This window comes from Rubrivivax gelatinosus IL144 (assembly GCF_000284255.1).
Taxonomy (GTDB): domain Bacteria; phylum Pseudomonadota; class Gammaproteobacteria; order Burkholderiales; family Burkholderiaceae_C; genus Rubrivivax; species Rubrivivax gelatinosus_A.
In genome coordinates, this window is the sequence record NC_017075.1 from 4,586,087 (window position 1) to 4,699,415 (window position 113,329).

101 protein-coding genes (2 of these 101 cut by a window edge) are annotated in these 113,329 nt (G+C 71.3%); 54 read left to right on the forward strand and 47 right to left on the reverse strand.

Going from position 1 to position 113,329, the window contains the following annotated elements; all coding sequences use genetic code 11:
* Both RGE_RS20890 and RGE_RS20895 read right to left on the reverse strand, forming a co-directional pair.
* Positions 1-711: the 5' portion of an NAD(+)--dinitrogen-reductase ADP-D-ribosyltransferase gene (locus RGE_RS20890; RefSeq protein ID WP_014430471.1), read on the reverse strand. 120 nt of this gene lie to the left of the window's left edge; 711 of the gene's 831 nt are visible here — the first part of the coding sequence; its start codon is at positions 709-711; its stop codon lies beyond the left edge, outside the window.
* 11 nt (positions 712-722) lie between these two features.
* A complete protein-coding gene (locus tag RGE_RS20895) occupies positions 723-1,316 on the reverse strand; it encodes a hypothetical protein (RefSeq protein WP_014430472.1) in 594 nt (197 codons plus the stop codon).
* Between the two features lie 445 nt (positions 1,317-1,761).
* On the opposite strand from RGE_RS20895, the gene nifH reads away from it, so the two are divergent.
* The 15 genes from nifH to RGE_RS20970 all read left to right on the forward strand — a co-directional run bounded on the left by nifH (position 1,762) and on the right by RGE_RS20970 (position 15,905).
* Positions 1,762-2,643 (forward strand): nitrogenase iron protein, encoded by an 882-nt coding sequence (gene nifH, locus RGE_RS20900; protein WP_014430473.1) that lies wholly within the window; start codon positions 1,762-1,764, stop codon positions 2,641-2,643.
* Positions 2,644-2,710: 67 nt separating this feature from the next.
* Positions 2,711-4,177, forward strand: coding sequence for a nitrogenase molybdenum-iron protein alpha chain (gene nifD, locus RGE_RS20905; protein ID WP_014430474.1), 1,467 nt, complete (start codon positions 2,711-2,713; stop codon positions 4,175-4,177).
* Positions 4,178-4,204: 27 nt separating this feature from the next.
* Positions 4,205-5,764 carry a nitrogenase molybdenum-iron protein subunit beta gene (gene nifK / locus RGE_RS20910; protein WP_014430475.1) on the forward strand — a complete coding sequence of 520 codons (1,560 nt, stop codon included), beginning with the start codon at positions 4,205-4,207 and terminating at the stop codon, positions 5,762-5,764.
* A gap of 49 nt (positions 5,765-5,813) precedes the next feature.
* Complete coding sequence (locus tag RGE_RS20915; RefSeq protein WP_014430476.1) at positions 5,814-6,155, forward strand: hypothetical protein; 342 nt, start codon at positions 5,814-5,816, stop codon at positions 6,153-6,155.
* Positions 6,152-6,634: a hypothetical protein gene (locus RGE_RS20920; RefSeq protein WP_014430477.1), complete on the forward strand. Its 483-nt coding sequence runs from the start codon at positions 6,152-6,154 to the stop codon at positions 6,632-6,634. The genes RGE_RS20915 and RGE_RS20920 overlap by 4 nt, the downstream gene beginning before the upstream one ends.
* A gap of 134 nt (positions 6,635-6,768) precedes the next feature.
* Positions 6,769-7,722, forward strand: coding sequence for a substrate-binding domain-containing protein (locus RGE_RS20925; protein ID WP_014430478.1), 954 nt, complete (start codon positions 6,769-6,771; stop codon positions 7,720-7,722).
* Positions 7,719-10,742, forward strand: a complete 3,024-nt coding sequence (locus tag RGE_RS20930; protein WP_148280253.1) for a hybrid sensor histidine kinase/response regulator — start codon at positions 7,719-7,721, stop codon at positions 10,740-10,742. Before RGE_RS20925 ends, RGE_RS20930 begins: the two co-directional genes overlap by 4 nt.
* A 124-nt stretch (positions 10,743-10,866) precedes the next feature.
* A complete protein-coding gene (gene nifE, locus RGE_RS20935; protein ID WP_014430480.1) occupies positions 10,867-12,273 on the forward strand; it encodes a nitrogenase iron-molybdenum cofactor biosynthesis protein NifE in 1,407 nt (468 codons plus the stop codon).
* Positions 12,274-12,286: 13 nt separating this feature from the next.
* Positions 12,287-13,729 carry a nitrogenase iron-molybdenum cofactor biosynthesis protein NifN gene (gene nifN, locus RGE_RS20940; protein WP_014430481.1) on the forward strand — a complete coding sequence of 481 codons (1,443 nt, stop codon included), beginning with the start codon at positions 12,287-12,289 and terminating at the stop codon, positions 13,727-13,729.
* Positions 13,726-14,139: a nitrogen fixation protein NifX gene (nifX, locus tag RGE_RS20945; RefSeq protein WP_014430482.1), complete on the forward strand. Its 414-nt coding sequence runs from the start codon at positions 13,726-13,728 to the stop codon at positions 14,137-14,139. Before nifN ends, nifX begins: the two co-directional genes overlap by 4 nt.
* Positions 14,136-14,615, forward strand: a complete 480-nt coding sequence (locus RGE_RS20950) for a NifX-associated nitrogen fixation protein (protein ID WP_014430483.1) — start codon at positions 14,136-14,138, stop codon at positions 14,613-14,615. Before nifX ends, RGE_RS20950 begins: the two co-directional genes overlap by 4 nt.
* Position 14,616: 1 nt before the next feature.
* Entirely contained in the window at positions 14,617-14,817 is a 201-nt protein-coding gene (locus RGE_RS20955; RefSeq protein WP_014430484.1) for a CCE_0567 family metalloprotein, read from the forward strand.
* Positions 14,818-14,828: 11 nt separating this feature from the next.
* On the forward strand, positions 14,829-15,134 hold the full coding sequence (gene fdxB / locus RGE_RS20960; RefSeq protein ID WP_014430485.1) for a ferredoxin III, nif-specific: 306 nt from the start codon (positions 14,829-14,831) through the stop codon (positions 15,132-15,134).
* Positions 15,134-15,538 carry a nitrogen fixation protein NifQ gene (locus RGE_RS20965; RefSeq protein WP_014430486.1) on the forward strand — a complete coding sequence of 135 codons (405 nt, stop codon included), beginning with the start codon at positions 15,134-15,136 and terminating at the stop codon, positions 15,536-15,538. Before fdxB ends, RGE_RS20965 begins: the two co-directional genes overlap by 1 nt.
* Before the next feature lie 13 nt (positions 15,539-15,551).
* Positions 15,552-15,905 (forward strand): hypothetical protein, encoded by a 354-nt coding sequence (locus RGE_RS20970; protein WP_014430487.1) that lies wholly within the window; start codon positions 15,552-15,554, stop codon positions 15,903-15,905.
* Position 15,906: 1 nt separating this feature from the next.
* Here the strand turns inward: RGE_RS20970 and RGE_RS20975 are convergent, their stop codons facing one another.
* Positions 15,907-16,392 (reverse strand): hypothetical protein, encoded by a 486-nt coding sequence (locus RGE_RS20975; RefSeq protein WP_014430488.1) that lies wholly within the window; start codon positions 16,390-16,392, stop codon positions 15,907-15,909.
* A gap of 237 nt (positions 16,393-16,629) precedes the next feature.
* Here RGE_RS20975 and RGE_RS20980 point away from each other — a divergent pair, with 237 nt between their 5' ends.
* The 17 genes from RGE_RS20980 (at position 16,630) to RGE_RS21060 (ending at position 33,342) form a co-directional block, all read left to right on the forward strand.
* Positions 16,630-17,847, forward strand: a complete 1,218-nt coding sequence (locus tag RGE_RS20980) for an IscS subfamily cysteine desulfurase (protein WP_014430489.1) — start codon at positions 16,630-16,632, stop codon at positions 17,845-17,847.
* A 25-nt stretch (positions 17,848-17,872) separates the two neighbouring features.
* Entirely contained in the window at positions 17,873-18,328 is a 456-nt protein-coding gene (iscU, locus tag RGE_RS20985; protein WP_009856108.1) for a Fe-S cluster assembly scaffold IscU, read from the forward strand.
* Positions 18,329-18,357: 29 nt separating this feature from the next.
* Positions 18,358-18,765, forward strand: a complete 408-nt coding sequence (gene erpA, locus RGE_RS20990) for an iron-sulfur cluster insertion protein ErpA (RefSeq protein ID WP_014430490.1) — start codon at positions 18,358-18,360, stop codon at positions 18,763-18,765.
* A 2-nt stretch (positions 18,766-18,767) separates the two neighbouring features.
* Positions 18,768-19,091, forward strand: coding sequence for a HesB/IscA family protein (locus RGE_RS20995; RefSeq protein ID WP_014430491.1), 324 nt, complete (start codon positions 18,768-18,770; stop codon positions 19,089-19,091).
* A gap of 7 nt (positions 19,092-19,098) precedes the next feature.
* Complete coding sequence (gene hscA, locus RGE_RS21000; RefSeq protein WP_014430492.1) at positions 19,099-21,000, forward strand: Fe-S protein assembly chaperone HscA; 1,902 nt, start codon at positions 19,099-19,101, stop codon at positions 20,998-21,000.
* A 67-nt stretch (positions 21,001-21,067) separates the two neighbouring features.
* Positions 21,068-21,418, forward strand: a complete 351-nt coding sequence (gene fdx / locus RGE_RS21005) for an ISC system 2Fe-2S type ferredoxin (RefSeq protein WP_014430493.1) — start codon at positions 21,068-21,070, stop codon at positions 21,416-21,418.
* Positions 21,419-21,624: 206 nt separating this feature from the next.
* The gene (gene nifV, locus RGE_RS21010; RefSeq protein ID WP_014430494.1) at positions 21,625-22,785 is read left to right on the forward strand and encodes a homocitrate synthase; all 1,161 of its coding nucleotides are present in this window, start codon (positions 21,625-21,627) and stop codon (positions 22,783-22,785) included.
* A gap of 19 nt (positions 22,786-22,804) precedes the next feature.
* Complete coding sequence (nifW, locus tag RGE_RS21015) at positions 22,805-23,149, forward strand: nitrogenase-stabilizing/protective protein NifW (RefSeq protein ID WP_014430495.1); 345 nt, start codon at positions 22,805-22,807, stop codon at positions 23,147-23,149.
* Between the two features lie 18 nt (positions 23,150-23,167).
* Positions 23,168-24,016: an electron transfer flavoprotein subunit beta/FixA family protein gene (locus tag RGE_RS21020; protein ID WP_014430496.1), complete on the forward strand. Its 849-nt coding sequence runs from the start codon at positions 23,168-23,170 to the stop codon at positions 24,014-24,016.
* 10 nt (positions 24,017-24,026) lie between these two features.
* Complete coding sequence (locus RGE_RS21025; protein ID WP_014430497.1) at positions 24,027-25,127, forward strand: electron transfer flavoprotein subunit alpha/FixB family protein; 1,101 nt, start codon at positions 24,027-24,029, stop codon at positions 25,125-25,127.
* 11 nt (positions 25,128-25,138) lie between these two features.
* A complete protein-coding gene (locus RGE_RS21030; protein WP_014430498.1) occupies positions 25,139-26,446 on the forward strand; it encodes an FAD-dependent monooxygenase in 1,308 nt (435 codons plus the stop codon).
* Positions 26,443-26,742 carry a ferredoxin family protein gene (locus tag RGE_RS21035; RefSeq protein WP_014430499.1) on the forward strand — a complete coding sequence of 100 codons (300 nt, stop codon included), beginning with the start codon at positions 26,443-26,445 and terminating at the stop codon, positions 26,740-26,742. The genes RGE_RS21030 and RGE_RS21035 overlap by 4 nt, the downstream gene beginning before the upstream one ends.
* A gap of 168 nt (positions 26,743-26,910) precedes the next feature.
* Positions 26,911-27,366, forward strand: a complete 456-nt coding sequence (locus tag RGE_RS21040) for a ferritin-like domain-containing protein (RefSeq protein ID WP_014430500.1) — start codon at positions 26,911-26,913, stop codon at positions 27,364-27,366.
* A gap of 210 nt (positions 27,367-27,576) precedes the next feature.
* Positions 27,577-29,361 (forward strand): nif-specific transcriptional activator NifA, encoded by a 1,785-nt coding sequence (nifA, locus tag RGE_RS21045; protein ID WP_014430501.1) that lies wholly within the window; start codon positions 27,577-27,579, stop codon positions 29,359-29,361.
* A 240-nt stretch (positions 29,362-29,601) separates the two neighbouring features.
* Positions 29,602-29,892: a co-chaperone GroES gene (gene groES / locus RGE_RS21050; protein ID WP_014430502.1), complete on the forward strand. Its 291-nt coding sequence runs from the start codon at positions 29,602-29,604 to the stop codon at positions 29,890-29,892.
* A gap of 33 nt (positions 29,893-29,925) precedes the next feature.
* On the forward strand, positions 29,926-31,572 hold the full coding sequence (gene groL, locus RGE_RS21055) for a chaperonin GroEL (protein ID WP_014430503.1): 1,647 nt from the start codon (positions 29,926-29,928) through the stop codon (positions 31,570-31,572).
* Between the two features lie 186 nt (positions 31,573-31,758).
* Positions 31,759-33,342, forward strand: a complete 1,584-nt coding sequence (locus RGE_RS21060) for a DUF1631 family protein (RefSeq protein ID WP_014430504.1) — start codon at positions 31,759-31,761, stop codon at positions 33,340-33,342.
* Here RGE_RS21060 and yihA read toward each other — a convergent pair.
* The gene (yihA, locus tag RGE_RS21065) at positions 33,339-34,022 is read right to left on the reverse strand and encodes a ribosome biogenesis GTP-binding protein YihA/YsxC (RefSeq protein ID WP_014430505.1); all 684 of its coding nucleotides are present in this window, start codon (positions 34,020-34,022) and stop codon (positions 33,339-33,341) included. The two genes, RGE_RS21060 and yihA, sit on opposite strands and share 4 nt — an antisense overlap.
* A 61-nt stretch (positions 34,023-34,083) precedes the next feature.
* Here yihA and RGE_RS21070 point away from each other — a divergent pair, with 61 nt between their 5' ends.
* The 3 genes from RGE_RS21070 to RGE_RS21080 all read left to right on the forward strand — a co-directional run bounded on the left by RGE_RS21070 (position 34,084) and on the right by RGE_RS21080 (position 36,452).
* Entirely contained in the window at positions 34,084-34,695 is a 612-nt protein-coding gene (locus RGE_RS21070; RefSeq protein WP_043784352.1) for a c-type cytochrome, read from the forward strand.
* A gap of 154 nt (positions 34,696-34,849) precedes the next feature.
* Complete coding sequence (gene msrP / locus RGE_RS21075) at positions 34,850-35,821, forward strand: protein-methionine-sulfoxide reductase catalytic subunit MsrP (RefSeq protein ID WP_014430507.1); 972 nt, start codon at positions 34,850-34,852, stop codon at positions 35,819-35,821.
* Between the two features lie 4 nt (positions 35,822-35,825).
* Positions 35,826-36,452 carry a protein-methionine-sulfoxide reductase heme-binding subunit MsrQ gene (locus RGE_RS21080; RefSeq protein ID WP_014430508.1) on the forward strand — a complete coding sequence of 209 codons (627 nt, stop codon included), beginning with the start codon at positions 35,826-35,828 and terminating at the stop codon, positions 36,450-36,452.
* Here the strand turns inward: RGE_RS21080 and uvrA are convergent.
* Positions 36,449-42,136, reverse strand: coding sequence for an excinuclease ABC subunit UvrA (uvrA, locus tag RGE_RS21085; protein WP_014430509.1), 5,688 nt, complete (start codon positions 42,134-42,136; stop codon positions 36,449-36,451). The genes RGE_RS21080 and uvrA overlap by 4 nt on opposite strands.
* Before the next feature lie 179 nt (positions 42,137-42,315).
* Here uvrA and RGE_RS21090 point away from each other — a divergent pair, with 179 nt between their 5' ends.
* Positions 42,316-43,428 (forward strand): ABC transporter substrate-binding protein, encoded by a 1,113-nt coding sequence (locus RGE_RS21090; protein WP_014430510.1) that lies wholly within the window; start codon positions 42,316-42,318, stop codon positions 43,426-43,428.
* Between the two features lie 6 nt (positions 43,429-43,434).
* Here RGE_RS21090 and RGE_RS21095 read toward each other — a convergent pair whose 3' ends face one another.
* Entirely contained in the window at positions 43,435-45,573 is a 2,139-nt protein-coding gene (locus tag RGE_RS21095) for a D-(-)-3-hydroxybutyrate oligomer hydrolase (protein ID WP_014430511.1), read from the reverse strand.
* Between the two features lie 228 nt (positions 45,574-45,801).
* On the opposite strand from RGE_RS21095, the gene RGE_RS21100 reads away from it, so the two are divergent.
* From RGE_RS21100 to RGE_RS21110, 3 genes are all read left to right on the forward strand, one after another.
* Complete coding sequence (locus tag RGE_RS21100; RefSeq protein WP_014430512.1) at positions 45,802-46,776, forward strand: Bug family tripartite tricarboxylate transporter substrate binding protein; 975 nt, start codon at positions 45,802-45,804, stop codon at positions 46,774-46,776.
* 67 nt (positions 46,777-46,843) lie between these two features.
* A complete protein-coding gene (locus tag RGE_RS21105) occupies positions 46,844-48,382 on the forward strand; it encodes a malonate--CoA ligase (protein WP_043785925.1) in 1,539 nt (512 codons plus the stop codon).
* Between the two features lie 144 nt (positions 48,383-48,526).
* Complete coding sequence (locus RGE_RS21110) at positions 48,527-48,883, forward strand: iron-sulfur cluster assembly protein (protein WP_043784353.1); 357 nt, start codon at positions 48,527-48,529, stop codon at positions 48,881-48,883.
* 87 nt (positions 48,884-48,970) lie between these two features.
* Here RGE_RS21110 and RGE_RS21115 read toward each other — a convergent pair whose 3' ends face one another.
* The 15 genes from RGE_RS21115 to RGE_RS21185 form a co-directional block, all read right to left on the reverse strand.
* The gene (locus RGE_RS21115) at positions 48,971-50,668 is read right to left on the reverse strand and encodes an MFS transporter (protein ID WP_014430515.1); all 1,698 of its coding nucleotides are present in this window, start codon (positions 50,666-50,668) and stop codon (positions 48,971-48,973) included.
* 267 nt (positions 50,669-50,935) lie between these two features.
* Positions 50,936-53,086, reverse strand: coding sequence for a 3'-5' exonuclease (locus tag RGE_RS21120; RefSeq protein WP_014430516.1), 2,151 nt, complete (start codon positions 53,084-53,086; stop codon positions 50,936-50,938).
* Positions 53,083-53,445 carry a response regulator gene (locus RGE_RS21125; RefSeq protein ID WP_014430517.1) on the reverse strand — a complete coding sequence of 121 codons (363 nt, stop codon included), beginning with the start codon at positions 53,443-53,445 and terminating at the stop codon, positions 53,083-53,085. Before RGE_RS21125 ends, RGE_RS21120 begins: the two co-directional genes overlap by 4 nt.
* A 143-nt stretch (positions 53,446-53,588) precedes the next feature.
* Complete coding sequence (locus RGE_RS21130) at positions 53,589-55,004, reverse strand: putative nucleotidyltransferase substrate binding domain-containing protein (protein WP_014430518.1); 1,416 nt, start codon at positions 55,002-55,004, stop codon at positions 53,589-53,591.
* A gap of 17 nt (positions 55,005-55,021) precedes the next feature.
* Positions 55,022-56,758 (reverse strand): cation acetate symporter, encoded by a 1,737-nt coding sequence (locus tag RGE_RS21135; protein WP_014430519.1) that lies wholly within the window; start codon positions 56,756-56,758, stop codon positions 55,022-55,024.
* A complete protein-coding gene (locus tag RGE_RS21140; RefSeq protein WP_014430520.1) occupies positions 56,758-57,066 on the reverse strand; it encodes a DUF485 domain-containing protein in 309 nt (102 codons plus the stop codon). The genes RGE_RS21135 and RGE_RS21140 overlap by 1 nt, the downstream gene beginning before the upstream one ends.
* 237 nt (positions 57,067-57,303) lie before the next feature.
* The gene (locus tag RGE_RS21145; RefSeq protein WP_014430521.1) at positions 57,304-57,873 is read right to left on the reverse strand and encodes a 2-hydroxychromene-2-carboxylate isomerase; all 570 of its coding nucleotides are present in this window, start codon (positions 57,871-57,873) and stop codon (positions 57,304-57,306) included.
* Entirely contained in the window at positions 57,870-58,025 is a 156-nt protein-coding gene (locus tag RGE_RS21150; protein WP_232505037.1) for a DUF1289 domain-containing protein, read from the reverse strand. The genes RGE_RS21145 and RGE_RS21150 overlap by 4 nt, the downstream gene beginning before the upstream one ends.
* A gap of 193 nt (positions 58,026-58,218) precedes the next feature.
* Positions 58,219-58,719: a YbaK/EbsC family protein gene (locus RGE_RS21155; RefSeq protein ID WP_014430523.1), complete on the reverse strand. Its 501-nt coding sequence runs from the start codon at positions 58,717-58,719 to the stop codon at positions 58,219-58,221.
* Positions 58,720-58,722: 3 nt separating this feature from the next.
* A complete protein-coding gene (locus RGE_RS21160) occupies positions 58,723-59,640 on the reverse strand; it encodes a hydroxymethylglutaryl-CoA lyase (protein WP_014430524.1) in 918 nt (305 codons plus the stop codon).
* Positions 59,641-59,698: 58 nt separating this feature from the next.
* Positions 59,699-61,705: an acetyl/propionyl/methylcrotonyl-CoA carboxylase subunit alpha gene (locus RGE_RS21165; protein WP_014430525.1), complete on the reverse strand. Its 2,007-nt coding sequence runs from the start codon at positions 61,703-61,705 to the stop codon at positions 59,699-59,701.
* Between the two features lie 26 nt (positions 61,706-61,731).
* Positions 61,732-62,328, reverse strand: coding sequence for a DUF4126 domain-containing protein (locus RGE_RS21170; protein ID WP_014430526.1), 597 nt, complete (start codon positions 62,326-62,328; stop codon positions 61,732-61,734).
* On the reverse strand, positions 62,325-63,107 hold the full coding sequence (locus RGE_RS21175) for an enoyl-CoA hydratase/isomerase family protein (RefSeq protein ID WP_014430527.1): 783 nt from the start codon (positions 63,105-63,107) through the stop codon (positions 62,325-62,327). The genes RGE_RS21170 and RGE_RS21175 overlap by 4 nt, the downstream gene beginning before the upstream one ends.
* Positions 63,104-63,640: a DinB family protein gene (locus RGE_RS21180; protein ID WP_014430528.1), complete on the reverse strand. Its 537-nt coding sequence runs from the start codon at positions 63,638-63,640 to the stop codon at positions 63,104-63,106. The genes RGE_RS21175 and RGE_RS21180 overlap by 4 nt, the downstream gene beginning before the upstream one ends.
* Positions 63,641-63,642: 2 nt before the next feature.
* The gene (locus RGE_RS21185; protein ID WP_014430529.1) at positions 63,643-65,253 is read right to left on the reverse strand and encodes a carboxyl transferase domain-containing protein; all 1,611 of its coding nucleotides are present in this window, start codon (positions 65,251-65,253) and stop codon (positions 63,643-63,645) included.
* Between the two features lie 163 nt (positions 65,254-65,416).
* On the opposite strand from RGE_RS21185, the gene RGE_RS21190 reads away from it, so the two are divergent.
* Positions 65,417-66,037 carry a membrane protein gene (locus RGE_RS21190; RefSeq protein ID WP_014430530.1) on the forward strand — a complete coding sequence of 207 codons (621 nt, stop codon included), beginning with the start codon at positions 65,417-65,419 and terminating at the stop codon, positions 66,035-66,037.
* On the opposite strand, the gene RGE_RS21195 is transcribed toward RGE_RS21190, so the two are convergent.
* The 16 genes from RGE_RS21195 to RGE_RS21270 form a co-directional block, all read right to left on the reverse strand.
* Positions 66,038-67,492, reverse strand: coding sequence for a TrkH family potassium uptake protein (locus RGE_RS21195; protein ID WP_014430531.1), 1,455 nt, complete (start codon positions 67,490-67,492; stop codon positions 66,038-66,040).
* Between the two features lie 8 nt (positions 67,493-67,500).
* Positions 67,501-68,922, reverse strand: coding sequence for a Trk system potassium transporter TrkA (gene trkA / locus RGE_RS21200; RefSeq protein WP_014430532.1), 1,422 nt, complete (start codon positions 68,920-68,922; stop codon positions 67,501-67,503).
* Positions 68,919-70,358 carry a GTPase domain-containing protein gene (locus RGE_RS21205; protein ID WP_014430533.1) on the reverse strand — a complete coding sequence of 480 codons (1,440 nt, stop codon included), beginning with the start codon at positions 70,356-70,358 and terminating at the stop codon, positions 68,919-68,921. The genes trkA and RGE_RS21205 overlap by 4 nt, the downstream gene beginning before the upstream one ends.
* On the reverse strand, positions 70,355-71,710 hold the full coding sequence (locus tag RGE_RS21210; RefSeq protein ID WP_014430534.1) for a DUF2868 domain-containing protein: 1,356 nt from the start codon (positions 71,708-71,710) through the stop codon (positions 70,355-70,357). The genes RGE_RS21205 and RGE_RS21210 overlap by 4 nt, the downstream gene beginning before the upstream one ends.
* A 37-nt stretch (positions 71,711-71,747) precedes the next feature.
* Positions 71,748-72,233, reverse strand: a complete 486-nt coding sequence (locus RGE_RS21215) for a MaoC family dehydratase (protein WP_014430535.1) — start codon at positions 72,231-72,233, stop codon at positions 71,748-71,750.
* 145 nt (positions 72,234-72,378) lie between these two features.
* Complete coding sequence (locus RGE_RS21220; protein ID WP_014430536.1) at positions 72,379-73,557, reverse strand: acetyl-CoA C-acyltransferase; 1,179 nt, start codon at positions 73,555-73,557, stop codon at positions 72,379-72,381.
* Complete coding sequence (gene aceK, locus RGE_RS21225; RefSeq protein ID WP_014430537.1) at positions 73,550-75,337, reverse strand: bifunctional isocitrate dehydrogenase kinase/phosphatase; 1,788 nt, start codon at positions 75,335-75,337, stop codon at positions 73,550-73,552. The genes RGE_RS21220 and aceK overlap by 8 nt, the downstream gene beginning before the upstream one ends.
* Entirely contained in the window at positions 75,337-75,999 is a 663-nt protein-coding gene (gene can / locus RGE_RS21230; RefSeq protein WP_014430538.1) for a carbonate dehydratase, read from the reverse strand. Before can ends, aceK begins: the two co-directional genes overlap by 1 nt.
* 57 nt (positions 76,000-76,056) lie before the next feature.
* Positions 76,057-77,235 (reverse strand): isovaleryl-CoA dehydrogenase, encoded by a 1,179-nt coding sequence (locus RGE_RS21235; protein WP_014430539.1) that lies wholly within the window; start codon positions 77,233-77,235, stop codon positions 76,057-76,059.
* Between the two features lie 87 nt (positions 77,236-77,322).
* The gene (locus RGE_RS21240) at positions 77,323-77,748 is read right to left on the reverse strand and encodes a MerR family transcriptional regulator (RefSeq protein ID WP_014430540.1); all 426 of its coding nucleotides are present in this window, start codon (positions 77,746-77,748) and stop codon (positions 77,323-77,325) included.
* Positions 77,749-78,092: 344 nt separating this feature from the next.
* The gene (locus RGE_RS21245) at positions 78,093-78,935 is read right to left on the reverse strand and encodes a M48 family metallopeptidase (RefSeq protein ID WP_014430541.1); all 843 of its coding nucleotides are present in this window, start codon (positions 78,933-78,935) and stop codon (positions 78,093-78,095) included.
* A 22-nt stretch (positions 78,936-78,957) separates the two neighbouring features.
* Entirely contained in the window at positions 78,958-79,650 is a 693-nt protein-coding gene (locus RGE_RS21250; RefSeq protein ID WP_014430542.1) for a GntR family transcriptional regulator, read from the reverse strand.
* Complete coding sequence (locus tag RGE_RS21255) at positions 79,647-80,528, reverse strand: ABC transporter permease (RefSeq protein WP_014430543.1); 882 nt, start codon at positions 80,526-80,528, stop codon at positions 79,647-79,649. Before RGE_RS21255 ends, RGE_RS21250 begins: the two co-directional genes overlap by 4 nt.
* Positions 80,529-81,404, reverse strand: a complete 876-nt coding sequence (locus RGE_RS21260; RefSeq protein WP_014430544.1) for an ABC transporter permease — start codon at positions 81,402-81,404, stop codon at positions 80,529-80,531. It abuts the gene before it with no gap.
* 28 nt (positions 81,405-81,432) lie between these two features.
* Complete coding sequence (locus RGE_RS21265) at positions 81,433-82,701, reverse strand: ABC transporter substrate-binding protein (protein ID WP_014430545.1); 1,269 nt, start codon at positions 82,699-82,701, stop codon at positions 81,433-81,435.
* Positions 82,702-82,729: 28 nt separating this feature from the next.
* Positions 82,730-83,752 carry an ABC transporter ATP-binding protein gene (locus RGE_RS21270; protein WP_014430546.1) on the reverse strand — a complete coding sequence of 341 codons (1,023 nt, stop codon included), beginning with the start codon at positions 83,750-83,752 and terminating at the stop codon, positions 82,730-82,732.
* Between the two features lie 171 nt (positions 83,753-83,923).
* Between RGE_RS21270 and RGE_RS21275 the strand changes: the two genes are divergently transcribed.
* The gene (locus RGE_RS21275) at positions 83,924-84,655 is read left to right on the forward strand and encodes an aspartate/glutamate racemase family protein (protein WP_014430547.1); all 732 of its coding nucleotides are present in this window, start codon (positions 83,924-83,926) and stop codon (positions 84,653-84,655) included.
* On the opposite strand, the gene RGE_RS21280 is transcribed toward RGE_RS21275, so the two are convergent.
* The 6 genes from RGE_RS21280 to RGE_RS21305 all read right to left on the reverse strand — a co-directional run bounded on the left by RGE_RS21280 (position 84,598) and on the right by RGE_RS21305 (position 91,670).
* Positions 84,598-85,395: a lysophospholipid acyltransferase family protein gene (locus RGE_RS21280; protein ID WP_014430548.1), complete on the reverse strand. Its 798-nt coding sequence runs from the start codon at positions 85,393-85,395 to the stop codon at positions 84,598-84,600. The two genes, RGE_RS21275 and RGE_RS21280, sit on opposite strands and share 58 nt — an antisense overlap.
* Positions 85,395-86,003 (reverse strand): D-glycero-beta-D-manno-heptose 1,7-bisphosphate 7-phosphatase, encoded by a 609-nt coding sequence (gene gmhB / locus RGE_RS21285; protein ID WP_014430549.1) that lies wholly within the window; start codon positions 86,001-86,003, stop codon positions 85,395-85,397. The genes RGE_RS21280 and gmhB overlap by 1 nt, the downstream gene beginning before the upstream one ends.
* Before the next feature lie 130 nt (positions 86,004-86,133).
* Positions 86,134-88,248, reverse strand: a complete 2,115-nt coding sequence (glyS, locus tag RGE_RS21290; RefSeq protein ID WP_014430550.1) for a glycine--tRNA ligase subunit beta — start codon at positions 88,246-88,248, stop codon at positions 86,134-86,136.
* A gap of 3 nt (positions 88,249-88,251) precedes the next feature.
* On the reverse strand, positions 88,252-89,169 hold the full coding sequence (glyQ, locus tag RGE_RS21295; protein ID WP_014430551.1) for a glycine--tRNA ligase subunit alpha: 918 nt from the start codon (positions 89,167-89,169) through the stop codon (positions 88,252-88,254).
* 31 nt (positions 89,170-89,200) lie between these two features.
* Positions 89,201-90,739: an apolipoprotein N-acyltransferase gene (gene lnt / locus RGE_RS21300; protein WP_014430552.1), complete on the reverse strand. Its 1,539-nt coding sequence runs from the start codon at positions 90,737-90,739 to the stop codon at positions 89,201-89,203.
* A 40-nt stretch (positions 90,740-90,779) separates the two neighbouring features.
* Positions 90,780-91,670 (reverse strand): HlyC/CorC family transporter, encoded by an 891-nt coding sequence (locus RGE_RS21305; protein WP_014430553.1) that lies wholly within the window; start codon positions 91,668-91,670, stop codon positions 90,780-90,782.
* A gap of 123 nt (positions 91,671-91,793) precedes the next feature.
* On the opposite strand from RGE_RS21305, the gene RGE_RS21310 reads away from it, so the two are divergent.
* The 5 genes from RGE_RS21310 (at position 91,794) to hslU (ending at position 97,402) form a co-directional block, all read left to right on the forward strand.
* Complete coding sequence (locus RGE_RS21310) at positions 91,794-92,831, forward strand: CobW family GTP-binding protein (protein ID WP_014430554.1); 1,038 nt, start codon at positions 91,794-91,796, stop codon at positions 92,829-92,831.
* 159 nt (positions 92,832-92,990) lie between these two features.
* A complete protein-coding gene (dksA, locus tag RGE_RS21315) occupies positions 92,991-93,638 on the forward strand; it encodes an RNA polymerase-binding protein DksA (RefSeq protein WP_100226728.1) in 648 nt (215 codons plus the stop codon).
* A 55-nt stretch (positions 93,639-93,693) separates the two neighbouring features.
* Positions 93,694-95,424, forward strand: coding sequence for an STAS domain-containing protein (locus RGE_RS21320; RefSeq protein ID WP_014430556.1), 1,731 nt, complete (start codon positions 93,694-93,696; stop codon positions 95,422-95,424).
* Between the two features lie 54 nt (positions 95,425-95,478).
* Positions 95,479-96,018 (forward strand): ATP-dependent protease subunit HslV, encoded by a 540-nt coding sequence (gene hslV / locus RGE_RS21325; protein WP_014430557.1) that lies wholly within the window; start codon positions 95,479-95,481, stop codon positions 96,016-96,018.
* A gap of 64 nt (positions 96,019-96,082) precedes the next feature.
* On the forward strand, positions 96,083-97,402 hold the full coding sequence (hslU, locus tag RGE_RS21330; RefSeq protein ID WP_014430558.1) for an ATP-dependent protease ATPase subunit HslU: 1,320 nt from the start codon (positions 96,083-96,085) through the stop codon (positions 97,400-97,402).
* A gap of 209 nt (positions 97,403-97,611) precedes the next feature.
* Here the strand turns inward: hslU and RGE_RS21335 are convergent, their stop codons facing one another.
* Positions 97,612-98,370 carry a type III pantothenate kinase gene (locus RGE_RS21335; RefSeq protein WP_014430559.1) on the reverse strand — a complete coding sequence of 253 codons (759 nt, stop codon included), beginning with the start codon at positions 98,368-98,370 and terminating at the stop codon, positions 97,612-97,614.
* A gap of 187 nt (positions 98,371-98,557) precedes the next feature.
* Between RGE_RS21335 and icmF the strand changes: the two genes are divergently transcribed.
* On the forward strand, positions 98,558-101,875 hold the full coding sequence (icmF, locus tag RGE_RS21340) for a fused isobutyryl-CoA mutase/GTPase IcmF (protein WP_014430560.1): 3,318 nt from the start codon (positions 98,558-98,560) through the stop codon (positions 101,873-101,875).
* Between the two features lie 49 nt (positions 101,876-101,924).
* On the opposite strand, the gene RGE_RS21345 is transcribed toward icmF, so the two are convergent.
* Both RGE_RS21345 and RGE_RS21350 read right to left on the reverse strand, forming a co-directional pair.
* A complete protein-coding gene (locus RGE_RS21345) occupies positions 101,925-102,239 on the reverse strand; it encodes a CcdB family protein (protein ID WP_014430561.1) in 315 nt (104 codons plus the stop codon).
* Between the two features lie 4 nt (positions 102,240-102,243).
* Positions 102,244-102,513, reverse strand: coding sequence for a type II toxin-antitoxin system prevent-host-death family antitoxin (locus RGE_RS21350; protein WP_014430562.1), 270 nt, complete (start codon positions 102,511-102,513; stop codon positions 102,244-102,246).
* Positions 102,514-102,642: 129 nt separating this feature from the next.
* Here RGE_RS21350 and RGE_RS21355 point away from each other — a divergent pair, with 129 nt between their 5' ends.
* The 6 genes from RGE_RS21355 (at position 102,643) to RGE_RS21380 (ending at position 110,666) form a co-directional block, all read left to right on the forward strand.
* Entirely contained in the window at positions 102,643-104,442 is a 1,800-nt protein-coding gene (locus RGE_RS21355; protein WP_014430563.1) for a GGDEF domain-containing protein, read from the forward strand.
* A 68-nt stretch (positions 104,443-104,510) separates the two neighbouring features.
* Entirely contained in the window at positions 104,511-106,001 is a 1,491-nt protein-coding gene (locus RGE_RS21360) for an AMP nucleosidase (protein ID WP_014430564.1), read from the forward strand.
* Positions 106,002-106,082: 81 nt separating this feature from the next.
* Positions 106,083-107,456, forward strand: a complete 1,374-nt coding sequence (locus RGE_RS21365; protein WP_232504962.1) for an efflux transporter outer membrane subunit — start codon at positions 106,083-106,085, stop codon at positions 107,454-107,456.
* Positions 107,453-108,763, forward strand: coding sequence for an efflux RND transporter periplasmic adaptor subunit (locus RGE_RS21370; RefSeq protein WP_014430566.1), 1,311 nt, complete (start codon positions 107,453-107,455; stop codon positions 108,761-108,763). Before RGE_RS21365 ends, RGE_RS21370 begins: the two co-directional genes overlap by 4 nt.
* Positions 108,760-109,467 (forward strand): ABC transporter ATP-binding protein, encoded by a 708-nt coding sequence (locus RGE_RS21375; RefSeq protein ID WP_014430567.1) that lies wholly within the window; start codon positions 108,760-108,762, stop codon positions 109,465-109,467. The genes RGE_RS21370 and RGE_RS21375 overlap by 4 nt, the downstream gene beginning before the upstream one ends.
* Complete coding sequence (locus RGE_RS21380) at positions 109,458-110,666, forward strand: ABC transporter permease (protein ID WP_014430568.1); 1,209 nt, start codon at positions 109,458-109,460, stop codon at positions 110,664-110,666. Before RGE_RS21375 ends, RGE_RS21380 begins: the two co-directional genes overlap by 10 nt.
* On the opposite strand, the gene RGE_RS21385 is transcribed toward RGE_RS21380, so the two are convergent.
* Complete coding sequence (locus tag RGE_RS21385) at positions 110,641-111,840, reverse strand: MFS transporter (protein ID WP_014430569.1); 1,200 nt, start codon at positions 111,838-111,840, stop codon at positions 110,641-110,643. The genes RGE_RS21380 and RGE_RS21385 overlap by 26 nt on opposite strands.
* Before the next feature lie 191 nt (positions 111,841-112,031).
* On the opposite strand from RGE_RS21385, the gene fusA reads away from it, so the two are divergent.
* Positions 112,032-113,329, forward strand: partial view of an elongation factor G gene (gene fusA, locus RGE_RS21390; RefSeq protein ID WP_014430570.1) — the 5' portion only. It continues 763 nt past the right edge of the window; the window shows 1,298 of its 2,061 coding nt (coding positions 1-1,298); it begins with the start codon at positions 112,032-112,034; the stop codon falls past the right edge of the window.

The window sequence follows — 113,329 nt, forward strand, 5'->3', positions numbered from 1 at the left end:
CGCCTCGAACACCCAGTCGCCGAAGCAGCCGGCCTGCTCGCGCGAACGCGTGAACGAGACGATATTGTTCAGCCGCACGGTGCAGCGGCGCTCGCGCAGCGAGCCGGCGACGATCTGCTCCTCGACGTTGGAGCTGCCACGCCACAGCGTGACGTGCGGGCCGGCGCCCATCAGCTCGAAGCGCGCCAGCATCCACTGGCAGTACTCGAACACCAGGTCCAGCTGCTGCCAGATGCAGTTGTTGTGGAAGCGGCTGCCGGCCTTCTCCTCGAGGTAGCGCATCCAGGCCGGCGAGGGGTAACGCGCCAGCGCCTCGCGGTGGTAGGTCGGCACCAGGCCGAAGCGGCTCTCGGCCCAGCCCTTCAACACCGCGCCGGCGGCGCTGTTGCTGTCCAGCACCCAGCCCTGCATCAGCTTCAGGTAGCTGGTGCGCCAGCGGTGGCGCTCGGCTTCGCCGGCGTCGGCTGCCGGCGCGCCGAGGCCGAAGCCGAGGCTCATGTAGTGCTGGAAGACCTCGCGCGCCTGCTCGGCGTCGGGGCAGCGGCCGAGCAGCGCGAACAGCCCCGGCTGCGTCTCGCGCGCCCCGGCGATGCGCAGCGGCTGCGGGTGCGCGTTGAAGGCGAGGCTGGCCAGCACCGGCGCCGGGATGCCGACCAGGTTGGTCGTGTACCAGCGCTCCGGATGCGGGTCGTGGGCGTCGGCGCAGGCCACCGAACGCGGGCTCAGACGGGGCGGTTCTCGTACGGGTTGCGCACCGGGCCCATCAGCGCCAGGCCTTCCTCGAAACTGATCTTCGGGAAGCTGTCCTTGAAGGCCAACGCGCGTTCGGTGACGGCGTCGGTCTTGCCGGCGGTGTCCAGGCGCTTGAGCTCGGTCTTCTCCAGGTACAGCAGCTCGAGCATCTCGTTGTAGACCGTGGCCTCGTCGATCGGCAGCACGTAGAACGTGGCGCCGCCGTACTCGACCTGGTAGCGCTTGGACAGGTCGATGTTGTCGCAGAACAGGAAGTACTTGCCCTGCGGCGACAGCGCCTCGCCCAGCACCTCGGCGACGAGCTTCAGCGACTCGAAGGACAGCAGGAAGCCGCAGAGGAAACCGATCTGCGGCTCGCCGGCGTTGGCCGCAGCGATGACCTGCTCGCAGGCGATCTCGGGCGGGCGCGCCTCGTCGGCCAGCTTGGCCTGGAACTTCAGCGCCAGGTCGCCGCGAAAGCCGAAACGGCCGGCCTTGTGCGTCGGCGCCTTCAGCACGCTGTTGAAGAGGCGGCCTTCGGCCTCGAGGCGGGCAAAAGCGGTGTCTTGGATCGAGAGGGTCATCGGGATCTCCGCAATGGAAGGTGGCGAACGGGAAGCACCGGCGGCGCCTTCGCCAGACACCGCATCACCCAACGGACAGCAACACCCGTACCACGCCGATTCGGGCCCGGTTTCGTCGTGAACCTCACGCACCGGGCCGTCATTGCGGCGTGCGCGATCGGCCCGGGCTTCCGGCTTTGTCGTGTTTCGGACATTCGACACCGGCCGCCCCGAGAGCCTGGCATTTGCCATTTTTCCTTTGCAAGACAGGCACTTAGCAAAAGAAACGCGGGTTGGCACGGCGGTTGCGACGCGCTGCTGGCGCTGAATGCCCGACCCGACCCGAAGGCACCTCCTAGAAGAAAACCCAGCAGTCGATGGCGGCAAGGAATTCGCGAACAGGCTTTCGTGGCCACTCGTTGATTCGTCTCGACCCCAAGCTCAACTACCTAACGGAGTTCAACCCATGAGCAAGCTTCGGCAGATCGCCTTCTACGGCAAGGGTGGCATCGGCAAGTCCACCACCTCGCAGAACACCCTCGCGGCCCTGGCCGAGATGGGCCAGAAGATCCTCATCGTCGGCTGCGACCCCAAGGCCGACTCGACCCGCCTGATCCTGCACGCGAAGGCGCAGGACACCGTGCTGTCGCTGGCCGCCGAGGCCGGCTCGGTGGAGGACCTCGAACTCGAGGACGTGCTGAAGATCGGCTTCCGCGGCATCAAGTGCGTGGAGTCCGGCGGCCCGGAACCGGGCGTCGGCTGCGCCGGCCGCGGCGTCATCACCTCGATCAACTTCCTCGAGGAGAACGGCGCCTATGACGACGTCGACTACGTCAGCTACGACGTGCTGGGCGACGTGGTCTGCGGCGGCTTCGCGATGCCGATCCGCGAGAACAAGGCGCAGGAGATCTACATCGTCATGTCCGGCGAGATGATGGCCATGTACGCGGCCAACAACATCTCCAAGGGCATCCTGAAGTACGCCAACTCGGGCGGCGTGCGCCTGGGCGGCCTGATCTGCAACGAGCGCAAGACCGACAAGGAATACGAGCTCGCCGAAGCGCTGGCCAAGCGCCTGGGCACCAAGCTCATCCACTTCGTGCCGCGCAACAACGTCGTGCAGCACGCCGAGCTGCGCCGCATGACCGTCGTCGAATACGACCCGAACAGCGCCCAGGCCCAGGAGTACCGCACCCTGGCCAACAAGGTGCACGCCAACGCCGGCAACGGCGTCATCCCGACCCCGATCACGATGGACGAACTCGAAGACCTGCTGATGGAGTTCGGGATCATGAGCAAGGAAGACGAGTCCATCGTCGGCAAGACCGCGGCCCAAGCAGCGGCCTGACACAGGCCCTGCGGCACCGGGCCCGCCCCGGTGCCGGGCCGCCCACCCTGCCCACGGAGAACGACCCATGTCCATGACCGTTGAAGAGCGCAAGGCCGCCAACAAGGCCTTGATCGACGAAGTGCTGAAGGCCTATCCGGACAAGATGGCCAAGAAGCGCGCCAAGCACCTGAACGCCTACGAAGAGGGCCGTCCCGATTGCGGGGTGAAGTCCAACATCAAGTCGCTTCCCGGCGTGATGACGATCCGCGGCTGCGCCTACGCCGGCTCCAAGGGCGTGGTGTGGGGCCCGATCAAGGACATGGTGCACATCAGCCACGGCCCGGTGGGCTGCGGCCAGTACTCCTGGGCCTCGCGCCGCAACTACTACATCGGCATCACCGGGGTCGACAGCTTCGGCACGATGCAGTTCACGTCCGACTTCCAGGAGAAGGACATCGTCTTCGGCGGCGACAAGAAGCTCGAGAAGATCATCGACGAGATCGAGCAGCTGTTCCCGCTGAACAAGGGCATCTCGATCCAGAGCGAGTGCCCGATCGGCCTGATCGGCGACGACATCGAGGCCGTCAGCAAGAAGAAGAGCAAGGAGATGGGCGGCAAGACCATCATCCCGGTGCGCTGCGAAGGCTTCCGCGGCGTCAGCCAGTCGCTGGGCCACCACATCGCCAACGACGCGATCCGCGACTGGGTCTTCGACAAGACCGACCCGGCCAAGTACCCCGAGTTCGTCTCCACGCCCTACGACGTGGCGATCATCGGCGACTACAACATCGGCGGCGACGCCTGGTCCAGCCGCATCCTGCTCGAGGAGATCGGCCTGCGCGTCATCGCCCAGTGGTCCGGCGACGGCACGATCGCCGAGCTGGAGAACACGCCCAAGGCCAAGCTCAACGTCCTGCACTGCTACCGGTCGATGAACTACATCAGCCGGCACATGGAGGAGAAGTACGGCATCCCCTGGGTCGAATACAACTTCTTCGGCCCGACGCAGATCGAGAAGAGCCTGCGCGAGATCGCCAGCCACTTCGACGACACGATCAAGGCCAACGCCGAGCGCGTGATCGCCAAGTACCGGCCGATGGTCGACGCCGTCATCGCCAAGTACAAGCCGCGCCTGGACGGCAAGAAGGTGATGCTCTACGTCGGCGGCCTGCGTCCGCGCCACGTCATCGGCGCCTACGAGGACCTGGGCATGGAGATCTGCGGCACCGGCTACGAGTTCGCCCACAACGACGACTACCAGCGCACCACCCACTACATCAAGGACGGCACGCTGATCTACGACGACGTGACGGGCTACGAGTTCGAGAAGTTCGTCGAGCGCGTGCAGCCGGACCTGATCGGCTCGGGCATCAAGGAAAAGTACGTCTTCCAGAAGATGGGCCTGCCGTTCCGGCAGATGCACAGCTGGGACTACTCCGGCCCCTACCACGGCTACGACGGCTTCGCCATCTTCGCCCGTGACATGGACATCGCGATCAGCTCGCCGGTCTGGGGTCTCGCCAAGGGCGCCCCCTGGAAGAAAGCGGCCTGAGCCCGCCACCGCACCTAGGAGCACACCATGCCGCAAAACGCCGACAAGATCATCGACCACGAGCTGCTGTTCCGCGAGCCGGAGTACCAGAAGCTCTTCGCCGACAAGAAGTCGAACTTCGAATACAAGCACGCCGACGTCAGGATCGAAGAGATCCGCAACTGGACCAAGACGCCGGAATACCGCGAGAAGAACTTCGCCCGCGAAGCGCTGACCGTCAACCCGGCCAAGGCCTGCCAACCGCTGGGCGCCGTCTTCGTCGCCAACGGCTTCGCCAAGACGCTGCCGTTCGTGCACGGCTCGCAGGGCTGCGTCGCCTACTACCGCAGCCACTTCAGCCGCCACTTCAAGGAGCCGACGTCCTGCGTCAGCTCGTCGATGACCGAGGACGCCGCGGTCTTCGGCGGCCTGACCAACATGGTCGACGGCCTGGCCAACAGCTTCAACCTCTACAAGCCCGACATGATCGCGGTGTCGACGACCTGCATGGCGGAAGTCATCGGCGACGACCTCAACGCGTTCATCAAGACGGCCAAGGAGAAGGGCAGCATCCCGGCCGACTTCGACGTGCCGTTCGCGCACACCCCGGCCTTCGTCGGCAGCCACGTCACCGGCTACGACAACGCGCTGCTGGGCGTGCTGCAGCACTTCTGGGAAGGCAAGGCCGGCGTCACGGCGCCGCTGGAGCGCGTGCCCGACGAGAGCATCAACTTCATCGGCGGCTTCGACGGCTTCGTCGTCGGCAACCTGAAGGAGATCAAGCGCATCTTCGCGCTGTTCGGCGTCGAGGCGACGATCCTCTGCGACCCGTCCGAGGTCTGGAACACCCCGACCGACGGCGAGTTCCGCATGTTCTCCGGCGGCACCACCAAGGCCGAGGTCGAACGTGCGCTGCACGCCAAGGCGACCATCGTCTTCCAGGAGTTCAGCAGCGAGAAGACTGCCAAGTACCTGCGCGAGAAGGGCCACGAGGTCGTCGTGCTGAACGCGCCGGTGGGCGTGGGCGGCACCGACGAGCTGCTGATGGCGATCAGCCGCCTGACCGGCAAGCCGGTGCCGGCCGAGCTGGAGCTCGAACGCGGCCAGCTCGTCGACGCCATCGCCGACAGCCAGGCCCATCTGCACGGCAAGAAGTACGCGCTCTACGGCGACCCCGACCAGCTGATCGGCTACACCAAGTTCCTGCTCGAACTGGGCGCCGAGCCGACCCACGTGCTGTCGACCAACGGCAACGAGGACTGGGCCGAGAAGGTGCGTGCGGTGCTCGCCGCCTCGCCCTACGGCCAGGACGGCAAGGTCTACCCGAAGCGCGACCTCTGGCACCTGCGCAGCCTGCTGTTCACCGAGCCGGTGGACTTCCTGATCGGCAACACCTACGGCAAGTACCTGGAGCGCGATGCCGGGACGCCGCTGGTGCGCCTGGTGTTCCCGATCTTCGACCGCCACCACTACCACCGTTACCCCACCTGGGGCTACGAGGGCGGGATGCGGCTGCTGACGATGCTGCTCGACGAGTACTTCGAGAAGCTCGACGCCAACACCAACATCCCCGGCAAGACCGACATCTCGTTCGACATCATCCGCTGACGGCCACGGCGGGCCGGCAGGCCCGCCGTCCTCACGAGGAGAACCCGCGATGAGCAACCCCGACCGCGACGCCCCCGTTCTCGTGCGCATCACGCGCGACGGCCGCCGCGTCGAGGTCATCGCCGGCGCCGTCTGCCTGGACGGCCGCCCCGAGGCGCACGAACTCGTGTCCCTCGATGAACACCCCAACCGCAGCGCGGTGCTCGCGCTGTGTCCCGACGCCAGCCACATGGCCGGCCGGCTGGCGCTGACGCTGGCCGAAGCCTCGGTCGCGCAGGCCGCGCTGCGCCGCGCGCAGGACGCTTTCGACGGCAGCGAGGCCGCAGTGCGCGAGCGCCTGCGCCAGGCCGTCTGGCAGCGCACCCTCGTCGGCCAGGGCCTGGACGAATGATCTACGTGCTTGAACGCCCGGCCACCGGCGCCCCGCGCGCCTGGTTCGCCTACGACGCCGAAGACCTGATCGAACGTGTCGCCGACCGCCGCGGCCTGACGCCGTGGGAGGTCTGGGACCGGCGCAGCGCGCGCGAGCTGCTCGCGATGTGCGGCGAACAGCCTGAGGCCGCAGGCGTCGCCGAGCGCCTGCCGGCGCTGTGCGCGCTGGGCGCCACGCACGGCTGGGACACGCCGCTGTACCGCGCCGACGCGCTGCTCGGTCGCGGCGTGCTGGCCGCCGGGGCGCTCGACCCGCTGGACGCCAGCGCCGCGGCGCTGGACCGCGGCGATCTGCAGGCCACGATCTGGCCCGACGAGACGAGCGCGATCCTGGCATTCGAAGACGACACGCTCGCGGCGTGGCAAGGCGCCGGCTGGCGCGCCCGCCACGCGCTGCGCGAACAGCTGGTCGCCACCGAGGCGCTGGCCGACGCGTGACAAAGCCCGAGTTCGGTAACTGCGCTTGACGCCGCCGGCCTGCGGCGCATCATCGTCCCGACGGGACGGCTGTCGGTCCGGAGCGCCCAGGAGGGCGCAGCCGGCGGCCCCCGAAGCGAAGGCGAAGAACACGCATGCGTTTGCCATGGCGGTTCCTGATCGGGCTGCTGTGGGCCGCGGGAGCCCAGGCCCAGGGACAGCTCTACGGACTGGCCGGAAAAAGTACCGACGACCCCAACTACGTCGCCGCCTGGCGCGGCTGCGCCGCCGAGGCCCAGCTCTGGGGTGACCGCTGCAACGCCGTCGGCGCGCCCGGCCCGGCCCGCGCACGCGCCCAGGACGCAGCCATCGTCGGCGCGCTGCAGCACGGGCTGGCGGGCCTGGCCGTCGCGGTGACCAACTCGCGCTACCTCGGCGAATCGGCGCTGGCGCTGGCCGCCCAGCGCGGCGTGCCGGTGGTCACGATCGACAGCGACGTCGAGCCGGCGCAGCGTGCGCTGCGCCGCGTCTACATCGGCGCCGACCACGAGGAGATCGGGCGCCAGCTCGCCACGCTGGTGGCGGCACGGCGCCCCGACGGCGGCCAGCTCTGCCTGCTGGCCGGCGACACGCACGACCCCGGCATCGCGACGCGCATCACCGCGCTGCGGCGCACGCTGGCGCAGGACCCGAAGCTGCCCGAAGGCGCGCGCCTGGGCGGCGAGCGCGGCTGGCGCGAGGTCGCGCGCTGCCCCTGGTTCAACGGCGACGACCCGCAGCGTGCGCTGCGCCAGCTCGAGTTCGCGTTCCGCGAGGAACAGGCCGACGTCGTCGTCTCGCTCGGCGCCTGGCCTTTCGCCGAACCGCAGCGCTACCGCGCCGCGCTGCCGCCGCCGGGGCGCCGCGGCAGCCGGGTCGTCGTCGCCGCCACCGGCGCGCTGTCCGCGCCGCAGAAGGCTTTGCTCGCCGACGGCCTGGTGCACGGTTTCGTCTCGGTCGACTACGAGCTGATGGGTCGCTACGCCTACCGGGCGATGAAGCGGCTGGCGACCGGCCATCCGGTCGAACCGACGATCCGCATCGGCGCCGTCGTGCGCCAAGGCCTGTGAACACGAGTTCCGCCCCGTTGCGCCGGCTCTCGCGCGAGCTGCTGGTGCGCGTGGCCGCGGCCAGCGTCGTGCTGGCGCTGCTGGCGACGCTGGCCAACGCCTGGATCAGCCACCGCGACGAACGTGCGCGCCAGCGCGAGCAGGTCGAGGCCGTGCTCGGCGCCTACGTGCCCTCGCTCGCCAAATCGGTCTGGGAGCTGGACGACGCGTCGGTGCAGCTGCAGCTCGACGGCCTGCGCAGCTTCCCGGCGCTGCTGTCGGCCGAGGTCATCGGCCGCGGCATCGACGAGCGCTACGACAAGACCGGCGTCGTCGCCGCGCACGGCGGCGAGATCATCCGCCACCCCTTGCCGGCGCCCGACGGCCTGGGCGTCGTCGCCGAGCTGGTGCTGCAGCTCGACGAAGACTGGCTGGCCGGCCAGGTCTGGCGTGCGTCGCGCCAGTTCGCCTTCGCCGCGCTGGTCGAGCTGCTGCTGCTGGCGGCGCTGGTCTACGCGCTGGTCGCACGCAGCGTCTCGCGGCCGCTGGAGCGGCTGCACGCGCACGTGCGGGCGCTCGACGCCGAGCGCCTGGCCGAGCCGGCGCCGCGGCCGCCGGGCCCGGCCAACGAGCTGCACGCGCTGGCCGACGGCATCACCGGGCTGCAGCACGCGCTGCAGGCACAGCTGCAGGCCCAGGCGCGCCAGTTCGACGAGGTGCTGCGGCAGATGGCCGACGGCGCCGGCGTCGTCGACGGCCACGGCCGCATCCAGGTCTGCAACCCGGCCTGGGCGGCGATGCTGGGCTCGGCGTTGCCCGACGAGGCGCTCGGCCGCGACGCCGCCGACTGGCTGGCCGAGCCGGCCTGGCCTGCGCTGGCCGCGCGCCTGGCCACGGCCGGCACGCTGCAGGCCGAGGCGCTGACGCTGCGCCGTCCCGACGGCCGGGCGCTGCCGGCCGAAGCCAGCTTCGCCGTCCTGGCACGGGGCAGCGACGGCCGCGCCGAGCGCGTTCAGCTCGTGCTGCGCGACGTCAGCGCGCGGCGCGAGACCGAACGCACGCTGGTCGCCGCCCGCGAGGCCGCCGAGGCCGCCACGCGCGCCAAGAGCGACTTCCTGGCCAACATGAGCCACGAGATCCGCACGCCGCTCAACGCCATCCTCGGCATGACGGCGCTGGCGCTGCGCACCGAGCTCGACACCCGCCAGCGCGACTACCTCGAGAAGACGCGTGCCGCGGCGCAGTCGCTGCTGGGCATCGTCAACGTGATCCTCGACTTCTCGAAGATCGAGGCCGGCCGGCTGGAGCTGGAGCACGACGCCTTCGACCTCGACGCGGTGCTCGACGGCGTCGCCGCGATCGTCGCGCTGCAGGCCCACGACCGCGGCCTGGGCTTCGTGCTCGACCTGCCGGCCAGCGTGCCGCGTGGCCTGGTCGGCGACGCGCTCAGGCTGTCGCAGGTGCTGGTCAACCTCTGCGGCAACGCGGTGAAGTTCAGCGAACGCGGCGAGGTCGTCGTCTCGGTCGCCGCCGAAGCCGGCCCGGCCGAGGGCAGGCTGCGGCTGCGTTTCGGCGTGCACGACAACGGCATCGGCCTGTCGCAGCAGGACCTGGAGCGGCTGTTCCGCCCCTTCAGTCAGGTCGACGCGTCGACGACACGGCGCTACGGCGGCACCGGGCTGGGCCTGGCGATCAGCCGTCAGCTGGTGCAGGCGATGGGCGGCGACATCACGGTGCGCAGCACGCCGGGCCACGGCAGCGACTTCCTGTTCGACGCCGTCTTCGGCCTCGCGCCGCAGGCCGCCGCGCCGGCACGCCGGGCGCCGCGCCCGGGCCTGCGCCTGCTGGTGGCCGACGCCAGCGCCCGCGCCCGCGAGGTGCTGCAGGCGCGGGCCGCCGAACTCGGCTGCCTGGTGCGCAGCGCCGGCGATGCCGACGAGGCCGCGACACACGCGGCCGAGGGCGCCGACCTGGTGCTGATGGCCGCGGCACTGGCCGCCGCCGACCCCGGCCTGCCGGCGCGGCTGCACATGCTGGCCGGGCCGGGGCTGCGCATCGCCGTGCTCGTGCCCTACGGCGCCGACGACGCCGAGCGCACGCTGCCGCCGGGCGTCGACACGCTGCTGGCGACGCCGGTCAGCGCCGCCTCGCTGCTGGCCCTGCTGGAGTCGCTGTTCGGCCGCGACGCGCCGGCCGCCGGCGCGCCGCTGCCGCCGCCGCCGTCGCGCCGTCTGGACGGCCTGCGCGTGCTGCTCGCCGAGGACAACCCGGTGAACCAGGAGCTGACGCTGGAGCTGCTGCGCCAGGCCGGCGCCAGCACCGCGCTGGCCGGCGACGGCCTGGAGGCCCTGGCCTGGCTGGCGCGCGAACCCTTCGACGCCGTGCTGATGGACGTGCAGATGCCCGGCCTGGACGGCCTGGAGACGACGCGCCGGCTGCGCCGCCTGCCCGGCCTGGACACGCTGCCGGTGATCGCGATGACCGCGCACGCGATGGCCAGCGACCGCGAGGCCTGCCTGGCCGCCGGCATGAACGACCACCTGGCCAAACCCTTCGAGCCCGACGCGCTGATCGAGCGGCTGCGGCACTGGACGCGGGCCGACGAGGCGCCGGCCGCCGCCCCGGCGCCACCGGCGCCACCGCCCCCGGCGGCCGTGCTGCCGCCGACGCTGCCGGGGCTGGACATGGCCACCGGCCTGCGTTTCGCCGCCGGCCAGCCGGCGCTGTACCGGCGCGTGCTGGAACTCTTCGCGCAGTCGCGCGCCGGCATGCCGGCGGCGATCGGCGAACAGTGTCGCGGCGGCGATCTGGCCGCCGCGGCTTCAGCGCTGCACATGCTGAAGTCGGAGTCGGGAACGATAGGCGCCACCGCGCTGCGCGAGGCCACGCGCACGCTCGAAGCCGCGGTGCGCTCGGGCGAACACGAGGCGATCGCTGCCGCGCTGCCGCTCTTCGAGACCGAGCTGCGGCAAGTGCTGGCCGGCCTGGCGGCGGCCTTCGGCACGCCGGCAGCCAGCGTCCAGGCGTCGCGTTTGTCGTGATCCCGCCAAGGACGGCGCACCGGACGGGCTGCGCCAAGCCCTTGTCAGCACAGGAGAAAGTGCACGCCGCGCGACTGGCATCGATCGTGCAACACGGCCAGGGCCGCCCACAGGAGCCCGCCGCATGTCCGCATCGCTCAACGCCAGGATCGCCCAGGTCTTCGACGAGCCCGGCTGCGACGTCAACCAGACCAAGGGCGAGAAGGCGCGCAAGAAAGGCTGCACCAAGCAGCTGACGCCCGGTGCCGCCGCCGGCGGCTGCGCCTTCGACGGCGCCAAGATCGCGCTGCAGCCGATCGCCGACGTCGCCCACCTCGTGCACGGCCCGATCGCCTGCGAAGGCAACAGCTGGGACAACCGGCACAGCGCGAGTTCCGGCCCGACGATCTACCGCACCGGCTTCACCACCGACATCGACGAGTTCGACGTCGTCTACGGCGGCGAGAAGCGGCTGTTCAAGGCCATACGCGAGATCGCCGAGACCGTGCGCCCGCCGGCGATCTTCGTCTACCAGACCTGCGTGCCGGCGATGATCGGCGACGACATCGAGGCCGTCTGCAAACGCGCCAGCGAACGTTTCGGCCTGCCGGTCGTGCCGGTCGACGTGCCGGGTTTCGCCGGGCCGAAGAACCTGGGCAACAAGCTCGGCGCCGAGGCGCTGCTGGACCACGTCATCGGCACCGTCGAGCCCGAGGTCAGCACGCCCTACGACATCAACGTCATCGGCGAATACAACCTCTCGGGCGAGCTCTGGCAGGTCAAGCCGCTGCTGGACGCGCTGGGCGTGCGCGTGCTGGCCTGCATCACCGGCGACGGCCGCTACCGCGAGATCGCGTCGGCGCACCGGGCGCGGGCGAACATGATGGTCTGCTCGAAGTCGATGATCAACGTCGCCACGCGCATGCAGCAGCGCTGGGGCATCCCGTACTTCGAAGGCTCGTTCTACGGCATCGCCGACATGAGCCGGACGCTGCGCGACATCGCCCGGCTGCTGGTGCAGACCGGCGCGCCGGCCGACATCGTCGACCGCGCCGAGGCGCTGATCGCCGCCGAGGAGCCGCGCGCCTACGAGCGCCTGCGCGCCTACCGCGAACGCCTGGCCGGCAAGCGTGTGCTGCTGATCACCGGCGGCGTCAAGAGCTGGTCGGTGGTCTCGGCGCTGCAGGAAGCCGGGCTGGAGATCGTCGGCACCAGCGTCAAGAAGAGCACCAAGGAAGACAAGCAGCGCATCCAGGAGATCATGGGCGACGACGCCCACATGATCGAGGACCTCGCGCCGCGCGAGATGTACCGCATGCTGCGCGAGGCGCGCGCCGACATCATGCTGTCCGGCGGCCGCAGCCAGTTCGTCGCGCTGAAGGCGCGCATGCCCTGGATGGACATCAACCAGGAGCGCCACCACGCCTTCGCCGGCTACGAGGGCATCGTGACCATGGTCGCCGAGATCGACAAGGCGATCTTCAACCCGGTCTGGCAGCAGGTGCGTGCGCCCGCGCCCTGGGAAGCCCCGGCCGTGGCGCTGGCGGCCTGAATGGGAGCGCACGATGGCCCTGGTCACCGAAAGCAAGAAGTCCTGCAGCGTCAACCCGCTGAAGATGAGCGCGCCGCTGGGCGCCAGCTTCGCCTTCATGGGGCTGGAGTTCTGCATGCCGCTGATGCACGGCTCGCAGGGCTGCACCTCCTTCGGCCTGGTGCTGCTGGTGCGCCACTTCAAGGAGGCGATCCCGCTGCAGACGACGGCGATGAACGAGGCGACGACCATCATGGGCGGCGACGACAACCTCGTGAAGGCGCTGCTCAACATCCGCCAGCGCGCCAAGCCCCAGGTCATCGGCATCTGCTCGACCGGGCTCACCGAGACCAAGGGCGACGACGTCGACGGCACGATCCGCCTCGCGCGCCAGCAGCACCCCGAGCTGGCCGACACGGCCGTCGTCTACGCCTCGACGCCCGACTACGTCGGCGCCTTCCAGGACGGCTGGGCCGCCGCCGTCACGGCGCTGGTGTCGACCCTGCCGCGCGTCGATGAACCGCGCCGCGACGGCGTCGTCGCGCTGCTGCCCGGCTGCCACCTGACGCCGGCCGACCTGGAGGAGCTGCGCGAGACGATCGAGGCCTTCGGCCTGCAGGCCGTCGTCGTGCCCGACATCTCGGGCTCGCTCGACGGCCACATCCCCGACACCTGGCAGGGCACGACGATCGGCGGCACGCCGCGCGCCGAGATCGAGGCCCTGGGCGGCGTGATGGAGGTGCTGGCCGTCGGCGAGCAGATGCGCCCGGCCGCCGAGGCGCTGCAGGCGCGCTGCGGCGTGCCGTTCACGCTGTTCGACCGCCTGACCGGGCTGGCCGCCAGCGACGCCTTCGTGCGCCGCCTGGCCGAGCTCTCCGGCCGCGAGGTGCCGGCGAAGCTGCGCCGCCAGCGCAGCCAGCTCGTCGACGCGATGCTCGACGCCCACTTCCACACCGGCAACGCGAAGATCGCGCTGGCCGCCGAGCCCGACCTGCTCTGGGCCGCCGGCAGCTTTCTCGCCGAGATGGGCGCCGAACTCGCGACCTGCGTGACGACGACCCGTTCGCCGCTGCTCGAACGCCTGCCGACCAGCGAGGTGCTGATCGGCGACCTCGAGGACTTCGAACGTTCGGCCGAAGCCACCGGCGCCGAGCTGCTGATGACGCATTCGCACGGCCGCCAGGCCGCCGAACGCCTGGGGCGGCCGCTGTTCCGCCTGGGCATCCCGATGTTCGACCGCATCGGCAACGCCCATGTGCGCATGGTCGGCTACCGCGGCACACGCGACTTCGTCAACGCCGTCGGCAACGCGCTGATCGACTGCATCGGTCACCACGGCCCCGACGACTGGCCGCTGCCGGCCGCCAGCCTGGCCGCCGCCCAAGCCGTGCCGCCGGCCGTCGCCCACGTCAGCGCCGTCATCCCGCGCCGCCGCCCGGCGGCCACCGATCCCGTCACTTCCCGGAGCGAACCATGAAAGTCGCCTTCGCCACACAGGACCAGCAGCGCGTCGACGCGCACTTCGGCTGGGCCCCGCACCTGGCGGTCTACGACGTCACCCCCGAGGGCTACGCCTTCGTGCAGGACTTCGCCTTCGGCGACGGCCTGGACGAAGACGGCGACGAGGACAAGCTCAGCCCCAAGCTCGCCGCGATCGCCGACTGCGCCATCGTCTACGTCGCCGCGATCGGCGGCTCGGCGGCGGCGCGTGTCGTCGCCAGCCGCATCCACCCGGTCAAGGTGACGCAGCCCGAGCCCATCCTGGACATCCTCGACAAGCTGCAGAACGTGCTGCGCGGCACGCCGCCGCCGTGGCTGCGCAAGGCGCTGATGAAGGGCCAGGAACGGTCCTTCGACTTCGAGAACGACGCCGAGGTGAAGCGATGAGCGCCGCCGTCGAGAGCCCGGCGGCCGACGAGGCCGCGCTGCAGGACGGCTTCGTGCGCGAGCTGATCAAGCAGATCCGCGCCCAGGACACGCACGGCACCTGGGACGGCAAGAGCGACGCGACGCTGCTCGAGCCCTTCATCCTGACCGCCGAGCAGCGCCGCGCGCTGCCGATCATGGGCGACCCCGACCCCGACACGCTGTGGCGGCTGGACCTGTTCCACAACGCCGTCGGCCTGGCGATCGAACGCGCCACCGGGATCATGGTCAGCCCGATGACCAAGATGAGCCACGAAGGTTTCGGCCGCACGGTGCTGACCGCCGGCCGGCTGGTCGTCGTCAACCGCCATCTGCGCGACGTGCACCGCTTCGGCTACCCGAGCCTGGCCAAGCTGGCCGAGGCCGGCAGCAAGCTGGTCGCCGAAGGCGTGTCGATGATCAACGCCCACCGCGACGTCGCGACCTGGGGAGCATGAGATGGCCGACCTGGAAGCCTTGAAGGCCGAGATCAAGAAGCTCAACGCCCGCGCGACGCAGGCCAAGATGGACCTGCACGACCTGTCGGAGGAACTTCCGACGAACTGGGAGCGCATCCCCGAGGTCGCCCGGGTCGCCCACGAGGCGCATGCGGCGCTGGTCGCCGCACGCGCGCAGCTCGCCGCGGCCCAGGCCGCCTGACGGAGAACACCGTGTCCGACTTCAGCATCACCCTGCCCTCGGGCGCCACCTGGACGCCCTCCTTCGTGCAGAAGATCGACGAAGGCAAGTGCATCGGCTGCGGCCGCTGCTTCCGTGTCTGCCCGCGCGGCGTGCTCGAGCTGATCGGCCTCGACGAGGACGGCGAGCGTGTCTCGCTGGACCCGGACGGCGACGAGGACGAGGAGTACGAGAAGAAGGTCATGACGATCGCGCGCGGCGAGCTGTGCATCGGCTGCACCGCCTGCTCGAAGATCTGCCCGAAGAAGTGCTACACGCACGCCCCGGTGGCCGCCTGATGGAGCCGCGGCCGGTGCCCGAGGCGCTGGCGCGACGCGCGGCGCGTGCCGACGAGGTCGAGGACCTGGTCGCGCTGCTGCTCGACCACGCCGAAGGCCCGCGCGAGGCCGCGGCCGCCGTCGCCGAGACGCTGGCCGTCGCCTGCCTGGGCGACAACCACCTCTGGCAGGACCTGCAGCTGGGTTCGCGTGCCGAGCTGTCGGCGCTGATGACCTGGTGGTTCCCGGCGCTGGTGCGCAAGAACAGCGCCGACATGAAGTGGAAGAAGTTCCTCTACAAGCAGCTGTGCGAACGCGAGCAGCTCTTCGTCTGCAAGGCGCCGAGCTGCGCCGTCTGCTGCGACCACGCGCTGTGTTTCGGCCCCGAGGACGGCGCGCGCCGCGCCGTGGCCGCCGTCGCCTGAACCGAGCCCGGCCATGCTGACCGCCGCGATGCTGCAGCTGGTGCAGGAATGCGGCGAAGGCGTGCTGATCCTCACCGACGGTGTCGTCGAGCCCGAGTTCCGCCATTCGCAGCTGACCCGCGCCGAAGTGCGCCGGCTGCTGCTGGTCGTCGCGCGCACGCTGGACGCGCTGCCGCCCGAGGCGCGCGAGGCCATGCCCGAGATCGACCTCGACGGCTGGCGTGTCGTCGGCAGCGCCCTGCTCGACGACGGCCCCGGCGCCGACGACGCCGCCTGGTTCGCCGCCAGCTCGCTGCTGCCGGCGACGCTGGGCTGGCTGAAGCTGTACCGGCGCGAGGCGCCGCAGCTCTTCGACTACCGGCCCTGAGTCATTCGTCGGGCGTCGCGCGCAGCAGCGCGCTGACGACCTCGTCGCCCAGCCGCGCGTGCGGGGCGATGCGCTCGATCAGCTCCAGCCGCTCGCGTGCCGTGTCCAGGTCGCCGGCACGCAGGGCGATGAAGGCCAGCGCCTTCTGCATGAAGAGCCAGAAACGCGCGGGGCCGTCGGCGTTGAAGTCGGGCGCCGGCCCGCCGATCACGCGGCCTTCGCCGTCCAGCCCGGCGGCGCGGCCGGCTTCGAGCAAACCGCGCGCGGCGGCCCGTTCGGCGAGCTCGAACTCGCGCCGCTGCGCGTGGTGCTTGGCGAGCGCGAAGTACAGCACCAGAGCCTGCGGCGCGATGGCCTGCGCCGTCCACAGCAAGGCTCCACGCTGCGCCGGCCCGGCCACCGCGGCCTGGCGCAGCAGGCCGTGGACCGACGCCGGCACGGGGCCGCCGAAGAAGGCGTCGGACGCAACACCGGTGAACAGGTTCATGGGCGCTCCCTTGTCTGCCCGCTGGCGGGCCTGCGTCTGGGCAAGCACGGCAGGTGCCAGGCCGCCGTCGTCGCAATGGCGACAAAAGCGACAGGTCCCGCCGCGCCCACGGCAGTTCCGACGATCGGGCCGATGCGACGCAAGTGTCTGATCCAGATCATCTTTTTGCCGGGCATCGGGTTGGCACGGTCCCTGCGATATGGGGGATGCCTCGCCCACTTCCGTCGGAGCCTCGTGATGGATCCCAGCGCCAAGCCGATCTACCTGGACTACGCGGCCACGACGCCGGTCGACCCGCGTGTCGTGCAGGCGATGCTGCCCTATCTGTATGAACAGTTCGGGAACCCCGCCTCACGCAGCCACGCTTTCGGCTGGGCCGCGGAAGAGGCGGTGGAGATCGCCCGCGAACACGTCGCCGCGCTCGTCGGCGCCGACCCGCGCGAGATCGTCTGGACCTCCGGCGCCACCGAGAGCAACAACCTCGCGATCAAGGGCGCGGCGCAGTTCAACCGCTCGCGCGGCCGCCACCTCATCACCGTGAAGACCGAGCACAAGGCGGTGCTGGACACGATGCGCGAACTCGAACGCGCCGGCTGGGAGGTGAGCTACCTCGACGTCGGCGCCGACGGCCTCGTCGACCCGGCGGCCTTCGAGGCCGCGCTGCGGCCCGACACCGTGCTCGCCTCGGTGATGCTGGTCAACAACGAGATCGGCGTCGTTCAGGACGTCGTCGCGCTGGGCCGCATCTGCCGCGCCTGCGGCGTGCTGCTGCACGTCGACGCCGCCCAGGCCACCGGCAAGGTGGCGATCGACTTCGCCTCCTGGCCGGTGGACCTGATGAGCCTGTCGGCGCACAAGACCTACGGCCCCAAGGGCATCGGCGCGCTGGTCGTGCGGCGCAAGCCGCGTGTGCGCATCGAGGCCCAGACCCACGGCGGCGGCCACGAGCGCGGCATGCGCTCGGGCACGCTGCCCACGCACCAGATCGTCGGCATGGGCGAGGCCTACCGCCTGGCGCGCGTGTCGATGGCCGTCGAGAACGAACGCATCCGCGTGCTGCGCGACCGGCTGCTGGCCGGGCTGTCGGACATCCCCGAGATCCGCGTCAACGGCTCGCTCGAATCGCGCGTGCCGCACAACCTCAACGTCAGCTTCCAGTTCGTCGAAGGCGAGTCGCTGCTGATGGGCCTGAAGGGCATCGCCGTCTCGTCGGGCTCGGCCTGCACCTCGGCCAGCCTGGAGCCGAGCTACGTGCTGCGTGCGCTGGGCCTGTCGGACGAGATCGCGCACAGCTCGATCCGCTTCTCGGTCGGCCGCTTCACGACCGAGGCCGAGATCGACGCCGCCGTCGCGCAGACGCGCCGCACCGTCGAGCGCCTGCGCGAGCTGAGCCCGCTGTGGGACCTGCATTGCGCCGGCGTCGACCTCGCCGCGGTGCAGTGGGCGGCGCACTGAATCCTTTGCACACCCGGAGGCCGACATGGCGTACAGCGAGAAGGTCATCGACCACTACGAGAACCCGCGCAACGTGGGCGGCTTCGCGGCCGGCGACGACACGGTGGCCACCGGCATGGTCGGCGCGCCGGCCTGCGGCGACGTGATGAAGCTGCAGATCAAGGTCGACCCGAGCACCGGCGTCATCGAGGACGCGCGCTTCAAGACCTACGGCTGCGGTTCGGCGATCGCGTCGAGCTCGCTGGTCACCGAGTGGGTCAAGGGCAAGACGCTGGAGCAGGCGCTGGCGATCAAGAACACCGCGATCGCCGAGGAACTGGCGCTGCCGCCGGTGAAGATCCACTGCTCCATCCTCGCCGAGGACGCGATCAAGGCCGCGGTGGCCGACTACCGCCAGCGCCACGCCGGCCCGGGCGGGCTGATCGAGGAGCGCGCCTGCTCGCCCTCGTCGCCCGATCAACAGCACAGCGAAGCGGCCTGAAGCGCCGCGCCGACCAACAGGAGTCCACGATGGCCTGCCAATCCCAAGGGAACGTCGCCCCGTCCGAACTCGTGCCGCGCGCCGACCCGCCGCTGCTGCCCGAAGGCGAGCAGCCGATCCGCATCAGCGACGCCGTCGTCGCCAAGGTCAGCGAACTGCTGGCCGAAGAAGGCGACCCCAGCCTGCAGCTGCGCATCTACGTCACCGGCGGCGGCTGCTCGGGCTTCCAGTACGGCTTCGCTTTCGACGACGAGGTCAAGGAAGACGACGTGCGCGTCGCGCGCGAGCCGATCACCGTCGTCGTCGACGCGATGAGCCTGCAGTACCTCGTCGGCGCCGAGATCGACTACGAGGACCGCCTGGACGGCGCGCGCTTCGTCATCCGCAACCCGAACGCGACCAGCACCTGCGGTTGCGGTTCGTCCTTCACGGTCTGACCATGGCCATCAGCGTCACCCCCAAGGCCGCGGCCCAAATCCGCAAGGCGCTGGCCAAACGCGGCAGCGGCGTCGGCCTGCGGCTGGACGTCAAGACCAGCGGCTGCTCGGGCTATGCCTACGCGCTGGAGTTCGCCGACGCCGCCGCGCCCGAGGACCTGGCTTTCGAGTGCGAAGGCGTGCAGCTCTTCGTCGCCGCCAACAGCCTGCCGCTGCTCGACGGCACGCGGCTGGACTGGGTGCGCGAAGGCCTGAACGAAGGCTTCAAGTTCGACAACCCGAACGCCGCCGCCACCTGCGGCTGCGGCGAGTCCTTCGCGGTCTGAGGTCACGATGGCGCTGCTGCAGATCGCCGAACCGGGCCGCGCCGCCGCGCCGCACCAGCACCGGCTGGCCGTCGGCATCGACCTGGGCACGACGAACTCGCTGGTCGCCACGGTGCGCAGCGGCCAGGCCGTCGTGCTGCCCGACGGCGAAGGCCGGCGCCTCGTGCCTTCTGTCGTGCACTACGGCGAGGATGGCGTGCTGACCGTCGGCGCCGCCGCCACCGCCTTCGCCGCCACCGACCCGCAGAACACCATCGCCTCGGCCAAACGCCTGATCGGCCGCGCGCTGGAAGACATCGCCGCCGGCACCCTGCCTTATGCGCTGGAGCGCCTGAGCGACAGCGCCGTCGGCGTACGCACCCGCGCCGGCATCAAGAGCCCGGTCGACGTCGGCGGCGAAGTGCTGCAGGTGCTGAAGGAACGCGCCGAGGCCTCGCTGGGCGGCGAGCTCGTCGGCGCGGTGATCACCGTGCCGGCCTACTTCGACGACGCCCAGCGCCAGGCGACCAAGGACGCCGCGGCGCTGGCCGGGATCAACGTGCTGCGCCTGCTGAACGAACCGACCGCCGCGGCCATCGCCTACGGCCTGGAGTCGGCCAGCGAAGGCGTCTACGTCGTCTACGACCTGGGCGGCGGCACCTTCGACGTCAGCATCCTGCGGCTGTCGCGCGGCGTCTTCGAGGTCGTCGCGACCGCCGGCGACGCGGTGCTCGGCGGCGACGACTTCGACCACGCGCTGGCGCAGTGGTTCGCCGGCGAGACCGGCGGCTGGCACCCGGCCTACCTGGCGCGGCTGCACGCCGCCGCACGCCACGCCAAGGAGACGCTGAGCGAGCTGGACCGCGTGGTGATGCACTGCCTGCGCGCCGACGGCACGCCGGCGACGGCGACGATCACGCGCACCCAGTTCGAGACGCTGACGCGGCCGCTGGTCGAGCGCACGCTGGGCCCGGTCAAACGCGCCCTGCGCGACGCGAAGCTCAAGCCGGCCGAGGTCGACGGCGTCGTGCTGGTCGGCGGCGCGACGCGCATGCCGGCGGTGCGTGCCGCCGTGGGCGCGCTGTTCGGCCGCGAGCCCTACACCGGCATCGACCCCGACGAGGCGGTGGCGCTGGGCGCGGCGATCCAGGCCGACCAGCTGGCCGGCAACCGCGGCGCCGACGGCCTGCTGCTGCTGGACGTGAACCCGCTGTCGCTGGGCCTGGAGACCATGGGCGGGCTGGTCGAGAAGATCATCCCGCGCAACAGCACCGTGCCGACGGCGCGCGCCCAGGACTTCACGACCTTCAAGGACGGCCAGACGGCGATGGTGCTGCACGTCGTGCAGGGCGAACGCGAGCTGGTGTCGGAGTGCCGCTCTCTGGCGCGCTTCACGCTGCGCGGCATCCCGCCGATGGTCGCCGGCGCGGCGCGCATCCGCGTCACCTTCCAGATCGACGCCGACGGGCTGCTGTCGGTCAGCGCCGTCGAGCAGACCTCGGGCGCACGCGCCCAGGTCGAGGTCAAGCCGAGCTACGGCCTGGGCACCGAGCAGGTGGCCGGCATGCTGCAGCACGCGCTGGGCCACGCCGCCGAGGACGCCGCGGCACGCGCGCTGCGCGAAGCCGAGATCGACGCCCGCCGCCTGCTAGACGCCACCGAGGCCGCGCTGCACGAAGACGGCGAGCGCCTGCTGTCCAGCCCCGAGCTGTTCCAGATCCTGCGTGCGATGCAGGACGTCATCGACGCGCTGGCAGAATGCGCCGAGGGTGAAGGCACGACGCCGGAGGCCCACCGGGCGCTGCGAGAGCGCCTGCGTCGTGCGGGCGACGAGCTCAACCGGATCACGACGCCGTTCGCGGCGCGCCGAATGGACGAGCGCGTGCGCAGTGCGCTGTCCGGTCGCACGCTTGAACAGATGGCCGCATGAGCGCTCAGGACTTGTCCGGGGCTCATTCCCGCCTGGCGGGACCGGCCGCAGGCCGAAGGGCGCCCCAATGAGCGACGACAACACCACCCGCATCACCGTCCTGCCGCACGCCCAGCTCTGCCCCGACGGCCTCGTCTTCGAGGCCGAGGCCGGCAACTCGCTGGTCGACGAGTTGCTGATGAACGGCATCGCGGTCGAACACGCCTGCGACAAGGTCGGCGCCTGCGCCACCTGCCACGTCTACCTGCGCCAGGGCGCCGAACACGTGAACCCGGTCGACGACGACGAGGACGAGCAGCTCTCCGACGCCTGGGGGCTGGAAGCCGACTCGCGGCTGTCGTGCTGCGTGAAGGTCGGCGGGCCGGAGCTGGTGATCGAGTTGCCGCGCTACTCCAAGAACCACGCAAGAGAGCGCTGAGCTTTCGCGCTCCACACGAGGCGCCCCCGGCCCCCAAGCCGCGGGCGCCTCGTCGTTTTGGGCGCGGCCGTGGCCGGGCTGTCACCAATCGGACAAAACGCACAGCCCCGCGAAAAGATGAAAAGTCGTTGCACGACAGTCACTTGCGAAGAACGTGGCGGTGGCACGGGGCTTGCGGAATGGGCAGGGCAAGCAGGAGCCCACCCATGTCCGGCCGCCCTCTTCCCCTCCGACTGACGATCAACGACACGACGCTGCGCGACGGCGAACAGACCGCCGGCGTCGCGTTCACCGACGACGAGAAGCTCGCCATCGCCGGCGCGCTCGACGCCGCCGGCGTGCCGGAGATGGAGATCGGCATCCCGGCGATGGGCGCGCACGAGGTCGAGCTGATCCAGGCGATCACCGGCCGCGTGCGCCAGGCGCGCACGATGGTCTGGGCGCGCATGGCCGACAGCGACATCGCCGCCGCGCTGCGCTGCGGCGCCGACATCGTGCACGTCTCGGTGCCGGTGTCCGACATCCAGATCGCGCGCAAGCTCGGCCGCGACCGCGGCTGGGTGCTGCAGACCATCCGCCACCACGTCGCGCGCCTGGCCGACGGCGGCGTCTCGGTCAGCGTCGGCTTCGAGGACGCCTCGCGCGCCGATGGCGACTTCCTCGCCGCCGCCGCCGCCGCGGCCCAGGCCGCGGGCGCGCGCCGCGTGCGCTACGCCGACACGCTGGGCCTGCTCGACCCCTTCCAGACGCATCTGCGCATCGCCGCGCTGCGCGCCGAGGTCGACGTCGAGATCGAGATCCACGCCCACGACGACCTGGGCCTGGCGACGGCCAACACGCTGGCCGCGGCGATGGCCGGCGCCACGCACGCCAGCACCACCGTCAACGGCCTCGGCGAACGCGCCGGCAACGCGGCGATGGAAGAGGTGGTGATGGCGCTGCGCCACGTGCACGGCATCGAGTGCGGCATCCGCACCGAGGCGTTGCCGGCGATCAGCGCGCTGGTCGCGCACGCCTCCGGGCGGCCGGTGGCGCCGGGCAAGTCCATCGTCGGCGAGGCGGTGTTCAGCCACGAGAGCGGCATCCACGTCGACGGCCTGCTGAAGGACCGACGCAACTACGAGGCCTTCGCGCCCGAGGAGCTGGGCCGCACGCACCGCCTGGTGCTGGGCAAGCACTCCGGCAGCGCGGCGGTCATCGAGCGTTACGCGCGCCTGGGCCTGCCGGTGGCGCCGCGCCAGGTGCCGGGGCTGCTGGCGCGCATCCGCGCCCACGTCGCCGACACCAAGGGCGAGCCCAGCGCCGACGACCTGGCGCGCTTCTACCTCGACCTGTGCGAGGACACGCCCGCGTTCGCCCATGCCTGAGAGATCCCAGGAGACGCCGATGATCAGCCTCACCCAACGCCTGCAGAGCCTGTCCAGCGCCGAGGACTTTCTGCGCTTCTTCGGCATCGCCTACGAGGAGCGCGTCGTGCAGGTGAACCGGCTGCATATCCTCAAGCGCTTCCACCAGTACCTGAACGCCACGCCCGGGCTGGCGGGGCTCGACGAGCTCGAGACCTTCCGCCGCTACCGCGAGCTGCTGACGCAGGCCTATGCCGACTTCGTCGCCTCCAGCGCCCAGCGCGAGAAGGTGTTCAAGGTCTTCCAGGACGCCGAAGGCGTGCGTGCGGTGCCGCTGGCCTCGCTGCGCCAGAGCCTGGCCGAGCGCCGCCGCGCCGGCGTCTGAACGTTCACGAGGAATCCCATGCACATCGTCGTCTGCATCAAGCAGGTGCCGGACTCGGCGCAGATCCGCGTCCATCCGGTGACCAACACCATCATGCGCCAGGGCGTGCCGGCGATCGTCAACCCGTACGACCTGTTCGCGCTGGAAGAGGCGCTGCGCCTGAAGGACCAGTTCGGCGGCCGCGTCACCGTGCTCTGCATGGGCCCGCCGCAGGCCGAGGACGCGCTGCGCAAGTGCATCAGCTTCGGTGCCACCGACGCGATCCTGGTCACCGACCGCTCCTTCGCCGGCGCCGACACGCTGGCCACCAGCTACGCGCTGGCCGCGGCGATCCGCAAGATCGGCCAGGAGCAGGCCGTCGACCTGATCTTCACCGGCAAGCAGACGATCGACGGCGACACCGCCCAGGTCGGTCCCGGCATCGCCAAGCGCCTGGGCGTGAACCTGCTGACCTACGTCAGCCGCATCGTCGAGGTCGACCTGGACGGCCGCCGCATCCGCGTCGAGCGCCGCGCCGAAGGCGGCGTGCAGCTGCTGCAGACGACGCTGCCCTCGCTGATCACGATGCTCGAAGGCACCAACGAGATGCGCTTCGCGACGATGGCCGACATGCTGCGCGCCGGCCGCTGCCCGGTGCGGCGCTGGAACAAGGACGACGCCGGCATCGAGGACGTCTCCAAGATCGGCCTGAAGGGCTCGCCGACCGTCGTCAGCAAGGTCTTCGGCCCGACGCCGCGCGCGACCAAGGCCGAGATGCAGGTCGTCGCCGACTCCAGCGTCAACGACGTCTGCCTGAACCTGCTGCAGAAGATCTTCACCACCCACCCGACTCTGGAAGAAGAGACGGTGGAGCGCCTGAGCGCCTGAAGGAGTCGAGATGAGCGAAGCCGCCAAGCCCGCGCCCGCCAAACCGGCCGGTCGCGCCGGGCGCAACACCGAACTGCCCGAACACCTGAAGGCCTACAAGGGCGTCTGGGTCTTCATCGAACACGACCGCGGCCACGTGCACAGCGTCAGCTGGGAGCTGATGGGCGAGGCGCGAAAACTCGCCGACACGCTGGGCGTCACCGTCAGCGGCGTGCTGATGGGCGGCCCGGGCGACGACCTGGAACGCTACGCCAAGGAGGCCTACGCCTACGGCGCCGACCGCTGCTACCTGGTGCGCGACCCGGTGCTGCAGGGCTACCGCAACGAGCCCTTCACCAAGGGCCTGACCGACCTCGTCAACACCTACCAGCCCGAGATCCTGCTGCTGGGCGCGACGACGATGGGCCGCGACCTCGCCGGCAGCGTCGCGACGACGCTGGGCACCGGCCTCACCGCCGACTGCACCGAGCTGCGCATCGACGGCCGCGCGCTGGCCGCCACGCGGCCGACCTTCGGCGGCTCGCTGCTGTGCACGATCATGACCCTGGCCTACCGCCCGCAGATGGCCACCGTGCGCCCGCGCGTGATGGCCATGCCGCGCCGCGACGACACGCGCAGCGGCGACATCGTCGAGATGGCGCTGGGCATGGTCGAGACCGACATCGTCACCAAGCTGCTCGACTTCATCCCCGACGCCACCCGCAACACCGTCAACCTGGCCTACGCCGACATCATCGTCACCGGCGGCAAGGGGCTGAAGACGGCGGAGAACTTCAAGCTCGTCTGGGACCTGGCGCGCGTGCTCGGCGCCGAGGTCGGCGCCACGCGCGCCGTCACCCAGGCCGGCTGGACCGAGACCGAGCGCCAGGTCGGCCAGACCGGCAAGACGGTGCGGCCCAAGCTCTACATCGCCGCCGGCGTCTCGGGCGCGATCCAGCACCGCGTCGGCATGGAGAGTTCGGACTGCATCGTCGCGATCAACACCGACCCGAACGCGCCGATCTTCGACTTCGCCCACCACGGCATCGTCGGCAACGCGATGCAGGTGCTGCCGGTGCTGACGCAAGCCTTCCGCAACCACCTGGCCAAGCGCGTGCGTATCGCCGCCTGAAGGAGCCCACGATGTCCCACGAGAAGTTCGATGCCATCGTCGTCGGCGCCGGCCCGTCCGGCAACGCGGCCGCGCTGACGATGGCCAAGGCCGGGCTGAAGGTGCTGCAGATCGAGCGCGGCGAGTACCCCGGCAGCAAGAACGTGCAGGGCGCGATCCTCTACGCCGACGCGCTGGAGAAGCTGATCCCCGACTTCCGCGACGACGCGCCGCTGGAGCGCCACATCATCGAGCAGCGCATGTGGGTGCTCGACGACAACAGCTTCGTCGGCAGCCACTACCGCAGCGACGACTACAACAAGCCGCCGTACAACCGCTACACGATCATCCGCGCCCAGTTCGACAAGTGGTTCAGCTCCAAGGTGCGCGAAGCCGGCGCGCTGGTGATCTGCGAGACCACCGTCGAGGAACTGCTGATGGACGGCGACCGCTGCGTCGGCGTGCGCTGCGACCGCATCGGCGGCGAGGTGCATGCCGACGTCGTCGTGCTCGCCGACGGCGTCAACTCGCTGCTGGCGCGCAAGGCCGGATTCCACGGCGAGATCCAGGCCAGGAACGTCGCGCTGGCGGTCAAGGAGATCCTCTTCATGCCCGAGGAGGTGATCCAGCAGCGCTTCAACGTCAAGGAGGAGGAAGGCGTCGTCATCGAGATGGTCGGCACCGTCACCGAAGGCATGGTCGGCACCGGCTTCCTCTACACGAACAAGGACTCGCTGACGATCGGCGTCGGCTGCCTGCTGTCGGACTTCAAGGGCAACGAGAAGCGCACCACGCCCTACGCGCTGCTGGACAAGCTGAAGAAGCACCCGAGCATCGCGCCGATGCTCGAAGGCGGCGAGATGAAGGAATACGCCGCGCACCTCATCCCTGAAGGCGGGCTGCGCGCCGTGCCGCAGCTCTACGGCAACGGCTGGCTCATCGTCGGCGACTCGGCCGGCTTCGTGAACGCCGTGCACCGCGAAGGCTCCAACCTGGCGATGACCAGCGGCCGCCTGGCCGGCGAGACGGTCGCCGCGGCCAAGGCCGCCGGCAAGGCGATGAACGCGGCCACGCTCGCGGCCTACAAGGCGGCGCTGGACGCCAGCTTCGTCATGAAGGACCTGAAGAAGTACAAGCACCTGCCCGAGGTGCTGGAGCGCAGCCCGCACTTCTTCGACACCTACCCCGCGCTGGTCAACCGCGCCGCCAAGACCTATTTCACGGTCGACGGCGTCGACAAGTCGACCAAGCAGCGCGAGATCCTGGGCAGCTTCAAGGCCGCCCGCCGCGTCACCGGGCTGTTCGGCGACGCGTTCAAGCTGTGGAGGGCGATGCGATGAGCGCGACGGTCGTCAACGTCGAGGAGAAGCTGTTCCAGAACCGGTACAAGGTCGACCACGGCCGGCCGCACATCCGGATCAAGAAGCCCGAGGTCTGCGCCAACACCTGCCAGTCGCAGGCCTGCACCTACGTCTGCCCGGCCAGCTGCTACAAGGCCGAAGGCAACGGCACGGTGACGCTGATCACCGACGGCTGCCTGGAATGTGGCAGCTGCCGCGTGATCTGCACCGAGCACGCCAACGTCGAGTGGGACTGGCCGCGTGGCGGCTACGGCATCCTCTTCAAATTTGGATGATTTCGCCCCCGGCCGCCTGGCGGCCGCCCCCCGAGGGGGCACCGGCCCCGACCGGGGGACCCGGATCGGGCCCGGCCCGCGCCGGCGACGCCGCTCCCCTGGTCGCCTGCGGCGACCTGTCCCCGAAGGGGTGGGTGCGCCGACGGTGACAGCAGAAAGACCCATGGCATGAACGACGTCGAGAAATTCCTCGCCCACGCCGTCGCGCTGGAGCGCGACGCGGCCCGGCGCTACGAAGACCTGGCGGCTTCGATGGGCACCGACGGCAACGCCGAGTTGCGTGCCTTCTTCGCCCGCATGGCGCACTTCTCGCGCCTGCACCTGGCCGAGGCGCAGGCGCGCGCGGGCTGGCGCACGCTGCCCGAGCTGGCCGCCGACGAGTTCGAGTGGCCCGACGGCATCCCGCCGGAAACCGCCGACTGGGCCGGCGTCGACCCGATGATGGCCCCCGCCGACGCGCTGGCCCTGGCGCTGGACAGCGAGCGCCGCGGCCACGCCTTCTACGCGGCGATCGCGGCGATCAGCCCCGACCCCGAGGTGCGCGCACTGGCCGGCGAGTTCGCCGCCGAAGAAGCGCAGCACGTCGCCGAACTCGAGAAGCTCGCCGCTGCCGCCGCGCGCTGAGCCCCGCCCGCGCACGAGCCGCGGGCCATTTGCGTTGCATCAAGCGGCCGACGGCATCCCTCGCCTGTCGGCGCGATTCGGCGTGCTTCTTGCACTGGCATGCTCGACCGGCGGCGGCATGGCGGGCAATGCCCGACAACGATGCGCCGGGCGCCCCGAGGTGGCCCGCCGCACCGCCTCGCCCCGCCCGTCAGACGCAGGAGGTGCGTGATGTCGAGTCGCACGGCGCTGAGCGAGCGCTATCAGGTTCAGCTCAGCACGGTTTACGAGGTGTGCCGCGTGCTGGGCGCGTCGCTGGATATCGCGCGCACCTTCCGCGTGGCGCTGAACACGCTGGCCTCGCAGCTGGGCCTGCAGCGGGCGATGGTCGTGATGCCGGCCGAAGACGGCGGCAACCTGCTGCGCATCCACAGCTGGGTGGGCCTGGACCGCGAGCAGGCCGCGCGCGGCCACTGGCGCAGCGGCGAAGGCGTCATCGGCCGCGTCTACGCCAGCGGCATGGCCGCCGTCGTGCCCGACGTGCAGGAGTCGCCCGAGTTCCTGGACCGCACCGGCGCCTTCGGCGCGCGCGGCGACCGGCCGCTGGCCTTCGTCGTCGTGCCGATGAAGACCGAACGCGCCACCGTCGGCGTGCTCGCCGCGCAGCGTGTGATGGACGACGGCGCCCGGCTCACCGACGACCAGCGCCTGCTGACGATGGTCGCGACCCTGCTGGCGCAGTCGGCGGCGCTGCATGTCGCCGTCGCCGAAGAACATTCGCGCCTGCTGCAGGAGACGACGCGGCTGCAGAAGGCGCTGGCACGCGAGCCTCGCGGCCGGCTGGCGATCGACAACGTGATCGGCGAGTCGCGCGCGATGCAGCAGGTGTTCACCGAGGTGCACCAGGCCGCGCCCTCGCGCGCCACGGTGCTGCTGCGCGGCGAGAGCGGCACCGGCAAGGAGGCGATCGCACGCGCGATCCACTTCCTGTCGCCGCGCAAGGACGCGCCCTTCATCAAGGTCAACTGCGCGGCGCTGACCGAGTCGCTGCTGGAAAGCGAGCTCTTCGGCCACGAACGCGGCGCCTTCACCGGCGCCGTCGGCGAACGCAAGGGCCGCTTCGAGCTGGCCCACGGCGGCACGCTGTTCCTCGACGAGATCGGCGACATCTCGCCGGGCTTCCAGGCCAAGCTGCTGCGCGTGCTGCAGGAGCGCGAGTTCGAGCGTGTCGGCGGCAGCAAGGCGGTGAAGGTCGACGTGCGCCTGATCTGCGCCACCAACCGCGACCTCGAGAAGATGGTCCAGCGCGGCGAGTACCGCGCCGACCTGTACTACCGCATCAACGTCGTCTCGATCTTCCTGCCGCCGCTGCGCGAACGCCGCAGCGACATCCCGCCGCTGGTCAACCACTTCATCGAGCGCTTCAACCAGGAGAACCGGCGCCAGCTGAAGGTCACGCCCGAGGCGATGAAGGTGCTGACGAGCTGCTACTGGCCGGGCAACGTGCGCGAGCTGGAGAACTGCATCGAGCGCACCGCGACCATGGTCCAGGGCGACCTGATCCGCGACCTGGCCTTCCCCTGCCGCAACAACCGCTGCCTGACGCAGACGCTGCACTTCCTGGACAAGGCCGACGCGGTGGCCGCCGCGGCCGCCGGCAACGGTTTCAACGGCCACGTGCTGGCGCCGACCAACGGCCATGCCGCGCCGCCGGCCGCCGCCGACGGCGGCTGGTCGGTGCCCGCGCCGGCGCCGGCACCGCCGCTGGGCGATCTGGACGCCGGCGCGCCGGCGCCGGCCGCCGACGGCGTCACGCGCATCGGCCCGACGCAGCAGCTGCCGCCGCCGGTCTCGCGTCTGGCCGGCACCGCGCCCGACGGCGAACGCGAACGCCTGATCTGGGCGATGGAGCAGTGCGGCTGGGTCCAGGCCAAGGCCGCACGGCTGCTGCGCATCACGCCGCGCCAGCTCGGCTACGCGCTGCAGAAGCACCGCATCGAGGTGCGCAAGCTCTGACCCCGCCGCCGCGCCCGCGCGGCGCGGCGACATCCGCAGCCCGCCCGCCACGGCCTGTGGGGGAATGGATTTCCCGCCTCTTGAAGCGCCGGAACCGGCCCCTATAATCAGTCTGCTAGCACTCGCCACGGGTGAGTGCTAACGACCGAGGCAGATTCGCTGCCCCCCGGTTGCCGCATGTCAGCGAGCGCTGCCTGCGCGGCGCTCCAGTGCCATAACGTGACTCCCAAGGAGATGTGAATGAAGCTTCGTCCGCTGCACGATCGCGTGATCGTCAAGCGTCTCGAAAACGAGACCAAGACCGCCTCCGGCATCGTCATCCCCGACAACGCCGCCGAAAAGCCCGATCAGGGTGAAGTCCTGGCGGTCGGCCCGGGCAAGCGCAACGACAAGGGCGACTTCGTCGTGCTGAACGTCAAGGTCGGCGACCGCGTTCTGTTCGGCAAGTACAGCGGCCAGACCGTCAAGGTCGACGGCGACGAGCTGCTGGTGATGCGCGAAGAAGACCTCTTCGCCGTCGTCGAGAAGTAATCCCCCTCCCCCCAGAATTCGAAGAGGTAGCACATGGCTGCTAAAGACGTGGTTTTCGGCGCCGACGCGCGCCACCGCATGGTCGAAGGCGTGAACGTTCTCGCCAACGCCGTCAAGGTCACCCTGGGCCCCAAGGGCCGCAACGTGGTGCTCGAGCGCTCGTTCGGCGCCCCCACCGTCACCAAGGACGGTGTCTCGGTCGCCAAGGAGATCGAGCTCAAGGACAAGCTCCAGAACATGGGCGCGCAGATGGTCAAGGAAGTCGCTTCCAAGACCAGCGACAACGCCGGTGACGGCACCACGACCGCGACCGTGCTGGCGCAGTCGATCGTGCGCGAAGGCATGAAGTTCGTCGCCGCGGGCATGAACCCGATGGACCTCAAGCGCGGCATCGACAAGGCCGTCGCCGCCCTGACGGAAGAGCTGAAGAAGGCCAGCAAGCCGACGACGACCAGCAAGGAAATCGGCCAGGTCGGCGCGATCTCCGCCAACAGCGACGAGTCGATCGGCAAGATCATCGCCGACGCGATGGACAAGGTCGGCAAGGAAGGCGTCATCACCGTCGAAGACGGCAAGAGCCTGAACAACGAACTCGACGTCGTCGAGGGCATGCAGTTCGACCGCGGCTACCTGTCGCCGTACTTCATCAACAACCCGGAAAAGCAGGTCGCGGTGCTCGAGAGCCCGTTCGTCCTGCTGTTCGACAAGAAGATCAGCAACATCCGTGACCTGCTCCCGATCCTCGAGCAAGTCGCCAAGGCGGGCCGCCCGCTGCTGATCATCGCCGAGGAAGTCGAAGGCGAAGCGCTGGCCACCCTGGTGGTCAACACCATCCGCGGCATCCTGAAGGTCGTCGCCGTGAAGGCCCCGGGCTTCGGTGACCGCCGCAAGGCCATGCTCGAAGACATCGCCATCCTGACGGGCGGCAAGGTCATCGCCGAGGAAGTCGGCCTGACGCTCGAGAAGGCCACGCTGGCCGACCTGGGCCAAGCCAAGCGCGTCGAAGTCGCCAAGGAAAACACCACGATCATCGACGGCGCCGGCAAGGCCGCCGACATCGAGGCGCGCGTCAAGCAGATCCGCGTCCAGATCGAGGAAGCGACCTCCGACTACGACCGCGAGAAGCTGCAAGAGCGCGTGGCCAAGCTGGCCGGCGGCGTGGCCGTCATCAAGGTCGGTGCCGCCACCGAAGTCGAGATGAAGGAAAAGAAGGCCCGTGTCGAAGACGCGCTGCACGCCACCCGTGCCGCCGTCGAAGAAGGCATCGTGGCCGGTGGCGGTGTCGCGCTGCTGCGCGCCCGCGCCGCCGTGGCCGGTGGCCTGAAGGGCGACAACCACGACCAGGACGCCGGCATCAAGATCGTGCTGCGCGCCGTCGAACAGCCGCTGCGCGAGATCGTCGCCAACGCCGGTGGCGAGCCCAGCGTCGTGATCAACAAGGTCCTCGAAGGCGCCGGCAACTTCGGCTACAACGCCGCCAACGACACCTACGGCGACATGATCGAGATGGGCATCCTGGATCCGACCAAGGTGACCCGTACCGCGCTGCAGAACGCCGCCTCCGTCGCCAGCCTGATGCTGACGACCGAGTGCATGGTCGCCGAGGCGCCGAAGGAAGAAGCCCCGATGCCCGCCGGCGGCGGCATGGGCGGCATGGGCGGCATGGGCATGGACATGTAATTCGGCGGCGCGGCGCCTCAGGGCGCCGCCTGCCGGACGGCTGCGCACGGGCTTCGGCCCGTGTGCACCTGCCCGCCAAACCCCAGCCCGTCTCCGCAAGGAGACGGGTTTTTTTCATTTCTGACCGGAATCCGGCCGCTTACCGGGCTTATTGCACACCCGACGCCGGCCGATAATCGCGAAGCGATGTCGTTTCTCAAACCGCCAGCCGAGCTCCAGCAGTTCATCGACGATGAACTGCTGCGCATGCCGCTGGTCGTCGACCAGACGCTGGACGGCGCGATCGACCGCATGCGCCAGAGCCTGCCGACGCTGGCGCCGCAGCCGCGCGCGTCGACGGCCGACGTGCTGCAGGCGCTGGGCAACAACCGCGAGCACCTGACCGACTACTACCTGCGCTCGCTGAAGCGCCAGCTCGCCGATCGCGCGCAGGCCAACACCGGCGCGCCGGCCCTGCCGTCGACGCTGTCGCTGGTCGACGAGGACTCGGTGGCGATCGACGTCGAGCTGTCGCACGTCATCGAGCTGATCCGCAGCACCGCCGAGTACGAGCTGCGCGAGCTGCAGACCTTCACCGCGGCGCTGGTCGGCGATATGGATCTCGCGCACGACCACAACCCTTTCGGGCCGGCGCAGCACGCGCGGGCGCTGTGGGCGGCGGCGCAGGCGCTGCCGCTGTCGCGCGGCCATCAGCTGCTGTTCATGCGCAATGCCGCGCCGGCGCTGGCGGCCGCGCTGCGCCGCGCCTATGCCGCCTCGTCGTCGCGGCTGGAGAGCCTGGGCGTCACGCCGGCGGCCTACCGCACGATGATCCTGCCCTCGGGCGCGCGGCGCTCGCGCCGGCCCGAGATCAGCCTGGGCGCCGGCCTGGACCTGGTGCGCTCGGCGGTCGCGCCGGGCAACGAACTCGGTTTCGACGGCCCGGCGCTGGAACTCGAACCGGCCCTCGCCGCCCCGCCGGGCAGCCAGGACACGCCGGCGGGCGAACGCCGCGCCGTCGAGCTGCTGACCGGCCTCTTCGACGCGATGCTCGCCGACCGGCGGCTGGCGCAGGACATCGCGCTGATGCTGTCGCGCCTGCAGTCGGTCGCCACGCGGCTGGTGCTGCGCGAGCCGCGGGCGCTGGAGGACGAGACCCACGCGATGTGGCGCTTCGTCGACGCGCTGGCCCATCTGGGCGACGTGCTGCCGCCTCAGGGCAACCCGGAACGCACGCAGACGCTGCGCTTCGCGCAAGGCCTGGTCGAGCACCTGGCGGCCGAGCCGGCGCCGGCCGCACCGCTGTTCGACTGGGCGGCCGAGCGCCTGCAGCACCAGGCCCAGCACCGCTTCGCGCGCCGCTGCACCGACGCGGCGGCACAGATCGCCGAGCTGCAGCGCCTGGAGGAGCGGCTGTGCTCCTCGGCAGCGCCGCCGTCGACGATGGGCGGCGCGCTCGACATCGCGCAGCTCGACACCGTGCCGGCCGACCTGATGCCGGCCGACGGGCCCGGCGAACCGCGCGACGCCCTGGCCTGGCTGCAGGCGCGGCGCCCCGCCGACTGGGTGCACGTCTTCCTGCAGGGCCGCTGGGTCAAGGCGCAGGTGCTGTGGCCGGGCGAACTCGGCGAGCTGTGGCTGCTCGGCGACGCCGAGAGCCCCGAGACCTGGGCCGTGCGCCGGCGCGCGCTGCTGACGCTGCGCACCGAAGGCCTGCTCGCGACGCTGAAGCCGCGTTCGCTGGTGCGCTCCGCCGCCAAGCGCGTGATGCGGCGGTCCTTCCAGCTTTAAGCGGCCGCCGGCGCGATCCAGCCGCGCAGCGTCGCGGCCACGTCTTCCAGCCCGCGGCGCGACAGCGCCGAGAACAGCGCGACGCCGATCTCGGCGTTCTCCGTGGCGACCTCGCCCAGCACCTGCTGGGCGCCGGCCAGCGCCGCGTCGGCCTCGCGGCGGTTGAGCTTGTCGCACTTGGTCAGCACGGCCAGCAGCCGCACCTCGCCGGTGGCCACACGCGGCGCGATCAGCGCGAGCAGGCGACGGTCCAGGTCGGTGAAGCCCAGGCGCGAGTCGATCATCAGCACCACGCCGTGCAGCGCGCGCCGCAGTTCGAGGTACTGCGCCATCACCTCCTGCCAGCGCAGCTTGGCGCGGCGGTCCACGGCGGCGTAGCCGTAGCCCGGCAGGTCGGCGAACAGCGCGTCGGGCGCGTCCTTCGGGCCGACCTCGAAGAGGTTGATGTGCTGCGTGCGGCCCGGCGTGCGCGACGCGAACGCCAGGCGCCGCTGCTGCGCCAGCGTGTTGATCGCGGTGGACTTGCCGGCGTTGCTGCGGCCGACGAAGGCGATTTCCGGCAATTCGCTCTGCGGGAGCTGGTCCATCCGGCTCGCCGTCGTGAGGAATCGCGCGGTGTGCGCCCAGGCCAGAGCACTCTTTTCAGCGTCGCTTGGCACATCTCGAAAGGTAGACGTCATGGGCCATTGTAAAATCCTGCGGTTTGACACCCGAACACCTGCCGACCGAGGCCCCCGCCGCATGAAGTTCGCCGTCGCCCTGACCCTCGCCGCGCTCGCCGCCGGCCCCGCCTTCGCCCAGGAAGCGAAGCCCGCCAAGCCGGACCTGGCCAAGGGCCAGATCACGGCCGCCACCTGCCAGGCCTGCCACACGGCCGACGGGTCGCGTGGTGTGCCGACCTACCCGATCCTGCAAGGCCAGCACGCGGCCTACATCGTCAAGCAGCTCACCGAGTTCAAGGCCGGCAAGCGCATGAACCCCATCATGATGGGCATGGCCGCGCCGCTGAGCCCGGAAGACATGGTCAACGTCGCCGCGTTCTTCGCGTCGAAGGCGCCGGTCAAGGGCGAGTCGACCTCCAAGGAGACGCTGGCCCTGGGCCAATCGATCTTCCGCGGCGGCATCGCCTCGAAGAAGGTCCCGGCCTGCGCCGGCTGCCACAGCCCGAACGGCGCCGGCATCCCCGCGCAGTACCCGCGCCTGGGTGGCCAGCACGTCGAATACACGACGACGCAGCTGAACACCTTCCGCTCGGGCGAACGCGCCAACAGCATCCAGATGACGGCCATCGCCGCCAAGCTGAGCGACGCCGAGATCAAGGCCGTGGCCGACTACATCGCCGGCCTGCACTGATCGCACACAGCGCATGCTCGACGGGCCGGCTCATGCCGGCCCGTTTTGTTTGGGGCGCCGCCATGCCCCACGGCGCACCTGTGATCTGCGCGCCCGGCCGACGCGCGGCGGCGCTTTGCGCTACCTTGCGCTGTCGTCTTCCACCGAGCCCTCAATGCTGTACCTGAAGGACCGCGGCCACGTTCACCCGCTGGCCAGCGAGATCACCCCGCGCGAAGTCTGGCGCCAGCGCCGAACGCTGATCCAGGGCCTGGCCGCGGGCGCGGCGACAGCAGCGATGCCGGCGCTGGCCGCCACCACGCGACCCGGCAAACGCGACGCGCTGCCCGGCGCGCGCAGCGCGGTGCCGGGCGCGGCGACGATGGAAGCGCCGACGGCCTACGCCGACGTCACCAGCTACAACAACTTCTACGAGTTCGGCACCGACAAGGCCGACCCCGCGCAGCGCGCGCAGGGGCTGCAGACCCGGCCCTGGACCGTCGTCGTCGACGGCCTGGTGAAGAAACCCGGCCGCTGGGACCTGGACGCGCTGCTGAAGCTCGCGCCGATGGAAGAACGCGTCTACCGCCTGCGCTGCGTCGAAGGCTGGTCGATGGTCATCCCCTGGGTCGGCTACTCGCTGTCCGAGCTGATCCGCCGCGTCGAGCCGCTGGGCAGCGCGCGCTACGTGCAGTTCGAGACTCTGGGCGACGCCAAGCAGATGCCCGGGCTGCGCTCGAACATCATCCCCTGGCCTTACGTCGAAGGGCTGCGGATGGACGAGGCGATGCACCCGCTCGCGCTGCTTGCCTTCGGCCTCTACGGCGAGGTTCTGCCGCCGCAGAACGGCGCGCCGCTGCGCCTGGTGGTGCCCTGGAAGTACGGCTTCAAGTCGGCCAAGAGCCTGGTCGCGATCCGCTTCGTCGAGCAGCAGCCGCGCAGCGCCTGGCAGCGCACCGCGCCTCAGGAGTACGGCTTCTACGCCAACGTCAACCCGACGGTCGACCACCCGCGCTGGAGCCAGGCCACCGAGCGCCGCATCGGCGACGGCCTGTTCGCCAAGCGCCGGCCGACGCAGATGTTCAACGGCTACGAGCCGCAGGTCGGCCAGCTCTACGCCGGGCTGGACCTGAAAACGAACTACTGAGCCCGTGGCCTCGGTCAACAAGCTGCTGGCCACGCCGGCGGCCAAGCCGATCGTCTTCGTGCTCGCGCTGCTGCCGGCGGCTTGGCTGGTCTGGGGCGCCGTCGCCAACACGCTGGGCGCCAACCCGGCCGAGGCGCTGATCCGCGCCACCGGCGACTGGACGCTGCGTTTCCTGTGCCTGACGCTGGCCGTGACGCCGCTGCGCCAGATGACCGGCTGGCACGCGCTGGCGCGGCTGCGGCGCATGCTGGGCCTGTTCACCTTCTTCTACGGCGTCGTGCACTTCCTGTGCTTCGCCTGGCTGGACATGGGCTTCGACGTCGACGCCATCGTGCACGACATCGCCAAGCGCCCGTTCATCCTCGTCGGCACCGCAGCGCTGCTGACGATGCTGCCGCTGGCCGCGACCTCGTTCAACGCGGCGATCAAGGCCCTGGGCGCGCGGCGCTGGCAGGCGTTGCACCGCGCCGTCTACGCGACGGCCGGCCTCGCGCTGCTGCACTTCTTCTGGATGCGCTCGGGCAAACACGATTACGCCGAGGTCGCGGTCTATGCCGCGATCCTCGGCGTCCTGCTCGGCTGGCGCCTCTGGCGCCGGCTGCGGCCGGCGCCGCGCCCGGCGCTGCCCTAGCGCGCCAGCACCGGCGCCAGCGCGCGCCCGGTGTGCGTGCCGGCGGCCACCACCTGCTCCGGCGTGCCGGCGGCCACCACGCGGCCGCCTTCGCCGCCGCCCTCGGGGCCCAGGTCGAGGATCCAGTCGGCCTCGGCGATGACGTCCAGGTCGTGTTCGATGACGACGACGCTGTGGCCGGCGTCGACCAGCCGGTGCAGCACGCGCGCCAGGCGTTCGACGTCGGCCATGTGCAGGCCGACCGTCGGTTCGTCGAGCACGTACAGCGTGTGCGGCAATCGGTTGCCGCGCCGCGTGACGTCGTCGCGCACCTTGGACAGCTCGGTGACGAGCTTGATGCGCTGCGCCTCGCCGCCCGACAGCGTCGGGCTCGGCTGGCCCAGCGTCAGATAGCCCAGGCCGACGTCCTTCAGCAACTGCAGCGGGTGGGCGATCGCCGGCATGCTGGCGAAGAAGCCGACGGCCTCGTCGACCTCCATGCGCAGCACGTCGCCGATGCTCTTGCCGCGCCAGGTGACGGCCAGCGTCTCCGGGTTGAAGCGGGCACCGTGGCAGGTGTCGCAGGGCACCTTCACGTCGGGCAGGAAGCTCATCTCGATCGTGCGCATGCCCTGGCCTTCGCAGGCCGGGCAGCGGCCGTCGCCGGTGTTGAAGCTGAAGCGGTTGGCGGCGTAGCCGCGCGCCTTGGCTTCCAGCGTCTCGGCGAAGAGCTTGCGGATCGCGTCCCAGAAGCCGATGTAGGTCGCCGGGCAGGAGCGCGGCGTCTTGCCGATCGGCGTCTGGTCGACCTCGAGCACGCGGTCGATGGGCTCGAAGCCCGTCAGCCCGCTGCAGCCGACGAGGCCGTGGAAGCCGTTGGCGACGATCGCGTCGCGCCCGGCCCGGGTCGACTTCTGCGTCACCGCGGCCTGCACGCTGGCCAGCAGCACGTCGCGCGCCAGCGTGCTCTTGCCCGAGCCGCTGACGCCGGTGACGGCGACCAGGCGCTTCAGCGGCACCGTGACGTCGACCGACTTCAGGTTGTGCAGCGACGCGCCGGTGAGGCGCAGCGCCGGTGCGTCGGCCTCGACCGGGCGGCGCGCCTGCAGCGGGTGCTTCGGCGGCGCGGCGAGGAAACGCCCGGTCAGCGACTCGGGCGCCGCCGACAGGTCGGCCACCGAACCCTGGGCGACGAGGCGGCCGCCGCGCACGCCGGCGCTCGGGCCGATGTCGATGATGTGCTCGGCGCGCCGGATCGTGTCCTCGTCGTGCTCGACGACGACCAGCGTGTTGCCCTGGTCGCCGAGCTTGTGCAGCGCGTCGAGCAGGATGCGGTTGTCGCGCGGGTGCAGGCCGATCGTCGGCTCGTCGAGCACGTAGCAGACGCCCTGCAGGTTGCTGCCCAGCTGCGCCGCCAGGCGGATGCGCTGCGCCTCGCCGCCCGACAGCGTCGGCGCGGCACGGTCCAGCGTCAGATAGCCCAGGCCGACGTCCTCGAGGAACTGCAGCCGGCTGCGGATCTCGGCGACGATGTCGCGCGCGATCTCGGCGTCGCGGCCGGTCAGTTCCAGCTGCTCGACCCAGGCGCGCGTCTCGCGCACCGACAGCCGGGCGATGGCGCCGATCGACTCGTCGTCGAAAGTCACCGCCAGCGCCGCCGGGTTCAGGCGTGCGCCGTGGCATTCCGGACACGGCTGGTCGGCCAGGCCCTCGAGCTCGGGCTCCTCGGACGGGAAGCTCTGTTCGCGGCCCTTGTTGTCCTCGTCGCGCACCGAGTCGTCGAAGGCCTTGCGCTGCTCGCGCGTCAGCGCCAGGCCGGTGCCGACGCAGTGCGTGCACCAGCCGTGTTTGCTGTTGTAGCTGAACATGCGCGGGTCCAGCTCGGGGTAGCTGGTGCCGCAGACCGGGCAGGCGCGTTTGGTCGAGAAGACCTTCAGTTCGCCGAGGCCGCGGCCGTTGCCGCCGCCGTCCATCGCCTCGGCCAGGCCGTCCAGCGGATGCAGCAGGTGCAGCACGCCCTTGCCCAGCTCCAGCGCCTTGGACAGCAACGAGCGCAGCTCGGCTTCGCCGGCCGGGTCGACGACCAGGGAGCCGACCGGCAGCTCGATGGTGTGCTCCTTGAAGCGGTCCAGCCGCGGGAACGGCGACACCGGCACGAACTCGCCGTCGACACGCAGATGCGTGTGGCCGCGCGCCGAGGCCCACTTGGCGAGGTCGGTGTAGACGCCCTTGCGGTTGACGACCAGCGGCGCCAGCAGGCCGACGTGCTGGCCGCGGTGGTCGCGCAGCAGCTGCGCGGCGATGCTCTCGGTGCTCTGCGCGCGCACCGGCGCGCCGTCCTTGACGCAGTGCTGCAGCCCGAGCTTCACCCACAGCAGGCGCAGGAAGTGCCACAGCTCGGTGGTCGTCGCGACCGTGCTCTTGCGGCCGCCGCGCGACAGGCGCTGCTCGATGGCCACCGTCGGCGGGATGCCCCAGACGGCGTCGACCTCGGGACGGCCGGCCGGCTGCACGATGCTGCGCGCGTAGGCGTTCAGGCTCTCCAGGTAGCGCCGCTGGCCTTCGTTGAACAGGATGTCGAAGGCCAGCGTGCTCTTGCCCGAGCCGCTGACCCCGGTGACGACGTTGAACTTGCCGCGCGGGATCTGCACCGACAGGTTCTTGAGGTTGTGTTCCTTGGCGTTGACGATGCGGATCGTGTCGTCCTCGGCCTGGCGCTCGCGCCGGCGGGCGCGCACCAGCGTCTGCAGCGGCAGGCCGTCGGCGCCTTCGGCCGAGCGCTCGGCGGCGCGCGCCACGCCCAGGCCCAGCGCCGCCTCGTACTCGCGCAGCGCGACGCCGGTGTGCGAGGCCAGATGCGCCTTCAGGTCCTCGGGCGTGCCGGCGCAGACGAGTTCGCCGCCAGCCTCGCCGCCTTCGGGGCCGAGGTCGACGATCCAGTCGGCGGCGCGGATGACGTCGAGGTTGTGCTCGATGACCAGCAGCGAATGCCCCGCCTCCAGCAGCTTGCGCAAGGCGCGCATCAGCTTGGCGATGTCGTCGAAGTGCAGGCCGGTGGTCGGCTCGTCGAACAGGAACAGCGTGCCGCGCCGTGCCGCGGGCTGGCGCGGCCCGGCGGCGGCCTCTGCCAGGAAGCCGGCGAGCTTGAGCCGCTGCGCCTCGCCGCCCGACAGCGTCGGCACCGGCTGGCCCAGGCGCACGTAGTCCAGGCCGACGTCGACGATGGGCTGCAGGCGCTGCACGACCTCGCGGTCCTGCTGGAACCAGTGCGCGGCCTCGGCGACGGTGAGGTCCAGCACGTCGGCGATCGACAGCTGCATGGGCCCGCGCACCAGCTTCACGTCGAGGATCTCGGCGCGGTAGCGGCGGCCGTCGCAGTCGGGGCAGCGCAGGTAGACGTCGGACAGGAACTGCATCTCGACGTGCTCGAAGCCCGAGCCGCCGCAGGTCGGGCAGCGGCCGTCGCCGGCGTTGAAGCTGAAGGTGCCGGCGGTGTAGCCGCGCTCGCGCGCCAGCGGCGCGTCGGCGAACAGCTTGCGCAGCTCGTCGAAGGCGCCGACGTAGCTCGCCGGGTTGCTGCGTGCGGTCTTGCCGATCGGGCTCTGGTCGACGAAGACGGCGTCGGCCAGCCAGTCGGTGCCGAGCAGGCGATCGTGCGCGCCCGGGGTCTCGGTCGGCTTGCCGAAGTGGCGCGCCAGCGCCGGGTACAGCACGTCCTGGATCAGGGTGCTCTTGCCCGAGCCGCTGACGCCGGTGACGACGACCAGGCGCTGCAGCGGCAGCTCGACGCTGACGTTCTTCAGGTTGTGCTCGCGCGCGCCTTCCAGCAGCAGCCGCGGCGTCGAGGCCGCGACCGCGCGCCGGATGCCCATGCCGACCTGGCGCCGGCCGCCGAGGTAGGCGCCGGTCAGCGTGTCGGCCTCGCGCGCGGTGTCGGGCGTGCCGTCGAAGACGATGCGGCCGCCGCGTTCACCGGGGCCGGGGCCCATGTCGATCAGGCGGTCGGCGGCCAGCATCACCGCCGGGTCGTGCTCGACGACGACCAGCGTGTTGCCGGCGTCGCGCAGCCGGTGCATCGCGGTGACGATGCGCCCCATGTCGCGCGGGTGCAGGCCGATCGAGGGCTCGTCGAGCACGAACATCGTGTTGACCAGCGAGGTGCCGAGCGCGGTCGTCAGGTTGATGCGCTGGACCTCGCCGCCGGACAGCGTGCGGCTCTGGCGGTCCAGCGTCAGGTAGCCCAGGCCGACGTCGTTGAGGTACTTGAGCCGCGTGCGCACCTCGTCGAGCAGCAGCTTCAGCGCCTCGTCGAGCATCGTGCCGGGCAGCGTCAGGCCGTCGAAGAAACGCCGCAGGCGCTCGATCGACAGCTGCATCAGGTCGTGCAGGCCGAGACCGGGCAGCGCTTGGAGCTGCTCGCGCGTCCAGGCGACACCGACCGGCAGGTAGCGCTGCGACGGCGGCAGCACCGCGTCGGCGTCGGCCTTCGTGCCCAGGCGCCAGAGCAGCGGTTCGAGCTTGAGCCGCGCGCCGCCGCAGGCCGTGCAGGGCGTGTAGCTGCGGTACTTGGACAAGAGCACGCGGATGTGCATCTTGTAGGCCTTGCTCTCCAGGTAACCGAAGAAGCGGCGGATGCCGTACCACTGCTTGTTCCAGTTGCCGGTCCAGTTCGGCGAGCCTTCGATGACCCAGTCGCGCTGCGCCTTGGTCAGCTGGTTCCAGGCGGTGTCGCGCGGGATGCCGGCCTCGCCGGCGTACTTGATCAGGTCGTCCTGGCACTCGGCCCAGGCCGGCGTCTGCAGCGGCTTGATGGCGCCGTTGCGCAGCGTCTTGCGCTCGTCGGGGATGACGAGGCCGAAGTCGACGCCGATGACACGCCCGAAGCCGCGGCAGGTGTCGCAGGCGCCGTAGGCCGAGTTGAAGCTGAACATCGCCGGCTGCGGCTCGGCGTAGCGGATGTCGCTCTCGGGGCAGTGCAGCCCGGTGCTGTATTTCCAGGTCGTGCCGTCGTCGCCGACGTGCACCGTGAGCCGGCCGCCGCCGCGCTTGAGCGCGAGCTCGATCGCTTCCATCACGCGCGCGCGCTCGGCGCCCGCGAAGCGCAGGCGGTCGGCGACGACGTCGAGGATCTTGCGGCCCTCGACGACACGCTCGCTTTGCACGCGCGTGAAGCCGGCAGCCGACAGCCACTGCTCCTGCTGCTCGGGCGTGGTGTCCGCCGGCAGCTCGACCGGGAAGCTGAACACGAGCCGCGGGTCGCCGGCCGCGGCGGCGCGCGCGGCGAGGTCGTCGTGGATGGTCTCCGGCGTGTCGTGGCGCACCGGCAGCGCGGTCTGGCGGTCGAAGAGCTGGGCCGCGCGGGCGTACAGCAGCTTCAGGTGGTCGTTCAGCTCGGTCATCGTGCCGACCGTGCTGCGGCTGGTGCGCACCGGGTTGGTCTGGTCGATGGCGATCGCCGGCGGCACACCGTCGACCCGGTCGACCGCCGGGCGGTCCATGCGGTCCAGGAACTGGCGCGCGTAGGCGCTGAAGGTCTCGACGTAGCGCCGCTGGCCTTCGGCATACAGCGTGTCGAAGACCAGGCTGGACTTGCCCGAGCCGCTGGGGCCGGTCACCACCGTCAACTCGCCGGTGTGGATGTCCAGGTCGAGGTTCTTGAGGTTGTGCTGGCGGGCGCCGCGGATGCGGATGGAGCCGGACGACATCTTGGAGGGGCTCGGCGAATGGGCGAACCGGTCATTCTAGGAGCCGGCCGCGACGCCTGCCGGCGGTGGGGCAGGCGTCGCGAGTCCTCTCGCAGCGTGAACTCCTGGGCTGCCGCCGCCCCCCTAGAACGCAGGGTTCTGGCTATGCTCCCCGACTTCGCAGCCCCTGCCGCCCCGCCATGCGTGACCTCCGGCGTATCGCCGCCGTCTTCTGCCTCGGCGTCCTGACGAGCCTCGCCGCCACGGCCCAGATCGTGATCGGCCAGACCACCGGGCTCAGCGGCCCGGCCGCGGCGGGCGCGGGCGAAAACGTCGCCGGCGCCAAGCTCTGGTTCGACTACGTCAACGCCACCGGCGGCATCGGCGGCAAGCGCCTCGAACTGGTGACGCTGGACGACCGCTTCGAGCCGGCGCGCGCCGCCGAGAACGCGCTGCGGCTGATCATGGTGCGCCAGGTGACGGCGCTGTTCATGAGCCGCGGCACGCCGCACACCGAGGCCTTCCGCCACATGCTGGCGCAGTACCAGGTGCCGCTGGTCGCGCCGGCGACCGGCGCGATGGTGCTGCATAAGCCGGTCGACCCCTGGGTCTTCAACCTGCGTGCGCCCTACCAGCGCGAAGCCGAGAAGCTGGTGCGCCACCTGGTGACGATCGGCATGTCGCGCATCGGCGTCGTGCACGTCGACGACGCCTTCGGCAGCGACGCGATGGCCGGCGCGATGCGCGGCTTCGAACACGCCAAGCTGAAGCCGGTCTTCGTCGAGGCCTACCCGCGCGCCAAGCCGGCGTTCGGCGCCGCGGTGCAGAAGGCCAAGGCCGAGGACGCGCAGGCCGTCGTGATCATCGGCTCGGCCGACGCGGTGGCCGACGCCGCGCACGCGCTGCGCGCCGCCGGCTCGCGCGCCCAGATCGGCACGCTGTCGAACAACGCCTCGGCCGGATTCATCAAGGAGATGGGCGAGGCCGCCGCGGGCACGATCGTCATGCAGACCTTCCCCAGCGAGCGGGCGCTGTCCACGCCGCTGGTGCGCGAAGCCAGCGAGCTCGCACGCGCCGCCGGCATCGCCGAGCTGACGCCGGCGATGATCGAAGGCTTCGCCGGCGCCAAGGTGCTGGTCGAAGGCCTGCGCCGCGCCGGCGCCAACCCGACGCGCCAGTCGCTGCGCCAGGCGCTCGAAGGCCTGCAGCGTGTCGACCTCGGCGGGCTGGAGATCGGCTACGGCCCGAACGACCACTCGGGGCTGGACTACACCGAGCTGTCGATCATCAGCGACGGGCGTTTCCGCCGCTGAGCGGCCTCACTTCGGCACGACCAGCGTGCCGTCGCCGAAGACGATGCGCGCGCCCTCGGCCGGCGCAGCCTGGATCGCCGGCACGTTGGCCGAGGTCAGCGCCGGCGCCGCGCCCGGGCTGCCGCCGCGCGGCACGGTGTGCACCACCTGGCTGGGCGGCAGCGCCGCGCCCTGCGTCAGGTGGGCCCACATCGCATCCATCGCGCGGTTGAAGTAGACGTGCAGCGGGATGAAACGGGCGTCGTAGCCGAGGAAGGCGCCCAGCGAGATGAAGCTGTCGAAGTGCTGCGCGTTCGTCACCTCGACGTAGCGCACGTTGTCGGCCGCGCCCTGGGCCTGGACGCGTGCGTAGTAGGCGCGGGCCGTGTGGTTGACGGGCAGCAGCGCGTCGCTGCGGCCGGCGACGATCAGCACCGGCTTGCCGCGCAGGCGGCCGTCCAGCCGCACCTCGGTGACGCCGCGGCGCACGCGCTGCGCGGCTTCGCGCTGGGCGCCGGTCAGCAGACGGTCGGCGGCATCGCGGCCGGTGACCAGCGAGCGCTGGCACAGCGCGCCGTCGAGGGCGAAGTCGGCCAGGCCGGTGCCCGGCGAGACGGCGAGGAAGTCCAGCTTCGCGCCGCCCGAGGATGCGTCGTAGACGATGTTGACGCCGGTCGTCGGCGGCACGCCGTTGCCGGTCGAGAAGATCGACGCGACGGCGCTCGCCGACGGCGCGATCGGCGTGCCGGCCGCGTCGGTGTTGGCGAAGCTGAAGCCGCAGAGCCGGTCCTCGACGCCGAAGCGGCCGTAGGCGTTGGTGTAGGTCGTGGCGATCGAGTTGGTCGCGAAGCGGTAGTGCGACTGGTGCAGGAAGTCGGCGTCGGTGGTCCAGCCGTAGGCGTGCAGCCGGGCAAGCGCGTCGTCGGCCTGTTCGGCCAGCGTCGCGCCGGCGACCAGGCCCTTGGCCGCCAGCGCCGTGCAGCGGTTCTGCGCCGACGCGGTGAAGGCCGCCGGCCAGAAGGCCGAGGCCACCGCCGTGCCGCCGCCGGCCGCCGGCGCCAGCAGCGCGCAGGGCTGGTAGAGGTTGGCGAACGTGAAGTAGTCGGCCAGCGGCCGGCCGATCGTCGCCACCGGCGTGTCGCCCTCGCGGATCGCCAGGCCGTGCATCCAGCGCGGCTGGGCGTTCGGTTCGCTGACCGCGACGCCGTCGATCAGGCCTTCGCGGTCCTGCTCGGCCGCGGCCAGCGCGGCGCCGCCGCCGTTGGAGACGCTGCTGGCGATGACGATCGTGTTGCGCGGCTGCAGCGTCGCTTCGCGGCGGCCGTCGCGGCCGACCTTGCCGTAACGTTCGTTGAGCACCCAGAACGCGAAACGCACCGCTTCCAGCGTGTGGCGGCCCCAGTCGGCCTCGGGGTTCTGCTTCGAGTGCGCGTGCTTGTAGGCGACGCGGTACGGCGCCTGGGCGAGCAAGGCCTCGCGCTCGGCGTCGGACAGCGGCGCGCGGAACAGCGCCTCGGTGCCGGCGCTGGCGGCGTCGACGACGCGGCCGTCGCGCAGCGTCACCAGGTTGGCGCCCAGCTCGTGCTGGCCGTTGCCGCTGCCCTTGTCGGTGTAGGCGACGGCGCAGCCGTGTTTCAGCCCCCATTCGCCGGCGGTGCCGATGGCGCCGTAGATGCCGCGCGAGCCCGAGGACGTCGCGGTGACGATGCACGGCCGCGCCGGGTCGAAGCGGTCGGGCACCTGGACCATCAGCGTGACGTTCTGGAGGCCGCTGCCGTCGTCGTACCAGGCCAGCGTCTCGCGCCCGGGCACCTTGCCCTCGCCCAGCGTGTCGCGGCCCTCGGCGTCGATGTTCGGGCCGTAGAACACGCCCATGCCGCCGGCGGCGGTGTAGTCGACGAGCGCGCGGTAGTTCACGTAGATCGCGTTGCGCCGCAGCTCGGCCGGCGTCGGGTGCAGCGGGTCGGCGAAGGCCGGTGCCGCGCCCATCAGCCCGGTCTTGCCGAGGCCGGCGGTCAGCAGGTCGTCGGCGACGCCGTCGTAGACGGTCTCGGTGACCGGCCCGCGCACGCCGGCGGGCAGGGTGTTGGCCGGTGCGGCCGAGGCGGCGCCGGCGCAGAGCAGGCAGGCGGCCGCGATGGCCGTCCAGGTCGGGGTGTGCTTCACGGTCGGTTCTCCTGACGGGGGAGCGGGCCGTTGCCTCGCCCGGCGCTGCGGGCGCCGGCGCGCAGGATGCACTGCGGCCGGCGCGCCGCGGCAGCGGAAAAACCCACCGCCCGGATCGCGGGGGGCCGGACCTGCGGGTCAGCCCCCGGGCTTCACCCGGGCGTCATCGCGGCGCCGCGATGGCAGCATCGTTCGGCCCGCCCTCCGCGGGCGACAAGAGGAGGAGCCATGCCGACCTGGTCCCGCCGCCGGCTGATCGCCGCGGGTTCCACCCTGCTCGCCCCGGCCTGGGCGCGTGCCCAGTCGACGGGCTCGCGCCCGGTGACGATCGTCGTGCCCTTCCCGCCCGGCGGCGGCACCGACGCCTTCGCGCGCCCGCTGTTCGGCGCGATGACGCGCGCCGCCGGCCGCCAGTACCTGATCGACAACCGCGGCGGCGCCGGCGGCAACCTCGGCGCCGGCATCGCCGCCAAGGCCGCGCCCGACGGCACGAACTTCTTCATGGGCGCGGTGCACCATGCGATCGCGCCGGCGATGTACCCGAAGCTGGACTACAGCCTGGAGCACGACTTCGTCCCGGTGACGATGGTCGCCAGCGTGCCGCAGGTCATCGTCGTCAACCCGCAGCGTGTCGCGGCGCGCACGCTGCCGCAGCTGCTGGAGCTGCTGCGCGCCAAGCCGGGCGGTCTGAACTACGGCTCGGCCGGCAACGGCACCTCGCACCACCTGGCCGGCGAGCTGTTCAAGCAGCAGTCCAGGACCTTCATCACCCACATCCCCTACCGCGGCGCCGGGCCGGCGCTGCAGGACCTGATCGCCGGCCAGGTGGACCTGATGTTCGACGGCCTGGCCTCGTCGGCGGCGCACATCCGGTCGGGCAAGCTGCACGCGATCGCCGTCGCCGGCACGCGCCGCGCGCCGGGCTTCCCCGACATCGCGACGGCACGCGAGCAGGGCCTGCCCGACTACGTCGTCTCGACCTGGTACGCGCTGTTCGCGCCGAAGGCGACACCGCGCGACGCGGTCGAGCGTTTCGGCGCCGAGGTGCGGCGTGCGATCGCCAGCGACGAGCTGCGCGCCACCTGGACCGGTCTGGGCGCCGAGCCGCCGGACCTGCAGGGCGAGGCGCTGGGGAAGTTCGTCGCCGCTGAAACGCGGCGCTGGGCCGAGGTCGTCAAACGTTCCGGAGCCAAGCTCGACTGAACACGGTGGGAAGCTCGGCCCGGAAGGCCTAGGATCGGACCCGCTTTCCGCTCCCGACAGGATGACGATGTCCGACCAGAACCTGTTCAGCGCGCTGCGCGCTGCGTTCCCCGAAGACCTGGACTCGATCGCGATCGATTGCGGCGACAGCCCCCACCCCCTGGCCTACACCTGGCGCGACCTGGACCGCGGCACCGCGATGCTGGCCAACCTGCTGGCCTCGCTGGAGCTGCCGCCGGCCTCGCGCGTGCTGATGCACGTCGACAAGAGCGTCGAGGCGCTGATGCTGCACCTGGCGGTGCTGCGCGCCGGCCACGTCGTCGTGCCGCTGAACATCGCCTACCAGGCCGCCGAGATCGAGTACTTCATCGGCGACGCCGAGCCGGCGGTCGTCGTCTGCACGCCGCGCCATTTCGGCTGGACCAGCCGCCTCGCCTTCCAGGCCGGCACGCAACACGTCTACACGCTGGGCGACGACCGCAGCGGCACGCTGCTCGACCGGGCCGCGTTCCAGCCCGACACGCAGCACCCGGTGAGGCGTGACGCCGGCGACCTGGCGGCCATCGTCTACACCAGCGGCACCACCGGCCGCAGCAAGGGCGCGATGCTCTCGCACGGCAACCTGCTGAGCAACGCGCGCGTGCTGCACGAGGCCTGGGCCTGGCAGCGCGACGACGTGCTGATCCATGCGCTGCCGATCTTCCACGTGCACGGGCTGTTCGTCGCCTCGCACGGCGCGCTGCTGGCCGGCGCGCGCATGATCTGGTTCTCGCGTTTCGACGCCGCCGCGGTCGTCGAGCGCCTGCCCGAGGCCACCGTCTTCATGGGCGTGCCGACGCTGTACGTGCGCATGCTGCACGAGCCGGCGCTGGACCGCGAACGCTGCGCGAACATGCGGCTCTTCGTCAGCGGCTCGGCGCCGCTGCTGGTGGACACCTTCCGCGCCTGGCGCAACCGCACCGGCCACGTGATCCTCGAGCGCTACGGCATGAGCGAGACCGTCATGCTGACCTCCAACCCCTACCGCCCCGAAGACGAGCGCCGCGCCGGCACCGTCGGCCCGGCGCTGCCCGGCGTCGAGCTGCGGGCACGAGGCGAAGACGGCGAGCCGGCCCCGGCCGGCGAGATCGGCGGCATCGAGGTGCGCGGGCCCAACGTCTTCTCGGGCTACTGGCGCATGCCGGAGAAGACCGCCGAGGAGTTCACCGCCGACGGCTGGTTCAAGACCGGCGACGTCGGCCGCATCGACGCCGACGGCTGGGTGACGATCGTCGGCCGCAGCAAGGACCTGGTGATCACCGGCGGCTTCAACGTCTACCCGGCCGAGGTCGAGGCGCTGATCGACGACCTGCCGGGCGTCGTCGAGTCGGCGGTGGTCGGCGTGCCGCACCCGGACTTCGGCGAAGCCGTCGTCGCCGTCGTCGTGCCGCAGCCGGGCGCGACGCTGGACGGCGAGGCGCTGGTCGCGACACTGAAGGACCGCATCGCGCACTTCAAGGTGCCGAAGAAGGTCTTCATCGAACACGAACTGCCGCGCAACACGATGGGCAAGGTGCAGAAGAACCTGTTGCGCGATCGCTACCGCACGAGCTTCATTGCCGATTGAAATGTCGCCAGACGGAATTGATTACCGTCAAGCGGCATTTTGTTTGCGGATCCTGTGAATTCGGCGTTTGTCCAAGACAGACAAACGCACAAAATTCCGAGTGTCCTGGTGGACTGGCTTTTTGACCGGCCCATAATTACGGATATGAACAAGACACAGCCGATCCGTCTGTTGCCCGAACCGGGCTGTGGCGGCTGCATGCCCAGCCATGCCGGCTGCGGCGGCGGCTTCGGTCGCCCCTGCCCTGCGCCTGAACTGCGCGGCAATCCGGCGCTGGTGCATGGCGTTCTGCAGTCGCTGCGCGGCGTCGTCGATGCCGACGGCGGCAACATCGTCGACCGCCAGCTCGTCAAGGCGCTGCACATCGGCGAAGACGAAGCCGAACTGACGCTCGCCTTCCCGCCGAGCTGCGGCGCCGGCCGCGACCTCGCCGAAGGCGCGTTCCACGCCCTGCGCCGCGCGCTGCCCGACACCGACGTCTACGTCCGCCACGCGGTCTGAGGCTTCTCATCCCAAGGCAAAAGGCCGGGCAATCGCCCGGCCTTTTGCCTTGCGCGACCGCGCCTAAGCGCGGTCGCAGCGCGGAACTCAGTCCGCGGCGTAGATGTCGCGGTCCTTGGTTTCGCGGATGAACAGCAGGCCGATGACGAAACACACCGAGGCGATGACGATCGGGTACCACAGGCCGTGGTACATGTTGCCGTTGGCCGCGACCATCGCGAAGGTGATCGACGGCAGCAGGCCGCCGAACCAGCCGTTGCCGATGTGGTACGGCAGGCTCATCGAGGTGTAGCGGATGCGGGTCGGGAACAGCTCGACGAGCATCGCCGCGATCGGGCCGTAGACCATGGTCACGTAGATCACGAGGATGGTCAGGATGCCGACGATGGACCACCACTGCCCGCTCAGGAACTCGATCGGCTTGGCCTTGGCCGGGTAGCCCGCGCCCTTCAGCGTCTCGCTCAGCTCCTTCTTGAAGCCGGCGATGGCCTTGGTCGAATCTTCCGAGAACTTGTGGCCGCCGGCGATCGTCGTCGCCGTCGGCGGCGTGATCTGCTTGTCGCCGATCATCACGATGGTCGGCGAGCCGGCCGGCAGCGCCTCGTTGTCGTAGCTGGCCGAGTTCTGCGTCAGCGCACGCTTGGCGATGTCGCAGCCGGAGGTGAAGTCGACCTCGCGTGCGATCGGGCTGCCCTGGAACGAGCAGGTGGCCGGGTCGGCGCGCACGACGATCTGCGAGGCGGCCTGGGCGGCGGCCAGTTCCGGGTTCGCGGCGTTGGTCAGCGCCTTGAACAGCGGGAAGTAGGTCAGCACCGCCAGCAGCATGCCGGCCAGGATGATGGGCTTGCGGCCGATCTTGTCCGACAGCGTGCCGAAGACGACGAAGAACGGCGTGCCGATCAGCAGCGAGGCGGCGATCATGATGTTCGCCGTCGCCGGGTCGACCTTGAGCGAGCTGGTCAGGAAGAACAGCGCGTAGAACTGGCCCGAGTACCAGACCACGCCCTGGCCCATCACCAGGCCGAACAGCGCCAGCAGCACGATCCTCAGGTTCTTCCACTGGCCGAAGCTCTCGGTCAGCGGCGCCTTGGAGGTCTTGCCCTCCTCCTTCATCTTGCGGAACGCGGGCGACTCGTTCATCGACAGCCGGATCCAGACGCTGATGGCCAGCAGCAGGATCGAGACGATGAACGGGATGCGCCAGCCCCAGGCGGCGAAGGTCTCTTCACCCAGCGCGGTGCGGGTGCCGAGGATAACCGCCAGGCTCAGGAACAGGCCCAGCGTCGCGGTGGTCTGGATCCACGAGGTGTAGGCGCCACGCTTGCCGTGCGGCGCGTGTTCGGCGACGTAGGTCGCGGCACCGCCGTACTCGCCGCCCAGGGCCAGGCCCTGCAGGATGCGCAGGCCGATCAGGATGATCGGCGCGGCGATGCCGATCGAGGCGTAGCTGGGCAGCACGCCGACGATGAAGGTCGACAGGCCCATGATCAGGATCGTCACCAGGAAGGTGTACTTGCGGCCGATCATGTCGCCCAGGCGGCCGAAGACCAGGGCGCCGAAGGGCCGCACGATGAAGCCGGCGGCAAAGGCCAGCAGCGAGGCGATGAACTGCGCCGTCGGATCGAGCGCGGCGAAGAACTGCTTGCCGATGATCACGGCGAGCGAGCCGTAGAGGTAGAAGTCGTACCACTCGAACACCGTGCCCAGCGAGGAGGCGAAGATGACCTTCTTCTCCTCGCGGGTCATGGGGGCGTTCGAGGGCACCGCAGCGGTCGTGGATGCCATGGGGGATGTCTCCTGATTTGAAGTGCCGCACGCCCACGGCGGCACGTGCGGCGCAATGTCGAATCGAGCTCTGACCGCTTTCTGACGTCAAACTGAACGGTTGCTTACGTTTTCCGGTCGAACCCGCAAGCCGCATTCCGCATCGCAGGAGTCGCTAGGGGGTGTGAGGGAAATTCCCGACTGCTTCACCCGGGTTCGCGGGTGCGGGGTTTTCCAGGAGAAAACGGCCCGCGCCGGGCCTTGCGACGGCGGCCGACGCGCGGGCGCTCAGTAGTTCAGCTTGGCCAGCGCACTGCGCCGCGAGGCTTCCAGCGCCTGCTCCAGCGTGCGGATGCCCGCGGCCTGCAGCAGCGGCAGCATCTTCAGGAAGACCTCGGCGGTGACGATCGCGTCGCCCAGCGCCGTGTGGCGCCCCAGCACCGGCACGCCCAGGCGTTCGGCGATGGCCTCCAGCGAGTGGCGCTCCTGGTTCGGGTGCAGCACCTGCGACAGCAGCAGCGTGTCGAGCACCGGCATGTCGAAGCTGACGCCGGTGGCGCGTTCCTTCAGCTCCAGGAAACGCAGGTCGAAGGCCGCGTTGTGGGCGACCAGCACGGTCTCCTGCGCGAAGGCGTGGAAGGCCGGCAGCACCTCGCGGATCGTCGGCTGGCCGGCGACCATCGCCGGCGTGATGCCGTGGATGGCGATCGTGCGCTCGGGGATCGAGCGCTGCGGGTCGACGATCTGCTCGAAGCTCTCGTGGCGGCGCAGCTTGCCGGCGACGATGCGCGTCGCGCCGATCTGCAGGATCTCGTCGCCGGCCGAAGGCTCCAGCCCGGTGGTCTCGGTGTCGAACACCGTGTAGGCCAGCTCGGCCAGCGAGCGTTCGGCCAGCTCGACGGCCATCTCGCGGGTCTGGAACAGGTCGAAGTCGTAGAACTCGGGCCGGCTCTCGCGCCGCGCCAGCAGCTCGCCGGCCAGCGGCTCGGCGGCGTCGGCCAGCGGCAGCAGGAAGCGGAAGAAGGCCTCGGCGCGCACACGCTCGCGCTCGAACCAGAACGCGCCTCCGTGGCGCTGCACGACGTCGCGCACGGTCAGCGCGCTGGCTTCGCCGCCGACACGCATCGCCTCGGTCTCCCAGGCCACCGCGGTCTCGGTGCTGACGCCGGGGCCGATCCAGGCCAGGTCGAGCTGGGCACGCGTGCCGGCGCGCTGCAGCCGGATCTGCACCACCTTGACGCCGTACTCGTCGACGACACGCCCGGCGAGGAAGACCAGGGCCTGGATCAGCGAGAAGCTGTCGAGCTTGAGCCACAGCGCCGGGTCGACCTCGGTGCCGGCGGTGCGGCAGCGGTGCTCGGCCTCGATGCGGCGCAGCGCCGCGGTGACGAAGTCGGCGCCCTGCATGTCCTCCAGCGGCCAGCGCGTGCGCATCGTCTCGGTCGTGTAGTGCGCCAACTCGCCGATGCGGTGGCCCAGCGCACGCACCTCGTCGCGGATCACGCCCTGCAGCCGCGCGGCCGTGGCGGCGTCGAGCGCCGGGTCCTCGATCAGCTCGACGGCGGCCTGCAGGTTGGCCAGCGAGGCGCGCCCGGCTTCGGTGTGCTCGTGCAGCCGGCGGTCGCGTTCGGACTCCTCGGCGAAGTCGCGCGTGATGTTGTCGAGCATCAGCACGAAGCCGGCGAGCGGGCCGCCGTCGTGCTCGCGCACCGGCGCCAGCTGCACGCGCAGCAGCTGGCCGCTGCGCGTGGCGGTGACGAACTGCGCCGACGGATGCGCGACGCCGCGCTGCAGGCGCTGCTGCACCATCTCCAGCGCATGGGCGACGAGCGCGCGGTCGAAGACGGCGTAGATCGAGCGCCCGATGCCCAGGTACTCGACGCCGCCGATCGCCGGCGCCGGCGACAGCGCGCGGAACTGCAGCCGCGCGCGGCCGTTGTAGAGCAGGATGCGGCCGTCGAGGTTGCAGACGACGACGCTCTGCGCCAGCTCGGCCATCAGCGCCGCCAGCCGGCTCTTCTCCTGCTCGGCCTGGCGGCTGGCCTCGCGCACCTTGGTGTCAAGCTCGGCGCGCCAGACGGCGCGCTCGCGCAGCAGCCGGTTGACGGTCTCGACCAGCGCCCTGCTGCCGGCGCTGCCGCGCGGCTCCAGCTCGCGCCCCGGCGCGCCGGCCAGCAGCACCTGCAGCAGCTCGGCGACGCGCCCCGGCGCCGCGCCCCAGCGGTGCCAGGCCCAGCGCAGCCAGACGCCGGCGGCCAGCGCCACCACGACGAGCGCCAGCAGCAGCAGCGCCGCACGCGGCGCGAGCAGCGCCGAGAGCGCGGAGCGTTCGGCCGGCTCCAGCGTCGCCGCCAGCAGCAGGGCGACCAGCGCCGCGGCCAGCGCCAGCAGCGCCGCCGGCGCCAGCGCGGCCAGCCACTCGTGGCGGTCGGGTTTCATGACAGCAGTCGGCGCACCCGTTCGGCGAGGTCGCGGGTCGAAAACGGCTTGGCGACGTAGGCGTCGGCGCCCAGCCCCAGACCGTGGGCGACGTCGGTGTCGCGGCAGCGTGCGCTGAGCAGCACGCACTTGGTGGCGGCCAGGGCCTCGTCGGCACGCAGCGCCTGCAGCACCTCGAAGCCGCTGCGCCCGGGCATCACGACGTCCATCAGCAGCAGGTCGGGATGCTCGCGGCGCGCGGTGTCCAGCGCCTCGTCGCCGTCGCGCGCGACGAGCACGCGCCAGCCTTCGCGCTTCATCAGGCACTCGAGCGGGATGACGCTGTTGGGCTCGGCGTCGGCCAGGAGCACGGTCTTCATCGCAGTCTCCTCTCGTCGTCGCGGCCACGAAGGCCGGCGGGCGCGTCGTCGCGGCGCCCGGCGCGATGCTGCGCGATCCGCGCGCGCCGCGCCAGTGGCGGCGAACCCGCGTCGGCCGGGACGAGACGGGGCCGCGCCATCGTTCAGAGCTTGTCGAAGCGGAAGTGCTGGCGCAGGTAGGCGCGCAGGCGTTTGACGACGGCCAGCGAGTCGCGCAGCGGCTCGCGCTCCAGCAGGCCCAGCGCCGAAGGCAGGACCTCGTTGTCGGCTTCGCGGCCGGCGGCACGTGCCTGCAGCTGGTGCTGCAGGCGCAGCGTCATCAGCAGGTGCAGCGCGTCCTCCAGGTCGCGCGCCAGCGTGGTGTCCAGCGCGCCGGCGGCGACCAGCGCATGCAGCCGCGCGACGGTGCCGGTCTCGCGCAGATGGCGCTGCAGCGCGAGCGCACGCACGCCCTGCACGATGGGGAACAGGCCCAGCTTCTTCAGGTCCAGCGCCGCTTCCTCGCGCCGGCCGGGCAGCCAGCCCAGCCAGTGGTGCGGCTCCTGGAACTGGTCGGCCGCGGCGGCGAAACGTGCGAGGTAGGCGTCGTGGTCGCCGAACAGGCGGTGCAGGTGCTCGCGCAGGCCGTCGAGCAGCGTGGCGTCGCCGGCCACCGCGACGGCGTCGCAGAAGATCGCCAGACGCATCGGGCCGTCGGCGTCGCGGCCCATCACCCACTCGCGCAGCTGCTCGCGCCACGCGGCGACCGGGCGCCGCCACAGCGGGTTGGTGACCATGATGCCGCCGGGGCACGGCGGGTAGCCGAAGTCGGCCAGCGCGGCGCTGAAGCGCTGCACCGCGGCCTCGGTGTCGGGGTGCTCGAAACCGTCGCGCAGGATCAGCGCGTTGTCCTGGTCGGTCTTCAGCACCTGCTCGCCGCGGCCTTCGCTGCCCATCACCAGCAGGCAGCTGTGGGCGACGAGCTCGGCCGGCGCGACCAGCGACCACAGCCGCTGGAACAGCCGCGCGTGCAGCTCGCCGACGAGGTGCGCGATGCGCTCGACGTGCACGCCGCTGGTGGCGAACAGGCCCACCATGCGGTCGATCTGCAGCGCCGCGGCCTTCAGCTCGTCGACCGAGCCGGCCTCGTCGATCTGCAGCGCCGCCAGGTGCGAGTGGTTGGCGACGAAGCTCACCAGATCGAGCTGGCCGAGCAGGCCGACGATGCGCTCGCCGTCGCGCACCAGCACGCGGTGCACGCGGTGGCGCACCATCAGCCACAGCGCCTCGAAGACCTCGGCGTCGGCCTGCACGGCGATGACCGGGAACCGCGCGACCTCGCGCACCGCCAGCGCCGCCGGCGGCTCGGGCCGCAGCAGCGCGTCGCGCAGGTCGGTGGTCGTGAAGATGCCCAGGCGTTCGCCGTCCTGCACCAGTGCGTGGGTCAGCCCGCGCTCGGAGAGCTGGCGGCACAGCGACACCAGGTCGGTGCCGCCGTCGACGACGAAGGCCTTGCGGACGTAGGCGTCGCGCACCCGCGCCGTGACCAGCGACAGCACTTCCTGCCGGGGGTCGGACACGGGTGCGCGCCCTGCGTTCAGTGGCCGCTGGCGGCGGAGGCGCCGATGCCGGTCTCCGACCGCACCTGCTGGGCCAGGAAGCCGGCGCGGTCGACCTTGGCGCGCGCGCTCTTGTCGAGCACCGAGAACAGCCAGATGCCGACGAAGCCGATGGTCATCGAGAACAGCGCCGGGCTGGTGTACGGGAACAGCGCCGAGCCCTTGGGGTTGCCCAGCGTCGCTTCCCACACCGACGGCGAGACGATGGTCAGGCCGACCGAGGAGATCAGGCCGAGGAAACCGCCGATCACCGCGCCCTTGGTCGTGCAGTCCTTCCACAGCACGCTCATGAAGAGCACCGGGAAGTTGGCCGACGCGGCGATCGCGAAGGCCAGCGAGACCATGAAGGCGATGTTCTGCTTCTCGAAGGCGATGCCCAGCACGACGGCGACGATGCCCAGGCAGATCGTCGTGATCTTCGAGACCTTCAGCTCGGCGGCGCTGTCGGCCTTGCCCTTCTTGATGACGGTGGCGTAGAGGTCGTGCGAGACCGCCGAGGCGCCCGACAGCGTCAGCCCGGCGACCACCGCGAGGATGGTCGCGAAGGCCACCGCCGAGATGAAGCCGAGGAAGACGTTGCCGCCGACCGCGTTGGCCAGGTGCACCGCGGCCATGTTGTTGCCGCCCAGCAGCCCGCCCTTGGCGTCGAGGAAGCCGGGGTTGGTCAGCACGAAGGTGATGGCGCCGAAGCCGATGATGAAGGTCAGCAGGTAGAAGTAGCCGATCCAGCCGGTGGCCCACATCACCGACTTGCGCGCTTCCTTGGCGTTGGGCACGGTGAAGAAGCGCATCAGGATGTGCGGCAGGCCGGCGGTGCCGAACATCAGCGCCATGCCGAAGCTGATCGCCGAGATCGGGTCCTTCACGAAGGTGCCCGGGCCCATGATCGCCTGGCCCAGCGTCGCCGCCTCCTCCGGCGTCTTGCCGCCCTTGGTCGCGATGTCGGCCTTGATGCGCACCGCCTCGGCGAACATCGCCTCGGGCGAGAAGCCGAAGTGCAGCATCACCATGAAGGCCATGAACGAGGCGCCGCCCAGCAGCAGGCAGGCCTTGATGATCTGCACCCAGGTGGTGGCGGTCATGCCGCCGAAGAGCACGTAGACCATCATCAGCGCGCCGACGATGACCACCGCGATCCAGTACTCCAGGCCGAACAGCAGCTTGATCAGCTGGCCGGCGCCGACCATCTGCGCGATCAGGTAGAACGCGACGACGACCAGCGTGCCCGAGGCCGCGAACACGCGCACCGGCGTCTGCTCGAAGCGGAACGCGGCGACGTCGGCGAAGGTGAACTTGCCCAGGTTGCGCAGGCGTTCGGCCATCAGGAAGGTGATGACCGGCCAGCCGACGAGAAAGCCGATCGAGTAGATCAGGCCGTCGAAGCCCGAGGCCATCACCGCGGCCGAGATGCCCAGGAACGACGCCGCCGACATGTAGTCGCCGGCGATCGCCAGGCCGTTCTGGAAGCCGGTGATGCCGCCGCCGGCGGTGTAGAAGTCGGACGCGCTGCGCGTGCGCGCCGCGGCCCACTTGGTGATGAACAGCGTGCCGACGACGAACAGGCCGAACATGCCGATCGCCGTCCAGTTGGTCGCCTGCTTCTCGGCCTGGCCGAGGTCGGCACCGGCGGACCAGGCCGCGAACGAGACGCCGCCCAGCGCGGCCAGCGTCAGCAGGCGGCGCAGCGTGGTGGAGGTGGTGGTGGAGAGTTGCATCACTTCAGGACCGCCTTCGCGACCTCTTCGGCCAAGTCGTCGTAGGAGCTGTTCGCGCGGCGCACGTAGATCGCCGTGATGACGATCGTGAAGACGATGACGCCGAAGCCGATCGGGATGCCGATCGTCATGACGCCGTCGCCGATGCGCTGGGCCAGGAACTGCTTGTCGAAGGCGACGAGCGTGATGAAGCCGTAGTAGACGACCATCATCGCCGCCGTCAGCCACCAGCCGAAGCTCGAGCGCTTGGACTTCAGTTCCTGGTACTTCGGGTGGCTCGCGATACGCCGTGCGAGTTCTGCGTCCATGGTGTTGTCTCCGGAATATGAGGACTTGGCACCCATGGTTCGGGCACGGACTGACCGAGTTCTGACGGTTTCCCAACAGCGCCTGACGGCGAACTGAACGCCGGCTTACACGCGGGGCGTTTCTCCTGGGAGCGCGGGCCCGGGCGGGCCACGCTCCCGATTTGCCCTATCAGGGATAGTCCCGACGGTCGTTCGGACGACGGTCAACCGCCGGCTTCGGGATGCCCCGGAGTGCGTTCAGCGCGTGGGGGCGCGCAGTCGGTCGGCGAGCATCGGCAGCCCGTCCAGGCCCCAGAACTGCTCGCCGGCGAACTCGATCGTCGGCACGCCGAAGACGCCGCGTGCGGCGGCCTCCTCGGTGTTGGCGCGCAGCGCGGCCTTCACCGCGTCGCTGGCCGGGTCGGCGGCCGGCGCCAGCGTCGTGCTCAGCGCCGCCAGGCGCGCCGGGTCGTGCGGGTCGCCGCCCGCGGCCCAGACGTGGCGCAGCACGGCCTCGACGACACGCCGGTTGGGGCCGCAGGCGATGATCAGCCGCAGCAGCGCCAGCGAGCTGAACGGGTGCGGCTGCGGCAGCTCGAAGGGCAGCCCGTGCTGCGCCGCCAGCCAGCGGGTCTGGCGGTAGATCCAGTCGCGTTTGGGCGCCGCCTCGACCGGCGCCTTCTGGCCCCAGTGCTGCAGCAGCGCGCCCAGCAGCACCGGGCGGTACTCGATCTCGACGTCCAGGCCTTCCAGCGCGTCGGGCAGGCGCTCGAACGCCAGGTAGGCGTAGGGCGAGACGACGTCGAAGCGGAAGACCAGGTGCTTCATCGCGGCGCTCCGGGGCGCTGCTGCCAGACGACGCGGCGTTCGGCCAGACGGTCGAGCACCGCGCGGCGCTCGTCGTCGGGCATCGTCGACCAGGCGGCGATCTCGTCGAGCGTGCGCAGACAGCCTTCGCACCAGCCGCTGGCCGCGTCCATGCGGCAGACGTCGATGCAGGGCGAGGGCACGCCCGAGCCGAAACGCGTGCTCACTGGGGCACCCTACGGCCTGCGGCCGGTCCCGCCACGCGGGAATGAGTCCCGGACAAGTCCTGAGGGCTCACTGGGGCACCCTTCGGCCTGGCGGCCGGTCCCGCCACGCGGGAATGAGCCCCGGACAAGTCCTGAGCGCTCATGGCTGCTGCACCACGTCGGCGACCGGCGCGCCGGTCAGCTGCTCCAGCTCGGCCGGCGACAGCCTGAAGACGCCGTGCGGATGCCCGGCGGCGGCCCAGATGACGTCGAAGCGGAACAGGTCGCGGTCGATCAGCGTGAAGGCCGGCGTCGTGTGCGCCAGCGGCGAGACGCCGCCGATCGAGAAGCCGGTGCGCGCCTTGACGAAGTCGGCGTCGGCGCGGCCCAGCGCGCCGGCGATGGCCGCGACGCGCTTCTCGCAGACGCGGCGGTCGCCCGAGGTGACGACCAGCACCGCGCTGTCGTCGGCCTTGCGGCGGAAGATGACGCTCTTGGCGATCTGGCCGACCTCGACGCCCAGCGCCGCGGCGGCTTCGGCCGAGGTGCGAGCCGGCGTGACCAGCCACAGCGGCGCATGCGGGTGGCCACGTTCGGCCAGGGCGCGCGTGACGCGCTGGAAACCTTCGGGACGGTCGAGCAGGGGATCGATGGCGTTCATGGTTCAGGAGGAAGCGGCGGCGGCACGGCGCGCCAGCAGCGCGCGCGCAGCGCGCGAGGCCGTGGGCCGGCCGACGACGCCCGAGATGTAGGCGCCGGCGTCGACCAGTCGGTCCAGGTCCAGCCCGGTGGCGATGCCCAGGCCGTGCAGCAGGTAGACCACGTCCTCGGTGGCGACGTTGCCGGTCGCGCCCTTGGCGTAGGGGCAGCCGCCGAGGCCGGCGATGCTGGTGTCGAAGACGTGCACGCCCAGATCCAGGCAGGCCAGGATGTTGGCCAGCGCCTGGCCGTAGGTGTCGTGGAAGTGGCCGCTGACCTCGGCCAGCGGGTAGTGCTTCAGCGCGCGCTCCAGCGCCCGCTGCGCCGCCAGCGGCGTGCCGACGCCGATCGTGTCGGCGATGCCGACGTGGTCGACGCCGATCGCCTTCATGCCGACGACGACGCGTTCGACCTCGTCGGGCCTGACCTCGCCCTGGTAGGGGCAGCCGAGCGCGCAGGACACCGCGCCGCGCACCTTGAGGCCGGCGGCGTGCGCGGCCTCGACGACCGGCGCGAAACGCTCCAGGCTCTCGGCGATCGAGCAGTTGATGTTGCGCCGGCTGAAGGCCTCGCTGGCGGCGCCGAAGACGACGACCTCGTCGGGGCGCGTGGCCAGCGCCGCTTCCAGGCCCTTGAGGTTGGGCGTCAGCACCGAGTAGCGCACGCCGGCGCGGCGTTCGATGCCGGCCATGACCTGCGCCGCGTCGGCCATCTGCGGCACCCATTTCGGGCTGACGAAGCTGGTGACCTCGATCTCGCGGCAGCCGGCGTCCTGCAGCCGGCGCACGAGCTCGATCTTCTCGGCGGCGCCGACCGGCGCGGCCTCGTTCTGCAGGCCGTCGCGCGGGCCGACCTCGACCAGGGTGACACGGTCCGGTTTCATCGCCGGGCACTATAGCGAGCGAGGCATCACCTGGCCGGCCGCCGGGTCCGGACGGCGCTCATTCGTCCCCCGACAGACGCAGCAGCTCGCTGCCTTCGGCGACGGTGTCGCCGGCGCGCACCAGCAGCGCCTCGACGACGCCGTCGCGCGGCGCGGTGATCGTGTGCTCCATCTTCATCGCCTCCAGCACCGCCAGCGCCTGGCCGCGGCGCACCGCCTGGCCGGCCTCGACGGCGATCGCGACGATCTTGCCGGGCATCGGCGCGCTCAGCCGGCCGGTTTCGCCGGCGTGGTCGCCGGCATGCGCGATGGGGTCGTGCAGCGTGACGAGCAGCTGGCCGTCCGGTGCGAAGACCGCGCGCCGCTCGCCGTCGCGGTGCACGGCCAGCAGCCGGCGTTGGTCGCCCAGGCGCACTTCGTGGCGGCCGTCGCCCAGCGCCCGCGCCAGCAATGGCCAGCGCTGCTCGCCCAGCTCCAGCACCGCTTCGCCGTCATGGCGGCGCTGTACCGTCGCGACGACACGTTCACCGCCGATCTCGAGCTCGAAGCGCCGGCGCGCGCCGCCGCGCAACCGCCAGCCGTCGCGCCGCGACCAGGGGTCGGCGTCGACCGTCGTGGCCTCGGCGGCACAGGCATCGGCGACGACGGCGGCGGCGGCCCACTCGGGCGCCAGGCCCGGCGCGTCGAACAGCGCCGCGTGCTCGCGTTCGATCAGCGCGGTGTCCAGGTCGGCCTGGACGAAGGAGCGGCTGGCGACGACGCGGCGCAGGAAGGCGACGTTGTTCGCCGGGCCGACGAGGCGCGTCGCGGCCAGCGCCGCGTCCAGCCGGGCCAGCGCCTGGGCGCGGTCTTCGCCCCAGACGATCAGCTTGGCGATCATCGAGTCGTACCAGGGCGTGATCTCGTCGCCTTCGCCGAAACCGCCGTCCAGGCGCGGCAGGTGTTCGTCGCGGCGGAACTCGACGTGTTCGGGCCAGCGTGCGACCACCAGCCGCCCGGTCGCCGGCAGGAAGCCGGCCTCGGGGTTCTCGGCGCAGATGCGGGCCTCGATCGCGTGGCCGCGCTGCACGATGTCGGCCTGGCGCGCCGGCAGCGGCTCGCCGGCGGCCACACGCAGCTGCCACTCGACGAGGTCCAGCCCGGTCACGGCCTCGGTCACCGGGTGCTCGACCTGCAGCCGGGTGTTCATCTCCATGAAATAGAAACGCAGGTCGCCGTCGTCCAGCTCCTCGGCGATGAACTCGACGGTGCCGGCGCCGACGTAGCCGACGGCCTGCGCCGCGGCCACCGCGGCGGCGCCCATCTCGGCGCGGCGTGCGGCCGTCAGCCCGGGCGCCGGCGACTCCTCCAGCACCTTCTGGTGGCGGCGCTGCACCGAGCAGTCGCGTTCGCCGAGGTGGATGCAGTGCCCCTGCGTGTCGGCGAAGACCTGGATCTCGATGTGGCGGGGTTTGAGCACGTAGCGCTCGACGAGCACGTGGGCGTCGCCGAAGCTGGCCTGGGCCTCGCGCTGGCAGGACGCCAGCGCGGCGGCGAAGTCCTCGGCGCGGTCGACACGGCGCATGCCCTTGCCGCCGCCGCCGGCGCTGGCCTTGATCAGCACCGGGTAGCCGATGCGCCCGGCTTCGTCGGCCAGGCGCGCCGGGTCGTTGTCCTCGCCGTGGTAGCCCGGCACCAGCGGCACGCCGGCCTGGGCCATCAGCGCCTTGGCCGCGGCCTTGCTGCCCATCGCGCGGATCGCCGCCGGCGGCGGGCCGATGAAGACCAGCCCGGCGTCGGCGCAGGCCTGGGCGAAGTCCTCGTTCTCGCTCAGGAAACCGTAGCCCGGGTGCACGGCCTCGGCGCCGGTGGCGCGCGCGGCGTCGAGCATGCGCTGCCAGCGCAGATAGCTGTCGCGCGGCGCGGCGCCGCCCAGCGCCACGGCCTCGTCGCAGGCCATCACGTGGCGCGCGCCGGCGTCGGCGTCCGAGTAGACGGCGACGGTGCGCACGCCCAGGCGGCGCGCGGTGGCGGCGACGCGGCAGGCGATCTCGCCGCGGTTGGCGATCAGGATCTTGCGGAACATCGGCTCTCTCTCGGCTGCGAGCGGGTTCAGGACGGGCGCGGCCGCCAGCGCGCCAGCAGCCCCTTGAGGAAGCGCCAGAGCACGACGACGACGACGATGCACACGACGGTGGCCAGCGCGACGGCGACGATCGCCGCCACCGGGTGCTCCCATGCCAGCCACAGCAGCGCCGGCACCATCGCGTCGCCGGCCAGCGACAGCGCGACGTTGCTGAAGGGCTCGGGCGAGGTGTTGGCCGCGGCGCGCAGGCTGGCCTTGGCGGCGTGCGCGCTGGCCGCCAGCCCGCCGCCCAGCAGCGCCGCGAGCAGCGTCCAGGTCGCCGAGTCGGCGCCGAGCGCGGCGGCGGCCAGCGCCGCGCCGGCGGGGATGCGCAGCAGCGTCTGCACGCCGTCCCAGACGGTGTCGACGGCGGGGATCTTGTCGGCCAGGAACTCGACCGCGCTCATCAGGCCGCTGGCGCCCAGCACCAGCGGCTGCTGCAGGATCTGCAGGCCCGACGGCAGTTCGACCCAGCCGAGGAAACCGACGGCGCCGGTGATGAACAGCACCGCGTACAGGCGCAGCCCGCTGGCCCAGCCGAGTGCGGCGGCCAGCGCGACGAGCTGCGTCGTGTCCAGGTTCATCGCCAGGCCGGATCGCGTTTGCCGAGGAAGGCCGAGACGCCTTCGCGGCCTTCCGAGCCGGCACGCGCGTCGGCGATGCGGCGTGCGGTGTCGGCGCGCAGCGCGGCGTCGATCTCGCGGCCGGCGAGGTCCTGCACCAGGCGTTTGCAGGCGCGCACCGCCTGCGGGCCGTTGGCGGTGATCGCCGCGACGAGTTCGGCGACCTTGGCGTCCAGCGCCTCGGGCGCGACGCATTCGTGCACGAAGCCCAGCCCCTTCGCTTCTGCGGCGCTGAAACGCTCCGCGGTGACGAAAAAGCGGCGCGAGGCCTGCTCGCCGAGCGCACGCACGACGTAGGGGCCGATCGTCGCCGGCAGCAGCCCGAGCCGGGCTTCGCTGAGGCAGAACTGCATGCCGTCGGCGGCGACGAGGATGTCGCAGACCGCCGCCAGCCCGACGCCGCCGGCGTAGCAGTCGCCGTGCAGCCGGCCGACCACCGGCACCGGGCAGCGCCAGACGGTCCACAGCATCTCGGCCAGGCGCGCGGCGTCGGCCTGGTTCTCGTCCCAGGAGTAGCCGGCCATCGCGCGCATCCAGCCCAGGTCGGCACCGGCGCAGAAGGCCTTGCCGCGGCCGCCGAGCACGACGACACGCAGCGCCTCGTCGGCGGCGAAAGCGGCGAAGGCCGCCGTCAGCTCGGCGACGACGCCGTCGTTGAAGGCGTTGCGCACCTCCGGCCGGTTCAGCCAGACCTCGGCGACCTGCGGCGAGGGACGGCGGATCTCCAGCGTCGGGTTCATCGCACAGCCTCGGCCTGCAGCAGGTAGACCAGATCCAGCTCGGGCGCCGGGCGGCCGAGAGTGGTCAGCGCGGCGCTGATCTGGCCGCGGTGGTGCGTGGCGTGGTTGAAGACGTGGGCCAGCGTCGCGGCGAACGGCAGCGACACCGTGCCACCGGCCAGGCGCAGGTAGTCCAGCCGGCCGCCGAAGCGCGCCGCCGGCCAGCCGGCGATCAGCGGCAGCCAGGCTTCGGCGCCGTCGAGCAGGCGCTGGCGCAGCCGGGCGCGGTCGCTCTCCAGCTCTTCGTCCAGGCGCATCGGCGGCGTCGTGCCGTCGTTGAAGCGCGCCGACCACAGACGGTGCTCGGCGACCAGCAGGTGGTTCAGCGTGCCGTGAATGCTGCGGAAATAGAGACCGAGGTCGCGGCGGTAGTCGGCCTCGGGCACGGCGTCGACGGCGTCGAGCAGGCGGCGCGTCGCCCAGAGGTTGTAGCGCGCCAGCATGGCGAGGTGCTCGCGCAGCGCCTCGGCGCCGGAGTCGGAGGTCGTGGTCATGCTCACATGCGGAAGACGCCGAAACGTGGCGTCTCGGGAATCGGTGCGTTGAGACTGGCCGACAGCGCCAGCGCGAGCACACGCCGCGTGTCGGCCGGGTCGATGACGCCGTCGTCCCAGAGTCGGGCGCTGGCGTAGTACGGGTGCGCCTGGCGCGCGAACTGGTCGAGGATCGGCTGCTTGAACGCGGCTTCCTCTTCGGCCGACCAGGCGCCGCCCTTGGCTTCGATGGCATCGCGGCGCACGGTGGCCAGCACGCTGGCGGCCTGCTCGCCGCCCATCACGCCGATGCGTGCGTTCGGCCACATCCACAGCAGGCGCGGGCCGTAGGCGCGGCCGCACATGCCGTAGTTGCCGGCGCCGAAGCTGCCGCCGATGATCACCGTGAACTTGGGCACCGTCGCCGTCGCCACCGCGGTGACCATCTTCGCGCCGTGTTTGGCGATGCCCTCGGCCTCGGCCTTGCGGCCGACCATGAAGCCGGTGATGTTCTGCAGGAAGACGAGCGGCACGCGGCGCTGGCAGCACAGCTCGATGAAGTGCGCGCCCTTCATCGCGCTCTCGGAGAACAGCACGCCGTTGTTGGCGACGATGCCCACCGGCAGGCCCTCGATGTGCGCGAAGCCAGTGACCAGCGTCGTGCCGTAGCGCGCCTTGAACTCGTCGAACTCCGAACCGTCGACCAGGCGCGCGATGACCTCGTGCACGTCGAAGGGCTTGCGAGCGTCGGTCGGGATGACGCCGTGAAGTTCGGCCGGGTCGAACAGCGGCGGCCGCGGCGGCACGAGGCGCAGCGGCTCGGGCTTCTTCCAGTTGAGGTTGGCGACCACCGCGCGCGCGATCGCCAGCGCGTGCAGGTCGTTCTCGGCCAGATGGTCGGCCACGCCCGACAGCCGGGTGTGCACGTCGCCGCCGCCCAGGTCCTCGGCGCTGACGAGCTCGCCGGTGGCGGCCTTCACCAGCGGCGGGCCGCCGAGGAAGATCGTGCCCTGGTGGCGCACGATGATCGTCTCGTCGCTCATCGCCGGCACGTAGGCGCCGCCGGCGGTGCACGAGCCCATGACGACGGCGATCTGCGGGATGCCCAGCGCCGACATCTGCGCCTGGTTGTAGAAGATGCGGCCGAAGTGGTCGCGGTCGGGGAAGACCTCGTCCTGGTTCGGCAGGTTGGCGCCGCCCGAGTCGACGAGGTAGACGCAGGGCAGGCGGTTCTCCTGCGCGATCTCCTGAGCGCGCAGGTGTTTCTTCACCGTGACGGGATAGTAGGTGCCGCCCTTCACGGTGGCGTCGTTGCAGACCACCATGCACTCGACGCCGCTGACACGGCCGATACCGGCGATCAGCCCGCCGCCGGGCGCGGCGCCGTCGTACATCCCGAGGCCGGCGAGCGCGCCGATCTCCAGGAACGGCGTGTCGGGGTCGAGCAGCATCTCGACGCGCTCGCGCGGCAGCAGCTTGCCGCGCGCCGCGTGTTTTGCGCGCGCGGCCTCGCCGCCGCCTTCGGCGATGCGCGCAAGCTGGGCGTTCAGGTCGCCGACGAGCTGGCGCATGGCCAGCGCGCTGGCCTGGAACTCCTCCGAGCGCGGGTTGAGCTGCGAGGTCAGGACCGGCACGGTGTCTCCTGCGGCCGTCTGCGCGGCCAATTGACGTTTACGTTAACGTCAATTCTGGCAGCGCGCCCGCGCCGCCGCCTCAGGGACGGCCCGGGGGAAACCGTCCCCCCACGCCGATCGTCGGATACACGCGCCGCACCGATCCCGGGCTTAGCATGGCGGCATGTTGTGGTTGGAAGCGCTGCTCGCCGCCGTGGCGATCGCCGCGGCGCTAGCGATGCGGCCCTGGCGTGGCGTCGGGCCGGAGGGCCCGCCCTGGCCCTGGCTGGCCTGGGCCGCAGCGCTGCCGGTGATGTGGGGCGCCGACCGTTTTGCAGACAGCGCCGTCGCGCAGCCGCTGTCGGGCGCCTGCCTGCTGATGCTGATGATGGGCTGGCCGCTGGCGGTGCTGGCGATGGTCCCGGTCGCGCTGGTGACCATGGTCGCCGGAGGGTTGACGCCTGGCGCCGGCCTCGAACGTTTCGTCTGGCTGGGCCTGATGCCGGCGACGATGGCCGTCGTCTTCGGCGCCGCGGTGCGGCGCTGGCTGCCCAAGCATCTGTTCGTCTACATCCTCGGCCGCGGCTTCTTCGTCACCGCGGTCGCCGGCGCGCTGGCCGGCGGCCTGGCCGCGGTGCTGCACCCGCCGCCCGGCGGCCTGGGCGACGACGACCTCGCGCTCGCGCGCTGGCTCGCCGCCTGGGGCGACGCCTGGCTGGCCGGCATCCTGGTCGCGATCTTCGTCGCCTTCCGCCCGCACTGGCTGGCGACCTACACCGACCGGCTGTATCTACCCCGGACCTGATCAGTCGCGCCAGAAGGCGGGCATGAAGAGGACGAGGACGGTGAGCAGCTCCAGCCGCCCGACCAGCATCGCGAACGCGCAGATCCAGGTCTGCACGTCGCTCAGGCTGCCGTAGTTGACCGCCGGGCCGACCTCGCCGAGGCCGGGGCCGATGTTGTTGACGCAGGCGATGACGGCGGTGAAGGCCGTCACCGGCTCCAGCCCGGTGGCCAGCAGCGCCATCGTCAGGCCGACCAGCACCGCGCCGTAGGTCATCATGTAGCCGATCACGTTCTGCATCGTGCGGTCGCCGATGGCGCGGCCGTTGAGCACCACCGGGTTGACGACGTTCGGGTGCACGATGCGCACGAACTCGTGGCGCGCCTGCTTGAGCAGCAGGATCAGCCGGACCATCTTGATGCCGCCACCGGTCGAGCCGGCGCAGGTGGCGAAACAGCCCAGCAGGATCATCCACAGCGACGCGAACAGCGGCCACTGCGCGTAGTCGTAGGTCGCGTAGCCGGCGGTCGTGGCCACCGAGACGACGTGGAACAGCGAGTGGCGCAGCGCCAGCGTCAGGCTGGCATAGGCGCCGCTGGCCCACAGGTACAGCGCGATCAGCAACGCGCTGCCGAGCACCACGAGGTAGAAGGCGCGTGCCTCGGCGTTGCGCCACAGCGGCGCCGGCGAGCGCTCGCGCCAGACGACGTAGTACATCGTCAGGTTGACGCCCGACAGCATCATGAAGACGACGGACACCGCCTCGATGGCCGGCGAGTTCCAGTGGCCGAAGCTGGCGTCGTAGGACGAGAAGCCGCCCAGGCTGACCGTCGAGCCCATGTGCACGAAGGCGTCGAACCAGCTCATGCCGGCGGCGCGGTAGGCCAGCGCGCAGGCCAGCGACAGCAGCACGTAGACGCCCCAGATCGCGCGCGCCGTGTCGGCGATGCGCGGCGTCAGTTTGCTGTCCTTCATCGGCCCGGTGACCTCGGCGCGGAACAGCTGCGAGCCGCCGATGCCCAGCATCGGCAGGATGGCCACCGCCAGCACGATGATGCCCAGGCCGCCGACCCAGGTCATCAGGCAGCGCCAGACGTGCACCGCGCCGGGCATCGTGTCCAGGCCCGAGAACACCGTCGCGCCGGAGGCGGTGAGCGCCGACACGGCTTCGAAGTAGGCGTCGGTGACCGAGCTGCCGGGCAGCATCAGCAGCAGCGGCAAGGCGCCGAAAGCCGGCAGCACGGTCCAGGTCAGGCCGACGAGCAGGAAGCCGTCTCGCGGCTGCAGCTCGCGGCGGAAGCGCCGCGTCAGCAGGCTGGCCGCGACGCCGATCGCGAAGCTGGTGGCCGCGGCCTTGACCAGCGCGTCGACCACCGGCTCGGCGGCGTAGACGGCCCAGGCCAGCGGCACCAGCATCAGCAGCGAGAACATCGCCACCATGCGGCCGATCATCGCGACGACGGCGAGAGCGTCCATCGTCGAGTTCAGAAGAAGAAGGTGGCCGAGACCTGGAACAGGCGTTCGACCTCGCGCAGCAGGCGCTTGGTCGGCACGAAGACGATGACGTGGTCGCCGGTCTGCACGACGGTGTCGTGGTGCGCGATCAGCACCTCGGCACGCGCGGGCTGGCGCCGGCCCTCGGCGTCCTGCAGGCCGCGCACGATGGCGCCGACCTGGGCGCCGGCCGGCAGCGCGATCTCGTCGATGCGCCGGCCGGCCATGCGGCAGGTCTTGCGGTCGCCGCGCACCACGCCTTCCAGCGCCTCGGCGGCGCCGTGGCGCAGGCTGTGCACGGCCTCGACGTCGCCGCGGCGCACGTAGGCCAGCAGCTCGCCGATGACGGTCTGCGCCGGCGAGATCGCGATGTCGATCTGCCCGCCCTGCACCAGGTCGGCATAGGCCTGGCGGTTGATCAGCGAGAACACGCGCCGCGCGCCCAGCCGCTTGGCCAGCAGGCAGGCCATGATGTTGTCCTCGTCGTCGTCGGTGAGCGCCAGGAACAGGTCCATGTCGCGCACGCCCTCGCCTTCGAGCAGCTCCTCGTCGGTGATGTCGCCGTTGAGCACCAGCACCGGTGCCGGCAGCTCGGTGGCCAGGTACTCGCAGCGCTGGCGGTCGCGTTCGACGAGCTTGATGCGCTGGCGATCGCGCAGCTCGCGCGCCAGCCGCAGGCCGACCTTGCCGCCGCCGCCGATCATCAGCCGCCGCACCGGCTCGATGCGCGGCGCCAGCGCATGCAGCACCTGGCGGATGTCGACGGTGGCGGCGAGCACGAAGACCTCGTCGCCGGGTTCGATGCACGTGTCGCCGTCCAGCGCCTCGACGACCTTGTCGCCGCGGTAGATGGCGACGACGCGCATCGCCGCGGCCGGCGCCACCGCCGGGATCTCGGCCAGGCGGCGGCCGACCAGCGGCGCGACGGCGCCGGCACGCACCGCGATCAGGCTCACCAGCCCGTCGGCGAACTCCAGCACCTGCAGCGCCTCGGGGTACTCGATCAGCTTGCGGATGTAGGCGGTGACGCTCTGCTCGGGGCAGATCACCTGGTTGACGGCGAAACCGCCTTCGGTGGCCAGCAGCGGGCTGCCGTCGACGAACTCGGGGCTGCGCAGCCGGGCGATCGTCGTCGGCACGCGAAAGGCGTCGTGCGCGACCTTGCAGGCGACGAGGTTGGTCTCGTCCAGCGGCGCGCAGGAGATCAGCATGTCGGCGTCCTCGATGCCGGCTTCGCGCAGCACGCTGGGCTGGATGCCGTTGCCGACGACGCCGCGCAGGTCCATGCGGTCCTGCAGCTCGCGCAGGCGCACCGGGTCGGTGTCGATGATCGTGATGTCGTTGCGCTCCGAAAGCAGGCTCGCCGCGACGCTCTGCCCGACGCGCCCGGCGCCGAGGACGAGGATCTTCATGGCGCGGGATTATCGACAGCCGCCCAGGCGCCGGGATAGAGGCGTTCCAGCACCGCACGCAGCGCCGCCGCCAGCGGCGCACGCAGGCCGGCGGCCAGCGCCTCGGCCTCGCCGGCGTTGTCGTGGCGCGTGCTGCGCGCGGCCCACAGCGCGTCGAGCGCCGGCGCCTGCGCGGCCAGCGCCTCGGCGACGACGGCGCGCCAGTGCGGCGGCGCCTCGCCCTGGGCCCATTCGCCGCGGCCACGGCCGAAGTGGGCGACGGCCAGGTAGCGCAGCAGAGCCGCCTCGGCCAGCGGCGCCATCGCCTCGGCGCTCCAGCCGGCGAAACCGCGGTCGGTGCCGCGCACGACGTTGAGCCCGCGTGCGATGCCGGCGGCGCCCAGCGCGCCGAGCAGCCCGCCGGCGAGCATGCCGCCGCCCATCGTCAGGCCGCCGGTGGCGAGGTCGGCCTTGAGCCCGGCCAGCGCGCCGCTCAGCACGCCGCCGACCAGCGCCGCGCGGCCTTCGCCGACCCGCGCGTGCAGTTCCACCTGGGCGGCGACACGGTCGAGGATCTCGCGTTCGGCACGCCCGTCCAGCCCGTGCAACGCCAGCAGCCGGCCGGTGCTGGCGCGCACCTCGGTGTCCAGCATGTCGGCCAGCGCCCGGCGCGCGGCGTCGGCATCCTGGCGGCGCGACAGCCAGCCGCCATCGGCCAGCGGCGCGCGTGCGCTGGCGATGCGCGCCAGGCTGGCGGCGAGCTCGCCGACCGCGGCGTCGAAGCTCGCACGCCGCGTCGCCGCCCAGGCCGCGGCCAGGCGCGAGGCCGCAGCGCGCGCCTCGCCGTCGAGCGCCGCGGCGATGGCGCCCAGCAGCACGCCCTCCTGCACCCAGCAGCGCGCGAAAGCGTCCATCGGCAGCACCGCATGCACCGGCGCCTGCCCGGCCAGGCGGCTGCGCCAGCGCTCGACCTCGGCGGCTTCCAGCTCGGGCGCACGCGGCGCGCCGAGCTGGTTGAGCAGCACGACCACCGGCTTGCCGATCCAGGCCAGCAACGCCATCTCCGGGCCGACGTAACCGGCGGCCTCGGGCGACTCGGCGGCGTTGACGAGGTAGAGCACGACGTCGCTGGTCTCGCGCACATGACGCAGCGCCTGCTGCGTGGCCCAGAACGGGCGGTCGCGCCAGCGGTCCCAGACCTCGCTGAGGAACCAGCCGATCGCGCTGCCGTCCTGCTGCAGCCGGCGCACCAGGCGCACGGTGTCGCCGAAACCGGGCGTGTCCCAGAGTTCGAGCACGTCGCCTGCGGGGCTCTGCAGCAGCGGGTGCATCTCGGCGAACTCGGTGACGTGCGGCGCGTCGCGCACCTCGCCGATGTCGCGGCCGAGCAGCGTGCGCGCCAGCGTCGTCTTGCCGACGTTGGTGTGCGAGACCAGCGACAGGCGCAGGCTCGTCATCGCCCCAGCGCGCGTTTGAACGCCGCCTCGGCGGCCGCGGGCTCGGCGGCCTCGAGCTCGGCGCAGACCAGCGCCAGCCCCTGGGCATCGGCCAGCGCCTGCCAGGCGGCGCGGCGCTGGGCCAGGCGCTCCGGGTAGGCGCCGAAGCGGCGCCGGAAGGCCGACTCGTCGGCCAGCAGCACCAGCGGCAGATCGCGCCCCAGCGCGGCGGCGAAACGCCCCTGGGCCTCGGCCTCGGGCGTCGCGCCGAGGTCGAAGACGGCGATGCGCAGCGTGTCGCCGGGCTCGGGGCGCAGCGCCCGCGCCGCGTCCTCGTCGCCGAAGGCGGTCAGCGGGCCAATGCGCAGCCGCACCTCGTCGCCGAACACCGAGGCCAGCAGCGCGCGCAGGCCCAGCGCCGCCTGGGCGCTGAGACCGGCCGCGTAGGGCAGCACCTGGGCCTGGGCGCGCGTGCCGAGCTGCTGCAGCCGCAGGCGCTCGAAGTAGGGCTCGGCCAGGGGCAGCGGGAAGCGCCGCGCCAGCGAGGCGGAGCGCGCCGCGGCGACGGCGGCGAGCAGCAGCCGCGGCACGACGACGGCCAGCGCCAGCGTCGCGGCGTAGAGGTGGATCCAGGCCGCCGCCGGTGCACTGGCCGCGGCGCCGGCCTGCAGCCGCAGCGGCGCGGCGTCGGGCACGGCGATGCCGGTGAGCCAGGAGGCCGGCGCCAGCAGCGCCTGCAGCAGCGGCTGCACCGCACCGGGTTCGAGGAAGGTGCTCTGCCAGCCGGCGCGGTAGTCCAGCACCAGGCCGCGCAGGTACAGGCCGGCGACCAGGCCCAGCGCCAGCATCGCGGCCGCGGCGTGCAGCAGCGTGGTCGCACGCGCCAGCGACAGCGGCATCGCGCGCCGCGTCCACAGCGCGCCGACGCCGGCGCCGTCACCCGCCCAGCGCCGCGCCAGCAGCGCGCGCAGCCCGGCCAGCGGGCGCGGCACCAGCAGGCCGACGTAGACCACGAGATTCCAGGCGACGACCGCCCAGACCGGCGGCGCCAGCAGGTCGATGCGCTGCATCGAGCCGACGTGGTCGACCGCGGCGCCGAACACGAACGCGGCGAGCAGCAGACCGAAGGCGAAGAGGCCGCGGCGCGGGCCGCCTTCCAGCCAGCGGCGCGACGCGGCGTCGCGCGGCAGCAGGCGTTCGAGCGCGTGGCGCGTGCGGTCGACGAGGAAACGTTCGAACGGGGCGTCGGCCGCGGCCGTCTGCTGCGCCAGCCGGGTGGCCCAGGCGCGGTCTTCGGCGGTCCACAGCGGCGAGTCCCCGGCCGTCTCGATGGCCTGGACCAGGACGACGCGGCGTGCCTCTTCTTCGGTCATTGCGCCGCACTGTAGCGCGGCAGGGCGGGCGAAAACCTCAGGCGCCGGCGGGACGCACACGCAGCGTCGCGCGGCCAATCACGCAGGGCTTGCCGGCGACGCTGGCGCGGCCGTCGGCGTGCGCGATGACACCGCCGCGGCGCGAGGGTTCGAGCTGGGTGACACGCCAGACCAGGTGCAGGTCCTGCTCGGCGAACACCGGCGCCTTGAAGGCGAAGTTGGCGTTGAGCAGCAGCAACTCGCGTTCGAGCCCGTCGTCGGAACGCGAGAAACGCGAGGCCAGCAGTCCGAGCAGGCGCGAGACGGTCTGCTGGCCGCTGGCGATCGGCTCGCCGAAATGGGCGCGCTCGGCCGCGTCGCGGTCGCGGTGCAGCGGGTTGGCGTCGCCCGACAGGCGTGCAAACTCGGCGATCTCGTCGCGCGTGTAGCGCAGGCGCTCGTGCGCCTCTTCGCCGACCTCGATCAGCGGGCTCGTCTCGGCGTCGGCATCGGCGGGTGCGGGCAGCGTGGCGAGGCGGTTCATCGACCCGGGGGCTCCGAAAAACGCCCCGGGCGGGATGCCCGGGGACTGTTATTCAGTCTGCCCGCAAAGCCGGCCGGCGCCCAAGCCCGGTTTCGTAACACGGCATCACCAACCGCATCACGCAACGGGCCTCGGAAGCGAAGACTTACAGAACTTCGACCGCCATCGCCGTCGCCTCGCCGCCGCCGATGCACAGCGCGGCGACGCCGCGGCGCAGGCCGCGCTGGCGCAGCGCGCCCAGCAGCGTGACGACGATGCGCGCGCCCGAGGCGCCGATCGGGTGGCCCAGCGCGCAGGCGCCGCCGTGCACGTTGACGATCTCGTGCGCCAGCTCGTACTCGTGCATCGCGGCCATCGTCACCGCGGCGAAGGCTTCGTTGACTTCCCAGAGGTCGACGTCGGCGGCCTTCCAGCCGGCCTTGGCCAGCACCTTGCCGATCGCGCCGACCGGCGCGGTGGTGAACCAGTCCGGCGCCTGGGCATGCACGGCCTGCGAGACGATGCGCGCCAGCGGCGTGATGCCGTGGCGGGCCGCGGTCGACTCGCGCATCAGCACCAGCGCGGCGGCGCCGTCGGAGATGCTGGAGGCGCTGGCGGCGGTGATCGTGCCGTCCTTCTTGAACGCCGGCTTCAGGCCCGGGATCTTGTCCGGCCGCGCCTTGAACGGCTGCTCGTCGCGGCGCACGACGGTGTCGCCGCCCTTGCCGGCCAGCGTCACCGGCGCGATCTCCCAGTCGAAGCTGCCGTCCTCGTTGGCCTGCTTGGAGCGCGCCGTCGAGGCGATGGCGAACGCGTCCTGGGCCTCGCGGCTGAAGCCGTACTTGGCGACGCACTGCTCGGCGAACACGCCCATCGCCTTGCCGCGTTCGTAGGCGTCTTCGAGGCCGTCGAGCGCCATGTGGTCGTACATCGGCGCGGCACCGTACTTGACGCCCTTGCGCGCGAACACGAGGTGCGGCGCGTTGGTCATGCTTTCCATGCCGCCGGCGACCAGCACGTCGGCGCTGCCGGCGGCGAGCATGTCGTGCGCGAACATCATCGTGCGCATGCCCGAGCCGCACATCTTGCTGAGCGTGACGGCGCCGGCCGAATCGGGCAGCCCGGCGCGGCGCAGCGCCTGGCGCGCCGGCGCCTGACCCTGGCCGGCCATCAGGCAGTTGCCGAGCAGCACCTCGTCGACGGCGTCGCCGGGCACGCCGGCGCGCTCGACCGCGGCCTTCACCGCGACGGCGCCCAGCTCCCAGGCCTGCAGCGAGGCGAAGTCGCCGAGCAGGCCGCCGATCGGCGTGCGCGCCGCCGAGGCGATGACGATGGATTCAGGCATCTCGTGTCTCCTTGTGTTGTCGTGGCTCGTCGCGCCGGCCGAGCGAAAAACGTTTGGCCGGCTCGTAGGGGAAGACGTCGTGCACGTGGCCGGCGGCGATGCGCTCCTTGTGCGTCTGCCAGAACGCCGCGTCGAGCAGGTCGGCGTGGTGCGCCATGAAGACCTCGCGCACCGCCGGGTTGCCCAGCAGGAAGGGGCCGAAGGTCTCGGGGAACACGTCCTTCGGGCCGACCGAGTACCAGATCTCGCCCGACATCTCGTCCTCCTCGTTGCGCGGCGGCGGCACGCGGCGGAAGTTGCAGTCGGTGACGTACTCGATCTCGTCGTAGTCGTAGAAGACGACCTTGCCGTGGCGCGTGACGCCGAAGTTCTTCCACAGCATGTCGCCGGGGAAGATGTTGGCGGCCACCAGGTCCTTGATCGCGTTGCCGTACTCGACGACGGCGTGCGCCACCTGGTCCGGCGGCGCCTCCTGCAGGAAGATGTTCAGCGGGATCATCCGCCGCTCGATGTAGAGGTGGCGGATGATCAGCATGTCGCCGTCCTCCTCGAGCAGGCTGCCGCAGAAGCGGCGCAGCTCGGCGACCAGCTCGTCCTCGAAGCGGTGGCGCGGGAAGGCCACGCTGCTGTACTCCAGCGTGTCGGCCATACGCCCGACGCGGTCGTGCTGCTTGACCAGCAGGTACTTGGACTTGATCTGCTCGCGCGTCGTCTCCTTCTGCGGCGGGTAGTAGTCCTTGATGACCTTGAAGACGTACGGGAAGGACGGCAGGTCGAAGACCAGCATCACCATGCCCTTGATGCCCGGGGCGATGCGGAACTTGTCGCTGCTGTAGCGCAGGTGGGCCAGGAAGTCCCGGTAGAACATGTTCTTGCCCTGCTTCTGCAGCCCCAGCGCGCTGTAGAGCTCGGAGCGCGCCTTGTGCGGCATCATCGAGCGCAGGAACTGCACGTAGGCCGACGGCACCTCCATGTCGACCATGAAGTAGGCGCGCGCGAAGCTGAACAGCATCAGCAGGTCGTCCTCGCCGAACAGCGCCGCGTCGATGACCAGGCCGCTCTCGCCGTGCAGGATGGGCAGCGCGAACGGCGTCTCGTTGAAGCCGTTGATGATCTTGCCGACCAGGTAGGCGCCCTTGTTCCGGTAGAACAGGCTGGACAGCACCTGGATCTGGAAGTTGGCGCGCGGGCGAAAGCCCCCCAGCTCCGACAGCATCGCCTGCAGCACGCTCTCGACGTCGCGGTCCAGGTCCTCGAACGGCGGCTCGAGCTGGAAGTTGTGCACGATGCGGTGCCAGGTCTCGTTGAGAGTCGTGTGCGTCGGGTAGTAGGCGCGGTAGGTCGGACGCGTGCCGGGCTCGTCGCTCTCCAGGTACTCGGTGCTGATCGCCGGGCGGACGAAGATGAAGTCGTTGTTGAAGTAGCTGCGGTGCAGCAGCTTGGCCGTCACCGAGTTGAAGAAGGTCTCGGCCAGCTCGGGCTGGCGGTGGTCGGTCAGCAGGCCGATGTAGTGCAGCTTGACCTGCTGCCAGGTGTTCATCGACAGCTCGGCGACGTGGAACTCGCCGCGCAGCCGCTGCACCGCCTCGGCCACGCGCAGGTCGTAGAACTCGATGCGCTCGCGCTGCGCCTGCTGCTGGCCGTGCCAGTCGGCGCGCTCGAAACGCTGCTTGGCGGCGGCGCTCGTCTCGCGGAACAGGCGGTAGTGGCGGTTGAAGCCGTCCAGCATCGCGCGTGCGATCTCGTACGCGCGGCCGTCCCCGAGATGGCGCGGGAACATCAGCCGTCCTTGAAGCGGCGGTGCAGCGCCGCCAGCGCCGCCTCGTAGGCCGGCTCGACGCCGTCCGGGCCCGAGGCGGTGATCGACAGGTCTTCCAAGAGGCCGTTGTGCAGGCCATAGACCCAGCCGTGCACGACGACTTCCTGGCCGCGCTTCCAGGCGTCCTCGACGACGGTCGTGCGGCAGACGTTGCGCGCCTGCTCCAGCACGTTCAGCTCGCACAGCGCGTCGACGCGCCGGTCGTTGCTCAGCCCGTCGAGAAAGCCGCGGTGACGGTCACGCACGTCCTGCACGTGGCGCAGCCAGTTGTCGACCAGGCCGACACGCAGGTTGCCGAGCGCGGCCATCACGCCGCCGCAGCGCGAATGGCCGACGACCATGATGTGGCGCACGCGCAGCTGGTCGACCGCGTACTGCAGCACCGACAGGCAGTTCAGGTCGGTCGGGATGACGACGTTGGCGACGTTGCGGTGCACGAACAGGTCGCCCGGCAGCAGGCCCACCAGCTCGTTGGCCGGCACGCGGCTGTCGGCGCAGCCGATCCACAGGTACTGCGGCGTCTGCTGGTGCAGCAGCTTGGTGAAGAAACCGGGCTGGCGGCCTTCGATCTCGTCCGCCCAGGCTCGGTTGTTGGCGAACAGATCGGACAGCGTCTGGGTCATGGCAGCGTGCGTCTATGGGATGCGAAGAAGTTTACGCAGCCATCCTGACGCGATCGTTCACATCGTCTCCGCGAACAGCTCGCGGCCGATCAGCATGCGGCGGATCTCGGAGGTGCCGGCGCCGATCTCGTAGAGCTTGGCGTCGCGCCACAGCCGGCCCAGCGGGTAGTCGTTGATGTAGCCGTTGCCGCCGAAGATCTGGATGCCCTCGCCGGCCATCCAGGTCGCCTTCTCGGCGCACCACAGGATGACGCTGGCGCAGTCCTTGCGCACCCGGCGCACGTGGCCCGTGCCCAGCGCGTCGAGGTTCTTGCCGATCGTGTAGCAGAACGAGCGCCCGGCCTGCAGCACGGTGTACATGTCGGCCAGCTTGGCCTGGATGAGCTGGAACTCGCCGATGCTCTGGCCGAACTGCTTGCGCTCGTGCACGTAGGGCACGACCTCGTCCATCACCGCCTGCATGATGCCGATCGGCCCGGCGGCGAGCACCGCGCGCTCGTAGTCCAGCCCGCTCATCAGCACCTTGGCGCCGCCGTTGAGCTCGCCGAGCACGTTCTCGGCCGGCACCTCGACGTCCTGGAAGACGAGTTCGCCGGTGTGGCTGCCGCGCATGCCCAGCTTGTCGAGCTTCTGCGCCACCGAGAAGCCCTTCATGCCCTTCTCGACGATGAAGGCGGTGACGCCGCGGCCGCCGAGCTCGGGCTCGGTCTTGGCGTAGACGACCAGCGTGTCGGCGTCGGGGCCGTTGGTGATCCACATCTTGCTGCCGTTGAGCACGTAGACGCCGCCACGCTCGACGGCGCGCAGCTTCATCGACAGCACGTCGCTGCCGGCGCCGGGCTCGCTCATCGCCAGAGCACCGACGTGCTCGCCGCTGATCAGCCTGGGCAGGTAACGCTGCCGCTGGGCTTCGCTGCCGTTGCGGCGGATCTGGTTGACGCAGAGGTTGCTGTGCGCGCCGTAGCTCAGCCCCACCGAGGCGCTGGCGCGCGAGATCTCCTCCATCGCGACCATGTGCGCGAGGTAGCCGAGGCCGGCGCCGCCGTACTCTTCGGGCGCGGTGATGCCGAGCACGCCCAGCTCGCCGAGCTTGCGCCACAGGTCCATCGGGAAGCGGTCGCTGCGGTCGATCTCGGCGGCGCGCGGGGCGATCTCGGCGACGGCGAAGGCGCGCACCGCGTCGCGCAGCGCCTCGATGTCGTCGCCGAGCATGAAGTCCAGGCCGGGCAGGCTCATGCTTGTCTCCAGGGTTGGCAGCCGGTCGATGCCGGCCGCTCGTTGACGTTTACGTAAACGTCAATCTACCCGGCCCCGCCGCCGGGCTCAACGAGGGCTGACCCGACGTCGTGGTGCCGGCGCCGCGGCCGCCAGCAGCGTGCGGCAGCGTTCCTCGTGCTGCGCGATCTCGGCCAGCGTGACCTCCAGGTCCTCGCGCTGCTGCTCGAGCTGTCGCCGGTGCGCGGACAGCGTGCCGAGGAAGGCCTGCAGCTGCTGCGCCGTGTCCGACGGCGAGTCGTACATGTCGACGAGCTGCTTGATCTCCTGCAGCGAGAAGCCCAGACGCTTGCCGCGCAGCGTGAGCTTGAGCCGCGTGCGGTCGCGCGCGGCGTAGACGCGCTGGCGGCCCTGGCGCTCGGGCGTCAGCAGGCCGACGTCCTCGTAGAAGCGGATCGCGCGCGGCGTGATGTCGAACTCGTGCGCGAGCTCGGTGATGGTGTAGGTGCGGCTGCCGGCGCGCGTCGTATCCATGGGCGAGTGACGTTGACGTCAACGTAAAGCGGAACGCCCGACTGTAAGCCGCGGCCGGCGAACAAACCCTGGGGCCGGCCCGGAGGCGGCCAGCAAACACGAGGAGAACGGGAGGAGACGGCGGACGGGGTGTGCCCCGGGGTATCGAGCGGGCAGCGGATCCTTGCAGATCCGCCGCCACTCGCCGGTTTCATGGAACCGATCCCTGCGCCGACGGTGATGACAGCGTTGTTCCAGAGTGTGACGCAAGACTTCCTGGGCGCCCATACACCAAGTGACGGATTCCGCCCCCAAACCTTTGTGGGTTGCAAGGTTCTGGCCTGACAAACGTCAAGCCCGCAGACTCAGTCGAAGACCGGCAGCACCTCGTGGCGCAGCGCGCCGCGCGCCTGCTCGTAGTCGGGCATCACCGAGCGCACGACGCCCCAGAAGGCCGCGCTGTGGTTCATCTCGCGCAGATGGGCGAGCTCGTGCGTGACGACGTAGTCGATCACCGGCAGCGCGAAGTGCACCAGGCGCCAGTTCAGCCGGATCGAGCCGTTGGCGCTGGCGCTGCCCCAGCGTGTGGCCGCCGAACTCAGCGTCAGCCGGCCGACCTTGACGCCCAGCTGCGGCGCGAAGCCGGCGATGCGTTCCTCGAAGACACGCCGGGCCTGGCGCTGCAGCCAGCTCTGCACCGCGTCGCGCCACTGCTCGCGCGTCGCGCCCTGCGGCAGGCCCAGGCGCAGCGTGCCGCTCTCGGCGTCGAGCACGGCGCCGGTGGCCGTCGGGTCCAGGCGCAGCACCAGCTCGCGGCCGAGGAAGGGAATCGTCGCGCCGTCGCGCCAGTCCACGCGGGCCGCGGCCAGACGCCGGCCACGTTCGCGCTGCTCGTGCAGCTTGCGCAGGATCCAGCCGGCCTTGGCGCGCAGCGCAGCGTCGATGTCGGCCGCGCCCACCCAGCGCGGCGCGCTGACGCTCAGGCCTTCGGCGCCGACGACGAAGCCGATGCTGCGCCGGCGCGCGCGCCGCAGCTCGTAGCCGACGAGGTGTTCGCCGAGGCGGATCTCGCGCTGGGCACGCGGATGAAGGAAACCACCCGGCGACGGCGCTGCCGCACGCGCGGCAGGAGGCGGCGCGGGGGGCGCGGGCGGCGCGTCGAACAACGAGAGCTGGCTCGTGGACGCGGCGTCGGGCACGGACGGCATACCCGATTCTAGGAAAGCCGCGTCAGGTCTCGCGATAGGGCGCGAACAGGTCGCGCAGCGGCGTCGGTGCGACCGCCTCGCCGACGCTGAGCGAACGTTCGATCTCCGAGAGGTGGCGGCGCATCTCGCCGGCGGCGCCGTTGCCGACGCCGGCCAGCGCCGTCAGCAGCCCGGTGTGGGTGTGCGCGGCACAGCTGCGGTCGGTGCCGCCCTGGTACAGCGCGATCAGCAGCGAAGTCGTCGGCAGCAGTTCGTCGAGCAGGCGCACGAAGACCGGGTTGCCGGCGAAACGCGCCAGCGCGCGGTGGAACTCGCCCGACAGCCGGATCGCCGCCGGTGCGTCGCCGCGCGCCTCGGCCTCGGCCTCCTGGCGCACCAGCGCGTCGAGTTCGGCACGCTGCTCGGCGCTGAGCTTGCCGGCCAGCCGCCGCGCGAGCTCGCACTCGACGACGCGCCGTGCGTCGAAGACCTGGGCCGCCTGCTCGCGCGTGGGCTGCGGCACGCGCGCGCCGCGGTTGTGCTCCAACTCGACGACCTGGTCCTGGCCCAGCCGGTGCAGCGCCTGGCGCACGACGGTGCGCGAGACGCCGAAACCTTCGGCCAGCTCCACTTCGCGCAGCCTGGTGCCCGGCGCCAGCCGGTGCTCGACGATCGCGGCGTGGATCGTGTCGTAGACGCGCTGCGTCGCGGTGGCGGGAGCGGTGGCGGTCTTCATGCGCCGCCTCCGCGCCGGCGCCAGGCCCAGACGACGGCCAGCGTCGTGCCGACGACGACGAAGGAGACCACCGTCGTCACCGTGCCCAGCGCGTAGATGACCGGCGTCGTGACCGTCGTCGTCAGGCCCTGCAGCTCCAGCGGCAAGGTGTTGAGGTCGCCCATCGCCTGCGAGGAGCGCGCGATCTCGTCCCAGGACAAAGTGAAGCCGAACATGCCGATGCCGACCAGGCTGGGGCCGATCAGCGGCAGCACCACGTGCTGCAGGCTCTGGCGCGGCGTCGCGCCGAGGTCGCGCGCTGCTTCCTCGTAGGCCGGGTTGAAGCGGTTGAAGACGGCGAACATGATCAGCAGGCCGAAGGGCAGCGTCCAGGTCAGCTGCGCGCCCAGCCCCGAGCTGAACAGCCCCAGCGTGCTGACGAAACCTTCGGCCAGCGACGGCGCGTGCGCCTCCAGCCAGCCGTGCAGCGCGCCGTCGAGCAGCCGGAACATCAGCCCGATGCCCAGCGAGACGACGATGGACGGCATGATCAGGCTGGCGACGACGACGTAGAACAGCGCCGTGCCGCCTGGCAGGCGCTTGCGGTAGGCCAGGCCCGCGGCCAGCGACAGCGCCACCGTCAGCACCATGACCACCGCGCCCAGCGCCAGCGAGCGCCGGAACGCGGCACCGATGTCCACCGTGCCGATGCCTTCCCAGAGCTGGCGGAACCAGTGCAGCGAGACGCCGCGCAGCGGGAAGGTGAGCCCGCCTTCGGGGCCCTGGAAGCTGAGCACGAAGATCGCGAACATCGGGCCGTAGAGGAACAGCACGAAGGCGCAGAAGAACAGCGCGAGGAACCAGAAGCTCGCGGGGCGCGGTCGGCGTTCGGCGGCCATCTAGAGCTCCTTGCGCAGGTCGACGAGGCGCATCAGCGCGACGATCATCATCAGCACCACCGCCAGCAGCACGACGGCATTGGCCGCCGCGGCCGGGAACTGCAGGTAGCTGGCCTGCACCTGGATCGTCTTGCCGACCGAGGCGATCTGCTGGCCGCCCATCACGCCGACGGTGACGAAGTCGCCCATCACCAGCGCGACAACGAAGATCGAGCCGATCAGGATGCCGGTGCGGCTGAGCGGCAGCACGACGTGGCGCACGGTCTGCCAGGGGCTGGCGCCGCCGTCGCGTGCGGCCTCGATCAGCGAGCGGTCGATGCGCATCATCGAGTTGAAGATCGGCACGATCATGAACATCGTGTACAGGTGCACGAAGGCCAGCACGACCGAGAAGTCGGAGTACAGCAGCCACTCGACCGGCTGCTTCACCAGGCCCAGGCCGAGCAGCGCGTCGTTGACCAGGCCGTTGCGGCCCAGCAGCGGGATCCACGAGATCATGCGGATCACGTTGCTGGTCCAGAACGGCACGGTGCAGACGATGAAGAGCACCGTCTGCACCAGCGTCGAGCGCACGTGGAAGGCGAGGAAATAGGCGACCGTGAAGCCGACGACGCCGGTGATGGCCCAGGTCAGCAGCGCGAACTTCAGCGTCGAGCCATAGGTGCTCAGCGTGACGCACAGGTCGTCCGCGCCGCCGCCGCAGCCGGAGAACAGGTCCAGGTAGGCCTGCGGCGTGAACGCCGGGATCAGCTCGTAGTCGGTCGCCTGCCAGAAGCTGACGGTGACGATCAGCACCAGCGGGATGAGAAAGAAGATGGCGAACACCGCCGCCAGCGGCGCGGCTTGAAGCCAGGCGACGAGGCGTCGGTTCATCATCGGATCGAAGCGAAGGCAGCCGTGGCGCTCACGCGGCCACGAACTCGTTCCACTTCTGCACCATGTACTGGTTCTCGTCCATGATCGAGTTCCAGCACGCGATGCCACCCATGCGCGCTTCGTAGCTGCCGCCGTCGCGCACGCTGCCGGCCTTGGCCAGCAGGTCGCCGGTGGGGCTCTTGATGTCCTTGGCGGCGGGCTTGCCTTCCATCCAGTAGGCCCACTCGTAGGCTTCCATCTTGGCCTTGGCGGTCTCCAGCACTGCGCTGTAGTAGCCCTGGCGGTTGAGGTAGGCGCCGGCCCAGCCGTCGAGGAACCAGTTGATGAACTCGTAGGCCGCATCGGCCTTGCGGCCCGTCAGCGTGCGCGGGATGCCGAAGCCGGCGGCCCAGGCGCGGTAGCCTTCCTTCAGCGGCTGGAACACGCAGGGGATGCCCTTGGTGCGCACCGCGGTCACCGCCGGCGACCACATCGACTGGATCACGACCTCGCCCGAGGCCATCAGGTTGACGCTCTCGTTGAAGTCCTTCCACAGCGCGCGGAACTGGCCGGCACGCTTGGCCTCGATCAGCGTCTTGATCGTGAGGTCGATCTCCTTCTTGGTCATGTTCCCCTTGTCGGGGTACTTGTAGAGGCCCATCGCCTCGACGACCATCGCCGCGTCCATGATCCCGATCGACGGGATGTTGAGGATCGCCGCCTTGCCCTTGAACTCGGGGTTCAGCAGTTCCTTCCAGCTCTCGATCGGGCGCTTGATCAGGTCGGGGCGGATGCCCAGCGTGTCGGCGTTGTAGACCGTCGGGATCAGCGTCATGTACTGGGTCGGCGCGGCGGAGAAGGTCTTCGCGTCGGGCTTGTCCAGGTACATCACCTTCTTCGGCGCCGTGCCCTGGTCGCCGACCTTCTTGCCGCCGACCTCGCCCTTGGTGAAGAGCGTGGTGATCTTGTCGGCGTTCTTGATGCGCTTGGTGTCGATGCCCAGCAGGTTGCCGGTCGGCAGGATCTTCTTCAGGCTGAAGTACTCGGTGTCGATCAGGTCGAACGAGTTCGGCGCCGTCACCGCGCGCTTGGTGACGTCGTCGGTGGTCACCGCGATGTACTGGATCTTGATGCCGGTGTCGGCCTCGAACTTCTCGGCGATGCGGCGGTCCTGGTTGACCGCGGTGCCGAGGTAGCGCAGCGTGATCTTCTCCTGCGCGTGCACGTAGGGGAAACCGGCCAGGCCGACGCCGGCGGCGCCGGCCATCTTCAGGATCTGGCGGCGCGAGGTGCCGGCCGCACGTTGTTGATCGCTCATCGAGGGTGCTCCTGGGGGTGAGGTGTTGTCAGGCTTCGAGCGGGTGCGCTTCGGCTTCGGGCCAGCGCATGGCCAGTCGCTGCCCGGGCTCGAACGGGCGCGCGTGGAAATCGGCATCGGACAGCGCCGCGGTCCAGGTGTGGACCGGCGCCTCGTCGTCGGCGGCATCTGCGGCGTCGGCGATGTCGCCCAGGGCCTGCACGTGCACCTGCACCTGCGCGCCCTGGTACTCGATCGCCCGCACCGTGACGGGCAGGCCCTCGCCGTCGGCCGTCAGGCGCATGCGGTCGCTGCGCACAGCCACCTTGCCGGCCGGCGTCTCGATGACGTTGTGCGCACCGATGAAGCGGGCGACGAACTCGGTGCGCGGGCGCTCGAAGACCTCGCGTGCGCTGCCGGCCTGCTCGATACGGCCGTGGTTCATCACGACGACCAGGTCGGCCAGCGCCATCGCCTCTTCCTGCGAGTGCGTGACGTGCACGAAGCTCATGCCCAGTTCCTGGTGCCAGCGCTTGAGTTCGGCGCGCATCTTCAGGCGCAGGAAGGGGTCCAGCGCCGACAGCGGCTCGTCGAGCAGCAGCACACGCGGGCGCATCATCAGCGCGCGCGCCAGCGCCACACGCTGCTGCTGGCCGCCCGACAGCGCCGCCGGCAGGCGTGCCGCGTAAGGCGTCATCGCCACCAGCTCCAGCAGCTCGCGCGCCCTCGCCTCGCGTTCGGCTCGCGCGACGCCCTTCATGCGGGCGCTGAAGGCGACGTTGTCCAGTACCGTCAGATGCGGGAACAGCGCGTAGCTCTGGAACATCATCGCCGTGCCGCGTTCGGCCGGCGACAGGTGCGTCACCTCGCGCCCGGCGACGATGACGTGGCCCGAGGTCGGCGTCTCGTGGCCGGCGATCATGCGCAGCGTCGAGGTCTTGCCGCAGCCCGAGGGCCCGAGCAGGCAGCAGTAGCTGCCGCCGGCGATCTTCAGCTCGATGCCGGCCACGGCGACCGCGTCGCCGTAGTGCTTGGCGAGCGCTGCGAGTTCCAGGTCGGTGCGGGTGCTCATCGACGCCGGCTGAACGCAACGAGCGTGCCACAACCGGCGCCGCGGGCCCGCCCCTTGCAGAAGGTGTTTTGTCGACAGCCGGGCACCAAGCGCACTCACCAGCCCGGTGAAACACGCACCAGCCCGGCCACTTTGTATGCAAACTGCACCGCGATGGACGGAAGGCGGACGATGAGACTGCTGCTGCTGAACCCCAACACCTCGGCCGCGATGACCGCGGCGATCGGCGCCGCGGCGCGCGAGGTTGCCGCGCCCGGCACCGAGATCGTCGCGCGCCAGCCGAGCTTCGGCCCGGCGTCGATCGAAGGCCATTTCGACGACGCCTTCGGCGCCGCCGGCGTCGCCGAGCAGGCGCGGCTGGCGGCCGGCGAAGGTTTCGACGCCACCGTCGTCGCCTGCTTCGGCGACCCGGGTGTCGACGCCGCACGCGAGGTGATGGCCGGCCCGGTGCTGGGCGTCGCCGAAGCCGCCTTCCACGCCGCGGCGATGCTGGCCACCGGCTTCTCGGTCGTGACGACGATGACCCGCACCTGCGTCATCGCCGAGCGCCTGGTGCAGCGCTACGGCTTCGAACGCGTCTGCCGCGGCATCCACGGCACCGACATCCCGGTGCTGGACCTGGAGGCGGCCGGCGAGGCCTTGGTCGACACGCTGGAAGCCGCGGCGCGGCGTGCGCTGGCCGCCGACCGCAGCGAGGCCGTCGTGCTCGGCTGCGCCGGCATGGCCGGGCTGGCGGGCACGCTGCAGGCGCGGCTGGGCGTGCCGGTCGTCGACGGCGTCGCCGCCGCGGTCAAGTTCGCCGAGGCGCTGGCGGCGCTGGGGCTGAAGACGCCGAAGACCGGCGACTACGCGTCGCCGCGGTCCAAGCCCTGGGCCGGCTGGGCGGCGGGTTTCGGCGCGTAGGCCTCGGGGTCCAGGCGGTGCATCTCGGCCTCGATCCAGGCCTCGACTTCACGCATCAGCTCGTCGGGCTGGCGACCGGTCGAATCGATGGGTGCGCCGATCGAGACCTCGACCAGCCCCGGCCGCAGCAGCATGCTCCTGGCCGGCCAGCAGCGGCCGGCGGCCACGGCGATCGGCACGATGGGCACGCCGGCGGTGACCGCCAGGCGCGCGGCGCCGGTCTTGTAGGCGCCCTGGGTGCCGCGCGGCGTGCGTGTGCCCTCGGGGAACATGATCACCCAGTTGCCCAGGTCGAACAGGCGCCGACCCTGCTTGGCGACCTTGTTCCAGGCCTCGGCGCGGCGCGAGCGGTCGATGTGGATCATGTCCAGCCGCGCCAGCGCCCAGCCGAAGAACGGCACCCACAGCAGCTCGCGCTTGAAGACGTAGGCGATCGGATGCGGCATCAGCATCGGCAGCGCGAAGGTCTCCCAGGTCGACTGGTGCTTGGCGGCGAGCACGACGGCCGAATAGCGGTCGGCGCGTGTCGGCACGTTCTCGATGCCGTGCACGCGCCAGGCGACACCGCAGATGACGCGTGCGCTGCGGATCGCCAGCGTCACCCAGCCGACGCAGATGCGGTAGCAGACGCGTTTGGGCGCGACCAGCGAAGCCAGCAGCAGCACCGTCGCCCAGGGCGCGACGGTCAGCGTCAGCCAGGCCCAGTACAGCGCCGAGCGCGCCAGCCAGCCGGCGCGCATCAGCTGCGGTCTCCCGCGGCGGCCTCCTGCGGCTGGCTGCGGTCGCGCTGCAGCACGTAGTCGGCGAAAGCCGAGAGACTGGCGTGGGCGCGTGCGCCCGGCACCTGGTGCAGCGTGTGGTGCAGCTGCTCGTCGTCGAGCGCGGCGGCGCGGCCGGAGAGGATCAGGTGCGGCTCGCAGCCGGCGGCGCGCGCGGCGACAAGGTCACGCACCGTGTCGCCGGCCATCGGCACGCTCTTCAGGTCGACGCCGTAGCGCCGGCCGACGTCCAGCAGCATGCCCGGCAGCGGCTTGCGGCAGTCGCACTGCTCCTCGGGCGTGTGCGGACAGAAGAACACCGCGTCGAAACGCCCGCCCAGCGCCGCGAGCTGGCGCTGCATGTGCGCGTGCACGGCGTTGACCGAGACCATGTCGATCATGCCGCGGCCGATGCCGGCCTGGTTGGTCGCCAGCACGACGTGCCAGCCGGCGTGGTTCAGCCGCGCGACGGCCTCCAGCGAGCCCTTGATCGGGACCCATTCCTCGGGCCCCTTGACGTGATCCTCGCGGTACTCGTTGAGGATGCCGTCGCGGCCCAGGATCACGAGCTTGAGCGACGGCGCGGGCATGGACTCTCTCCTCGGCAATACGAAGAACAGCGCCCGCTACCGCTCAAGCTTCCCGCCACGGATCCGGCTCTGCCGGTCCGTCGGCGGACGGCCCCCTCGGGGGTAGCGAGCGCGAGCGAGCTCGGGGGCGTCATGTCGCCAACCGCGAGAGGTCGGCGACGCGGTTCATCGCGGCGTGCAGCGTGGCCAGCAGCGCGAGGCGGTTGCGGCGCAGCGCCGGGTCCTCGGCGTTGACCATCACGGCGTCGAAGAAGGCGTCGACCGGCGCCTTCAGCGCCGCCAGCGCCTGCAGCGAGGCGGTGTAGTCGGCGCGGGCGAAGGCTTCGTCGGCTTGCGGCGCGACACGGCCCAGCGCGTCGAACAGCGCCGCTTCGGCCGGCTCGACCAGGCGTGCCGGTTCGACGGCGCCGCCGGCGGCCTCGTCGCTCTTCTTCAGGATGTTGCCGACCCGCTTGTTGGCCGCGGCCAGCGCCGGCGCCTCGGGCAGCGCGGCAAACGCCCGCACCGCCGCCAGGCGCTGCGGCAGTTCGGCCCAGCGTTCGGCGCGCAAGGCGACGACGGCGTCGACCTCGTGCGCGCTGTAGCCCTGCTCGCGCAGCCAGCCGATCAGGCGCTCGTCGAGGAAACGCAGCACCTCGGCCTGGGCCTGGCCGTGACCGGCCGGGAAGGCGGCGAAGGCCGCCGAGACCAGCGCCGGCACCGACAGCGGCAGCGCCTTCTCGACCAGCATGCGGATCACGCCCAGCGCGTGGCGGCGCAGCGCGAACGGGTCCTTGTCGCCGGTGGGCAGCTGGCCGATGCCGAACAGGCCGGCCAGCGTCTCCAGCTTGTCGGCCAGCGCGACCGTGATGCCGGCCAGGCCGGCGTCGGTGCGCGGCAGCGCGTCGCCGGCGAAACGCGGCCGGTACTGGTCCTCGACGGCCAGCGCGACGGCTTCGGTCTCGCCGTCGTGGCGCGCGTAGTAGCCGCCCATCACACCCTGCAGCTCGGGGAACTCGCCGACCATGTCGGTCAGCAGGTCGGCCTTGGCCAGCAGCGCGGCGCGGTCGGCCAGCGCGGCCAGTTCGGCACCGCCGAGCTGCTCGCCGATGTGGCGCGCGATCGTGCGCACACGCTCGACACGTTCGCCCTGGCTACCCAGCTTGCCGTGGTAGACCACCTTGGCCAGCGCCGGGATGCGCGATTCCAGCGTCTTCTTGCGGTCCTGGTCGAAGAAGAACTTGGCGTCGGCCAGGCGCGGGCGCACGACACGCTCGTTGCCGCCGACGACGCGGCTGGCGTCGGCCGGGCGGATGTTGCTGACGACGAGGAAACGTTCGGTCAGCCGGCCCTGGCCGTCGAGCAGCGGGAAGTACTTCTGGTTGGCCTTCATCGTCAGGATCAGGCACTCCTGCGGCACGGCCAGGAACTCGGGCTCGAAACGCGCCAGCAGCACGTTCGGGCGTTCGACCAGCGCCGTCACCTCGTCGAGCAGCGCGTCGTCGTCGATCGGCTTCAGGCCTTCCTTCGCGGCGGCCTCGTTCAGCTGGCGCACGATCTCGGCGCGGCGCTCGGCGAAGCTGGCGATGACGGCGCCTTCTTCGCGCAGCTGCGCGGCGTAGCTGTCGGCGTCGCGGATCTCGACGGTCGGCGTCGCCGCCTCGAAACGGTGGCCGTGCGTCGTGCGGCCGGCCTGCAGGCCGAGCACGCCGACCGGCACGATGTCGGCGCCGTGCAGCGCGATCAGGCCGTGCGCCGGGCGCACGAAGTCGACGCTGGTCCAGCCGTCGGCGAGCTGGTACTTCATCACCTTGGGAATCGGCAGCTTGGCGACGGCGTCGGCCAGCGCCTTCTGCAGGCCCTCGGCCAGCGTCGCGCCGGGCTGCACGCTGTCCAGGTACAGCGCCTCGTTCTTGCCTTCGCCCTGGCGCTTGAGCTGCGCCACGACCTCGGCGCCGTGGCCCAGCGCGGCCAGTTTCTTCAGCAGCGCCGGCGAGGCGCTGCCGTCGGCGGCCAGCGCCACGGCCACCGGCATCAGCTTGGTGCTGACGGCCTGGTCGGGCGCCTTGGAGGCGACGCCGGCGACATGCACCGCCTGCCGGCGCGGCGAAGCGTAGGCGGTGACGGCGGCGTCGGCCGCGGCCAGCTGCTGGGCGCGCAGGCCGTCGGCCAGCACGGCGGCGAAAGCCTCGCCCAGCTTCTTCAGCGCCTTGGGCGGCAGTTCCTCGACGAAAAGTTCGACGAGCAGGTTCTTCTTGTCGTTCATGGTTCAGGCCGCCTTCTTCGCGAGCTGCGCGGCGACTTCGTCGGCCCACTCGCGCGGCGCGAGCGGGAAGCCCAGGCGGGCGCGGCTGTCGAGGTAGCTCTGGGCGACGGCGCGCGCCAGGTTGCGGATGCGGCCGATGTAGGCGGCACGTTCGGTGACGCTGATCGCGCCGCGCGCGTCGAGCAGGTTGAAGGTGTGCGCGGCCTTCAGCAGCTGTTCGTAGGCCGGAAGCGCGAGCTGCTGCTCCATCAGGTACTTCGACTGCTTCTCGTGCGCCGAGAAGGCCGAAAGCAGGAACTCGACGTCGCTGTGCTCGAAGTTGTAGGTGCTCTGCTCGACCTCGTTCTGGTGGTAGACGTCGCCGTACTTCAGCGTGTCGGTCCACTGCAGGTCGTAGACGTTGTCCACGCCCTGCAGGTACATCGCCAGGCGCTCCAGACCGTAGGTGATCTCGCCGGTGATCGGCTTGCAGTCGATGCCGCCGACCTGCTGGAAGTAGGTGAACTGGGTCACCTCCATGCCGTTCAGCCAGACCTCCCAGCCCAGGCCCCAGCAGCCCAGCGTCGGGTTCTCCCAGTCGTCCTCGACGAAACGCACGTCGTTGGACTTCAGGTCGAAGCCCAGCGCTTCGAGCGAACCGAGGTAGAGGTCGAGGATGTTGGCCGGCGCGGGCTTGAGCACCACCTGATATTGATAGTAGTGCTGCAGGCGGTTCGGGTTCTCGCCGTAGCGGCCGTCCTTGGGGCGGCGGCTGGGCTGCACGTAGGCCGCCTTCCAGGGTTCCGGGCCGATCGAACGCAGGAAGGTCGCGGTGTGGCTGGTGCCGGCGCCGACTTCCATGTCGTAAGGCTGCAGCAGGGCACAGCCCTGGGCGTCCCAGTAGGACTGCAGCTTGAGGATGATCTGCTGGAAGGTGAGCATGACGGCAGGCGCGTACGGAAAACCCGGAAGTTTACGCAGCCCGCCGCCTCCACCCCGCCGACAGCATCACGACCAGCGCCGCCAGCAGCGCCAGCGGCCACAGCCCGAAACGCGCCGCCCACCAGGCAAACGGCGTGACGCCGGTGCGGCCCTCGACCTCGGTTTCGAGCACGCCGCGTGTGCCGGGCGCGAGCTCGGCCGTCACCTCGGCGTGGGCATCGATGACCACCGTCATGCCGGTGTTGGTGGCGCGGATCATCGGCCGCTGGAACTCCAGCGCGCGCAGGCGAGAGATGTTCAGATGCTGCGGCAGCGCCACCGTGTCGCCGAACCAGGCGATGTTGGAGACGTTGGCGAAGATCGTCGGCGCGGCCGCCGGGTCGGCGAAACGCCGCGCCAGCTCCTCGCCGAACAGATCCTCGTAACAGATGTTCGGGCCGATGCGCTGGCCGAGCGCGGCGAACGAAGGCGGGTTCACGACGCCGCGGTCGAAGTCGCCCAGCGGGATGTTCATCGCCTCGGTGAACCAGCGGAAACCCGTCGGCACGAACTCGCCGAAAGGCACGAGGTGGTGCTTGTCGTAGCGGTAGCGCTCGCCGTCGGAGAGCCCGGCGACCGAGTTCGTGTAGCCGCGGTCGAAGTCGCCCAGCGGCACGCCGACCAGCGCCGCGCGCCCCGGCGCGGCGAAACGCGCGACCAGCCGGTCCCAGTAGCCGGGCGCGAACTCGGCGAGCTGGAACGGCAGCAGCGGCACCGCGGTCTCGGGCGCGACGACGAGCTGGCCGCGCGCGCCGTCCAGCGCCTGCTCCAGCCAGGCCATCGCCTCGGGCATGCGCTCGACGGCGAACTTCTCGTCCTGGGCGACGTTGGTCTGCACCAGCGTCACCGTCAGCGCGCCGGCCGGGGCGTCGAAACGCTGCAGCGCCGCCAGCCCGGGCAGGCCGAGCAGAGCCAGCGCCGCGAGCAGCGGCGCCACGCGCCCGCGCCGCAGCGTCGCGGCGTGCGCCAGCAAGGCCGCGGCGAAAGCCAGCACCGCGCCCAGGCCGTAGACGCCGACCCAGGGCGCCAACGCCGCCAGCGGCGCGTCGACCAGCGCGTAGCCCGAGGCGACCCAGGGAAAGCCGGTGAACAGCACGCCGCGCGCCAGCTCGGCCAGCAGCCACAGCGCCGCGAACAGCGCCGCGTCGGGCGCGGCGCGGCCGCGCCGCCAGCGGGCGAACGCGGCCATCGCCGCCGCAAGATAGAGAGACAGCGCCGCGGCCAGCGCGGCGACGCCGGCGGCCGCCAGCGGCGCCGGCAGCCCGCCGTAGCGGTGCATGCTGACGTACAGCCACCAGGTGCCCGCCGCCAGCCAGCCGAAGCCGTAGGCCCAGCCCAGCAGCGCGGCGCGCCCCGGCGCGGCACGGCCGCAGGCCAGCGCCAGCAGCGCCGTCGACACCACGGCCAGCGGCCAAGCCGTGGTCTGCACGAAGGCCAGCGTCTGCAGCGCGCCGAGCGCGGCCATCACCAGCGGCAGCGACCAGCGCCCGCGTGCCGCCGGCCGTGCCGTCGTGAACATGATCCGGGTCATCGCCGCCCCTCGCGGGCGGCGTTCACGGCCGCGGCGCGCGTCATGCGCGCGGCTCGCCGGATGCGCCGATGCGCCAGACGCGGAACCAGCGCACGGCGCCGCCGCGCGTCAGCATCACCGTGAAGCGCAGGCCGCCGATCTCCAGCGACTCGCCGCGCCGCGGCACGCGGCCGAACTCCTGCGCGACGAGGCCGCCGATGGTGTCGAAGTCCTCGGTCGGCAGCTCGACGGCGAAGGCGCGGTTGACGGCCTCGATCTCGACGTCGCCGGCGACGCGCTGCGAGCCGTCGGCCAGCGTGTAGATGCCGGCGTCGCCGCGGCCGTCGTCGCGATCGTCGAACTCGTCCTCGATCTCGCCGACGATCTCCTCGAGCACGTCCTCGATCGTGATCAGCCCGGCGGTGTTGCCGAACTCGTCGATGACGATCGCCAGATGGTTGCGGTTGGAGCGGAAGTCGCGCAGCAGCTCGTTCAGGCGCTTGCTCTCGGGCACGAAGACCGCCGGGCGCAGCAACGTGCGCAGGTTCAGCCCGGGCGCGCGCTGCAGCTTCAGCAGATCCTTGGCCAGCAGGATGCCGATGACGTTCTCGCGCTTGTCCTCGTAGACCGGGAAACGCGAATGGCCGGCGTCGATGACGGCCGACAGGAGGGCGTCGTAGTCGGCTTCGATGTCCAGCATGTCCATGCGCGGCGCGGCGACCATCACGTCGCCGGCGCTGAGGTCGGCCATGCGCAGAACGCCTTCGAGCATCAGCCGCGACTCGGGCTCGATCAGCTCGCGCTGTTCGGCCTCGGCCAGGGTCTTCATCAGTTCGTCCTTGCTGTCGGGGCCGGGCGAGACGAGCTCGACCAGGCGCTCGAAGAAGGAGCGTTTGTCCGCGGGCGACGCCGCCGCGCCACGCGCGGACTTGGGAGAAGGAGGTTCGGACACGAGGGTGTCGGCAGTAGGGGTAACGAAGAATACCCCACGCGCTTGACACGGTCGGGGGCTTGCAAGACAGTCTGCCGCCCTCAACTGGGAGGGCCTCTTCCTCCCCCAGACTCCCCCGACACCATGAGTAACGGACTGATCCCGGCCACCATCCTCACGGGCTTCCTGGGCAGCGGCAAGACGACGCTGCTCAAGCGCGTGCTGACCGAAGCGCACGGCCAGAAGATCGCCGTCATCGAGAACGAGTTCGGCGAGGAGAACATCGACAACGACATCCTCGTCGCCGACACCGAGGAACAGATCATCCAGATGAGCAACGGCTGCGTCTGCTGCACGATCCGCGAGGATCTGCGCTCGACGCTGTCGGACCTGGCCGAACGCCGCCGCAAGGGCCTGATCGCCTTCGACCGCGTGGTCATCGAGACCACCGGCCTGGCCGACCCCGGCCCGGTGGCGCAGACCTTCTTCATGGACGACGAGATCGCCGAGAGCTATCTGCTCGACTCGGTGGTCACGCTGGTCGACGCGGTGCACGCCGACGAGCAGCTCAACACGCGCCAGGAGGCGCGCCGCCAGGTGGGCTTCGCCGACCGGCTGTTCATCAGCAAGGCCGACCTCGCGCCCACCGCCGCGCTCGACGCGCTGCAGTACCGCCTGCGCCAGATGAACCCGCGCGCGCCGCAGCGCTCGGTGCATTTCGGCGAGGTCGCGATCGCCGAGATCTTCGACATCAAGGGCTTCAACCTCAGCGCCAAGCTCGACATCGACCCGGACTTCCTGGCCGACCAGGCGCACGGGCACGACCACCACCATCACCACCACGATGGCGAGGCCTGCGACCACCCCAGCCACCACGCGCACGACGACGACGTGAAGTCCTTCGTCTTCCGCGCCAAGCGGCCGTTCAGCCCCGCCAAGCTGGAGGACTTCCTCGGCTCGGTGGTCCAGGTCTACGGCCCGAAGATGCTGCGCTACAAGGGCGTGCTGTACATGAAGGGCAGCGACCGCAAGGTCGTCTTCCAGGGCGTGCACCAGCTGATGGGCAGCGACCTCGGCCCCAAGTGGGCGCCCGGCGAAGACAAGCTCAGCAAGCTCGTGTTCATCGGCATCGACCTGCCCCGGGACATCCTCGAACAGGGCCTGGAGCAGTGCCTCGTCTGAGGCCGGCCACCTGCCTCGGCGGGGGTGCCCCGCAGCGCCCCCGGCCGTGGCTACAATCCGCGCGCTTCGCGGGCCGCCGGCCCCGAGGACCCGACCCAGGGCTGCGGGTATAACAGGACATTCAGCGCGTCCCTGGACACAGGGCGAGGAGAGACTCCCGTGAGCAAGTCCCCAGCCAAGCCCGCGGTCGCCGCAGCCAAGACGGCCTCCAAGGCCGGCAAGGCCCCGGCAACGCCCGCCCCCTCGCCCGCTCCGGCACAGCCGGAGAACCGTTTCACTGCCCGTTTCGCGCCGGCCCGCCCGGCGCCCAAGAATTCGACCGAACCGATGGACGTCATCAAGCCGGCCGCCAAGGCCGACCCCAAGCTCGCCGATGCCTGGAAAAACAAGGCCGGCCGCGACCTGACCGAGGCCGAACTGCTCGCGATGCCCGACAGCGAGTACATGAACGACAAGCAGATCGAGTTCTTCCGCGCCCGTCTGCAGGGCCAGAAGGACGACCTGCTGTCCAACGCCGGTGAGACCACCGAGCACCTGCGCGAGGACACCTCGATCGTGCCGGACCCGGCCGACCGCGCGACGATCGAAGAAGAGCACGCACTGGAGCTGCGCACCCGCGACCGCGAGCGCAAGCTGCTGAAGAAGATCTCCCAGGCGATGGCCCGCCTGGACAGCGGCGAATACGGCTACTGCGACGAGACCGGCGAGCCGATCGGCCTGGCGCGCCTGCTGGCACGTCCGACCGCGACGCTGTCGCTGGAAGCGCAACAACGCCGCGAGCTCAAGCAGAAGATGTTCGGCGACTGAAGCCGGGCCTGAGCACGGCACACGCTGCCGTGCTGCCGCGGGCTACATTACGACCATGGCGGACCCCAAGGACGGCGAGAGCTTCTTCCGCAAGGTGGTGCGGTTCGTCGCCAACCCGACGACCGACTGGACCGAGCTGAACTCGCGCCAGGACGACAACCGCGAGCTCGAACTCGAGAAGACCGAGCTCAAGGCGATGATCGAGCGCAAGCGGCGCAACGATTTCGTCCGCAAGCGCGAGTTCGACATGCTGCGCCGCGTGCGCCGCGAAGGGCTGTCGCCCGACCAGCTCGCCGCCCTGGGCGGCTCGTCGCGCCTGGACGACTCGGAAGCCCGGCTGCCGGAATCCTCCGGCACGCGCGGCGACTCCGGCGTCAAGGAGAAGATCGACGCCATCGAGCAGCAGATGGTCGGCGACGGCTACGACGCCGCACGCAGCGGCCGCGCACCGGCGACGCCGGTCGTCGCGCGCGAACCCGCGCCGCGCAGCCCGGCGCCAGCGCCCGCCGGCGGCCTGGAGTTCGCGCCGCTGACCGCGCCGATCCCCGGCCAGCCGCTCAGCGACCTGCCGCCGCCGCCCACCGCGCCGGGCGTGATCCCGACGCTGACGCTGCCGACCTCGGTGCCCAGCGGCGTGATGCCGATGTCCAGCGAGTTCGGCAGCCCGTTCGCCGTCGAGGTCAGCGAGGTCGTGCACGACCCCGAGCTCGACGAGGCGGTGATCGCCTTCGCCAACGCCGACTTCAACACCTGCGAGCAGGCGCTGCAGCAGCTCACCGGCGTCGGCGGCACGCGCGCCCAGCACGCCGAGACCTGGCTGGTGCTGTTCGACCTGTACCGCGCGATCGGCCAGCAGGCGCGTTTCGAGAGCCTGGCGATCGACTACGCGCAGCAGTTCGGCTGGTCGGCGCCGCAGTGGTATTCGCTGCCCAAGCTGGTGGCCGAAGCGGTGGCCGAGGAGCGCCCGCGCGGCAACGGCCCGTCGACGCGAGCCTCGGGCGAGGTCGGCTGGACCTGCCCCGAAGCGCTGGACCTGGACGCGCTGGCGCGCCTGCGCTCGCTGACGCTGCAGATGCCGCTGCCCTGGGTCTTCGACTGGAGCCGGCTGCGCTCGATCGACCCCGAGGCGGCGATGCAGCTGTCGACGCTGTTCCGGCTGTGGGCCGGGCAGGCGCTGGAGATGCGCTGGATCGCCGGCGACCAGCTCTTCGCCGTGCTCGCCGAAGCCGCGCCGACCGGCGTGCGCGACGCCGACCCAGCCTACTGGCTGACGCGCCTCGACGCGCTGCGCCTGGCCAACCGCGCCGACCAGTTCGACGAGGCGGCGATCGACTATTGCGTCACCTACGAGGTCTCGCCGCCGTCGTGGGAGCCGGCGCGCTGCCGCGTGCGCATCAGCGGCACCGGGCTGTCGACGCGCACGCCGCCGATGTCGATGGTCGGCGAGGTGTCGACCAGCTTCCTCGAGTCGGCGATGCCCGACGACACCGTGCTGCAGGTCGAACAGGCCCACGTCGAGCTCTCCGGCCAGCTGGTCGGCGACATCGCCTCGACGCTGGCGCTGCTCGACGGCCAGCTCGGCGCGGCGCCGCTGGTCAGCGTCTCCTGCGCGCGCCTGATCCGCGTCGACTTCATCGCCGCCGGCGACCTGCTCAACTGGGTCATCACCAAGGGCGAGACCGAGAAGCGCTCGGTGATGTTCGTCGACGCCCACCGCCTCGTCGCGCTGTTCTTCGGCGCGATGGGCATCAACGCCCACGCCAAGGTCCAGGTGCGCAAGGTCTAGGCGGGCACCGCCCGGACTTGAAGCGGCCGCGGCCGGCCTCACTTGCAACGGACCATGGAATCCTTTCACGGCACGACCATCCTCAGCGTGCGCCGCGGCCCCCTCGTCGCGCTCGGCGGCGACGGCCAGGTGACGCTCGGCAACATCGTCGTCAAGTCGAGCGCGCGCAAGGTGCGCAAGCTCTACCGCGACCAGGTGCTCGCCGGCTTCGCCGGGGCCACCGCCGACGCCTTCACGCTGTTCGAACGCTTCGAGGCCAAGCTCGAGAAGCACCAGGGCCATCTGCAGCGTGCGTCCATCGAACTCACCAAGGACTGGCGCACCGACCGCGTGCTGCGCCGCCTGGAGGCGATGCTGGCGGTGGCCGATGCGACCAGCTCGCTGATCATCACCGGCAACGGCGACGTGCTGGAACCCGAGCACGGCATCGTCGCGATCGGCTCCGGTGGCGCCTACGCCCAGGCCGCCGCGCGCGCGCTGCTGCAGCACACCGAGCTGGCGCCGCAGGACATCGTCAAGCGCTCGCTCGAGATCGCCGGCGACCTGTGCATCTACACCAACCAGTCGCACACCATCGAGGTGCTGGGCGCCTGAAACCCGGCCCGCACCCCGCCCACCGCTCCACCCTCGCCCGGCCCCCCGCGGCCGGCGCCCCGCGATGACCTACTCGATGACCCCGCAGGAGATCGTCTCCGAGCTCGACCGCCACATCGTCGGCCAGAACGCCGCCAAACGCGCCGTCGCGATCGCGCTGCGCAACCGCTGGCGCCGCCAGCAGGTCGACGAGAAGCTGCGCGGCGAGATCACGCCGAAGAACATCCTGATGATCGGCCCGACCGGCGTCGGCAAGACCGAGATCGCGCGCCGCCTGGCCAAGCTGGCCGACGCGCCTTTCGTCAAGGTCGAGGCGACCAAGTTCACCGAGGTCGGCTACGTCGGCAAGGACGTCGACACCATCGTGCGCGACCTCGTCGAGGTGGCAGTCAAGCAGGAGCGCGAACGCGCCATCCGCCGCCAGCGCGCCAAGGCCGAGGACGCCGCCGAGGAGCGCGTGCTCGACGCCCTGGTGCCGCCGCCGCGCGACCTGCGCGAGAGCAGCGACAACACCGCCCGCCAGGTGATGCGCAAGCGCCTGCGCGAAGGCGCGCTGGCCGACAAGGAGATCGAGATCGAGGTCGCCGATCCCAAGCCCTCGCTCGAGATCCTCGGGCCCCAGGGCATGGAGGAGATGGCCGAGCAGTTGAAGGGCCTGTTCTCGCAGATGGGCCAGGGCAAGCGCAACGTGCGCAAGCTGAAGATCGCCGAGGCGCTGGAGAAGCTGACCGAGGAGGAAGCCGGCAAGCTGGTCAACGAGGAGGAGATCCGCACCGCCGCGCTGGCCAACGCCGAAGGCAACGGCATCGTCTTCATCGACGAGATCGACAAGGTAGCCTCGCGCTCCGAGCACGGCGGCGCCGACGTCTCGCGCCAGGGCGTGCAGCGCGACCTGCTGCCGCTGGTCGAAGGCACCGCCGTCAGCACCAAGTACGGCATCGTCAAGACCGACCACATCCTGTTCATCGCCAGCGGCGCCTTCCACCTGGCCAAGCCCAGCGACCTGATCCCGGAGCTGCAGGGGCGTTTCCCGATTCGCGTCGAGCTGGGCTCGCTGTCGGTCGACGACTTCGAGGCCATTTTGACCAGCACCCACGCCAGCCTGGTCAAGCAGTACCAGGCGCTGCTGGCCACCGAAGGCGTGACGCTGGAGCTGGCGCCCGAGGCCGTGCGCCGCATCGCCCAGATCGCCTACGAGGTCAACGAACGCACCGAGAACATCGGCGCACGCCGCCTGGCGACGGTGATGGAGCGCCTGCTCGACGACATCAGCTTCGACGCGCCCAACCGCGGCGGCCAGACGGTGACGGTGGACGCCGCCGAAGTCGACCGCCGCCTGGGCGAGCTGTCGCGCGACGAGGACCTGTCGCGCTACATCCTTTAGGCGGTCAACGAGCCCGAGCCGGCTCCTAGGCGCCGGCCATCAAGCTTCCCGCCACGACCCGGCTTCGCCGGGTCGTCGGCGGACGGCCTTGCAGGCCGCGCCGGGCCAGTGGCCCGGCCCTTCGCCAGGCGCGATCCGTCCACAGGACGGCTCTCGTCCGGGCTCAGCCCCTTGGGGGGTAGCGAGCGAATGCGAGCTTGGGGGCTCCATCAGCGCTGGGCTTGCAGAGCCAGCAGGCCTTCGAAGATCAACGAATCGACGATCTCGAACGGCGGGTGCACCAGCGGTGCGAGCTTGACCGCCGCGCCGCCGGTCATCAGCAGCAGCGCCGACGCGCCGGTGACCTGAACTAGGCGCCGGTGCTGGCGCTCGATGGCGCCGGCCAGCGCCGCCGCGCCGCCGCTCATCAGCGCGTCGCTGGTGTTCTTCGGGAAGTCGACGACGTCGCCGGTGGGCACCTTCAGCCCCGCGGTGCCCATCTCCAGCGCACGCAGCATCAGGCCGAAGCCCGGCAGGATCAGCCCGCCGAGGAAACGGCCGTCGGCGTCGATCGCGTCGACGGTGACCGCGGTGCCGACCATGACGATCAGCGCCGGGCGCCGCGAACCGGTGGCCAGCGCACGCTGGCGCGCGCCGATCAGCGCCGCCCAGCGGTCGGCACCGAGGCGGTTCGGGTGTTCGTAGCCGTTGATCACGCCGCAGTCCTGCGCCGTCGGCACCACCCAGCGCGGCTCCAGGTCCCAGATCTCGAGCTGCTCCTCGGCGCGGCGACGCACGACGTCGCCGGCCACGGCGCAGCCCAGCATCGCGGTCGGCGCCGGCAGCGCCTTCCAGTCGGTGTCGGCGAGCGTGTCGATGGTTTCGAGGAACGCGGCCCCGTGCGCCAGCAGCGTCGCGCCAGGCTGCGGGGCGTCGTACAGGCCCCACTTCAGGCGCGTGTTGCCGATATCGATGGCGAGAAAAGTCATGGTGAACGAGGGGCCGGGCGGCACGAGGGCGCGAGAGTAACAGTGCCGCGAGGGTAGCGCCCGTCCGGCTGTCGAGCGGGATAACCCCGACGGTTTCGCTCCGCCGCGGCGGCGGCAGCGCGGCATGATCGGCCATTGACGTTGACGTAAACGTCAATCGCGTGCAACCGCCTCACCGACGACCGCCATGACCGAGCTGTCCGCCGACTACCAGGCCCTCGCCGCCTACCGCCCGACGCACAAGGTGCGTTTCGTCACCGCCGCCAGCCTGTTCGACGGCCACGACGCGTCGATCAACATCATGCGGCGCATCCTGCAGAGCATGGGCTGCGAGGTGATCCACCTCGGCCACAACCGCTCGGTCGACGAGGTCGTCACCGCGGCGCTGCAGGAGGACGTGCAGGGCATCGCGATCAGCAGCTACCAGGGCGGCCACGTCGAGTACTTCAAGTACATGGTCGACCAGCTGCGCGCACGCGGCGGCGAGCAGGTGCAGGTCTTCGGCGGCGGCGGCGGCGTCATCGTGCCGGCCGAGATCCGCGAGCTGCAGGCCTACGGCGTCACGCGCCTGTACAGCCCCGAGGACGGCCAGCGCATGGGCCTGGCCGGCATGATCGGCGAGATGGTGATGCGCTGCGACCGCGACCTGTCGCCGCAGGCGCCCACCGAAGTCGCCGCGCTGCAGGGCCATGGCGACGCCGCCTGGCGCGCGCTGGCGCAGGCCATCACGGCGCTGGAGAACGGCCGCGCCGACCCCGGCTTCAAGGCCGCGCTGGCCGCCGCCGGGCGCAAGGCGCCGGTCGTCGGCATCACCGGCACCGGCGGCGCCGGCAAGTCCAGCCTGACCGACGAGCTGATCCGCCGCCTGCGCCTGGACCAGGACGACCGGCTGCGCATCGCGGTGATCTCGATCGACCCCAGCCGGCGGCGCACCGGCGGCGCGCTGCTCGGCGACCGCATCCGCATGAACGCCATCGCGCCGTGGCCCAAGCCGGCCGGCCAGGACGGCGCTCATGATTCCGGGGCCCGGGTCTTCATGCGCAGCCTCGCCACCCGCGACTACGGCAGCGAGATCAGCCAGGCCCTGCCCGACGTGCTGCTGGCGGTGCAGGCCGCCGGCTTCGACCTCGTCGTCGTCGAGACCTCGGGCATCGGCCAGGGCGACGCGGCCATCGTGCCGCACGTCGACGTGCCGGTCTACGTGATGACGCCCGAGTTCGGAGCCGCCAGCCAGCTTGAGAAGATCGACATGCTGGACTTCGCCGAGTTCGTGGCGATCAACAAGTTCGACCGCAAAGGCGCGGCCGACGCCTGGCGCGACGTCTGCAAGCAGGTGCAGCGCAACCGCGGCGCCTTCGGCGACAAGCCCGAGACGATGCCTGTCTTCGGCACGATGGCCAGCCGCTTCAACGACGACGGCGTCACCGCGCTGGCCCAGGCGATGAAGCCGCGCCTGGCGGCACTGGGCCTGCCGCTGGCCGAAGGCCGGCTGGACGCGGTGGCCACCCGCGTCTCGACCTGCCAGCACGCCATCGTGCCGCCCGGGCGCACGCGCTACCTCGCCGACATCGCCGACGCGGTGCGCGGCTACAAGCGCCGCGCGCGCGAGCAGGCGGCGCTGGCGCGCGAAGCCCAGCAGCTGCGCGCCACGGCGGCGATGCTGCGCGCCGACAAGCCCGAGCGCCACCGCGCCGCCGAGGCCGTCACCGACCTCGCCGAGCAGCGCGAGGCGCGCCTGGACCCGCAGGCGCGCAAGCTGCTGGCGCAGTGGGACGAGATGCAGCGCGCCTATTCCGGCGCCGAGTACGTCGTGAAGATCCGCGACCGCGAGATTCGCACCGCGCTGACGCACACCACGCTGTCGGGCAACACGATCCGCAAGGTCGCGCTGCCGACCTGGGAGGACCACGGCGAGCGCCTGAAGTGGCTGCTGCTGGAGAACGTGCCGGGCTCGTTCCCGTACACCGCCGGCGTCTTCGCCTTCAAGCGCGAGAACGAGGACCCGACGCGCATGTTCGCCGGCGAAGGCGACGCCTTCCGCACCAACCGGCGCTTCAAGCTGCTGTCCGAGGGCATGCCGGCCAAGCGCCTGTCCACCGCCTTCGACTCGGTGACGCTGTACGGCCACGACCCCGAGCGCCGGCCCGACGTCTACGGCAAGGTCGGCAACTCCGGCGTGTCGATCGCCACGCTCGACGACCTGAAGGTGCTGTACTCGGGCTTCGACCTGTGCAGCGCCAGCACCTCGGTCAGCATGACGATCAACGGCCCGGCGCCGACGATCCTGGCGATGTTCATGAACACCGCCGTCGACCAGCAGCTGGAGAAGTTCCGCGCCGACAACGGCCGCGAGCCGACCGACGACGAGGCGGCCAAGATCCGCGCCTGGGTGTTCGAGAACGTGCGCGGCACGGTGCAGGCCGACATCCTCAAGGAGGACCAGGGCCAGAACACCTGCATCTTCTCGACCGAGTTCAGCCTCAAGGTGATGGGCGACATCGCCCAGTGGTTCGTGCACCACGGCGTGCGCAACTTCTATTCGGTGTCGATCTCGGGCTATCACATCGCCGAGGCCGGAGCCAACCCGATCAGCCAGCTCGCGTTCACGCTCGCCAACGGCTTCACCTACGTGGAGGCGTATCTCGCGCGCGGCATGCACATCGACGACTTCGCGCCCAACCTGAGCTTCTTCTTCAGCAACGGCATGGACCCGGAGTACACGGTGATGGGCCGCGTCGCGCGCCGCATCTGGGCGCTGGCGATGAAGGAGCGTTACGGCACCAACGAACGCAGCCAGAAGCTGAAGTACCACATCCAGACCAGCGGCCGCAGCCTGCACGCCCAGGAGATCGCGTTCAACGACATCCGCACCACGCTGCAGGCGCTGATCGCGGTCTACGACAACTGCAACTCGCTGCACACCAACGCCTACGACGAGGCGATCACCACACCCACCGAGGAGAGCGTGCGCCGGGCGATGGCGATCCAGCTGATCATCAACCGCGAGTGGGGCCTGGCGAAGAACGAGAACCCGAACCAGGGCGCCTTCGTCATCGACGAGCTGACCGAACTCGTCGAGGAGGCCGTGCTGGCCGAGTTCGAGCGCATCGCCGAACGCGGCGGCGTGCTCGGCGCGATGGAGACCGGCTACCAGCGCGGCCGCATCCAGGAAGAAAGCCTGCACTACGAGACGCTGAAGCACGACGGCCGGCACCCGATCATCGGCGTCAACACCTTCCGCAACCCGCACGGCGACCCGGTGCCCGAGACGATCGAGCTCGCGCGTTCGACCGAAGACGAGAAGCAGAGCCAGCTCGCGCGGCTGGCCGACTTCCACGCCCGCCACGCCGCCGAGGCGCCGGCGATGCTGCGCCGGCTGCAGCAGGCGGTGATCGCCGACGCCAACGTCTTCGAGGTGCTGATGGACGCGGTGCGCGTCTGCTCCCTGGGGCAGATCACGGCCGCGCTGTTCGAAGTCGGCGGGCAGTACCGGCGCTCGATGTAGGCGCGGCGCGCGGACCCGGGGCTGGTGCCGGCGCGGTGCCGCTCGGGCTTCAGACGCCCGACAGCACGACGTCCAGGGCCGCGACCAGCACGCCGGCCTGCTCGGCGACGTTGTCCACCGGCTGGCGGAGCAAGCGGGCAGGCAGCGGCGACGCGTAATGCGCCAGAGCGTTCAGGCGCTGGCCCTTGACCGTGACGACCGGGCACAGCTTGGCCGGCACCTTGCCGGCGAAGTCCAGCCGCGCCAGCGGCAGCGTCAGCCGGGTGGCCAGCGCGTCCAGCAGGTCGCTCTGGATCACCACGACATACGGAATGCCGGCGGCCGAACTCGCGCTGGGGTTGGCGAAGACGTCGTACTGCGCCACGGCTTCACCAGGGCCGCAGATCGTCGCCGGGAATGCCGTTGGCCTCCACCCAGGCGTTCTGCGCCGCGATCCAGTCGCCGAACTCGGCTTCGAAGGCCTGTCGGCGCGCGCTGAGCCCGGCATGCTGCTGGTTCGCCTGCAGCGCCTGATAGTGCTCGACCGACACGATGACGGTGTCGATCTGGCCCGCTTTCTCCACGAACACCGGTTCGCGTTTGGCCTGGGCGCAGATGCTGCCGAACCGGTTCTTGGCCTCGGTCGCGGTGACACGCATCGTGGTTCCTCCTCGCAGATTAGCTATTTTAGCCAACGGCAGAAGCCTCGGCGCCGGGCATGCGGGCGCCCCCGCCCCGTCCGGTGGCCGGATGTCCCCAAAGCGGCGGACACTGCCAATAATCGGAGCATGAGCGCGGCAGCCGTCCGTCCGAAGGCACGCGCCCAGGCACGCCGCCTGGGCCGTCGCGCCTGGGCCCTGCTGCACGAGGATTCGCAGCGTTCGGCCCAGCTCGCCGCCCAGGCGCTGGACAGCGCCGGCGACGACCCGGTGGCACGCGGCTGGGCGCTGCTCACGCGCGGCTTCCACGAACTCTTCTTCGCCACGCCGGCCGAGGCGCAGCCGGTGCTGGAAGCGGCCGAAGCCGCGTTCACCGCCGCCGGCGACGCCGCCGGCCGCATCCTCGCCGGCACCGGGCTGGCGCGTGCCGCCTGGCGCGCCGGGCATTACGACGGCGCGCTGGGGCTGGCGCTGTCGCTGCGCGGCGAAGGCCTGCGCGTGCTGCGCGGCGAACAGCGCGGCGTGCTGCTCAACGCCATCGCCGGCTGCTACTCGGCGCAAGGCCGCAGCGACCTCGCCTTCGCCTACATGTACGAGGCGCTGCGCGACGCCGGCAGCGCCAGCGGCCACGGCCTGGACGCGGTGCTGCACTGCAACCTCGCGCACGAGCTGCTGCAGATCGGCGACTGCCACGAGGCGCTGCGCCACGTGGACACCGGCATCCAGCGCTGCGCCCGGCTGCACAACCCGCGCCTGGCCAGCGTCTTGTGGATCAACCGCGTCATCGGCCTGACCGAGCTCGACCGCACGCACGAGGCGGTGGCCGACATCCACCGCATCTGCGCCCTGCCCGCCGACGCCTCCGGCCGCGGCCGGCTGGCGACGCATTACGAGACGCTGGCGATCGCCGCGCTGCGTGCCGGCGAGACGGCGCTCGGCACCGAGCTGGTGGCACGCGCCGAGGCGGCCTACCGCGCCGGCATCCCCGACGAGCAGGTCGAACTGGCCGTGGCGCGCGCGCTGCTGGCGCGCGCCCAGGGCCGGCCCGCCGCCGCGCTGGCGGCGCTGGACAGCGCCCGCGCGCTCGCCGGCGAGCCACCGGCGCAGGGCCTGAGCCTGCGCGTGCGCGGCCTGTACCTGCTGACGCGCGCCGACCAACTCGAAGCCCTGGGCGACGTCGCCGGCGCGCTGGCGACGATGCGCGAGTGGCAGCGAGTTCACCTGCAGCGCTCGGCCCTGGCCTCGCGCGCCCGCTACCAGGCCGCAGCGCTGCAGACCGAGCTGCTGCGGCTGCAGCAGCAGGTCGACGAGCAGGACGCACGCCGGCGCGAGCTGGAGGCGCTGAACCTGCAGCTCTCGCGCCGCGTCGCCGAGGTCCAGGCGCTGCAGGAACAGCTGCGCCAGCAGGCGACACGCGACGAGCTCACCGGCCTCTTCAACCGCCGCCACCTCAACGAGACGCTGCCGCAGATGCTGGCGCTGGCGCATCGCGAGGGCCAGCCGCTGGCGGTGGCGATCCTCGACCTGGACCACTTCAAGTCGGTCAACGACCGCCACGGCCACCCTTGCGGCGACCGCTTGCTCGCCGCCTTCGGCCGGCTGCTGGCGGCGAGCTGCCGGCGCAGCGACGTCGCCTGCCGCTACGGCGGCGAGGAGTTCTGCCTGCTGCTGCCGCGCACCGACGCCGCGGCCGCGCGGCGCAAGCTGCAGGCGCTGCTGCGGCGCTGGCGTGCCGAGCGTTTCGACCTCGGCGGCGTGCAGCTGCAGTCGCTGTCGTTCTCGGCCGGCGTCGCCGATTCGCTGGCCTGCCCGGGCCACGAAGCGGCGCTGCTGAAGGCCGCCGACGACCAGCTGCTGGCCGCCAAGCGCCAGGGCCGCAACCGCGTGCTGGCCGCCGGCGGCGCGCCGGACATCCCGGCCGCCGCCTGACACCGGTCACGGGCCCAGGCGATACTCGCCCGGCGGCGGCGCCCCGACCGCCGGCTTGCCAGGGACCCATGCCGAACGCCCCGTTCATCGCCCCCGCCCGCTTCGACGACCCGGCCGCGGCCCTCGCCCGGGTGCACGAGATCTACGCCGCCGGCATCGCCTATCTGCGCGAGCAGCTGCGCGCCTACGTCGGCGGTGCCAGGCTCCAAGGCCATGTGCGCGCCTGCTACCCCTTCGTGCGCGTGCGCACCAGCACCGTCGCGCGCGGCGACTCGCGGCTGTCCTACGGCTTCGTCGCCGGCCCCGGCGTCTACGAGACGACGCTGACCCGGCCCGACCTCTTCGAGCGCTACTACCTCGAGCAGCTCACGCTGCTCAAGGAGAACCACGGCGTCGAACTGGAGGTCGGCACCAGCACCCAGCCGATCCCGCTGCACTTCGCCGTCGGCGAGGGCGACCACCTCGAAGGCACGCTGGAGCCGGCGCGCCGGCTGCTGCTGCGCGACCTGTTCGACCTGCCCGACCTGGGTGCAATGGACGACGGCATCGCCAACGGCACCTACGAACCCGGCCGCGGCGAGGCGCAGCCGCTGGCGCTGTTCACCGCGCCGCGTGTGGACTACTCGCTGCAGCGCCTGCGCCACTACACCGGCACCGCGCCGGCGCACTTCCAGAACTTCGTGCTGTTCACGAACTACCAGTTCTACATCGACGAGTTCGTGCGCCTGGGGCGCGAGGCGATGGCCGATCCGGCGTCGCCTTACCTGGCCTTCGTCGAGCCGGGCAACGTCGTCACGCGCCGCACGGGCCTGACGGCCGAGCCGGGCGACGAGGCCGGCGTCGTGCCGCCGCGGCTGCCGCAGATGCCGGCCTACCACCTCGTCGGCCCCGGCGACGGCGGCATCACGATGATCAACATCGGCGTCGGCCCGTCGAACGCGAAGACGATCACCGACCACGTCGCGGTGCTGCGCCCTCACGCCTGGCTGATGCTCGGCCACTGCGCCGGGCTGCGCAACACGCAGCAGCTGGGCGACTACGTGCTCGCCCACGGTTACGTGCGCGAGGACCACGTGCTCGACGAGGAACTGCCGCTGTGGGTGCCGATCCCGCCGCTGGCCGAGGTGCAGCTGGCGCTGGAGCAGGCGGTCGCCGAAGTCACCCAGCTCTCGGGCTACGAGTTGAAGCGCGTGATGCGCACCGGCACGGTGGCCAGCACCGACAACCGCAACTGGGAGCTGCTGCCCGGCCGCAATGCCGCGACGACGCCCGAGCGCCGCTTCAGCCAGAGCCGCGCCGTCGCGCTGGACATGGAGAGCGCGACGATCGCCGCCAACGGCTTCCGCTTCCGCGTGCCCTACGGCACCTTGCTGTGCGTCAGCGACAAGCCGCTGCACGGCGAGATCAAGCTGCCGGGCATGGCCAACACCTTCTACCGCGAGCGTGTCGACCAGCACCTGCGCATCGGCATGCGCGCCGTCGAGCTGCTGCGCGAGGAGAAGCCGGGCCGGCTGCACAGCCGCAAGCTGCGCAGCTTCGCCGAGGTCGCCTTCCAATAAGCTTTTGTTTACACGAGCACCCGACACTTGCGGGTGACCGTGCATGACCGACGTCTCGTGAGAACTCGAATTCTTGACCGCGTGGCCACCGTCGCCGCGGCGGCCGTGCTCGTAGGCTGCGCCGTGGCGCCGCCCGAACCCGCCGACCGCGCCCGCCTGGAACCGACGCTGCCCGCCGCCTGGAGCCGCAACGCCCCGGCCGCCACCCCCACCGACGCCTGGTGGGCCGGCTTCGACGACCCGCTGCTGCTGTCGCTGGTCGACGACGCGCTGGCCGCCAACCTGGACCTCGCCTCGGCGCGCGCCGCCGTCGCGCGCGCCAAGGCATTGCGCGACCTGGCCGACGCCGGGCGCTGGCTGCAGGTCGGCAGCTCGGCCAGCGGCGGCCGCGTGCGCTCCGGCGAGAACTATTCGCGCCAGCTCTCGATGGGCCTGGACGCGAGCTGGGAGCCCGACTTCTTCGGCCTCAACGCCAGCACGACGGCCGCGGCCGAGGCCGACCTCGCCGCCGCCGGCGCGACGCTGCAGGCCACGCGCCTGACGGTCGCCGCCGAGACCGCCACCGCCTATCTGCAATGGCAGGGCACGCGCGAGCTGCTGGCCATCGCCCGCGAGTCGGTCGACAGCCAGGCGCAGACGCTGCAGCTGGTGCAGTGGCGGCTGCAGGCCGGCCTGGCGAACGCGGTCGACGCCGAGCAGGCGCGCGCCAACCTGGAGCAGACCCGCGCCCAGCTGCCGGCGCAGCAGACCACGCTGCAGCAGACCGAGAACACGCTCGCCATCCTGCTCGGCCGGCCGCCGGCGACGCTGGGCGCGCGCCTGGCCGACGCTCCGGCGGCCGCGCCGCGGGTGCCGGCGGTGCCGGCCGGCGTGCCCGCCGAGCTGCTGCGCCGCCGCCCCGACCTGCGCGCCGCCGAATGGAGCGTCAGCGCCGAACTCGCGACGCTGGACGCGCGCCGCGCCCAGCGCCTGCCGGACTTTTCCCTCAGCGGCAGCGTCGCGCTGCGCGCCGCCACCTGGTCGGGCCTGGGCGGCCCGGGCGCGGTGGCCGCCAGCCTGCTGGCCGGCGTCTCCTGGCCGGTGCTCGACGGCGGCGCGACCCGCGCGCAGATCGCGGCGCAGCAGGCGACACTGGAGTCGGCCCAGGCCAGCTACCACGCGGCCGTGCTGAACGCGCTGGGCGACGTCGAGGACAGCCTGGTCGCGCTGGACCGCGGCGGCGAACGTGTCGCGGCGCTGGAACGCGCCGCCGAGGCCGCGGCCAACGCCGCCGAGCTGGCACGGGCACGTTACCGCAGCGGGCTGATCGACTTCGGCACGCTGCTCGACGCCGAACGCAGCCTGCTGTCGGCGCGCAGCACGCTGGCCAGCGCACGCACCGACCTCGCACTCGCCGGAGTGCGCCTGTACAAGGGCCTGGGCGGCGGCTGGACCGCCGAGGCGACGAGACCATGACCGAAACGAAGACCGATCCGAACGAGGTCCAGGCGCTGCTGGGCGCCGAGGCCCACCGCCCCTGGTGGCGCCGCACGACCGTCTGGCTGATCGCCGGTGCCCTGGTGCTGGTGGCGGCCGGCGTCGTCGTCGCGCAAAAGCGTGCGGCGAGCAACGCCGCGCCGCGTTTCATCACCACGCCGCTGGCGCGCGGCACCTTGTCGATCACCGTCACCGCCACCGGCACGCTGCAGCCGACACGCTCGGTGGCCGTCGGCAGCGAGCTGTCGGGCACCGTCGCGCGTGTGCTCGTCGACGTCAACGACCGCGTCAAGAAAGGCCAGGTGCTGGTCGAGTTGGACACCGCCAAGCTGCGCGACTCGGTGAACGGCTCGCGCGCCAACCTGCAGGCCGCCATCGCCCAGCGCCACCAGGCCGAGGCGACGCTGGCCGAAGCCCGCGCCAACCTCGCGCGCTACGAGGAGGTGGCGCGCCTGTCGGGCGGCAAGGTGCCGTCGGCGGCCGAGCTGGACACCGCGCGGGCGACCGCGCTGCGCGCCGAGGCCGACCTCGCCGCCGCGCAGGCCAGCGTCGCCCAGGTGCAGACCACGCTTTCGACCAACGAGACCAACCTCGCCAAGGCCTCGATCCGCTCGCCGATCGACGGCACGGTGCTGGCGCGCAGCGTCGAGCCCGGCAACGCCGTTGCCGCTTCGCTGCAGGCAGTGACGCTGTTCACGCTGGCCGAGGACCTGACGAAGATGAAGCTCTCGGTCGATGTCGACGAAGCCGACGTCGGCCAGGTGAGCAACGGCCAGAAGGCACGCTTCACCGTCGCCGCGCAGCCCGGTCGCCAGTACCCGGCGCGCATCACGCGCGTGGCCTTCGGCTCGACCAAGACCGACAACGTCGTCACCTACACCACCGATCTGGAGGTCGACAACGGCGACCTGTCGCTGCGCCCGGGCATGACGGCGACGGCGACGATCGCCGCCACCGAACGCGAGAACGTGCTGCTGGTGCCCAACAGCGCGCTGCGCTTCAAGCCCAACCTGGCCGGCGCGCCGGGCGCCGGCGGCGGCAACGACGGCATCATGTCCAAGCTGATGCCGCGCCCGCCCGGCATGAGCGGCTACCGCCGCTCGCTCGGCGGCCCGGGCAAGAGCGCCGACAGCGGCAAGGGCACGATCTGGGTGCTGAAGGACGGCCAGCCGGTGGCGCTGGAAGTGAAGAAAGGCCTGTCCGACGGCCGCCAGACCGAGGTCTCGGGCCCCGGCGTCGCCGAGGGGCTGGCGGTGATCACCGATCAGGCGAGCGCGGCGCCATGAGTTCCCTGCTGGAGCTTTCCGGCATCACCAAGACCTACGGCGAAGGCAGCGCCGCGTTCCGCGCCTTGCGCGGCATCGACCTGGAGATCCCGGCCGGCGAGTTCACCGCGGTGATGGGCCCCAGCGGCTCGGGCAAGTCGACGGTGATGAACCTGATCGGCTGCCTGGACACGCCGACCAGCGGCAGCTACCGCTTCCGCGGCGTCGAGGTCACGGGCATGAGCCGCGACCAGCGCGCGCTGCTGCGCCGCCGCCACATCGGCTTCGTCTTCCAGGGCTTCCACCTGCTGGCGCGCACCAGCGCGCAGGAGAACGTCGAGCTGCCGCTGCTGTACCGCGGCGAAGGCGCCAAGCAGCGCCACGCCGCGGCGCGGCGCGCGCTCGAGCAGGTCGGCCTGGCGGGCTGGGAGCACCACACGCCGGCCGAGCTCTCGGGCGGCCAGCAGCAGCGCGTGGCGATCGCGCGCGCCATCGTCACCGAGCCGACGCTGCTGCTCGCCGACGAGCCCACCGGCAACCTGGACAGCGAACGGGGCCGCGAGGTGATGTCGCTGCTGGTCGCGCTCAACCGCGAGCACCGCATCACCGTCGTGATGGTCACGCACGAGCCCGACATGGCGGCCTACGCCCAGCGCATCGTGCGTTTCCGCGACGGTCTGATCGCCGGCGACGAACGGGTCGCGGAGGCCGAACGATGCTGCTGAACACGCTGCTGCTGGCGCTGCGTGCGATCCGGCGCAACCTGATGCGCTCGGTGCTGACGACGCTGGGCATCGTCATCGGCGTGGCCGCGGTCGTCACGATGGTCACCGTCGGCAACGGCGCGACCAAGGCCGTGCAGACGCAGATCCAGAGCCTGGGCAGCAACCTGCTGATGGTGCGCCCGGGCCAGCGCCTGGGGCCGGGCGGCTTCTCCGGCGGGCCGTCGTTCAAGCTCGCCGACGCGACCGCGATCGCGACCCAGATCGGCGGCGTCGCCGCGGTCGCGCCCGAGGTGCGCGCCAGCGTCACCGTCGTCGCCGACAACCGCAACTGGGCCACCACCGTCACCGGCAGCACCAACGACTACTTCCCGGCCGGCAACTGGAAGATCGCCGCCGGGCGCATGTTCGAGCAGCCCGAACTGGACTCGGGTGCGGCGGTCTGCATCATCGGCCAGACGGTGCGGCGCGAGCTCTTCGGCGCCAACGCCGACCCGCTGGGCCGCGGCATCCGCGTCAAGCAGTTCAGCTGCAGCGTCATCGGCCTGCTGGCGCCCAAGGGCCAGGGCGCGATGGGCATGGACCAGGACGACATCATCATCGTGCCGGCCTACACCGCGCAGCGCCGCCTGACCGGCAGCACGCGCGTGCAGACCCTGCTGGTGTCGCGCCGCGACGGCAGCGACGCCGAACGCGTGAAGGCCGGCATCACCGAGCTGCTGCGCGAACGCCGCAAGCTCGGGCCCAACGACGACGACAACTTCAACGTGCTCGACACCCAGCAGGTGGCCGACACGCTGTCGGGCACGACCAAGCTGCTGACCTCGCTGCTCGGCGCGGTGGCCGCGGTCAGCCTGCTGGTCGGCGGCATCGGCATCATGAACATCATGCTGGTCAGCGTCACCGAGCGCACACGCGAGATCGGCCTGCGGCTGGCGATCGGCGCGATGGAGCGCGAGGTGCTGGCGCAGTTCCTGATCGAGGCCGTGGTGCTGGCGGCGCTGGGCGGCCTGGTCGGCCTGGTGCTGGCGACCGGCGCGTCGATCGGCATCTCGGCGCTGCTGTCGGTGCCTTACGAGTTCCAGCCCGGCATCAACCTGCTGGCCTTCGGTTTCTCGGCGGCGATCGGCGTCGTCTTCGGCTTCGTGCCGGCGCGGCGTGCCGCGCGCCTGGACCCTATCGAGGCCCTGCGCCACGAGTGAGCAGCGGGCGCAGCGCGATCAGCCCCAGCAGCGGGCCGATCGCCAGCGCCGGCACCACCGTTTCCAGCGGCCAGCGCGCCGCCGCGGCGACGAAGAGCTGGATGCTGGCGATCGAGATTCCGAAGCCGATGCTGTTGGCCAGCGTCAGCACGCTGCCGACCAGCGCCGGCGGCGCGTTCGTCGCCGTCAGCGCCGAGAACTGCGGCGAGTCGCCGGCCACCGTGATGCCCCAGAGCACGAGCCAGGCGCCGAACAGCGGCGCCGGCGCGTGCAGCAGCCAGGGCGCGAGCAGGCAGCACAGGCCGCTGGTCGCGAGCTGGATGCCGGCGACACGCGCGCTGCCCCAGCGCGACGCCGCCCAGCCGCCGCCGGCGCAGCCCACGGCGCCGGCGCCGAGCACGACGAAAGCCGCCCAGGACAGCGAGGCACCGGCCAGCCGCGTCGCCAGCACCGCCGGCACCAGCACCCACATCGTGTAGAGCTCCCACATGTGGCCGAAGTAGCCGAGGATCGACGCGCGCACGCGGCGGTCGGTGGCCGCGGCCCAGAGCGCACGCAGCGGCAGCCCGGAGCCCGAGGCGCGTGGATGCGGCGGTTCGGGCACCAGCAGGAAGACCAGCAGGCCGGCGGCCGCCGACGCCAGCGCGACGCCGTCGAAGACCACGCTCCAGGGCCAGCCGGCCGACAGCGCACGCAGCGCGTGCGGGCTGGCGCTGCCCAGGATCAGCGCGCCGATCAGGAGCCCCAGCGCCGGCCCCAGCCCACGCGGGAACCACAGCGCCGCGAGCTTCATGCCCACCGGGTAGATGCCGGCCAGGCAGAAGCCGCCCAGCGTGCGCCAGACGAGCAGCGCGTCGAAGTCGGCCGCATGCTGCCGCGCCATTGCGGCGCAGCCAGCGCCGGCCAGCGCGCAGACCAGGAACACGAGCCGCGCCGCAAAGCGGTCGGCCACCGCCAGCAGCGCGAACAGCAGCGCCCCGGCGATGAAGCCCAGCTGCACCGCGGAGGTCAGCGTGCCGACGGCCGTCGCCGGCCAGCCAAACGCGGCCTGCAGCTCGGGCATCACGGCGTTGGCGGCGAACCACGTCGAGGTGCCGGCCAGCTGCGCCAGCACGATGACCGGCAGCACGCGGCGGGGGGCGCGCACGGCGGCGCGGGTGGACTCGTCGGGCATCGTCGCGACGAGGCTAGCGGCTGCCATCGGCCGGCCAAAGCGGGGGCGAACCCGGGGTTGACGGCTTGCGCCGGGTCAAGCGGCCGATTCGTGACCGGCTTGTGTCGCCTGGGGGGATCCCTTAACCTGACCTCGGCCTATCCGTTGACAAAACTCAGGCCGCCCGGCGGCCGAACGCTAAGGAGAAGAGCATGCCCAGCCCCCTGTCTGGCGCAAGCGTAGGCATCGAGTCGATCCGCACGCTGGCTTTCGTCGGCCCCTCGGCCGCAGGCAAGACCACCCTGGCCGAAGCCCTGTTGCAGCGCACCGGCGCGATCGGCGCCGCCGGCAGCATCGAACGCGGCTCCACCGTAAGCGACCACGCCCCGCTCGAGAAGCGCATGCAGCACTCGCTGAACGCCAGCGTGATGCACCTGACGCACGCCGACACGCGCATCCACTTCATCGACACCCCGGGGGGCCCGGACTTCCTCGGCCAGAGCCTGCCGGCGCTGGAAGCGGTAGAGACCGCCGCGGTCGTCATCAACGCCGGTACCGGCATCGAGCCGATGGCGCAGCGCATGATGGACTACGCCGCGTCGCGCCACCTCGACCGGCTCGTCGTCGTCAACAAGATCGACGCCGCCGGTGTCGACCTCGCCGGCCTGCTGGCGCAGATCCAGGCCGCGTTCGGCAAGGAATGCCTGCCGCTGAACCTGCCCGCCGCGGGCGGCAGCAAGGTCGTCGACTGCTTTTACAACCGCGAGGGCGACAGCGACTTCGGCTCGGTCGACGCGGCGCACCGCGCGCTCGTCGAGCAGGTCGTCGAGGTCGACTCGGACTTCGTCGACCGCTACCTCAACGACGGCGACGTCGACCCGTCGGAACTGCACAAGCCGCTGGAGCAGGCGCTGCGCGAAGGCCATCTGATCCCGGTGTGCTTCGTCTCGGCCCGCACCGGCGCCGGCGTCGCCGAACTGCTGGACGTCATCGTCAAGCTGCTGCCCAACCCGACCGAAAGCAACCCGCCGGAGTTCCTGAACGGCGAAGGCGCGGCCGCGGTGACGATGCAGGCCGAGCCCGACCCGGCCAAACACGTGCTGGCGCACGTCTTCAAGGTCACGGTCGACCCGTACGTCGGCAAGATGGGCATCTTCCGCGTCCACCAGGGCACGGTGCAGCAGAACCAGATGCTCTACGTCGGCGACGGCCGCAAGCCCTTCAAGGTGACGCACCTGTACCTGCTGCAGGGCAAGGAGCACGTGGAGGTGACGCGTGCGCTGCCCGGCGACATCGTCGCCGTGCCCAAGGTCGACGAGCTGCACTTCGACGCCGTGCTGCACGACGCCGCCGAGGACGACCACATCCACCTCAAGCCGCTGGACTTCCCGGTGCCGGTGCACGGCCTGGCGATCGGCCCCAAGCGCCACGGCGACGAGCAGCGCATGTGGGAGATCCTGGGCAAGCTGATCGACGAGGACCCCTGCCTGAAGGTCGAGCACATCGCCTC

What these genes read in the sequence shown, in the direction of transcription:
- RGE_RS20895 (WP_014430472.1), bottom strand. Translation starts at nt 1,316, where the DNA reads ATGACCCTCTCGATCCAAGACACCGCTTTTGCCCGCCTCGAGGCCGAA.
- nifH (WP_014430473.1), top strand. Translation starts at nt 1,762, where the DNA reads ATGAGCAAGCTTCGGCAGATCGCCTTCTACGGCAAGGGTGGCATCGGC.
- nifD (WP_014430474.1), top strand. Translation starts at nt 2,711, where the DNA reads ATGTCCATGACCGTTGAAGAGCGCAAGGCCGCCAACAAGGCCTTGATC.
- nifK (WP_014430475.1), top strand. Translation starts at nt 4,205, where the DNA reads ATGCCGCAAAACGCCGACAAGATCATCGACCACGAGCTGCTGTTCCGC.
- RGE_RS20915 (WP_014430476.1), top strand. Translation starts at nt 5,814, where the DNA reads ATGAGCAACCCCGACCGCGACGCCCCCGTTCTCGTGCGCATCACGCGC.
- RGE_RS20920 (WP_014430477.1), top strand. Translation starts at nt 6,152, where the DNA reads ATGATCTACGTGCTTGAACGCCCGGCCACCGGCGCCCCGCGCGCCTGG.
- RGE_RS20925 (WP_014430478.1), top strand. Translation starts at nt 6,769, where the DNA reads ATGCGTTTGCCATGGCGGTTCCTGATCGGGCTGCTGTGGGCCGCGGGA.
- nifE (WP_014430480.1), top strand. Translation starts at nt 10,867, where the DNA reads ATGTCCGCATCGCTCAACGCCAGGATCGCCCAGGTCTTCGACGAGCCC.
- nifN (WP_014430481.1), top strand. Translation starts at nt 12,287, where the DNA reads ATGGCCCTGGTCACCGAAAGCAAGAAGTCCTGCAGCGTCAACCCGCTG.
- nifX (WP_014430482.1), top strand. Translation starts at nt 13,726, where the DNA reads ATGAAAGTCGCCTTCGCCACACAGGACCAGCAGCGCGTCGACGCGCAC.
- RGE_RS20950 (WP_014430483.1), top strand. Translation starts at nt 14,136, where the DNA reads ATGAGCGCCGCCGTCGAGAGCCCGGCGGCCGACGAGGCCGCGCTGCAG.
- RGE_RS20955 (WP_014430484.1), top strand. Translation starts at nt 14,617, where the DNA reads ATGGCCGACCTGGAAGCCTTGAAGGCCGAGATCAAGAAGCTCAACGCC.
- RGE_RS20965 (WP_014430486.1), top strand. Translation starts at nt 15,134, where the DNA reads ATGGAGCCGCGGCCGGTGCCCGAGGCGCTGGCGCGACGCGCGGCGCGT.
- RGE_RS20970 (WP_014430487.1), top strand. Translation starts at nt 15,552, where the DNA reads ATGCTGACCGCCGCGATGCTGCAGCTGGTGCAGGAATGCGGCGAAGGC.
- RGE_RS20975 (WP_014430488.1), bottom strand. Translation starts at nt 16,392, where the DNA reads ATGAACCTGTTCACCGGTGTTGCGTCCGACGCCTTCTTCGGCGGCCCC.
- RGE_RS20980 (WP_014430489.1), top strand. Translation starts at nt 16,630, where the DNA reads ATGGATCCCAGCGCCAAGCCGATCTACCTGGACTACGCGGCCACGACG.
- iscU (WP_009856108.1), top strand. Translation starts at nt 17,873, where the DNA reads ATGGCGTACAGCGAGAAGGTCATCGACCACTACGAGAACCCGCGCAAC.
- erpA (WP_014430490.1), top strand. Translation starts at nt 18,358, where the DNA reads ATGGCCTGCCAATCCCAAGGGAACGTCGCCCCGTCCGAACTCGTGCCG.
- RGE_RS20995 (WP_014430491.1), top strand. Translation starts at nt 18,768, where the DNA reads ATGGCCATCAGCGTCACCCCCAAGGCCGCGGCCCAAATCCGCAAGGCG.
- hscA (WP_014430492.1), top strand. Translation starts at nt 19,099, where the DNA reads ATGGCGCTGCTGCAGATCGCCGAACCGGGCCGCGCCGCCGCGCCGCAC.
- fdx (WP_014430493.1), top strand. Translation starts at nt 21,068, where the DNA reads ATGAGCGACGACAACACCACCCGCATCACCGTCCTGCCGCACGCCCAG.
- nifV (WP_014430494.1), top strand. Translation starts at nt 21,625, where the DNA reads ATGTCCGGCCGCCCTCTTCCCCTCCGACTGACGATCAACGACACGACG.
- nifW (WP_014430495.1), top strand. Translation starts at nt 22,805, where the DNA reads ATGATCAGCCTCACCCAACGCCTGCAGAGCCTGTCCAGCGCCGAGGAC.
- RGE_RS21020 (WP_014430496.1), top strand. Translation starts at nt 23,168, where the DNA reads ATGCACATCGTCGTCTGCATCAAGCAGGTGCCGGACTCGGCGCAGATC.
- RGE_RS21025 (WP_014430497.1), top strand. Translation starts at nt 24,027, where the DNA reads ATGAGCGAAGCCGCCAAGCCCGCGCCCGCCAAACCGGCCGGTCGCGCC.
- RGE_RS21030 (WP_014430498.1), top strand. Translation starts at nt 25,139, where the DNA reads ATGTCCCACGAGAAGTTCGATGCCATCGTCGTCGGCGCCGGCCCGTCC.
- RGE_RS21035 (WP_014430499.1), top strand. Translation starts at nt 26,443, where the DNA reads ATGAGCGCGACGGTCGTCAACGTCGAGGAGAAGCTGTTCCAGAACCGG.
- RGE_RS21040 (WP_014430500.1), top strand. Translation starts at nt 26,911, where the DNA reads ATGAACGACGTCGAGAAATTCCTCGCCCACGCCGTCGCGCTGGAGCGC.
- nifA (WP_014430501.1), top strand. Translation starts at nt 27,577, where the DNA reads ATGTCGAGTCGCACGGCGCTGAGCGAGCGCTATCAGGTTCAGCTCAGC.
- groES (WP_014430502.1), top strand. Translation starts at nt 29,602, where the DNA reads ATGAAGCTTCGTCCGCTGCACGATCGCGTGATCGTCAAGCGTCTCGAA.
- groL (WP_014430503.1), top strand. Translation starts at nt 29,926, where the DNA reads ATGGCTGCTAAAGACGTGGTTTTCGGCGCCGACGCGCGCCACCGCATG.
- RGE_RS21060 (WP_014430504.1), top strand. Translation starts at nt 31,759, where the DNA reads ATGTCGTTTCTCAAACCGCCAGCCGAGCTCCAGCAGTTCATCGACGAT.
- yihA (WP_014430505.1), bottom strand. Translation starts at nt 34,022, where the DNA reads ATGACGTCTACCTTTCGAGATGTGCCAAGCGACGCTGAAAAGAGTGCT.
- RGE_RS21070 (WP_043784352.1), top strand. Translation starts at nt 34,084, where the DNA reads ATGAAGTTCGCCGTCGCCCTGACCCTCGCCGCGCTCGCCGCCGGCCCC.
- msrP (WP_014430507.1), top strand. Translation starts at nt 34,850, where the DNA reads ATGCTGTACCTGAAGGACCGCGGCCACGTTCACCCGCTGGCCAGCGAG.
- uvrA (WP_014430509.1), bottom strand. Translation starts at nt 42,136, where the DNA reads ATGTCGTCCGGCTCCATCCGCATCCGCGGCGCCCGCCAGCACAACCTC.
- RGE_RS21090 (WP_014430510.1), top strand. Translation starts at nt 42,316, where the DNA reads ATGCGTGACCTCCGGCGTATCGCCGCCGTCTTCTGCCTCGGCGTCCTG.
- RGE_RS21100 (WP_014430512.1), top strand. Translation starts at nt 45,802, where the DNA reads ATGCCGACCTGGTCCCGCCGCCGGCTGATCGCCGCGGGTTCCACCCTG.
- RGE_RS21105 (WP_043785925.1), top strand. Translation starts at nt 46,844, where the DNA reads ATGTCCGACCAGAACCTGTTCAGCGCGCTGCGCGCTGCGTTCCCCGAA.
- RGE_RS21110 (WP_043784353.1), top strand. Translation starts at nt 48,527, where the DNA reads ATGAACAAGACACAGCCGATCCGTCTGTTGCCCGAACCGGGCTGTGGC.
- RGE_RS21115 (WP_014430515.1), bottom strand. Translation starts at nt 50,668, where the DNA reads ATGGCATCCACGACCGCTGCGGTGCCCTCGAACGCCCCCATGACCCGC.
- RGE_RS21120 (WP_014430516.1), bottom strand. Translation starts at nt 53,086, where the DNA reads ATGAAACCCGACCGCCACGAGTGGCTGGCCGCGCTGGCGCCGGCGGCG.
- RGE_RS21125 (WP_014430517.1), bottom strand. Translation starts at nt 53,445, where the DNA reads ATGAAGACCGTGCTCCTGGCCGACGCCGAGCCCAACAGCGTCATCCCG.
- RGE_RS21135 (WP_014430519.1), bottom strand. Translation starts at nt 56,758, where the DNA reads ATGCAACTCTCCACCACCACCTCCACCACGCTGCGCCGCCTGCTGACG.
- RGE_RS21140 (WP_014430520.1), bottom strand. Translation starts at nt 57,066, where the DNA reads ATGGACGCAGAACTCGCACGGCGTATCGCGAGCCACCCGAAGTACCAG.
- RGE_RS21145 (WP_014430521.1), bottom strand. Translation starts at nt 57,873, where the DNA reads ATGAAGCACCTGGTCTTCCGCTTCGACGTCGTCTCGCCCTACGCCTAC.
- RGE_RS21150 (WP_232505037.1), bottom strand. Translation starts at nt 58,025, where the DNA reads ATGGACGCGGCCAGCGGCTGGTGCGAAGGCTGTCTGCGCACGCTCGAC.
- RGE_RS21155 (WP_014430523.1), bottom strand. Translation starts at nt 58,719, where the DNA reads ATGAACGCCATCGATCCCCTGCTCGACCGTCCCGAAGGTTTCCAGCGC.
- RGE_RS21160 (WP_014430524.1), bottom strand. Translation starts at nt 59,640, where the DNA reads ATGAAACCGGACCGTGTCACCCTGGTCGAGGTCGGCCCGCGCGACGGC.
- RGE_RS21165 (WP_014430525.1), bottom strand. Translation starts at nt 61,705, where the DNA reads ATGTTCCGCAAGATCCTGATCGCCAACCGCGGCGAGATCGCCTGCCGC.
- RGE_RS21170 (WP_014430526.1), bottom strand. Translation starts at nt 62,328, where the DNA reads ATGAACCTGGACACGACGCAGCTCGTCGCGCTGGCCGCCGCACTCGGC.
- RGE_RS21175 (WP_014430527.1), bottom strand. Translation starts at nt 63,107, where the DNA reads ATGAACCCGACGCTGGAGATCCGCCGTCCCTCGCCGCAGGTCGCCGAG.
- RGE_RS21180 (WP_014430528.1), bottom strand. Translation starts at nt 63,640, where the DNA reads ATGACCACGACCTCCGACTCCGGCGCCGAGGCGCTGCGCGAGCACCTC.
- RGE_RS21190 (WP_014430530.1), top strand. Translation starts at nt 65,417, where the DNA reads ATGTTGTGGTTGGAAGCGCTGCTCGCCGCCGTGGCGATCGCCGCGGCG.
- RGE_RS21195 (WP_014430531.1), bottom strand. Translation starts at nt 67,492, where the DNA reads ATGGACGCTCTCGCCGTCGTCGCGATGATCGGCCGCATGGTGGCGATG.
- trkA (WP_014430532.1), bottom strand. Translation starts at nt 68,922, where the DNA reads ATGAAGATCCTCGTCCTCGGCGCCGGGCGCGTCGGGCAGAGCGTCGCG.
- RGE_RS21205 (WP_014430533.1), bottom strand. Translation starts at nt 70,358, where the DNA reads ATGACGAGCCTGCGCCTGTCGCTGGTCTCGCACACCAACGTCGGCAAG.
- RGE_RS21210 (WP_014430534.1), bottom strand. Translation starts at nt 71,710, where the DNA reads ATGACCGAAGAAGAGGCACGCCGCGTCGTCCTGGTCCAGGCCATCGAG.
- RGE_RS21215 (WP_014430535.1), bottom strand. Translation starts at nt 72,233, where the DNA reads ATGAACCGCCTCGCCACGCTGCCCGCACCCGCCGATGCCGACGCCGAG.
- RGE_RS21220 (WP_014430536.1), bottom strand. Translation starts at nt 73,557, where the DNA reads ATGCCTGAATCCATCGTCATCGCCTCGGCGGCGCGCACGCCGATCGGC.
- aceK (WP_014430537.1), bottom strand. Translation starts at nt 75,337, where the DNA reads ATGTTCCCGCGCCATCTCGGGGACGGCCGCGCGTACGAGATCGCACGC.
- can (WP_014430538.1), bottom strand. Translation starts at nt 75,999, where the DNA reads ATGACCCAGACGCTGTCCGATCTGTTCGCCAACAACCGAGCCTGGGCG.
- RGE_RS21235 (WP_014430539.1), bottom strand. Translation starts at nt 77,235, where the DNA reads ATGAGCCTGCCCGGCCTGGACTTCATGCTCGGCGACGACATCGAGGCG.
- RGE_RS21240 (WP_014430540.1), bottom strand. Translation starts at nt 77,748, where the DNA reads ATGGATACGACGCGCGCCGGCAGCCGCACCTACACCATCACCGAGCTC.
- RGE_RS21245 (WP_014430541.1), bottom strand. Translation starts at nt 78,935, where the DNA reads ATGCCGTCCGTGCCCGACGCCGCGTCCACGAGCCAGCTCTCGTTGTTC.
- RGE_RS21250 (WP_014430542.1), bottom strand. Translation starts at nt 79,650, where the DNA reads ATGAAGACCGCCACCGCTCCCGCCACCGCGACGCAGCGCGTCTACGAC.
- RGE_RS21255 (WP_014430543.1), bottom strand. Translation starts at nt 80,528, where the DNA reads ATGGCCGCCGAACGCCGACCGCGCCCCGCGAGCTTCTGGTTCCTCGCG.
- RGE_RS21260 (WP_014430544.1), bottom strand. Translation starts at nt 81,404, where the DNA reads ATGATGAACCGACGCCTCGTCGCCTGGCTTCAAGCCGCGCCGCTGGCG.
- RGE_RS21265 (WP_014430545.1), bottom strand. Translation starts at nt 82,701, where the DNA reads ATGAGCGATCAACAACGTGCGGCCGGCACCTCGCGCCGCCAGATCCTG.
- RGE_RS21270 (WP_014430546.1), bottom strand. Translation starts at nt 83,752, where the DNA reads ATGAGCACCCGCACCGACCTGGAACTCGCAGCGCTCGCCAAGCACTAC.
- RGE_RS21275 (WP_014430547.1), top strand. Translation starts at nt 83,924, where the DNA reads ATGAGACTGCTGCTGCTGAACCCCAACACCTCGGCCGCGATGACCGCG.
- RGE_RS21280 (WP_014430548.1), bottom strand. Translation starts at nt 85,395, where the DNA reads ATGCGCGCCGGCTGGCTGGCGCGCTCGGCGCTGTACTGGGCCTGGCTG.
- gmhB (WP_014430549.1), bottom strand. Translation starts at nt 86,003, where the DNA reads ATGCCCGCGCCGTCGCTCAAGCTCGTGATCCTGGGCCGCGACGGCATC.
- glyS (WP_014430550.1), bottom strand. Translation starts at nt 88,248, where the DNA reads ATGAACGACAAGAAGAACCTGCTCGTCGAACTTTTCGTCGAGGAACTG.
- glyQ (WP_014430551.1), bottom strand. Translation starts at nt 89,169, where the DNA reads ATGCTCACCTTCCAGCAGATCATCCTCAAGCTGCAGTCCTACTGGGAC.
- lnt (WP_014430552.1), bottom strand. Translation starts at nt 90,739, where the DNA reads ATGACCCGGATCATGTTCACGACGGCACGGCCGGCGGCACGCGGGCGC.
- RGE_RS21310 (WP_014430554.1), top strand. Translation starts at nt 91,794, where the DNA reads ATGAGTAACGGACTGATCCCGGCCACCATCCTCACGGGCTTCCTGGGC.
- RGE_RS21320 (WP_014430556.1), top strand. Translation starts at nt 93,694, where the DNA reads ATGGCGGACCCCAAGGACGGCGAGAGCTTCTTCCGCAAGGTGGTGCGG.
- hslV (WP_014430557.1), top strand. Translation starts at nt 95,479, where the DNA reads ATGGAATCCTTTCACGGCACGACCATCCTCAGCGTGCGCCGCGGCCCC.
- hslU (WP_014430558.1), top strand. Translation starts at nt 96,083, where the DNA reads ATGACCTACTCGATGACCCCGCAGGAGATCGTCTCCGAGCTCGACCGC.
- RGE_RS21335 (WP_014430559.1), bottom strand. Translation starts at nt 98,370, where the DNA reads ATGACTTTTCTCGCCATCGATATCGGCAACACGCGCCTGAAGTGGGGC.
- icmF (WP_014430560.1), top strand. Translation starts at nt 98,558, where the DNA reads ATGACCGAGCTGTCCGCCGACTACCAGGCCCTCGCCGCCTACCGCCCG.
- RGE_RS21350 (WP_014430562.1), bottom strand. Translation starts at nt 102,513, where the DNA reads ATGCGTGTCACCGCGACCGAGGCCAAGAACCGGTTCGGCAGCATCTGC.
- RGE_RS21355 (WP_014430563.1), top strand. Translation starts at nt 102,643, where the DNA reads ATGAGCGCGGCAGCCGTCCGTCCGAAGGCACGCGCCCAGGCACGCCGC.
- RGE_RS21360 (WP_014430564.1), top strand. Translation starts at nt 104,511, where the DNA reads ATGCCGAACGCCCCGTTCATCGCCCCCGCCCGCTTCGACGACCCGGCC.
- RGE_RS21370 (WP_014430566.1), top strand. Translation starts at nt 107,453, where the DNA reads ATGACCGAAACGAAGACCGATCCGAACGAGGTCCAGGCGCTGCTGGGC.
- RGE_RS21375 (WP_014430567.1), top strand. Translation starts at nt 108,760, where the DNA reads ATGAGTTCCCTGCTGGAGCTTTCCGGCATCACCAAGACCTACGGCGAA.
- RGE_RS21380 (WP_014430568.1), top strand. Translation starts at nt 109,458, where the DNA reads ATGCTGCTGAACACGCTGCTGCTGGCGCTGCGTGCGATCCGGCGCAAC.
- RGE_RS21385 (WP_014430569.1), bottom strand. Translation starts at nt 111,840, where the DNA reads ATGCCCGACGAGTCCACCCGCGCCGCCGTGCGCGCCCCCCGCCGCGTG.